This window comes from Agromyces selenitireducens (assembly GCF_052748465.2).
Window position 1 is genome coordinate 3498086 of sequence record NZ_CM188259.1, and the last position, 112707, is coordinate 3610792.

A 112707-nucleotide genomic window follows, 5' to 3' on the forward strand; every position below is an offset into this window, starting at 1 on the left:
CCTGCATGCGGAGGTGCTCCTCGGCAGCCCGGAACACGATGCGGTCGGCTTCGGCCTCGTCGATGAGGCCGATGGCGTGGTGCTGCACGGCGACGCCGTCGACGAGCGCGGTCAGCATGCGGGCATCGGCGGCGGGGTCGTCGCTCGCAGCCTCGCCGGCGTCGACGACGCGCTGGATGATCCCCGCGAGGTGCCGGTCGGAGTCGCGGTGGTGCCGGGTGAGCGCGGCGTGCAACTCGGGGTTGCGGGGCGCCTCGCTCCACGCGTCGATCCACACGAGGTAGTGGCCGCGCGGGGTCGTCGAGAGCCAGTCGGCGAGTGCGGCGACCGGTTCGAGCTGCTCCTCGACCTCGGCGTCGGCGCGCAGTTCGCCGAGCACGGCCGCGTCGAAGGCCGCGGCGACGAGCTGCTCGCGTGTGGCGAAGTAGTGGCGGATGAGGCCGTGGACGACGCCCACCTCGGCGGCCACGTCGCGCAGGGTGACGCGCGCGAAGCCGTCGCGCGCGACGAGCCGCAGCGTCGCCGCGAGGATCTGCTCGCGTCGTCGCGCCGGATCGAGTCGGGTGGCCACGCGCCCATCGTAGCCGTCTTGTCCGCGCGGCCAACACAATCGACGGCGGATGCCGCGGTCAGCGGCGGGCGTGCCGCCGGGCCCACTCGTGCATGACGATCGCCGCCGCGGCCGCCGCGTTGATCGACCGCGTCGACCCGTACTGGGTGATCTCGACGACGAGGTCGGCGGCGGCGAGCGCCTCGGGGCTGAGCCCCGGTCCCTCCTGTCCGAACAGCAGCACGCACCGCTCGGGCAGGTCGGCCGCGTCGACCGGCCGCGATCCCTCGACGTTGTCGACCGCGACGATCGGCAGGCCCTCGCCACGAGCCCACGCGACGAAGTCGGCGACATCCGGATGATGCATGAGGTGCTGGTATCGGTCGGTGACCATCGCGCCGCGACGGTTCCACCGGCGACGGCCGACGATGTGCACGGTCTCTGCGGCGAACGCGTTGGCCGTGCGCACGATCGAGCCGATGTTGAGGTCGTGCTGCCAGTTCTCGATGGCGACGTGGAACGGATGCCGCCGGGTGTCGAGGTCGGCGACGATGGCCTCGAGCCGCCAGTACCGGTAGCGGTCGACGACGTTGCGGCGGTCGCCGTGCTCGAGGAGCTCCGGGTCGTACCGCTCATCGTCCGGCCACGCGTCGCGGTTGCCGGGCCAGGGGCCGACGCCGTGCAGCGGGAGCTGGGGCTCGGACTCGGCGCGGTCGGCATCCCCGGCGGGCACCCCGCCGTCCGCATCATCCGTTCGCTCGCCGACCACGCCCCCACGCTAGCCGCAGCGCAGTCCGGCGACGCGCGGTTTCGGTGCGCCGAAATACCGGTACGATTTCGGTATGCCGAAACGTGTCGTCGTCGCCACGCTCCTCACCGCCGCGACCCTCGCCCTGAGCGGGTGCAGCGGCGCGCCCGCGAACGGCGACGGCGACGACCGGCCGGTCGTGCTGACGACCTTCACGGTGCTCGCCGACATCGCGGGCGAGGTGGCCGGCGACCACCTGCGGGTCGAGTCGATCACCAAGGTCGGCGCCGAGATCCACGGCTACGAGCCCACCCCGGGCGACCTCCGCCGGGCCGCGGGCGCCGACCTCATCCTCGACAACGGCCTGAACCTCGAGGCGTGGTTCGCGCAGTTCGTCGAGGGGCTCGACGTGCCGCACGTCGTGGTGAGCGACGGCGTCGACGTCATGTCGATCGCCGACGGCGCCGCCGAGGGGCTGCCGAACCCGCACGCGTGGATGTCGGCCCTGAACACCCAGGTCTACGTCGACAACATGGTCGCCGCGTTCAGCGAACTCGACCCCGAGCACGCCGACGAGTACGCCGCCAACGGCGAGGCCTACCGCGCCGAGCTCCAGGCCGTGCACGACGAGCTCGTCGCCGAGCTGTCGGCGCTGCCCGAGAACGAGCGCGCGCTCGTGACCTGCGAGGGCGCGTTCTCGTACCTCGCGCGCGACGCCGGGCTCACCGAGCAGTACCTGTGGGCCGTGAACGCCGAGCAGCAGGCGACGCCGAAGTCGATCGCGCGCACGATGGAGTTCGTCGACGAACAGGGCGTCCCGGCGGTGTTCTGCGAGTCCACGGTCTCCGACGAGGCCATGCAGCAGGTGGTCGAGGCGACGGATGCCGCGTTCGGCGGCGTGCTCTACGTCGACTCGCTCTCCGAGCCGGGCGGCCCGGTGCCCACCTACCTCGACCTGCTGCGGCACGATGTCGAGGTCATCACCGACGGACTCACCGGGGGTGCGCGATGACCGGCCCGGCGGCATCCGCTCGCCCCGACGCCCCCGGGCTCGCCGACGCGCCCGCGATCGAGGTGCACGGCCTCACGGTCCACTACGGCGACGTGCTCGCGCTCGACGACGTGAGCCTCACGCTGCGACGCGGAACCGTGTGCGGGCTCATCGGCATGAACGGCTCGGGCAAGTCGACCCTGTTCAAGGCGATCATGGGCACCGTCAGGCCCGATCGGGGCTCGGTCGCGATCGCGGGCCTCACCCCGAGGCAGGCCCGCCGCGCGGGCATCGTCGGGTACGTGCCGCAGAGCGAGGAGGTCGACTGGGCCTTCCCGCTGAGCGTGCACGACGTCGTGATGATGGGCCGCTACGGGTTCCAAGGGTTCACGCGTCGACCGCGCCCCGCCGATCGCGCGGCCGTCGCCGAGGCGCTCGAGCGCGTCGAGCTCGCGGATCTCGCCGACCGGCGCATCGGCGCACTCTCGGGCGGGCAGCGCAAGCGCGCATTCGTCGCGCGCGGCCTGGCGCAGGGTGCCGATGTGCTGCTCCTCGACGAGCCGTTCGCGGGCGTCGACCGGCCGAGCGAGCGCACGATCAGCGAGCTGCTGCGCGAGCTCGCCGCGGGCGGCGCGACCGTGCTCGTGTCGTCGCACGACCTCGAGGCGCTGCCGGGGCTCGCCGACGAGGCGATCCTGCTGCTGCGACGCGTGCTGCTGCACGGCACGCCCGACGAGGCCCTGCAGCCCGAGCAGCTCGCGCGGGCGTTCGGCCTCGACCTGACCGGACGCACGTCCGACGACGGAGGAGACTGAGAGATGCCGGTCCTCGACTTCCTGCTCGAGCCGCTCGGCTACGACTTCATGCAGCGCGCGTTCCTCGTCACGGTGACCGCCGCGATCGTCTGCGGCGTGCTGAGCTGCTGGCTCGTGCTCATCGGCTGGTCGCTCATGGGCGACGCGGTCTCGCACGCCGTGCTGCCGGGCGTCGTCATCGCCTACCTGGTCGGCACCCCCTTCGCGGTCGGCGCCCTGGTCTTCGGCCTCGGCGCGGTCGCGCTGATCTTCCTGGTCCGGGCAACGAGCCGGGTGAAGGAGGATGCCGCGATCGGCGTGGTGTTCACGACGCTCTTCGCGCTCGGCCTCGTGCTCATCTCGGTGGTGCCGAGCCAGACCGACCTCGGCCACATCCTCTTCGGCAACCTGCTCGGCGTGAGCGCCGCCGACCTCGTGCAGGTCCTCATCCTCGGCGCCGTCACCCTCGCGATCCTCGTGCTGAAGCGCCGCGACCTCACGCTCTACGCGTTCGACCCCACGCACGCGCACGCGATCGGGCTCAACCCGAAGGCGCTCGGCGCGCTGCTGCTCGGCCTGCTCGCGCTGACGGTCGTCGTCGCGCTGCAGGCGGTCGGCGTCGTGCTCGTCGTCGCGATGGTGATCATCCCCGGTGCGACCGCGTACCTGCTGACCGACCGGTTCGCGCGCATGCTGGTCATCGCGCCGGCGATCGCCGCGACGTGCGCGGTCGTCGGCATCTACGCGAGCTACTACCTCGACGCGGCATCCGGCGGCATGGTGGTGCTCACGATGGGCGTCGCGTTCGCGCTCGCCTACCTGTTCGCGCCGCGGCACGGCATCATCGGCCGGCGGGTCCTCGCCGCTCGCCGCCGCGCCTCGGCGGCGACAGCAGTCGGCACGCGCTCGGCCGAGCGGGCATCCGCCGGCTGACCTCGGCATGGGCCCGCCCCGGACGCCGGCACGGAAATTTCGCGGCGCCCGGGGCGGGGGTCGTGATGGGTGACGGATGCCGCGGCAAGCCGCCGCGCGACATCCGCCACCCTCGTCTCGTCAGCCCTCGAAGGAGGACGACCACTCGGCGTCGGCGCCGTCGGCGATCGACACCCACGCCTTCGGCACGGCCACCACGGTCACCTCGCCCTCGGCGGAGTACTTGCCCTTCTCGACGACCTCGCCGTCGATCGCGTAGGCGAAGGCGGGGTCGTGCGGGACCTGCACCTCGTCGTTCGCCGTGCCCGGGCGGTCCTTGAACTTCGGGCCGACGGGCGTCGCGGGTGCGGTCAGGACCGGCACGTTCCCGAAGTCCATGTCGCTCGCCAGGTAGTAGGACGTGTACGACGGCTGGTTGTACGTCGTGTTCTGGCGGGCGACCTCGGCACGGTACTGCGCGTCGTGCATCAGGGTCGTGAGCTTGTGCTCGGTCACCTCGGTGCTCGTGTGGATGCGCAGCGCGCTCGAGTCGGTCGTGCGGACGAGGAGCTCCTCGCGCCAGTCGCCGAGCACGTCGGCCACGAGCGACGGGTTGCCCTTCGTGCCGTTGTTCGTGCGCGTGCCCTCGGCGGTGACCAACGTGCCACGCGTCCAGTCGTCGATCCGCGTCGTCTGGTTGCCGCTGCCGTTCACGATCTGGGTCGTGAGGTCGGCGGTCCACCGGATCGACATGTTGGTGCCGGGCGTCGCGGCGGAGAGGATGTCGCCCTCGGTCGAGAGCAGGCCGCTCGCGTCGGTGCCGCCCGGCATGCTCGCCCAGACCTCGATGCCCGCGACATCGGCTCGCACGTCGCCGATCATGCCGCGACCCGTGTCGCGGCCGGAGTACGCGCCGAACAGGATCTCGCCGGTCGCGGCGTCGCGCATGACCGAGCCGTACGGCGCCCAGGCGCCGCCCTCGTGCACGGTCCAGATCTCCTGGCCGGGCCGGTTCGGGTCGATGTCGGTCACGTGCATCGCGTCGCCGTGGCCGAGCCGCGCGAGCTCGCCCGCTGCGGCGCTGCCCTCGGGCAGCACGTCGTACGAGCTGTAGAGCACGCTGCCGTCGTCGTCGATCGTGGCCGCACCGTAGACGATCTCGTGCTTCCCGTCGCCGTCGACGTCGGCCGCGCTCAGCGAGTGGAAGCCCTGCGTCGTGATGCCGCCGTACTCGGGGTCGGTGCCGTCGACGCCGTGCGGCGCGTCGTTGAACGGGTTCGACATGGGTGCGTGGCCGCTGTCGACGAAGAACCGCTCGTCGAGCGCCTCGCCGTCCCAGTCGTAGGCGACCATCGTGGTGCGCGTGTAGTAGCCGCGCGCGAAGACTGCGGAGGGGTGCTCGCCGTCGAGGTACGCGACACCCGCGAGGAACCGGTCGACGCGGTTGCCGGGCTCGATGCGGCTCATCGCGTAGTCGCCCCACAGGAGCCCGTCGTCGCCGCGACCCGGCTTGTACGCGATGGTCTGCAGCTCCTCACCGCTCGCGCCGTCGAACACCGTCAGGTACTCGGGACCGTCGACGATGAAGCCCTCGAACGTCGTGAGGTCGTTGCGCCCGGATCGGCCCGGTGCGTACACGTCGATGAAGTGGGCGGCGAGCTCCTCGGCGCTCTCGCGGCTCAGCGGGTACTCGTGCTCGACCGGGATGCCGAACGCCTCCTCGAGCGTCGCGGGCCAGTTGCCGTCGACCACCTCGGGGTGCTCGCTCCAGCCCTGGAACATCTCGACGAGGTGCTCGCGGTAGTCGGCCGCGCTCATGCGGTAGTCGTCGTCGTGCGAGTAGCCGGCCTCGACATCCGCCTCGGGCATCGTGATGTACGACTCGGCGGCCACCGAGCCGTCCTCGGCGTAGGAGGTCGACTTCGTGCCGGGCGCCGTCTTGAGCATGGTCTCGGCGCGGCCGTCGCCGTCGAAGTCGTAGGTCATGAACTGCGTGTAGTGCGCGCCCGCGCGGATGTTCACGCCGAGGTCGATGCGGTTCAGCAGTGTGCCGTCGAGCTCGTACGTGTCGAGGTAGACGGTGCCGGTGTAGCCCTTCTGCGAGACGTCCTTCGAGTTCGACGGGTCCCACTTGACCACGAACTCGTAGGCGCCGTCGCCGTCGACATCGGCGACGCTCGCGTCGTTCGCCGAGTACGTGAACGCCTCGCCTGCCGGCGTCACGCCGTCGGCGGGCTTCTGCAGCGGCAGGTCGTAGTGGCCCTGCCGCCAGGCGGACGCCGAGGCGCTCGCCTCGAGCTCGACGCCGTTCACGATCGGCGCGACCGCGTACTCCGCGTCGGCGGAGCCGTCGGCGTCGACGTGGTTGGTGCTGTCGGTGACCGTGGCGATGCGCTCGCCGTCGCGGTAGACGGCGAAGTCGGGGCCGGCGAGCCCGGTGCCGGTCGCGCCGGTGGCCTCGGAGCCGAGCAGGCGCCAGCTGAGGAAGACGCCCTCGCCGGTCGCGACGGCGACGAGGCCCCGGTCGAGGGCCTCGAGCTGCGGCGTGCCGGCGGGCGGGCCGGCGTCGGGTGGAGCGGCGGTCGCGGGCTGTGCGACGCCGGCGATGAGGCAGCCGGCGGCGGCGACCGCGAGTGCGGCGCGGAACGGATGGTGTCCGAGATTCATCGTCGAATCCTTCTCTGGGCGTCAGGGGCCCGTCGTCGAGATAATCGGGATAGCGCTTTCCGTGCCCGCCCGACGCTACCCCCGTCCGGGGGCCGGGTCAAGACCCGGGCGCACGAGGGCCGGTATCCTGAGGCCGATGCCCTCCACCCAGAGCCCCGCCATCGAGGACTACCTCAAGACGGTCTACGCGCACACCGAGTGGCAGCCCGACCCCATCACCCCGTCGGGACTCGCCGGGGCGCTCGGCGTCGCCCCCTCCTCGGTGACCGAGATGGTGAAGAAGATGGCCGCGCAGGGGCTCGTGCAGCACGTGCCGTACGGCGCCATCCGGTTGACGGATGCCGGACGGGCCCGAGCGCTCGCCGTCGTGCGCCGCCACCGGCTCATCGAGACCTGGCTCGTCCGCGAGATGGGCTACGCGTGGGACGAGGTGCACGACGAGGCCGAGGTCCTCGAGCACGCCCTCTCCGACCGGCTGCTCGAGGCGATCGACGCGCGACTCGGCCGGCCCGAACGCGACCCGCACGGCGACCCGATCCCCGCGGCCGACGGGTCCCTCGTGTCCGAGCCGTCCATTCGGCTCGACGAGGCTCCAGCGGGTCACGTCGGCCGCGTCATCCGCATCAGCGACCGCGACGGCGCCGTGCTGCGCGAGCTCGACGACGCCGGAGTCGGCCCCGGCTGCGAACTGCGGGTGACCGATGCGGCGGGCGCGCCGTCCGTCATCATCACCGTCGAGGGCACCGCCCGCACCATCGCCCGCGAGGCGGCCGCGGGCATCTGGATCTCCGCCTGATCTCGCGGGCCCCTTCCCCGCGTCAGGCCATCCCCCGCCCCTTGTCGCCCGACCGGAGGCGTGGCTACGCTGATCTCTGCGGTCCACCCCGGTTGCAGATGGGACGACCGGGGGAGGAAACCCCCAAGGCCGCGGCCGCGGTGAAACCAGGTGAACCGAATGGTCACGATCAGCAACGATGCCTTCACCACCCGCACAGCGAACCTGCTCGCGCGCCAACCCGCCCTCGGCCTCGCCCTCGGCCTGGTGCGCGACGGCGAGCTCACCGACTTCCGCGGCCACGGCGTGGCGGACCCGGCCACGGGAGCACCGATCACACCGGACACGGTGTTCCGCATCGCGTCGATCACCAAGACGCTGACCGCGGTGGCGGTCATGCAGCTGGTCGAGCAGGGCCGCCTGGACCTCGACCGTCCCGCGGGCGACGACCTGCGCGCCTTCCGCCTCGCCCCTGCGCACCCCGGCCTCCACGCGCCCACGATCCGCCACCTCCTCACCCACACCGCCGGCCTGGGCGAGGTGGCGCGTCACCGTGACGCACTCGCGAAGGACTTCGGGGAGTCCTTCCCGGTCGGGCGCCCGCTGCCGTCCCTGGCCGAGTTCTACGGCGGCGAGCTCCGCTACCATGCCGAGCCGGGCACCCGGTTCGTCTACACCAACCACGGGCCGGCAACGCTCGGTCAGATCGTCGAAGACGTCACCGGTGAGACCCTCGCGGCCTACGTGCGGTCCCACATCTTCGAGCCGCTCGGGATGACGGACAGCACCCTCGAGCGCGCGGGTCTCACTCAGCGTCTCACCACCCGGCTCGCCGCGGGCCACGAACTGCGCTCCCGCGGCGTCGTCCGCACGCAGGAAATGGATTGGGTCACCGTGGGCGCAGCGGCCGCGTGGTCCACCCCTCGGGATATCGCCCGCTACCTCGCCGCGCTGCTCCCGGGCGGGCGCGCCGCGGACGGGACACGCATCCTGTCAGGTGAGACCGTCGCGGCGATGATCGCCCCGCAGTACACACCCGACCCGCGCATCCCGGGGATGGGTCTTGCATTCTTCCGGTCGGTGGTCGCGGGTCGGGTGGTTGCCGGCCATCAGGGCACGCTCCCGGGCTACCACTCGGCCGTGGCGTTCGCGCCGGACGACGGCGTCGCCGCCCTCGCCTTCACCAACGGCGCCAGCCGGCCGGACTTCTGGCTGCCGGCCGCCGTCCACCACATCCTCGGCGCGGTGCTGGGACCGCCGGCCACCGTCGCCGGGCCGGCGCCGCACCATCCTGAACTGTGGGCCGACCAGCGCGGCTGGTACCACCTCGACGCCCGCGCATCCGACGTCCGGCTGCGAGGCATGCTCGGCGCGGGCGCCCAGGTCTTCGTCCGCGGCGGCCGGCTGATGATGCGTTTCCTCACCCCGGTCCCGGCGCTCGCCCTCGGCTTCCCCCTCGTGCCCGACGACGACACCGACCCTCACGCGTTCCGCATCGACCTCCCGGGCGAGGACACCGAACCCATCCGTGTCGTGTTCAGGCAGGGACCGGGCGGCGTCACCGACCGCCTCTGCTGCGACATCATGCCCCTGGTGCTCCGCCGGCACGCGAGGCGACAGCCGTGACGAGGGCCGGCCCGTGACCCCGCATCGATGATCCGCGACAAACCGAAGGAGGCCATCGTGTCCAGAGTCCTCATCCCCTACGCCACGACCGAAGGGCAGACCGCCCAGATCGCCGAGGTGATCGCCGGGGTCCTGCGCGAAAGGGGACACGACGCAGACCACGTCGACCTCACGAAGCTCGGCGACACACTCCCCGATGGCTACCACGCCGTGATCATCGGGGCGTCCATCCACATGGGGAAGCACGACAAGCACGCCCTCGAGTTCGTCCGGAAGAACCTGGACACCCTGGTACGGCTGCCATCGGCCTTCTTCTCCGTCAGTCTTGCGGCGCACGGCGACCGCGACGAGGCCGAGGGATACGTCGACCAGTTCGAGGAGGAGTCGGGCTGGCGCCCCGACAAGATCGCCCTGTTCGGCGGGGCCCTGCTCTACACGAAATACGGGTTCATCAAGCGGCACATGATGAAGAAGATCGCCGCGGACAAGCCAGGCGATCTGGGACTCGACCTGTCCCGCGACTACGTCTACACCGAGTGGGACGCCGTGAAGCGGTTCGCCGAGCATTTCGCCGAGCAGCTCGAGACGACCCCGGCGTGAATCCCCCTCCGGATCGCCCGGCCTCCCCCGTCCGGCGCCCCCGTGGTGCACGATGGGGTGATGGGAACCCAGGGCGCCCACACTCTCCTCCCCGACCTGTCCGACACCCGGTGGGACCGGATGCGTCGATACTGCACGGCGTTCGACGCGCGCGCGGGGACGTGCTCTTCCGCACCGGCGACCGCCGGTTCGACCTGGTCCTGATCGAGGGCGGCGCAGTGGACCTCATCCGCGAGGAGGAGGTGCTCGAGCACGCCCTCTCCGACCGGCTGCTCGAGGCGATCGACGCGCGACTGCGCCGGCCGGAACGCGGACCCGCACGGCGACCCGATCCCCGCAGGCGACGGCACGCTGGTGTCGGTGCCGACGGTGCGCCTCGACGAGGCGTCCGCGTCATCCGCATCAGCGACCGCGACCCCGCGGTGCTGCGCGAGCTCGAGTCGGCGGGCGTCGGCCCCGGCAGCGAGCTTCGCGTGACGGATGCCGCGGACGCGGCATCTGGATCACCGCCTGATTGCCTTCACCCCCTCCCGCTCGCGCTCGTCGTGGGCGAGGATGGCCGCATGGGTCGCGCGAAGCAGAAGATCAGGCCCGAGCTCACCGACGCCCAGTGGACTCGGCTCCGGGCGTACGGCACACCGCAGGACGCCGCCGCGGGCGACGTGCTCTTCCGCACCGGCGACCGGTGGTACGACCTCATCCTCGTCGAGGACGGCGAGGTCGAGGTCGTTCGCGAAGCGCTGTGGTGGACGGAGGAGACACGGCTCGCCCTGCTCGGCCCTCGCACGTTCGTCGGCGAGCTCGGACTGCTGAACGGGCAGCGCGCGTTCCTCACGGCGCGGGTCACGCAACCCGGACGCGTGCTGCGCGTCGACCACGACGCGCTGCAGCGGATGATGGCCGAGGACGACGAGCTCTGCGACCTCATGCTGCGCACGCTCTGGGCGCGACGCGAACTGCTGCGGCACGGCCCCGCGGCGTGGACGCTCAAGATCGTCGGGTCCTCGCGCTCGGCCGAGTCCGCCGCGCTGCGTCGGTACGCCGAGCGGCTCGAGCTCGCGCACACATGGGTCGACGTCGACGACCCGGCGCTCGATCACGACGTCTGGTCGCACGGGTACACGCGCGACGACCTCCCGGTCGCGATCGTGCAGGGTGAGATCGTTCGCAACGCGACGCCCGGGCAGGTCGCCGAGATGCTCGGCCTCGCGTACACGGCCGAGGACGACGTCGAGTTCGACCTCGCAGTGGTGGGCGCCGGGCCCGCGGGCCTCGCCGCGGCGATCTACGGCGCCTCCGAAGGGCTCCGCACCGTACTGCTCGACGCCGTCGCACCCGGCGGCCAGTCGGCCACGACCTCGCGCATCGAGAACTACCTCGGCTTCCCGTTCGGCGTGAGCGGCGACGCCCTCACCTCGCAGGCGTCACTCCAGGCGTTCAAGTTCGGCGTCCGAATCGCGGCGCCGTGTCCGGTCGTGCGGCTCGACGCCGCGGGCGGCGCGCACCGCCTGCTGCTCGCCGACGGGTCGATCGTGCGCGCGCGGGCCGTGGTCGTGACGACCGGCGTCGCCTACCGCGGGCTCCCGCTCGACCGGTGGGACGAGTTCGAGGGCGCCGGCATCCACCACGCGGCCTCGGCGCTCGAGCTCCGGCAGGTCGCCGGGTCCGACGTGGTCGTCGTGGGCGGCGCGAACTCGGCGGGCCAAGCGGCCCTCGCACTCGCCGCGAACGACTGTCGCGTGCACCTCGTGGTGCGCTCGGGCGACCTGGCCGAGCGGATGTCGAGCTACCTCGTCGACCGCATCCGAGAGGACCCCCGCATCGAGGTCCGGACCGGCACCCGGGTCTCCGCGCTGCACGGCGACGACCGGCTCGCGCAGGTGACGCTGCAGGGCACCGGCGACGAGACGGTCGACTGCGCGGGCCTCTTCTGCTTCATCGGCGCCGTTCCCGCCACCGACTGGCTCGGCGAGCTCGAGCGCGACGAGGGCGGGTTCGTCGTCACCGGCGCCGACGTGCTCGCGCTCGACGACGCGTGGCGCGACCTCGGCCGCATGCCGCTGCCGTTCGAGACGTCGGTGCCCCGCGTCTTCGCCGCGGGCGACGTGCGGCGCGGCTCGATGAAACGCGTCGCGGCGGCGGTCGGCGAGGGGTCGAGCGCCGTCGCCTCGGTCCACCAGGCATTGGCAATGATGGAGGTGTTCGCATGACGGATGAGAAGAAGCAGCCCCCCGCACCGTCGGGAACGGGATGCGTGGAGTGCCTCGAGGGCGGCGGCTGGTGGTGGCACCTGCGGCGCTGCGTCGAGTGCGGGCACATCGGCTGTTGCGACTCGTCGCCCGAGCAGCACGCCAGCCGCCACGCGCACGAGACCGGGCACGCCGTGGTCGCCTCGTTCGAGCCCGGCGAGTACTGGTTCTGGGACTACCTGGCCGACACCTCCGCCGAGAGGTTCCCGCTGCCCCCGCCGCTCTCCCGGCCCGAGGACCAGCCGTCGCCGGGCCCGGAGGGCAAGGTGCCCCCGAACTGGCGGGACCTCGTGCTCTCGGACTGACCGGGCGGGTCCGCGGCATCCGCTGTTCATCGGCCTGTGATGTGCGCGGCCTAGGCTGGGCCCATGGCGAAGCGTGATGACGTCGAGTGCTGGCTCACCGACATGGACGGCGTGCTCGTGCACGAGAACCACGCGCTGCCGGGCGCGGGCGAATTGCTGCAGCAGTGGGAGGACGCCGGCACGCCCTACCTGGTGCTCACGAACAACTCGATCTTCACCGCGCGCGACCTTTCGGCGCGGTTGCGCTCCTCGGGCCTCAACGTGCCCGAGGAGCGCATCTGGACCTCGGCGCTCGCCACGGCCGACTTCCTCCAGCAGCAGCTGCCGGGCGGCACGGCGTTCGTCATCGGCGAGGCCGGCATCCTCACCGCGCTGCACGACGCCGGGTTCGTGATGACCGAGACGAACCCCGACTTCGTCGTCGTCGGCGAGACCCGCAACTACTCCTTCGAGGCGATCACCAAGGCGATCCGGCTCATCGGCAACGGCGCGCGGTTCATCGTCACCAACCCGGATGCCACGGGCCCGTCGGCCGAGGGCCCGTTGCCCGCGACCGGTGCGATCGCCGCGCTCATCACCAAGGCGACCGGCAAGGAGCCCTACGTCGTCGGCAAGCCCAACCCGATGATGTTCCGCTCGGCGCTCAACAAGATCGGCGCGCACTCCGAGAACACGGCCATGATCGGCGACCGCATGGACACCGACATCGTCGCCGGCATCGAGGCGGGCCTGCACACCATCCTCGTGATGACGGGCATCAGCGACCAGGCCGAGATCGAGAAGTACCCGTTCCGGCCCGACGAGATCCTCTCCGGGGTCTCCGAGCTGGTCGCGCGCGAACCGATCGAGGTCGAGCTCTAGTCAGTCGAGATCGATCTCGCGCCCCCGGTCCCACGGCTCGGTCCACCCGAGCCGGTCGAACATCGCGTCGAGCACGAGTCCCGTGAAGCCCCACACGACCCGCTCGGCGCCGGCGGCGGTGACGGTGAACCCGGGGCCACGCCATTCCTCGCCGTCGCGGCGCAGCACGGTCGTGCGTCGGTTCTCCGGGTCGAGGAGGTCGGCCACGGGCGTGCGGAACACCGCCGACGACTCGGCGTGGTCGACGGGGGCGACGGGCGTCGGCGCCGCCCACCACCCGAGCACGGGCGTGACCACGTGGCCCGAGTAGGCCAGCGGGATCTCCTCGAGCGTGCCGAGCACCTCGACGCCCGCGGGATCGAGCCCGGTCTCCTCCTCGGCCTCGCGCAGCGCGGCGGCGACGGGATCGGTGTCGCCGTCGTCGACGCGGCCGCCCGGGAACGCGATCTGGCCCGCATGCGACCGCAGGGTCGTCGCCCGCGCGAGCAGCAGCACGTCGAGGTCGCGCGACACCGCCCGCGCCTGCGCACGGTGGTCGCTCGGCAGGTGGTCGAGCACGCCGAAGAGCACGAGTACGGCAGCGGGCCGGGCGTCGTCGCCGGCGGGTTCGCGCACGCCGCGCCACAGGTCGCGCGCGCCGGCGTCGCCCACGAGCGCCGCGAGCTGTGCTCGCGCCGAGCCGGGCGCGTCATCGCGAATGGTCACCCGATGAGGGTAGCCCCGCCGGCGGCCCCGAGTGCGCCGCGCCGACGACATCGTCCCCGGGCGCGGCAGGCCGCGCAGTCCGGGTGGGCGAGGACTCGGACGGCGGCCTAGCGGCGGTCGTCCGGCTCGTCGCGCTCCGTCGGCCGCTCGGTCGTCTCCGGCTCGTCCGGCTCCGCCGGCCGCGGGCGCTGCGACCAGCGGCTCTCGTGCAGGAACACCTGCGTCACGATGACGAGCACCACGATCGCGATGCCGCCGACCCAGAACGTCCAGTCCACCGAAATCCGCCCTCAGGCCAGCCGAGCGTACGCCGTCTCGACGGCCGACCAGAACCGCTCGACGTCGAGGCCGACCGCGACCCGCGCGTTCGGCTCGCGTGCGAGCATGCCGTCGAGGTCGACGCTCGTGGCGCCGACGGTCTCCGACCCGACGAGCTCGACGTCGAGGCGCGTGTGCACGACCTCGACCGCGTCGGGGTCGGCGAGCACGGCGACCGCGACCGGATCGTGCAGCGGACCGTCGGGCATGCCGAACACCTCGTCGTTGGTGCGGCAGAAGAACTCCAGCAGCTCGTCGCCGAAGGCGGCCGTGCGGTTGCCGACCGCGGCGAGCCGATCGCGCACGCGCGTCGTGACGAGCGCCCGGTGGGTGACGTTGAGTCCGACCATCGTGAAGCGGATTCCGCTGCCGAGCACGCGGTCGAGCGCCTCCGGGTCCACCCAGGCGTTGAACTCGGCGTACGGCGTGACGTTGCCGCGATCGGTCGACCCGCCCATCCAGACGATCTCGCGGATCCGCTCGGCGAGGTCCGGTCGCTCGCGGAGGAGGACGGCGACGTTCGTGATCGGCCCGGTCGCGATGATCGCCACCGGCTCGGCTGCCGCGAGGAGCGTGTCGGCGATGAGTTCGGTCGCGCTGCGCGGGTCGAGCGGCACGCGCGTCCCGGCGGTGTCGGGGTCCGGCAGCTCCGGGCCGCCGAGTCCGTTCTCACCGTGGATCCACTCGGCCGTCGAGAGCTCGCGCGCGAGCGGACCGGCGGCGCCCGCCGCGACCGGAACGCCCGAGACGCCGGCGACCGCCAGCGCGACTCGCGCGTTCCGGCTCGTGTGCTCGAGCGGCACGTTCCCGCCGACCGTGGTCACGGCGAGCAGCGCGAGCGCCGGGTGCCCCGCGGCGAGCCACAGCGCCATCACGTCGTCGTGGCCCGGGTCGCAGTCGACGATCACGGGAATGGTCACACGGCCTCCGTCCGGTCGGCGAGCTCGAGCACGTCGTCGCGCCCGGCGTAGGAATCCACGGTGCCGCGCCGCTGCACGGCCAGGGCGCCCGCGGCGACCGCGGCGCGAACGGCGTCGGGCAGCGCCCGGCCCTCGGCGAGCATCGCCGCGAGCACGCCGGTCGCCGCGTCGCCCGCCCCGGTGGTGTCGATCGCGTCGACGCGGGGCGCGGGTGCGGTCCACGCGCCGGTCGGGTCGGCGGCGACGGCGCCGCGATCGCCGAGCGTGACCACGATCGAGCGCGCGAGCGCCCCGACGACGGATGCTGCGGCATCCCGCCACGCCTCCGCCGGCGCGTCGTCATCGAGGCCCGCGCCGAGCCCGAGGGTGCGCGCCTCGTGCACGTTGACCACGAGCGGGTCTGCGCTGGCGAGCGCGGCGCGGCCCACCGGGACCGGCGGCGCGAGGTTCAGCACGAACCGGACGCCGGCGGCATCGCACGCCGCCGCGATCGCCTCGATCGCGGGAACCGGCAGTTCGCCCTGGGTAAGCGCCAGCGCCGCACCTCCGAGGCGGGGCGACTCCGCGCGGATCGCCTCGGAGTCGAAGGACGCGTTCGCGCCCGCCGTCACGATGATCGTGTTCTCGCCGGACTCGGCCACCGTGATCTGCGCCACGCCCGTCGTCTCGTCCGGCACCGTGGCCACGGCGTCCGCCGCCAGGCCGAATCGCGCGAACGCCGACCTGGCCACCTCGGCGTTCGCATCGCCGCCCAGGCGCGCCACGAGCTCGACGCGCGCGCCCGCGAGGTGCGCGGCGACGGCCTGGTTCGCGCCCTTGCCGCCGAGGGCCACGCGGAAGCCCCTGGAGTGCACCGTCTCGCCGGGCCGCGGGAAGTCGCGCACGTAACTCGTGGCGTCGACGTTCACCGAGCCGAACACGACGACCGCGTCGCGCCGGCCGCCCGGGTCGGCGGGGGCCGCATCGATCACGTCAGCCCTGCTGTCCGGCCGTGCCCTGCACGTCGGCGGTGATGGGCGAGCCGCCCCGGCGCGTGACGAAGCAGTGGAAGGTGCGCTCGCCCTCGTCCCACTGCTCCTCGGTCACCGGGTAGGTGCCCTCGACCTGCAGGTCGCCCGCGAGCGCCGCCATGTCGGGGTCGATCACGTTCTCGGCACCGCACAGCGCCGCGACCTGCGTCGCGAGCTCGGCCTCGCCCGGGAACGGCGCGGCCTCATCGGTCGAGACCTCACCGCGCAGCACCAGCTGCGCCGCGTGCGGCGTCGCGCAGTCGATCACGGTGAACTCCTCGGCCCACGGACCCTCGAACGGCTCGAGGCACTCGCCGCCGAACAGCTCGTTCCATGCGTAGGTGCCGGGAGGCTGCGGGCCGGTCGGTTCGGCCACGCCGGCCGCCTCATCTGCCGCCTGGTCGTCGCCGCCGAGCAGCTGGGAGCCGAACGCCACGCCTGCGACCACGAGGAGCACCGCCGCGAGCCCGCCCGCGATCCACGCGAGCACCTTCACCGGCGAGCGCCCGCCCCGGTCGCCCGCATCGTCGCCCGGCGCGCGGGGGGGCGCGCCGACGGCGGCGCGGTCGTCGTACCGGTCGTCCCGGCCGACGCGATCGTCGTGACCGTAGCGGTCGTCCCGACCGTAGCGGTCGTCGCGCGCAGAGAGGTCGTCGCGCCGGTCGTATCGGTCGAACGGGTCGCCGCCCATGCGCTCGAACGGATCGTCGTCTCGCCCTGCCGCTGCCGCCCCGGCTGCGCCGCCGACCAGCGGCGTTGGCGATGTCGCACCGAAGCCGGCGCCGCCGAAGAGCGACGCGAGGCCGTCGGTGTCGGTGCCCGGCTCTCCGCGGCGGTCGGATTCGTCCGGGCGCCCGCCGGCACCGCGGTCGCCCCACAGGTGGTGGAGGTCCTCGGCGGCATCGCGGTCGTCGCGCGGGTCGAATGCGTCGTACGGTTCGTCGTCGCGGGCGTACGCGTCGTCCCGCCGGAAGTCGGCGAACGCGCCGGCGAGGTCGTCGGGCCGGGAGTCGTGGGCGTCGTACGCCTCGTCTCCGTCGACGGAGGGCGGCCAGGCGCCGACGGCGTCGTCGCGGTACGGAGCCTCAGGCTCGTGCGGAGCGGGCCCGTCCGCGTATGCGGGGCCGCGTTCGAACCGTTCCGCCAGCTCGCGCTGCGGGTCGCCCTGTCCCCGACGACGGGGGCCGGGCTGTTCGTCGGACGCCGCCTTCGGGTCGGGCGCGGTGGGGTCCGGGGTCAGGTTCCAGAAGTATCCGGTCTGGGCCAGTTCCCGAGCCATCGGCGAGCCGTCGCCATCCGACTCGCGACCCTGCGGGTCGCCGTCGCGCAGGTCGCGCTGCTCGGACGGACCGTGCGCGTCGTCCGGGTGCTCCCGGTCGGCATACCACCGGACGTCGTCGCTGCCGTCGCGCCCACCTGCCTCGGCGTGACCGCGTTCGTCGTAGCCGCCCTCGTCGAACCCGCGATCGTCGTAGCCGTGCTGGTCGTAGCCGTGCTGGTCGTAGCCGCGCTCGTCGAACCCGCGCTGGTCGTAGCCGCGCTCGTCGTAACCACGCTCGTCGAAGCCGCGCTCGTCGTAACCGCGCTGGTCGTACCCACGTTGGTCGTACCCGGGGTCGTCGTACCCGCGGTCGTCCGTAGGGCCGGGGCGCCGGAGGTCCCCGGCCTCGTAGCTCCGCTCGTCGTACCCATGGGCCTGGTCGCCGTAGCCCTGGTCCTGCCCGGAGGCGTCGGCGTAGGCCTGCTCCTCGGAGTAGCCGTGTCCGTCGTCGTACGGCTCCCACTGCCGGGACGCCGCCTCCGGCGACTGCGGCTCCTCGTTGAGCGCCGACCACAGCGCGTCGTCGAAGTCGGTCCGTGCGGGCGGAAACGCCTGGCTGCCCGCGGCAGGGGCGACCGGCGTGAAGGACTGGCGCGCGACCGGCGGCGGGGTGAAGCCGGCGAAGGGCGGGTCCGGCGCGCCGGGCTCCTCGTAGGCCGCACGGGGCTCGTCCTCGATCGGCGCGGGCGCCCCCGGCTCCGAGAGCTGGCGGAATGCGGCGCGGAGCCCGTCCTCGGTGTCGAGCGGGGCCTCGGCCTGCTCGCCCCACGTGAGGGCGAAGTTCGCGGGCGGCGTGACCGGGCCGGGCGGCGCCTGCGGCGGCTGCGGCGGTGCCTGCGGACCCCCGAACGCGGGAGGCACCGGGGTTCCGACGGGCGGCTCGACCGAGGTCAGGCGATCCTGCGGCCCCGGATGCTGCGGGGTGCGGGGCGGGGCCGGCGGTCGCCGGTCGTCCCACGCGGGGGGCTGGTTCCATGCCGGCGCCTGCTGACCCCACGCCGGCGGGGCGGGCTGCTGCGGGGGCTCGTCGCGACGCCGGATGGGCTCGCCCACGACCGGGAGATCGCGGGTCGCGGCATCCGGCTCGGACGCCGGCTCGGCGAGCGAGAACCAGTCGAGCGACTCCTCGCTGCGACGCCGCGGGCGTTCCACGGGCGGCGGCGATACGGGCTCGACGGGCGGCTGCTGGGGCTGGGCGACGGGCGGCTGCGGGGCCCGGCGGCCCTCGAGGTCGGGCCGACGGCCGCTTCCGAGTTGGCTCAGCAGCCAGTCGGCGTCGTTCGTGTCGCCCGGGTCGTAGCGTCCGTCGCGTCCGTTCATGAGAGTCCCAGATCCTTCAATCCGATGGCCGCGAGGTAGGGAACCCCCGCGGCTTCGATGACCTCGCGCGCGCCCGTGTCACGGTCGACGACGACCGCGACCGCGGCGACCTCGGCGCCGGCGGCGCGCAGGGCCTCGATCGCCTTCAGCGGCGAGCCCCCGGTCGTGGAGGTGTCCTCCAGGACGATGACGCGCTTGCCCGCGACATCCGGCCCCTCGACCTGCTTGCCTCGCCCGTGGTCCTTCGGCTCCTTGCGCACGACGAACGCGTCGTACGCGAGGCCGCGGGCCGCGCCCTGGTGCATCACGGCGGTGGCGATGGGGTCGGCCCCCATCGTCATCCCGCCGACGGCGGCGACCTCCGGAACCTCGGCGATGAGGTCGAGCATCACCTGGCCGATGAGCGGGGCCACGCGATGGTCGAGGCTCACCTTGCGGAGGTCGACGTAGTACGACGCCTGCTTGCCGCTGGTGAGCGTGAAGTCACCGTGGAACACCGCGTCGCTCGAGATGAAGTCGACGAGCTGGCGGCGCGCCTCGGCGGACTGGGGGTTCCGGGAAGTCACCCGAATACTCTACGTCGTGCACCCTGAGTGCCGCGGGGTCGATTCGTGCCGCGGCCGGGCGGCCGCCTCGCACCGCGCTCGCGGGTGCGCCCGGCGGGCAGCCGAGGGGACCCGACGCGGCATCCGCTCACCCGCTCGCCGGGTCGTCGGCTCGGCCCTCGGTCTCCTCCCGTCGGCGCGAGGCACGGGTCGTGGTGGCGTCGGCGATGCGGGTCATCATCGGCTCGTCCGACGGGGCGAGCACCGTGGGCAGGTCGATGTGGAACTCGGAGAGCTCCTCGGCGCTGCGCCTGACGAACCGGTACAGCGACGACCCGATGAGCACGCCGAGCGAGATCGACATGACCGTGACGAGGGCCGCCGTGAAGTCGCCGATGCCCGCGGTGGCGGCCACGGCGCCCTCGGTGACGCCGATGAGACCGGACGCGCCCGGCACGAGCACCCAGAACGCCGGCAGGAAGATCATCTGCGACGGCACGGCGCCGCGACGGAGATCCTCGATCCAGAGCACGAGCGGGGTCACGGCGAGGGCGCCGATCAGTCCGCTCACGGACGGCCCGAAGGCGAGCGTGCCGAGCTGCTGGGCGCCGTACGCCACGACGAGCGCGAGCAGCACCCACCCGTAGCTGCGCCCGGGAGCCGCGAAGTGCAGGTAGTTGCCGAGGCCGTACAGCGCGAGGCCGATGCCGGCGACCCACCACGGCAGCGTCGCCGACGCGTCGAGCGGCAGGTACTCCTCGTTGCCGACGCCGACGAGCGTGCCCGCCGTGAGGATGCCGAAGGCGAGCAGGCCGAGCTGCACGAGGCTCGCGCCCAGGCGGGACGTACCGGCCACCATCTGCCCCGCCGCCAGCTCCCGCACACCCGTGGTGAGCAGCGCGCCCGGCAGGAACGTGGCCAACGGCGCGATCAGGACCCGCAGCGGATCGCCGAGCTCCACGTAGGGCGCCAGCAGGAAGACGATGAGCGCGCACACGAACGAGGCGAGGATCGGCAGCACGAGCGTGAGCGTCTGCGAACGCACCAGCTTCGCCACGCCGATCAGCGCCCCGAGGCCGAAGCCGACGACCGCCGCCTGCCAGCTGGGCGCGAGGAGCAGCGCCAGGCCCGCCGTGAGGATCGCATGGCCGAGCGTGCGCATGAACCAGTGCCGCGTCGGCGGCATCGCGCCGATCTCGTTCAGTCGGCGGATGCCGTCGGCCGGCGAGATCTCGGCCGCGCGCGCCAACCGGAGCAGTCGGCCCATCTCGGCGATCTGGTCGAACCGGAACGTCGCCTGCACCGATCTCATGAGTCCGCGCGCGGTGTCGCCGCGGCCGGTCTGCACGAAGGCGATCGTGGGCAGGACGACCAGGTCGACGTCCTCCAGCCCGTAGGCGCGCGCGATCTGCATGACATCGGCGCGGATGCGGTCGACCGACTCCGCCGACGCGGTCATGCCCTCCGCGAGGCCGAGGAGGAAGGTGCGCAGCAGCGCCGGGTCCTCGACGGCGCGGCCGGCGTCGGCCGGCACGTCGGGTGGGGTCGGGGTGATCGGCATCCGCTCGCTCCCTCGTTCGCGTGGGGAACGAGTCGCGCGGGCGCCCCGGGCCCCCTGGGTGTGGTCACGCTATCGCCGGGCGCGACGGATGTCGAGGCGGCCCGAGGGACGACGTAGGGCCGCCCCGCGGGGTGTCCCTCCCTCGCTCGGCGGCCCTGCAACGGAGCCTGGCGGTTCCGCGGTCGCGCGACTCAGACGGCGCGCGCGAAGGTCTCGCGCGGCTGGCGACGGTATCCGTCGCGAGCGGTGACGAGGAGCGAGCCGACGATGCCGGCGATCGAGGCGCTGACGAGGAGGACGGTGAGGCTGAACACGGCGGTTCCTTTCGAGGAGTTCGTTGGAATGTCGGGCGACCGGGTGCGCCCTTGCACGTGTCCGACTCATCCATTGTGACGCCCGAAACCGTTCAGCACAAGCTCAGAGAACTACAGTGAGGATGTAGCATGGCTACATGGACGTTCGCCGCCTCGACCTCCTCCGCGAACTCGCCGAACGCGGGAGCGTGACCGCGGTCGCCGAGGCCACCGGGCGCACGCCGTCGGCCGTCTCGCAGCAGCTCAAGGTGCTCGAGCGCGAGGCCGGCATGCCGCTCACCGAACGCGTCGGCCGCGGCGTCGTGCTGACCAGCGCCGGGCATGCGCTCGCACGATCGGCGACCGAGGTCGCGGTCGCGCTGGAACGCGCCGCCGCGCTCTGGGACGAGTTCCGCCACCACCCGAGCGGCGAGGTGTCGCTGCTCACGTTCCCGACGATCGGCGCGACCCTGCTGCCCGTCGTGCTGCGCGACCTCTCCTCCATCGCGGGGCTCGTCGTGCGCGCCACCGACCTCGACCCCGAGCTCGCCGAGTTCCCCGACCTCACGAACGACTACGACATCGTGCTCGCCCACACGATGCCCGGTGAGCTGCCATGGGGGGGCCGCGGCCTCCGCGCGCTCCCGCTGCTCACCGAGCCGCTCGACGTCGGCCTGCCCGCCGATCATCGGCTCGCCGAGCGCTCCTACGTGACCCCCGCCGACCTCGTTGGCGAGACCTGGCTCGGCGTGCCGGCGGGCTACCCCTTCGAGCGCATCCACCACGCGATCGAGCAGGCCGGCGGGCGGCTGCTCGACGTCAGCCAGCGCTTCAGCGACATGCGCCTCGCCGAGGCGTTCATCCAGGCCGGGCTGGGCATCGCGCTGGTGCCGCGATACACCTCCGGGGCGCCGCCCGAGGGACTCGTGCTGAAGCCGCTCCGCGGCGTGGCATCCGTTCGCCGGATCTTCGCGCTCGTGCGGCCCGATGTCGCCGAGCGGCTCGCGGTCCGCACCGTGCTCGACGTGCTCGTCGACCGGGCGGCGCGGCTCGAGCAGTCCTACGGTCACCCCTCGCGCAACGAGGCGTCGACGGCCGGCTGAGCGCTCGATCCTCCACGCCGGCGCGGGGCGGGTCTACGGTGCAGCCGGGGGATCCTCGAGCGCGGCGCACCGCGCTCACGGGGCGGTGCGCCGTGCTCCGCCCCGCTCCGCGCGGATGCCCCGAAGGGGGACCTGATGCGACCGGACGCTCATGCACGCACGATGCCGCCCATTCCCGAGCGGCCGAAGGCAGTAGGCCCCGCGAGTCAGGCGCGCTCAGCCGACGTCCGGGCTCGGCGTCGGCACGTCGGAGCGGCTCGGTCGGCAGGTTCGCATACCAGGAGCGGCATGCGACACCGGTGGCGTAGCATCCGAGCATGCCCGACGACGTGATCCTGTTCGACGTGCGCGACGGCCTCGCGCACGTCACGCTCAACCGCCCGGCCCGGCTCAACGCGGTCGACCCGGAGGCGATCGCACGGTGGCAGGAGCTCGCGCACGAGATCGCCGAACGCGACGACATCGGTGCCGTGCTGTTCGACGCGAACGGCCGGGCGTTCTGCGCCGGCGGCGACGTGGTCGCGATGTCGGAGCTCGCCGCCGGCTCATCGGACGGTGCCGGCGAGGTCGTTCGCCGGCTGGCCGACCGCATCCACGACGGTCACCGCGCGCTCCGCGAGAGCACGAAGCCGATCGTCGCGGCCGTGCAGGGCCCGGTCGCAGGGGGCGGGCTCGGGTTCATGCTCGTCGCCGACGTGATCATCGTCTCGGAGCGGGCGACGTTCGCAAGCCGCTACTCCGACATCGGCCTCACGCCCGACTGCGGCGTGAGCACGCTGCTGTCCGAGGCGGTCGGCGTGCGCCGGGCGCTCGAACTCACCCTCACCTCGCGCACGCTCACCGCGGCCGAGGCGCTCGACTGGGGCCTCGTCGCCGAGGTGGTCGCGCCCGACGCCCTGGCCGACCGGGCTCGCGCCGTGGCATCAGCGTGGCTCTCCGGCCCGACCGCCGCCTTCGGCCAGACCAAGCGGCTCATGCACGCCGGACTCGGCCGCCCGTTCCAGGACGCGCTCGACGACGAGGCCCGCACGATCGGAGCGTCGATCGAGACGCCGTACGCACGCGCCGCCGTCGCGCGGTTCGCGGCGGCGTCCGCGAAGCGCTGAGCCGCGGCATCCGTCAACCCGGTGCCCGGCGCGGGCGCGCTCGGCAGAATGGGCGCATGGTAGACGACCTGCAGTCCCTCTCCGACGAGATCGGTCGCCTCGCGCGCGACCGCTCGATGAGCGTCGCCGCCGCCGAGTCGCTCACCTCGGGGGCGATCGGGAGCGCGCTGGGGCGCGGCGAGCAGGCATCCGAGTGGTTCGCGGGCGCAGTCGTCGCGTACTCCGAGGGTGTCAAGCGCGAGGTGCTCGGCGTGACGGCCGAGTCGGTGCTCACGCCGCAGTGCGCGCGCGAACTCGCGACGGGCGTCGCCGACCTGCTCGGCGCCGACGTGGCCGTCGCCGTCACCGGCGTGGGCGGACCCGACCCCGAGGAGGGCCTGCCGCCCGGCACCGTGTACGCCGCAGTCAGCGTGGGCGACGAGGTGACGGATGCCGCCTGGCGCTTCGACGGCGACCCGTCGGCCGTCGTCGAGCAGACCGCGCTCGCCGCGCTCCGCCTGGTGCGCGACGCCCTCGACTGACGGGCGCCGCGCACGAACGCCGATCAGTCGTGCTGCGGGAATCCCAGGTTGATGCCGCCGTGGCTCGGGTCCAGCCAGCGGGCCGTCACCGCCTTCTCCTGCGTGTAGAAGTCGAAGCCGCGCGGGCCGTACGCCTTCGCGTGGCCGAACAGCGAGTTCTTCCAACCGCCGAACGAGTGGTACCCGACCGGAACGGGGATGGGCACGTTGATGCCCACCATGCCGACGGTCACCTCGCGCTGGAACCGCCGCGCCGCGCCGCCGTCGTTCGTGAAGATGGCGGTGCCGTTGCCGTACTGGCTGTCGTTGATGATGCCCAGCGCCTCCTCGTAGCCGTCGACCCGCACGACCGAGAGGACCGGCCCGAAGATCTCGTCGCGGTATACCGACGACGACACGGGCACCTTGTCGACGAGGGTCGGGCCCATCCAGAACCCGTCGGCCTCGCCGTCGATCTCGTGCTCGCGCCCGTCGACGACGACCGTCGCGCCGTCCGTCCGGGCGGTGTCGACGTAGCCGGCGACCTTGTCGCGGTGCTCGCGCGTGATCAGGGGCCCCATGTCGGTGCCGCGCGTGCCGTCGCCGACGGTGAGCCGCGACATCCGCTCGCGGACCTTGTCGACGAACGCGTCGGCGACCGTGTCGACGGCGAGCACGACCGAGATGGCCATGCAGCGCTCGCCCGACGAGCCGAAGCCCGCGTTGACGGCCGCGTCGGCCGCGAGGTCGAGGTCGGCGTCGGGCAGCACGAGCATGTGGTTCTTCGCGCCGCCGAGGGCCTGCACGCGCTTGCCGTTGGCGGTGCCGTGCTGGTAGATGTACTTCGCGATCGGCGTCGAGCCGACGAACGAGATCGCCCGGACCTCCGGGTGCTCGAGCAGCGCGTCGACCGCGACCTTGTCGCCGTGCACGACGTTGAGGACGCCGTCGGGCAGGCCCGCCTCCTGCAGCAGGCGCGCGAGCCACACCGACGCCGACGGGTCCTTCTCGGACGGCTTGAGCACGACCGTGTTGCCGGTCGCGATCGCGATCGGGAAGAACCACAGCGGCACCATCGCCGGGAAGTTGAAGGGGCTGATGATGCCCACGACCCCCAGCGGCTGACGCAGCGTGTACACGTCGACGCCCGACGAGGCGTTCTCGGAGAACTCGCCCTTCGTGTATCCGGGCATCGCGCACGCGAGCTCGACGACCTCGAGGCCGCGCGCGATCTCGCCGAGCGCGTCCGACGTCACCTTGCCGTGCTCGCTCGTGAGGATCGCGGCGAGCTCCTCGGACCGCGCGGCGAGCAGCTCCCGGAACGTGAACATCACCTGCTGGCGCTTGGCGATGGAGGTGTCGCGCCAGCCGGGGAAGGCTCGCGCGGCGGCCTGCACCGCGGCATCCACGTCGTCGGTCGACGCGAAGCGGACGCGTCGCTGCTCCACGCCGCGCGCGGGGTCGTAGACGGGTCCGGTGCGGTCGGAGTCGCCCGCGGCGGGCGCACCGTCGATCCAGTGCTCGACGACCTCGGCGGTCGCGCTGCCCCCGGCGCTGGGGGCGGTCTGGGTGTCGGTCATGGTCTCGTTCCTCTCGGTCGAGTGTCCGGGTCGGTTTCGGTTCGGGTCGAGATGCGGATGCCGCGGCGCCGGACGGATGCCGCGGCGCGCGCTCACACGGCGACGGTGCCGAGCACCTCGTCGTAGATCGCGGCCGCCTGGGCGACCTCGTCGGCGGTGACCACGCAGGGCGGCACCACGTGGATGCGGTTGTCGGCGACGAACGGCAGCAGCCCGCGTTCGACGAGCGCGCCCTTGAGTCGGCCCATCTCGGCAGCCGGCAGCGGCTCGCGCGTATCGGGGTCGGCGACGAGGTCCATCGCCCAGAACACGCCCTCGCCGCGCACCTCGCCGATGACGCGGTGCTTGTCGGCGAGTTCCGACAGCGCGGGCGCGATCGCCTCGGCGCCCACCTCGCGGGCGTGGTCGACGATGCCCTCGGACTCCATCGCGTCGAGGGCGGCGACGATCGACGCCATCGCGAGCGGGTGCCCCGAGTAGGTGAGCCCGCCGGGGAAGACGCGCTCGTCGAAGTCGGCCGCGATCTCGTCGCTGATGATCACGCCGCCCACGGGCACGTAGCCCGAGTTCACGCCCTTGGCGAACGTGATGAGGTCCGGCGTCACGTCGTAGCCGTCGTACGCGAACCAACGCCCCGTACGTCCGAAGCCGGCCATCACCTCGTCGACGATCAGCACGATGCCGTGCCGGTCGCACAGCTCGCGCACGCCCGCGAGGTACCCGGGCGGCGGGATGAGCACGCCCGCGGTGCCCGGCACGGTCTCGAGCAGGATCGCCGCGATCGACGCCGGACCCTCCGACTCGATCACGCGTCGCAGGTGCTGCAGCGCACGCTCCGACTCCTCCTCGGGCGTCGTCGCCCAGAACTCGGAGCGGTACAGGTACGGCCCGAAGAAGTGCACGTGGCCGCGCGCGAACCGGTTCGGCACGCGCCGCCAGTCGCCCGTCGCCACGATCGCCGCGCCCGTGTTGCCGTGGTACGAGCGGTACGTCGACAGCACGGTGTCGCGGCCCGTGTGCAGGCGCGCCATCCGGATCGCGTTCTCGTTGGCGTCGGCGCCGCCGTTGGTGAAGAACACCTTCGAGTGCCGCTCGGGCGCTCGGGCGACGATGCGCTTCGCCGCCTCACCGCGGGCGAGGTTCACGGCCGACGGCGCGACCGTGGCGAGCAGCTCGGCCTGCTCGGTGATGGCCTGCACGACGGCCGGGTGCTGGTGGCCGATGTTGACGTTCACGAGCTGGCTCGAGAAGTCGAGGTACTCCCGGCCCGCGTGGTCCCAGACCGTGGTGCCGCGACCGCTCGCGATGACGAGCTGCGGCGGGTGGCCCTGCGCCGACCACGAGTGGAACACGTGCTCGGCGTCGAGCTCGCGGGCGAGCTGGTCGAGCCCTTCGGTGAGGTTGTCGGTCATGGCGTCGCTGCCTTTCATCGGGGTTCCGGTGGTCGAGTAGGACCGTCAGGCCAGTTCGAGATCGGGTCTCGATACGCTCCCTGCGCTCGCTACTCGACCACCGGATGGGTGCTAGTTGCCGCCCTCGTTGAGGGTGACCTCGATGGGCTCGAACGAGTCGCCCGTGGTGTCGACGTCGTCGCCGAGCTCCTCGATGGCCTGCTCGATGTATTCGTTCGTCCACGCGGAGGCCGGCGGCTCCTCGGTGATCGGGCTCGCACCCGATTCGTTCACGGCCGACAGCGCGCCCTCGACGGTCTGATCCCAGGCCGCCTCGTCGATCACGCCGATGCCGTTCTCGGCCGGCCAGATGAGCTTGTTGGTCTCGTTGACCATCCAGAGCTCGTGGCTCGGACCCCAGCCGGAGCCGGCCGCGATGGTGATCTCCGACGCCTCCTCGGGGTTGTCGCGCACGAACGCCCAGCCCTTGATGACGGCCTTGAGGAACGCGACCGTCGTCTCCTGGTACTCCTCGTCGCTCTCGAGGCGCTCCGTGTCGGCCCAGATCGCATCCTGGAGCATGGCGCCCTCGGTGTCCTCGTAGCTGATGACGTTGAAGTCCTCGGGCGTGTACAGCTCGCCCGTGTCGGGGTCGACCGTCTCGAGCAGCTGCGCGTACTCGTTGTAGGTCATCGCCTGCGCCGCGTCGATGTCGCCCTGCAGGAACGCGTTCATGTTGAAGTCCTGCGTGATGATCTCGACGGTCGACGAGTCGAGGCCCTCGGCGGCCATGGCCGCGAAGATCTCCCACTCGTTGCCGAAGCCCCACGAGCCGATCTTCTTGCCCTCGAAGTCCGCCACCGACTCGATGTCGGAATCGGCCCACGACACCTGCAGGGTGCCCGAGCGCTGGAAGATCTGCGCGATGTTGGTGAGGTTGGCACCCTGCTCGATCGAGCCGAGCACCTTCGGCACCCACGCGATGGCGTAGTCGACGTCGCCGTTCGCGAGCGCGTCCTGCGGCACGATGTCGCCGCCCGACGGGATGATCTCGACCTCCAGGCCCTCCTCCTCGAAGTAGCCGTTCTCGACGGCCGCGAAGTACCCGGCGAACTGGCCCTGCGGGAGCCACTGGAGCTGGAGCCGCACGGGCGTGAGCTCGCCGTCCCCGTTCCCGCCCGCGTCGCCGTTGTCGCCCGAGTCGTCGCCGCCTGCCGAGCAGGCCGCGAGGAGCAGTGCCGCCGAGACGGCGAACGCTCCGGCCGCGAATCCGCGGCGTGTGCTGTGCTTCATGTCAGTCCTTCCTGGTTCCCGGTGCGTGCAGTGGTGCTGGTGGTGCGGTGGTGCGTGGTGCCATCCCCTGCGGGGCGGGGACGTCGGTGCCGTACCGCCTGGTGCGCGGTGCGGGCGAGCGGATGCCGCGGGGCCGGCGCGATGCGCGTCATCGCGCACCCCCACCGGGGCCGCGGCGCAGCACGAGCCGTTCGAGTCCGAGGGTGACGAGGTAGAAGAGCAGCCCGAGCACGATCGAGGCGAGCACGTAGGCCCAGGCCCGGGCGTAGGCGCTCGAGGCCGCGGACGTGGAGATCAGCGCGCCGAGCCCGCCGCGGGGACCGCCGAAGTACTCGGCGACGAGGGCGGAGATGACGGCGAGCGACGACGCGATGCGGATGCCGGTCAGCACGAACGGGACCGCGGTCGGCAGCGTGAGCATGCGAAGGACCTGCTGGGGGCTCGCGGCGTACGCCTTCATGAGGTCGCGATGCACGGGCGTGGTCTGCCGGAACCCGCGCAACGTGTTGATGAACACGGGCACGAACGAGGCGAGCGCGGCGATCGCCTGCCGGCCGAACTGGCTGTCGGCGCCGAACATCGAGTTCAGCACGGGCGCGAGGGCGACGATCGGCACGACCGCGAGGGCTGCGACGATGGGTGCGCTCATGCGGTCCATGACCTTCCAGCGCGCGGCGACGGCCGCGAGCGCGATGCCGAGCAGCGAGCCCACGATGAGGCCGATGAGCGCATTGGTGCCCGTGATCAGCGTCGCGGAGAGGATCGACGGCCAGAACTCGACGAACTCCTCGGCGATCGACGCGGGACTCGGCAGCAGGTAGTCGGAGACGCCGACGACGGTGACGAGGAACTGCCAGGCGCCCAGCACGATGAGGCCGACCGCGATGGGCGCGACGACGCGCAGCGTCGCCTCGGTGCGCGGGCTCATGCGGGTCGGGCGTCCGGCGGTCGTCGTGCTCATCAGCGGGTCTCCACTCCGCGCGGTCCGGCGGTCGCGGGTGCGCCGCCGTGGAGCGCCTCGCGCACGGCGGTGACCATGTCGAAGAAGGAGCGCTCCTCTCGGAGCTCCTCGGTGCGCGCCGCCCGCTCGGCCTCGGCGCCGAGCCGCATGGGCACGACCTCCTGGATGCGCCCGGGTCGCGGCGACATGACGACGACCCGATCCGACAGGAACACCGCCTCGGGGATCGAGTGCGTGACGAACACGACCGCGGCGCCCGTCTCGGCCGAGATGCGCACGAGCTCGGTCTGCATCTTCTCGCGGGTCATCTCGTCGAGCGCGCCGAACGGCTCGTCCATGAGCAGCAGCCGCGGCTGCTCGGCGAGCGCCCGCGCGATCGCGACGCGCTGCTGCATGCCGCCGGAGAGCTGGTCGGGGTAGCGGTCGGCGAAGTCGGACAGTCCCACCATGTCGAGCAGGTGCTCGACTCGGCTTCTCCGGTCGGCGGATGCCGCGCCGTGGAGTTCGAGCGGAAGTGCGACGTTCCCTGCCACCGTGCGCCACGGCAGCAGGCCTGCCTGCTGGAAGGCGATGCCGTAGTCCTGGTCGAGCCGTGCCTGCGTCGCGGACTTGCCGAAGACGGTGAGGGTACCGCCGGTGGGCTCGTCGAGGTCGGCGATGAGGCGCATGAGCGTGGACTTGCCGCATCCGCTCGGGCCGATGAGCGAGACGAACTCGCCGGGCGCGATCGAGAGGTCGATGGCCTCGAGGGCGTGCACCTGGCCGGTGCGCGTCTCGAACACCTTGTCGACGCCGCGGACCTCGACGGCCGCGGCCGCCTCTGCGGGTCGGGGCTCTCGAGACCCGGACTGCTGGACGTCCGTCATGCGGACTCCTCCGATCGTCGGTAGTTCTTCAGGATGACGCCGAGCAACGCGACCGAACCGGCGGCCACGAGGCCGAGGACGATCGCGCCGAAGATCGGGCCCCACGCCTTGGCGGGGTCACCCGAGGCCTGCCCGGCGAACTGGATGAGGATGCGGCCGATGCCGCCCTGCAGGCCGGTCGACACCTCGGCGACGACGGCGCCGATCACGGCGTTCGCCGCGCCGAGCCGCAGCGCCGGCAGCAGGTAGGGCACCGCGGCCGGGAAGCGCAGCTTGACCAGCGTCTGCCAGTAGCCGGCGGCGTAGGTCTGCATGAGCTCGGTGTGGATGCGGTCGGGCGACTGGAGCCCCTTCAGCGCGCCGATCGCGATCGGGAAGAACGCGAGGTAGCTCGCGATGAGCGCGACCGACATCCAGTCCTGCCACTCGAACCCACCGATCTCGACGCGCGAGCCCCAGCTCTTCACGACGGGCGCGAACGCGATGAGCGGAACGGTCTGGCTGAGCACGATCCAGGGGAGGAGACCCCACTCGGCGATCCGCCAGCGCTGCATCACGAGCGCGAGGCCGATGCCGACCACGACGCCCACGAGCCATCCGGCCGCGGCGATGCCGAGCGTCGTGAGCGCCGCGAGGAGCACCACCAGCCACAGGGGCTGCGCCGTGTCGGAGCGCGTCACCGGCTCGCCGAGCCGGGTGAGCATGTCCCACACGTGCGGCATCGCGAGGTCGGTCGTGCGCGGCAGGATGCGCGTGTCGCCGATCACCACGCCGTCGGCGGGCGCGAGGAACTTGTACGCCTCCCAGATGAACGCGATCACGAGGATGCCCGCGAGGCCCCAGGCCCACGCACCGGCGGTGCGGCCCGCGCGGCGCGAGCGGCCCGGCCGACCGGCGGAGCGGATGCCGCCGGGGACGCCCCCCGGCACGGCATCCGCCGTCGGTTCGATCTCGCGCTCGCGCAGGTCGGTCATGACTTCGCCGCGACGTGCTCGGAGAGCGCCGGGATCACGGTCTCGCCGTAGACCCGCAGCGTCTCCTCCTTGTTGTCGTGCTGGAGGTACCCGGCGAACTGGTCGACGCCCAGCTCGGCGAGGGCCTTCAGCTTCTGGATGTGCTCGTCGGCCGTCCCGAGCACGCAGAACCGCTCGACGATCTCGTCTGGCACGAACTGCGTGTGGACGTTCCCCGCGCGGCCGTGCTCGTTGTAGTCGTAGTCCTGGCGCCCGCGGATGTAGTCGGTGAGCGCGTCGGGCACCGTGCCGTGCATGCCGTACTTCGCGACGATGTCCGCGACGTGGTTGCCGACCATCCCGCCGAACCAGCGGCACTGGTCGCGCATGTGCGCCCGGTCGTCGCCGATGTACATGGGCGCGGCGACGCAGAACTTCACCGACATCGGGTCGCGCCCCACCTTCTCCGCGGCATCCCGAACCGTCTTGATCATCCACTCGGCGATGTCGAGATCGGCGAGCTGCAGGATGAACCCGTCGCCCACCTCGCCCGCGACCCGGAGCGCCATGGGCCCGTAGGCGGCGACCCACACCTCGAGTTCGGATCCCCTGCTCCACGGGAAGCGGATGTTCGAGCCGTGGTACTCGACCGACCGGGAGTTGCCGAGCTCGCGGATCACGTGGATCGACTCGCGCAGCTCGGTCATCGTCACGGGCTTGCCGTTCGTGACGCGCACGGCCGAGTCGCCGCGGCCGATGCCGCACACGGTGCGGTTGCCGAACATCTCGTTGAGCGTCGCGAACACGGATGCCGTGACGGTCCAGTCGCGCGTGGCGGGGTTCGTCACGAACGGGCCGACCTTGATGCGCTGGGTCTGCGCGAGGATCTGGCTGTAGATGACGTAGGGCTCCTGCCACAGGATGTGCGAGTCGAACGTCCACACGTGGCTGAAGCCGTGCACTTCCGCGAGCTTCGCGAGCTGGATGGTCCGCGATGCCGGGGGGTTGGTCTGGAGGACCGCTCCGAATTCCATCCGTGCTCCTTAGATGAGGTACTGGCTGAGGCCGCGCTTGAGGTACTGCCCGTGGCCCGCGGCGCCCGTGAACGTGTCGTCCTCGACCACGACCTTGCCGCGGCTCATGACCGTGTCGACCTTGCCGTCGATCTCGTAGCCCTCCCACGCCGAGTAGTCCATGTTCATGTGGTGGGTCTTCTCGAGGCCGATCGACGTGTGGCCCTTCGGGTCGTACACGACGATGTCGGCGTCGGCCCCGGGCTGGATGACGCCCTTCCTCCCGTAGAGCCCGAACATGCGTGCCGGCGTGGTGCTCGTGAGCTCCACCCAGCGCTCGAGCGTGATCTCGCCCGTCACGACGCCCTGGTACATGAGGTCCATGCGGTGCTCGATCGAGCCGATGCCGTTCGGGATCTTCCGGAAGTCGCCGAGCCCGAGCTCCTTCTGGTCCTTCATGCAGAACGGGCAGTGGTCGGTCGAGACCATCTGCAGGTCGTTCGTGCGGAGCGCCTGCCACATCGAGTCCTGGTGGCCCTCGGCGCGGCTGCGCAGCGGCGTCGAGCACACCCACTTCGCGCCCTCGAACGCGCCCCACTCGTCGGTCTTCGCGCCGAGCTGGTCCTCGAGGCTCAGGTAGAGGTACTGGGGGCACGTCTCGCCGTACACGTTCTGGCCCTTGTCGCGCGCCCACGCGAGCTGCTCGACGGCCTGCTTCGCCGACACGTGCACCACGTACAGTGGCGCACCCGTGAGCTTCGCGAGCATGATCGCGCGGTGCGTGGCCTCCTCCTCCATCTCCCAGGCCCGGGCGATGCCGTGGTAGTACGGGTCGGTCTTGCCCTGGTCGACGAGCTGTTGGGCGAGCACGTCGATCGCGGGACCGTTCTCGGCGTGCATCATCGTGAGCATGCCCGTGTCGCGCGACACCTGCATCGCCTTCAGGATCTGCGCGTCATCCGAGTAGAAGACGCCCGGATAGGCCATGAACATCTTGAAGCTCGTGACGCCCTCGTCGGGCAGCTTCTTCATGGCCTCGAGCGACGCCTCGTCGACGTCGCCGACGATCTGGTGGAACCCGTAGTCGATCGCGCAGTTGCCGCCGGCCTTCTCGTGCCAGGCCGCGAGGCCGTCCTCGAGGCGCTGGCCGTAGGTCTGCACCGCGAAGTCGATGATCGACGTGGTGCCGCCGTGCGCGGCGGCGATCGTGCCCGACTCGAACGTGTCGGACGCCTCGGTACCGCCGAACGGCAGCTGCATGTGGGTGTGCGCGTCGATGCCGCCGGGGATCACGTACTTGCCCGTGGCGTCGATGACGCGATCGACGGATGCCGCGACATCCGTGCCCATGAGCTCGCTGCCGGACTGCAGCACGGCGACGATGCGCTCGCCGTCGACGAGCACGTCGGCCTCGACGCGCCCGGTCGCGCTCACCACGGTGCCGCCGGAGATGAGGGTGGTCGTCATGTCTCGCTCCTTCGCGACTCGTCGTTACGGCTTCGGGATGGACGTGTACGAGTCGGGCCGCCGGTCGCGGTAGAACTGCCACGCGTTGCGGACCTGGCGGATCATGTCCATGTCGAGATCGCGCACCACGACCTCCTCGTCGGTCTCCGAGCCGTAGTCGCCGACGATGTTGCCCTGCGGGTCGACGAACTGGCTCTTGCCGTAGAAGTTCACGGCGAGGTCGCCGTACTCGTTGTCCTCGAGGCCGACGCGGTTGGCGGCGCCGATGAAGTAGCCGTTCGCGGCGGCCGCGGCGGGCTGCTCGATCTCCCACAGGCGGTTGGAGAGACCGGGCTTGGTCGCGTTGGGGTTGAAGACGATCTGGGCGCCGTTGAGGCCCAGCTCGCGCCATCCCTCGGGGAAGTGCCGGTCGTAGCAGATGTACACGCCGATCGGGCCGACCGCGGTCTGGAAGACGGGGTAGCCGAGGTTGCCGGGGCGGAAGTAGAACTTCTCCCAGAACTTGTCGAGGTTCGGGATGTGGTGCTTGCGGTACGAGCCGAGGATGGTGCCGTCGGCGTCGACGACGACCGCGGTGTTGTAGTAGACGCCGGGCTGCTCCTCCTCGTAGATCGGGAGGACCATGACCATGCCGAGCTCCTTGGCGAGCGCGGCGAAGCGCTGCACGATCGGGCCGTCGGCAGGCTCGGCGTAGTCGTAGTACTTCACGTCTTCGGTGATGCCGAAGTACGGACCGTAGAACAGCTCCTGGAAGCAGATGACCTGGGCGCCCTGCTCCTTCGCCTGCCGGGCGAACTGCTCGTGCTTGTCGAGCATCGACTCCTTGTCGCCCGTCCAGGTCGTCTGGGTGATGGCCGCTCGAACGATCGTCATGTTGCCTCCTGAGTCGGTCGGCGCCGTTGCCGCCCGCTCGCCAGGCCTGCTGTCAGTGCCTGGCGCGCGTGCCGCGACGCCGTGAGGTGGTGCCGAACGCCGACGCCGGCTGGGGACCGGCGACGGTGGAATGGGCTTTGCGACCCGTTCTGTTATTCTTCGGCGTGAACATTTCCCTTGTGTTTCCGTTTGTGACGCGGTGGTTAAACATCCTGTCCCCTGCTGCGTGAGGAGGCAATGGTGCGATCGAGTATTCGCGTGGATGTCTCGGAACTGACCTCCCTCGCGCCCTTCGCCGACACGACCCCGCGCGGCATCGCCGGCGACCTGGCGCGACTGGTCAACAGCGGCGAGCTCGCCGCGGGCGCGCGCCTCCCGACCGTCCGCGAGCTGGCCTCCGAACTGGGGGTGAGCCCGGCCACGATCAGCCAGGCCTGGCAGGCGCTCGCGCGTGCCGGTCTCATCGAGTCGCGCGGCCGCGCCGGGAGCTTCGTGCGGCGCGGCGCCGCCGAGGGGCCCGCGACGCGCATGCGCGGCATGGCCGCCCCCGACGACCCCGTGCGGCTCGACCTGTCGCGCGGCACGCCCGACCCCCTGCTGCTGCCCCCGCTGGGCCCGGCGATCTCGCGCATCTCGGCGCGCGCCGACGTGGGCAGCTACCAGGACGAGCCGGTCCTGCCCGGGCTCGCCGCAGTGCTGCGCGACTCGTGGCCCAGCGACGCCGAGGCGATCGCCGTCGTCGACGGCGCGCTCGACGCGATCTCGCGCACGCTCGACCAGGTCGTGCGGTTCGGCGACCGCGTCGTCGTCGAGCACCCGGGCTTCCCGCCGTTCCTCGACCTGCTCGACCTGCTCGGCGCCGAGGCGATCCCGGTCGCGGTGGACGAGCACGGGATGTCGCCCGACGGGCTCGCCGCGGCGCTCCGCCGTCGCCCGAGCGCCGTGCTGCTGCAGCCGCGCGCCCAGAACCCGACGGGCGCGTCGATGACGACGGCGCGCGTCGAGGCGCTCGCGCGCGTCATCCGCTCGGCCCTCGACGACCACGCGCTCGAACTCGTGGTCATCGAGGACGATCACTCGGGGCTGATCTCGACCGAGGGCGACGTGACCCTCGGCACGCACCTGCCCGACCGCGTCGTGCACGTGCGCAGCTTCGCGAAGTCGCACGGGCCCGACCTGCGCATCGCCGCGGTCGGCGGACCGCGCGATCTCATCGGCCGCATCATGGCGCGCCGCATGCTCGGGCCCGGCTGGACCTCGCGGCTGCTGCAGTCGATCCTGCTCGACCTGCTGACGGACGGCGCCGCGATCGACGCCGTCGCCGAGGCCCGGCGGGCGTACTACACGCGCCAGCGTGCGCTCGGCGACGCCCTGCGGTCGCGGGGCGTGCCCGTCGCGCACGCCGACGGGATCAACCTGTGGATGCCCGTCATCTCCGAGCGGTCGACGCTCGTGCAGCTCGCGGCGGCGGGGATCCGCGTCGCGGGCGGCACGCCGTTCCTCGCGGCCGGCGCGGCTGCGGGCGGGGCCGCCGTCGCCGGCGCCCCGCGCGGCCCCGAGGGCGAGTTCGTGCGGGTCACCGTGGGCGTGGTGCGCGAGGACGCGGCATCCGTCGCCGACGCGCTCGCGAGCGCGGCCCGCCACCTCGCCGCCGGCGGCTACTGACCCCCCACCCCCGCCCGCCACTCCCGCCACTCCGCGAGTGTTGCCTTTCGCGCCGACTGATACCGCTGGAGCGGTCACATTCGGCGCGAACGGTAACACTCGGCGGATACGGACGATGGGCGAGCGAACGACGGGCGAGAGGGCGAGGGGTCAGGCTCACGCGTGGTTCGGCGCCTTCGCGTAGTGGTCGGGAGCCATGGTCAGTTCGGCCTGACCCGCGGTGATCGAGCGCAGGTCGAGGACGTAGCGCGCGAGCTCGGCCTCGGGCACGTGGGCGACCACGCGGGCGCGGCCGTCGTCGGCGGCCTCGGTCGCGTGCACGCGCCCGCGACGGCCCGACAGGTCGGTGAGCACGGCGCCCTGCAGGTCGCTCGGCACGGTGACGGTGACGGATGACACGGGCTCGAGCAGCACCGTGCCGGCCTCGGCGAGCGCGGCCTTCACCCCGATGGATGCCGCGGTGCGGAACGCCATCTCGGACGAGTCGACCGAGTGCGACTTGCCGTCGAACAGCTCGACGCGCACGTCGACCACCGGGTGCCCCTGCGGCCCGCCGGAGGCGAGCGCGTCGCGCGCGCCCTTCTCGACCGCGCCGATGTACTGGCGCGGCACCGCGCCGCCGGTCACCGAGTCGACGAACTCGAATCCCTCGCCGGACGGCAGCGGCGAGACCCGAAGCTGCACGACCGCGAACTGCCCGTGCCCGCCCGACTGCTTCTTCAGCTTGCCCTCGACCTGCGCCGAGCCGGCGATGGTCTCGCGGTAGGCGACCGGGGCCGGGCCCGTGTTCACGTGCACGCCGAACACGCGCGCGAGACGCTCGACGCCGACGGCGAGGTGGGTGTCGCCGAGCCCGCGCAGGACCGTGTGGTCGCCCGTGCGGTCGATCACGAGGGTGGGGTCCTCGGCGACGAGCCGGGCGAGCGCCGACGACATCTTCTCGTCGTCGGACTGCGACGCCGGTTCGAGGCTCACCGCGTAGACCGGCGGCCGCTCGGGCAGCGCGACCGGCCGTGCCGTGCCGGTCGGTCGCGACCACAGCAGCGATCCCGACGGCGAGCCGGTGAGCTTCGCGACCGCGCCCACATCGCCGGCCGACAGCGTGCCCGCGGTGAGGTGCTCCGAACCCCGCAGACGGAAGAGCCCGTGGATGCGCTCCTCCACCCCGGTCGTCGCGTTGCGCAGCTTGTCTCCCGTGCGCAGCGTGCCCGAGAGCACCTTCAGCATCGACACCTGCCCGACGAACGGGTCGGCCACCGTGCGGAACACGTGCACGACCGTCTCACCGGCCGGGTTGGGTGCGACCGAGACCTCGGTTCCGCCCGTGCCCTCGCCGACGCGGATGCGCCCGTCGCGGTCGTCGGCGGCGGGCGCGAGTTCGCAGACGAGGTCCGCGACGCGGTCGACGCCCGTCTCCGTGAGGCCCGAGCACACGAGCACGGGCACGGCTTCGCCTGCCGCGACCTCGCGCGCGAACGTGCGCTCGAGGTCGGCGACGGACGGCTCGTTCCCTTCGAGGTAGGCCTCCAGCTGGGCGTCGTCGTGCGAGACGATGTCCTCCGTCACGTCGACGTGCATCCGGTGCTCCTCGGCCTCCGCCTCGGGCGGCAGCGGCTCGTCGTGGTGGTGGCCGGTGTCGTCGTAGACGTGCGCCTGCTCGCTCAGGACGTCGGCGATCGCGCGGAATCCGGCCTCCTCGCCGAGCGGCAGCTCGAGCGCCCACAGGTGCTCGCCGAACGCGTCCCGCAGTTCGGCGAGCACGCGCCGGAAGTCGGCGCGCGCCTTGTCCTCCTGCGTGATCACGACCATGCGCGGCACCCCGGCCGCCTCGGCCGCGGCCCACGCCGCACGGGTCCCCGCGGTCACGCCGTCGACCGCGCTCACGGTCACGAGCGCGGCATCCGCCACCGCCAGCGCCGCGTCGACCCCGCCGACGAAGTCGGGATGCCCCGGGGTGTCGGCGAGCGTGATCCCGTACCTGGTGCCGTCCGGCCCGGTCCAGTCGACGTACGCGAGCGAGAGCCCGAGGCTCGTGTGGCGGGCGATCTCCTCGGGCTCGTGGTCGCAGACGGTGCTGCCGTTCTCGACGCTGCCCGCCCTCGGGATCGCGCCGGCGCGGTGCAGCAACGCCTCCGCGAGGGTCGTCTTGCCCGAGCCCGCCCCGCCCACGAGGGCGATGGTCCGGTGGGTCGGAGTCGATGCGTGGTTCATGGGGCCTCCCGCGCCGCTGCGGATCCGTGCATCCATCGTGTCGCGGTCGGGCCGCGAACGCCAGAGGTCGGAGGTCCCGGATCGCCCGTGCGGACCGGGGGGCGCGGCTCCGGCCGCTACTCGACCACCGGGTGTGGACGGGCTCGACGCTCGGCGACGAGCGCTCGTACCTCGGGGATGACGCGCGCGCCGACATCCGTCACGAACGCCTCGTCGTCGCCCGTGAGGATGAACGTGTCGACGCCGTGCCGGGTGGCGAGGTCGGCGACCACGTCGGGTCGCGCCTCGCGCGGCCCGATGTTGAGCAGTCGACGGATGCCGCGGGGGTCCCGCCCGGCTGCCCGAGCCGCGGTGTCGATCACCGCGTGCCCTGCATCGAGCGAGTCGGCGCCGTGCTCGAGCCGCCCGAGCGACGGAAGCCAGCCGTCGGCGGAGCGTCCCACGAGCCGGAGCCCCTTGGGCTTCAGCACCCCCAGCCAGATCGGGATCGGCCGCTGCACGGGCGCGGGGCCGCGCTTGGCCCCGCGGACCGGGTGGTGCTCGTGATCGAGGAACACGCCGCCCGCGGCATCCGTGTCGTGGAGTTCGCGAATCACGGTGATCGCCTCGGCGAGTGCGTCGCCGGACTCGGCCGGGGTTCGCGCGGGCGCGCCCATCGCCTCGGCCGCCTGCGCGAAGCCGCCGGCTCCGAGCGCGAGCACCACGCGGCCACCCGTGAGCAGGTCGAGGGATGCCGCGGCGCGCGCGAGCACGGCCGGTGGCCGCAGCAGCATGTTGTGCACGTTCGCCGAGATGCGGATGCGGCTGGTGCGCGCGCCGACCCAGCTCATGAGCGTCCACGTGTCGAGGAAGCGCGGCTGGTACGGGTGGTCCTGGAACGTGGCGAACTCGTACCCGGCCTCCTCGGCGGCGACGGCCAGCGCGACCGTCCGGTGCGGGTCGAGCGCCGACGGAGTGATGAAGGTGCCGAATTCGATCGGCCGGCCGTAGTCGGGCATGCGGCCACGCTACCCGGCCGCGCTCACCGGCCACCGGCCACCGGCCACCGGCCACCGGCATCCGGCCACCCGCCGGTTCACAGGAGCCGCCGCGATTCACAGGGCGGATCGCGCGATCGAGTCCTGCACATCGCGGGATGTCCGGTACATCGTCGCCACCGTCGAACCGTCGCCAACGTCGAACCCGCCGCCCGGCGGCATCCGTCACCCGGTCGCGGTGAAGTGCCGGAGGAACCAGTCGCGCGCGAGGATCGCCACCTCGGCCAGCGTGCCCTCCTCCTCGAACAGGTGCGTGGCGCCGGGCACGATCGCGAGCTCGTTCGGTGCGCCGAGCCGCTGCTGCGCCCACCGGTTCAGCTCGATCACCTGGTGGTCGTCGCCGCCGACGATGAGCAGCGTCGGGGCGCGCACCGCGCCGAGCCGCTCGCCCGCGAGGTCGGGCCGCCCGCCGCGGGAGACGACCGCCGCGATCTCGGCGCCGGGCTCGGCCGCCGCCCACAGCGCCGCGCCGCCGCCCGTGCTCGCGCCGAAGTACCCGACCGGCAGGCCGACCGCCTCGGGGCGGCTGCCCAGCCACGAGACCGCGGAGACGAGCCGCGACGCGAGCAGCGGGATGTCGAACACGTTCGCACGGTCGCCCTCCTCGTGCGGGGTCAGCAGGTCGAGCAGCAGCGTGCCGAGACCGCCCCGCTGCAGCGCCTCGGCGACGAGCCGGTTGCGCGGGCTGTGCCGGCTGCTGCCACTGCCGTGCGCGAACACGACGAACCCGATGGGCCGCTCGGGAACGCGCAGGTCGGCCGCGAGCTCGAGTCGCCCATGCGGCACGAACACCTCCGAGGCGTGAACGGATGCCGCTGGCCGCCACGGCTCGCCGCGCACCCGCCGCCGCGCCGCGTCGAGCAGCAGCACGACCTCCTCGTCGCTCGTCGGGGAGAAGTCCTCGTACGCCTGCCCCACCGCGTGGAACCACTCGGGCGTCGTCGCGCACACGACCTCGTCAGCCGACGGGACGCGCGCCGCGGCATCCGTCGGCCCCACCGGCACCGCGAGCACCACGCGACGTGCGCCGAGCGTGCGCGCCACCTCGCACGCGACCTCGGCCGTCGATCCGGTCGCGATGCCGTCGTCGACGACGATCGCGATGAGGCCTTCGAGCGAGTGCGGCCGTTCGCCGCGACGCAGCAGTGCGACGCGATGGTCGAGGGTCGCGCGTTCGCGCCGCTCCACCTCGGAGAGCTGCGCGATCGACACACCCGCGCGGCCGAGCAGTTCGGCGTCGATCAGGCGGGCCCCGCCCTCGCCGATCGCGCCCATCGCGACCTCGGGCTGGAACGGCAGGCCGAGCTTGCGCACCACGATCACGTCGAGCGGCAGCCCGAGCCCCTCCGCGACCGCGGCCGCGACCGGCACGCCGCCGCGCGGAAGTCCCAGCACCACGGCGTCGTCGCCGCGGTACCGGTCGAGGCGGCCCACGAGGTGCGCCGCCGCGTCGACACGATCGCGGAACACCCCTCCAGCGTGCGTCGACGGATGCCGCGCGGCGAGAGTCGTTGGTCCCGGCTGCGGGGCGGCATCCGGCGCAGGCTTGAGGCGAACGCACGGATCGGCGGGAGGGCACGCGGATGGACGGCTGGATCACCGCGGGCGACGGACGGCTGACGACCTCGCCCCTGCCCGACCCCGAGCCGACCGGCGACGAGCTCGTGGTGGAGGTCATCGCGTGCGGGGTGTGCCGAACCGACCTGCACGTGATCGACGGCGAGCTGCCGCAGCACCGCTCGCCCGTGGTTCCCGGTCACCAGGTCGTCGGTCGCGTGGTTTCGACCGGCCCGCGTGTCCGCCGGGCGCACGAGGGCGAGCTCGTCGGCATCGCCTGGCTGCGATCGACGTGCGGCTCGTGCCGGTGGTGCCGCTCGGGTCGCGAGAACCTCTGCCCCGATGCGACGTTCACCGGGTGGGACGCCGACGGCGGCTACGCCGATCTCGCCACCGTCTCGGAGTCGTTCGCGTACCCGCTGCCGGCCGGCGCCGACCCCGTCGCGATCGCGCCGCTGCTGTGCGCCGGCATCATCGGCTACCGTGCCCTGCGCCGGGCGAACCTGCCGCCGGGCGGCCGGCTCGGCATCTACGGGTTCGGGTCGAGCGCGCACCTCACCGCCCGGCTGGCGATGGCGGCCGGCGCGACGGTCGCGGCGATGACGCGCGGAGAGGGCAACCGCGAGCTCGCGCGCGAGCTCGGCGCGGAGTTCGTCGGCGGCGAACGGGCGGTACCGCCCGAGCCCCTCGACGCGGCGATCGTGTTCGCGCCGGCGGGCGGTCTCGTGCCGGTCGCGCTCGAGGCGACGGCGCCCGGCGGCACGGTCGTGCTCGCCGGCATCCACATGACCGACATCCCGGCGATGACGTACGCCGAGCACCTGTTCCTCGAGCGCGACCTGCGCTCCGTGACCGCCAACACGCGGGCCGACGGCGATGAGTTCCTGCGGCTCGCGCGCACGCTCGACCTGCGACCCACGGCCACGCCGTACCCGTTCGCTCGGGCGGCCGAGGCTGTCGACGACCTGCGCTCGGGCCGCGCCTCGGGCTCGCTCGTGCTCGTGCGCGACGCCTGAGCGCCTGTCGTGCCGCCCCGCGCCCCGTTCGACTCACGCGAATCGGCCCGCGAGAGGGCCGATTCGCGTGAGTCCGGGGCGGATGGGACCGCACCGGCGGCGCTACCGTGGAGCCGTGAAGGTCACGGTGCTCGCGGGCGGGGTCGGAGGCGCACGGTTCGTGCGAGGTCTGCGCGAGGAATGCGCCCGCAGGTGGCCCGCCGGGCCGGACGGGACTCCCGCGGCGGACGGCACGCCCGCGTCATCCGCCGACGTCACCGTCGTGGTGAACACCGGCGACGACCTCTGGCTCGCGGGCGTACGCCTCATGCCCGACTTCGACTCGCTGCTGTACGCGCTCGCGGGCGTGAACGACGCCGAACGCGGCTGGGGCCGAGCGGGCGAGTCCGAGCGCGTCGCGGCCGAGTTGCGCGAGTGGGGCGTCGGCTGGCCGTGGTTCACGCTCGGCGACCTCGACCTCGGTACGCACCTCGCCCGCACGTCCTGGCTGCGCGAGGGACTCACGCCGTCGCAGGTCGGCGAGCGGCTGCAGGGGCGGTGGCAGCTCGGGGTGCGACTCATCCCCGCCACCGACGCCGAGGTCGACACGCACGTGCGCATCGACCCGTCCCTGCCCGAGGCCGAGGGACGCGACGAGCTCCACTTCCAGGAGTGGTGGACGCGCCACCGCGCCGCGATCCCCGCGCTCGCCTTCGAGCAGCGGAACCTCGGCGCGGCCCGCCCCGCGCCCCGCGTCGAGGACGCGATCGCCGACGCCGACGTGGTGCTCCTCGCCCCGTCGAACCCGGTCGTGTCGATCGGCACGATCCTCGCCATCCCGGGCATGCGCGAGGCGCTGTCGGCGACCGCGGCACCCGTCGTCGGCGTCTCCCCCGTCATCGGCGGCCAGGTCGTCCGCGGCATGGCCGACGCGTGCCTCACGGCGATCGGCGTCGAGACGGATGCCGCAGCCGTCGCCCGGCACTACGGCGCGCGCCGCGCCGCCGATGTCGACCCCGCCGCGACCGGCCTCCTCGACGGCTGGCTCGTCGACGAGGCGGATGCCGCCGCGGTGCCCGCGCTCGAGGCGGGGGGCATCGCCGCGGCATCCGTGCCCCTCTGGATGCGCGACCTCGACACGTCGGCCGCGCTGGCGGGCGACGCGCTCGACCTGGCGGAGCGCCTGCGGACCGCACGCTGACCGACCGCCGACCGCACGTCAACCCCGGTGCGGCCGGTCCGGCCGGGCCGTACCCTCGCCGGACACCGGAGGGGGCCGTCATGCGCATCGTCATCGTCGGAGCGACGGGCAACGTGGGATCGGCGACGCTGCGGCGTCTGCACGGATCAGGACACCAGCTCGTCGGCGTGGCGCGTCGGCGCCCGGACACTCGAACAGCGCCGTACACGGGGGTCGAGTGGCACGAGGTCGATGTGTCGCAGGCCACCGCCCCAGCGCGGCTCGCGCGGATCTTCACCGGTGCCGACGCGGTGCTGCACCTGGCGTGGGTGCTGCAGCCGAACCGGCGGGAACCGGTGATGCGGGCGACGAACCTCGGAGGGCACCGGCACGCGCTCGCGGCCGCCGCCGAGGCGGGCGTGACCCATGTGGTGGTCGTGACCTCCGTCGCGTCGTACAGTCCGGGTCCGAAGTCGACGCGCGTCGACGAGGACTGGCCCACGGGCGGGGTGCACACATCTCACTACAGCCGCCACAAGGCCGCGACCGAGCGGATGCTCGACGCGTTCGAGGCGGACCACCCCCAGGTTCGGCTGACGCGGGTCCGGCCCGGCTTCGTGTTCCAGCGGGATGCGTCATCCCAGCTCGCGCGTCTCTTCATCGGACGCCGCCGCCCCAGCCGATGGCTCGGTCGCGTGCACTTGCCCGTGCTGCCCGTGCCGAGGCGCGTGATCTCGCAGGCGGTGCACGCGGACGACCTCGCCGACGCGCTCGCCCGCATCATCGAGCAGCGCGCGGACGGGGCGTTCAACATCGCAGCCGAACCCGTGATCGATCCCGACCGGCTGCGTCGCGCGTTCCGGGCCCGCAGGGTGATCCCGGTGCGGTTCGAGCTCGCCCGCGCCGCGATGTGGTCGAGCTGGGCGCTCGGCCTGCAGGCCTCGGACCCCGGCTGGCTCGACATCGCCGTGAACGTGCCCGTGATGTCGACCCGGCGCGCCCGCGTCGAACTCGGCTGGGCGCCGCGTCACTGGTCGACCGACGCGCTCCGCGAGGTGCTCGAGGGGATCGCCGAGGGCGCGCACGTGACGGCCTCGCCGCCGCTGTCGCCGTCCTCCCCGCCGTCGGTCCGATAGGGGCACGTCGGATCGCTTCGCGTCCGCCCGCACTGCTCAGCGCCGCGGCCGCACGAACTCGTCCTGCACCGAGACCGAGAGCGTGTCCGGTGCATCCTCGGGGACCGCTGCGAGTTCGGGGAGCGATCCGACGCCGATGCTCGGGTCTCGACGCTTCGCACGACCGATGGCGCGCAGCGACACCGCCCATTGCAGGCCGTAGCCGATCAGGAAGACCAGCAGCGTGAAGATCAGCGCCATCGCCGCGCCCTGGTCCGGAGCGTAGAGCTGGGCCGATCTCGGGTTGATCATCGCGTACATGTAGACCGACAGCGGCCGGGACTCCGGCGTCGCGAGGAAGGCCGGGAGCGTGAACTCGTTCGTCCCCAGGATGAACACCTGGATCCACACGGCGAACACCGTCGGCATGAGGAGCGGCGCCACGATTCGCCGGAACCCCTCCATCTGGCTGGCACCGCTGACCTGTGCTGCTTCCTCCAGCTCCTTCCGGATCTGCAGCGTCGCGCTGTAGCCGGCGCGGTAGGCGATCGAGACCCGATACGAGTAGGCGATGATGAGGGCGAAGATGGTCCCCGCCAGCGGGATGACCGGGTTGATCACCATGAAGGTCAGGAACATCGCGAAGCCCGCGATGACCGTCGGGATGGCCACGGAGGACGACGCGAACAGGTCCATGCTCTTGGTCCAGATCGTCGACCGGCTCCGGGCGATGCCGTAGGCGAGCACCGTCGCCGCCACGCTCGCGATGGTGGCGCTGCCGCCGGCGATGACCAGCGTGCGTCCGAGGGAGGCCCAGAACTCCCCGTCGCCGAGGACTTCGCCGAAGGCGGAGAAGTGCGTCTGCTCCACGAGCGCCGGGAAGGAGAAGGCGATCGGGAACGGCGTGATGGCCGCCCAGAACAGGGCGAAGAGCGGCAGGATCGCGGTGAGGAGCACGAAGACGGCGATCGCGGCGAGCACCGGGATGCGCCACGGCCCGAGCTTCATGGTCGTCGGGCGGAATCCCTTGCCGGACACGGACGCCCGCCGCTCGGCATCCCGGGTCGCCCGGAGGTAGACCACGAACGCGATCGTCGTGATCACCAGGAACACGCAGCCCCATGCGGCGGCGAGCCCGTACTGAGGCAGTTCACCCGCGTCGGCGCTGATGAGCGTCCAGAGCTTCAGGGCGAAGATCGACTGGCCGGACTGCTGTCCGAAGAGCAGCGGGATCTCGAGGCTGCCGAGCCCGAGGATGAAGGTCAGGACGGTCACGCCCAGCAGCCCGGGCCACAGCATCGGAAGGGTGACGCGCCGGAGCGTCTTCGCCCAGGACGCCCCCGAGACCCGGGCCGACTCCTCGAGGGAGCCGTCCATGTTCGTCAGGATCGGCACGATCATCAGGTACGGGAAGGTCACGTTCGTGAGCGACTGGATCACGATCATCGTCGAGAACGCGTACGGGTCGATCGTCACCCCCTCCATGCCGGGCACGGCGTGGAGCAGCTGGTTGAGCACGCCCGACTGGGGCGAGAGCATCAGCAGGTACGCCTGCGCCTTGACGATCGGCGGGATGATGAACGGCACGATCACGAGCACGGAGATCACCCGTCGGAACGGGGCGTCCGTGCGCACCGTCACCCAGGCGAGCCCGAATGCGATCACCAGCGAGAGCACGGTGGAGCCGCCCACGAATGCCGCGGTCGAGCCGAGCACCGCCCAGAAGTCCTCTCGGAGCTCCCACAGGGTCGCGAAGTTGTCGACCGACCATTTCGCCGACGAGACGCCGAACGGCAGGAACGGACCACGGAAGGCCGTGATGACCTGCACCACCAGCGGGATCGCGAGGAGGAGGACGATCACCGTCCCGGCGACGACCGTCGCGACCTTCATCGCCGTCGGACGAGTCCGCGCGGCTTTCGTGGTCCGTCCTGCCTGGAACATCGACTAGCCGTTCAGGGCTTCGTCGGCGGCGGTGATCATGGCGATCCACTCGTCGCGGGTGTCGACCGTCTCGGTGCCCGATCCGTTCTCGAGTCCCTGCAGCAGCGCATCCGCGTTGGTCTTCATGAGGCCGGTCGCCTGCTCGAAGAGCGAGGACGGCAGGCCCGCGTACGGGACCTGGGTCGTGGAGAACTGCTCGTCCGTCATCCTGAGTTCCAGCCACTCGGGATCGAAGGCGTTCCAGAGCGACCAGAGCATGGCGCCGGACGGGTTCTTCGCGTCGGTGTTCACGCCCGAGAACTGCGCGAACACGCCGGAGTGCTCGAACGGCGCGACCGCGAGGCTGGGGTTCGGGTTGAACAGCGTCTGGTTCAGCGCGACCGGCACGTCGCCGCTCGACAGCGGCGAGTTCTGGTCCTCGAGCACGACGAGGTTGCCCGACGACTTCAACTCGTCGATGAGGTCGACCATGGCCTCTTCGCCCTCGGCCATGCCGTACCCGGAGAAGACGATGGGGTTGTAGTTCGCGATGGAGACCTTCCCGCCGTACTCGGGGCCGAGGAGGCCCTCGAGCGACTCCGGCACCTCGACCTCGTCGCGGTTGTACTGCATCAGCGAGCCGTTGATGCTGTCGGGCAGCATCTCGGGGGCGCCGATCGTGAGGAACTCCTCGGGAACGCCGAAGTCCGTCCAGTCGACCTCCGCCCAGTACCCCTCGTCGGTCATCGCGGCCGCGGAGACGAGTGATCCGGACAGGACGTCGGTGTTGCGCGAGCCGGTCGCCTTGGCCGAGATGACGGCCGAGGAGAGGTTGTAGGTGAGGCCGCGTGTCTCGATCGTCAGGTCGGGGTAGCGCTCGTTGAACTGTGCGATGACCTCCGGGGAGAGTTCGTACCAGTCCCAGATCACGAGACGGCCGCCGTCGGTCTCCTTGGCCGTCTCGTAGAGCGCGTCCATCTGGCGGTCGATCTCGGGCCAGAAGTCCTCGTAGAAGTTCTCGCATCGGGTGATCATCCCCAGCTCGACGGCGTCGCAGGCGGCGCCCTGGGCGGCGTCGCCCTCGGGGCCGGCCGCGGCCGGCACGCCGGCCTGGGTCGAACTGCAGGAGCTGAGCAGCAGCATTCCTGCTGCGGCGAGGGCGATGGGTACTCCGCGTACCGTGCGTGCGTTCATGATCCGGATGTCCTCTCTGACGTGGATCTGTCTCTTCTGGGGGTGGGGTGGTGGCTAGGCGGCCAGCACACGGCAGGCGTGCGGCGCGAGTTCGACGTGGATGGCGCTCCCCGTGGCCGGCGCGTTCATGGGAGCTCCTCGGGCGACGAGGCGGCCGACCGTCGTCTGCCCGCTCAGGATCTCGGCCTCGTACTCGACGATCTCGCCGAGGAACTCCACCCGCACCACGCGAGCGGGCAGGACGTTCGGGCGATCGGGTGCGACCTCGTGCCAACGGACGCTCTCGGGACGGAAGGTGATCGTGACGTCCTCACCCGTTCCCGCGCCCTCGGGACATGGGGTGGTCAGGCGAGCGCCGTACGCATCGACGACCGCGTCGCCGTTCGCGTCCCGGCCGCGGACGACGGCCGGGATCATGTTGACCCGGCCGACGAAGTCGGCGACGAACCGGTCCGCCGGCTGGAAGTACAGCTCGCGGGGCGTCGCCTCCTGGACGATGCGCCCCTGGTTCATCACCGCGACGCGGTCTGACATCGACAGCGCCTCGGACTGGTCGTGCGTGACGTAGAGCGCCGTGATCCCGAGGCGCTGCTGGAGGCTGCGAAGCTCGTTGCGCATGGTGTCCCGCAGCTTCGCATCGAGGTTGCTGAGCGGCTCGTCGAGGAGGAGCAGCCGGGGCCGGTGCGCGAGCGCACGGGCGAGCGCGAGGCGCTGCTGCTGGCCGCCGGACAGAGCCGTGGCCGGCCGGTCGGCGAACCCGTCGAGCTGGACGAGCTCGAGCGCCTCCATCGCGCGCTTCCGGGCCTCCTTCTTCGGCAGCCTTCCGGATGCCACCTGCAGTGGGAAGACGGCGTTGGCGAACACCGACATGTGAGGCCAGATCGCGTAGTTCTGGAAGACCATCCCCACATCGCGCTTGTCCGGCGAGACGTGCTGGGTCCCCGTCGAGAGCACGCGACCGTCGAGGGTGATCCGCCCGCCGTTGCTCGTCTCCAGGCCGGCGACGCACCGGAGCGTCGTCGTCTTGCCGCACCCGGACGGCCCGAGCAGCGAGTAGAACATCCCCGGCTCGATGGTGAAGGTGACGCCCTTGACGACCGGCACCTCGCCGCCGTCGAGCTCGTAGTGCTTCTCGAGGCCGTCCACGACGAGGCGACCGCCGCCGAGGAGCGGCTCGGCGCCGGGCCCCGACTCGGCGGTGCCGGTCGTCGCGGAGCCGTTCGGCCGCGCCGCCTGTCGGCTGTGCTGGTATGACGTTGTCATCGACGGTCCTCCTTGGACGCATTTTGTATTCTGGATCCCGTTTCGGGTCCGAATGCGGGTAAGCGAAGCACGGACTCGGGCCGACGCTAGGGAGCCGGGAGGGATCGGGCGGGCAGGCGGTCTGTGTCAGGGAGCGGGCCGCTCGCCTGCTCCGCCCGCCACTCCACGGTGACCTGCGGCTTGGCGAAGAACAGGACGGCGACCGCGCAGAGCCCGAACGCGGCCACCGCGAGCCACAGGGACTGCGACATCGACGCCGTGAACCCCTCTGCGAGCAACGGAGGGAGCCCGGCGGCCGACCCGCCGTCGGCGCGCCGGACCGCCTCCGCATCGAACCCCGGCAGCTCGGCCGCGAGGCGCGCGGTCATCAGCGCGGCGATGGCCGCCGAACCGAGGACGGAACCGATCTGCCGGGTCATCGTGTACACGCCGGAACCGGCCCCCGCGCGCGCCGGCGGCAGGTTCCGCGTCGCCGTCGAGGCGAGCGGAGCGAACACGCCCGACATGCCGAGCCCGAGCAGCGCCGAGGGCGGCAGCAGCAGCCAGAGCGCGACATCCGGGGTCATCAGCAGGATGTACCAGCCGAGGGCCAGCGCCACCGTCGCGAGCCCGGCGAACGCGATCCACTTCGGGTCGACCCGGTCGCCGAGCCTGCCGACGAACGGGGCCAGGACCCCGGACACCACCGCCATCGGCACGAGCATGAGCGCCCCCTCGGTCGGGGTGAGGCCGCGAGCGACCTGGAAGTAGAACGCGAGCGGCAATGGCATCGCCACGAGGCCGAGGCCGACGAAGGTGATCGCGACGTTGGACAGCGCGAAGTTGCGGTCGCGGAACAGGGAGAGCGGCAGCAGGGGCTCCACCCGGTTCACCGCCTGCCAGGCGACGAACGCGGCCAGCGTCAGGATGCCCGCGATGATCAGTCCCCACACCGTGATCGGACCGACGATGGTGCCCCAGCCGAACGTCTGGCCCTCCTGGATGCCGAAGACGACGAGGAACATGCCGACCGCGCTGAGCACCACGCCGAGCCAGTCGAAGCGGTGCGCGTGCGTCTCGAGCCTCGGCACGAACCGCCAGGCGAGCAGGAACGCCGCGATGCCGAACGGCACGTTCACGAGGAACACCCACTGCCACCCGAGGGCGTCGACGAGGACGCCGCCGAGGATCGGTCCCACGAGCATCGCGACGCCGGCGACCGCGCCCCAGAGCCCCATCGCCGCACCGCGCCGGTTCGGCGGGAAGACGCGTGCGATGACCGCCATCGTCTGCGGCGTCATGAGCGCGGCGCCGAGTCCCTGCACCGCCCTCGCCGCGATGAGCATGCCGATGTCGCCCGAGACGCCGCACCAGAGCGAGGCGAGCGTGAAGACCACCAGGCCGACGAGGTAGACGCGCTTCGGCCCGAAGCGATCGCCGAGGCGGCCGGTGATCAGCAGCGGCACGGCGTAGGCGAGCAGGTAGGCGCTCGTCACCCAGATGACCGCCGTGAGGTCGGCATCGAGGTCGCGCAGGATCGCCGGGTTGGCGATCGTGACGATGGTGGTGTCGACGAGGATCATGAAGAACCCCATGACGAGGGCCCACAGGGCGGGCCACGGTCTGGCGATCCGGTCCATGTTCGTCCTTCGAGCTCGTCGTGTCGATCAGTCCGCGGCCGGGATCCCGACGACCGGCTCCCCGAGGAGCGGGGTCGAGACCGCGTAGATGCCGTGGTTCGCGAACACCCAGATCAGGTTGCGGTCCCACTCCACGAAGATGCCGTGGACCGGCGCCGCGAGGTCGTCGTCGTCCTCGAGCCCCATCGGCGGCACGAAGTACGCGCCGACCTCGGGGTTCTCCGGGTCCCGGACATCGAAGACCTGGAGCCCCGCGGCGTAGAACGCGTACGGGATGACTCCGCCGTGCGGCGTGCCCGTGTTGATGAAGTAGCCCGACCGCTTCGGCCCGAACGAGCCGCGTCGCTGCGCCCAGTCGGTGAACGGCGCCTCCGCGGGCGGCGTCGGGCGAGGCAGCGTCCGGACCACCCTCGGCTGCGTGGGGTCGCTCACGTCGACCTGGTAGATCTCCTTCGCCGGCTCGTAGCAGTCCGTGTTCATCGGGTAGCCCGAGACGTAGACGTACCCGGTCTCCTCGACCTGGGTGGTGTCGACGTTGTCGCCCTCGGTGCCGGCGACGCTGACCGGGAGATCGCACCATCCGATGTGGTGGATGTTCGCCGGATCCGACACGTCGAGCACGAAGAAGCCCTGGCCGCCCTGCGCGGCGTAGCCGTACCGCCATCCGGATTCCACGGACCGCGGCATGAAGATGCCCATGCGGGAGCCGAACCACGAGGTCTTGTTGTTCCAGCGCGGGTTCTCCGCGAGGTACGGCGAATCCGTCTCCTCGCCGACGCGCGTGCCGGGCACCCACCACGTCGAGAGGTGGACCGGATGGGCGGGATCGGACACGTCGTACGCGGCGTGACCGGCGGCCCAGAGCGTCGTCCGGTAGGGCTGGTTGGTGAACGTGTTGTCCGGCGCGGTCGCGACGAAGAGGTAGCGGTCGCCGTAGTACACGGGGAGGTCCAGGACGCCGTTGCCCTCCTGGACCTCGTCCGGTCCGTGGTTCGGGTCGGTCGAGACCTCGGTGAGCAGCTTCCAGTCGCGGGGGGTCGGGCCGTTCACCTCGAACACCCGGAATCCCCGCAGGCCCTCCCACTCGAGGAGCTGGCCCTCGACGGTCGGGTCGACCCACTTGTTGGCGACGCGACCCTGGAGGAAGTAGCGCGGGGTCTCGTTGGCCTGGATCGCGATGTGCTTCCCGAGCCGCTCGTTCCACTGGATGGTCACGGCGCCGAAGCTCGGGCCGCTCCACGGCAGCGTCTCCTCGGCGATGACGACGAGGTCGCGCGGGTCGGTGATGTCGTACACGTTCCAGCGGTTCCCGCCGCCGTAGTGGAGCATGTAGCGCCGGTCGTCCCAGTCGTAGATCGCCTGCCAGGTGTGGCTCGTGTTGACCACGATGGGGTAGAAGGCCTCCGCCGTCGCGTTCAGGCTGTAGGTCGCAGGGTCGCGATACGGGAGCTGACCGGGCCAGTCGATGAACACGTCACGGGGCACGGACGGCGTGGACGCGGGCGGAAGGAACGACCCGTCCGGCTGCATCCCCCAGCTCCCGGGCTCGGGGTCGGCCGGTTCGCCGTCGACGCGCTCGAAGTCCTCGGGGTGGTACTTCTTCGCTTCGGGAACGTACGGAGAGCCGGCCATTTCGCCTCCAGGATCGGCAGGGGTGAGAGCTGAGATCGGCGACCACCCGGTGGGGCGTCGTCCCTCTCAGCGTCACGATGCCGACCGATGCTGTCCAATATCTATCCGGCTCGGAGCCATGACCGTTTGGACATATCAGGTCTGCGGGCGCGGCTCCGTCTCCGCGTACTCGAGTTCGAGCTCGGCGAGCCGGCCTCCCTGCTCGCGCAGGTGCGCGAGGAGCGCGGCGGCAGCCGGGGAGGGCGCGCGATCCTTCGGCACGGTGACCCCGACCGACCGCCGGATCGAACTCAGCGGGGTGGGGAGGATGCGCAGGTCCCGATCGTCGACGGCGATGAACATCGGCAGGGCGGCGATGACGTCGGTCGAGACGAGGAGGTTGCGCAGGGTCAGCATCGAGGTGCACTCGACGCGATCCGCAGGGAGGGGCAGGCCCTCGTGGAAGAAGACCGCCTCGAGCTCGGCTCGCAGGGCGGTCTGCGCCACGGGGAAGATCCACGGGTAGGCGATCAGCGACGCGAGCGACGTCGCCCGCGTGCCGCCGAGCACCGGATGCCCGGCGCGGGCCACCAGGCGGATCGGCTCCTGGTGCAGGCGCTCCTGCTCGAGCCGCGCGGGGACGGTGGGCGAGAGCCTGCCGACCGTGAAGTCGAGATCGCCCGCGAGCAGCCACTGCTGCAGCGCGTCGGGCGTCCCCTCCCGAACGACCACCGTGAGCCGCGGGTGCTCGGCCTTGAGTGCGGCGATCGCGCGCGGCAGCAGCAGGTTGGAGCCGGCGAGGTGCGTGCCGACCGTGACCGTGCCGAGCTGGCCGGACTGCATCAGCCGCACCTCCTCTCCGGCGGCGCGCAGCTCCGCGAGCACCGACCGGGCGCGCTCGATGAAGGAGTGGCCGTAGGGCGTGGGCACGACTCCGCGCGGCATCCGCTCGAACAGCGGCACGCCGAGGACCTCCTCGACCTCGCGCAGGCCGCGGCTCACGACCGGCTGGGTGACGTGCAGCGATTCGGCGGCGCGTACGAGCGTGCCTTCGTCGGCGATGGCGGTGACGAGGACCAGGTGCCGGATCTTGAGCCGGCCGTCCAGCAGGTGATCGGTGGCCATGCCGCGAACTATAGCCGTACGGGTATGGCAGCGCATCAAGTGGGTATTTGTCGGCATCCTTGGACCTTCCTAGCCTGAGGCCATGCCCACCCAGACCACGCCGTCGACGGCGACGAGCCACAGCCCGGTGCCGGGCCGGACCGCGCGCACGATCCGGAACCTCATCGGCGGCGTCCCCGTCGACGGCGTCCGCACGTTCGACAAGTTCGACCCGGTCGACGGCTCGCTCGTCGCCCGCGTGCACGAGGCGGGCCCGGAGCAGGTCGACCTCGCCGTGGCCGCGGCTCGCGCCGCATTCGACGGGCCCTGGGGCCGGACGAGCGTCGCCGAGCGCGCCCGGGTGCTGCGCCGGATCGCCGACGCGGTCGAGCGGCACGCCGAGGAGCTCGTCGCGGCTGAGGTCGGCGACACCGGCAAGCCCGAGACCCTCGCGCGCGACCTCGACGTCGCCCGGGCCGCCGCGAACTTCCGCTCCTTCGCCGACACGGTGTCCGCCGCCGGCCTCGACTCCTTCCTCACCGAACTCCCCGACGGCCGGAACGCGCTCAACTACGCGGTGCGCAAGCCGCTCGGCGTCGTCGCCGTCATCGTGCCCTGGAACCTGCCCCTCCTCCTGCTGACGTGGAAGCTCGCCCCGGCGCTCGCGGCCGGCAACACCGTGATCGTGAAGCCCTCCGAGGAGACGCCCTCGTCGGCAGCGTTGCTCGCCGAGATCCTCTCCGAGGCGGGGGTGCCCGACGGCGTCGTCAACGTCGTGCACGGGTTCGGCGTCGGCTCCGCCGGGGAGGCGCTCACGCGGCATCCGGGCATCGACGGCGTCACCTTCACCGGCGAGACGTCGACCGGCTCGGCCATCATGCGCGCCGTCTCGCCACGGGTGCGCCCCGTCTCCTTCGAGCTCGGCGGCAAGAACGCCGCCGTGGTCTTCGCCGATGCCGACCTCGAGCTGGCGATCGCCGGGCTCGCCCGTTCGACGTTCCTCAACACCGGTCAGGTGTGCCTCTGCACCGAGCGCATCTACATCGAGCGCTCGGTCTTCGACGATGTTGCCGCGGCGCTCTCCGAGCAGGCCCGGCGCCTGCGCCTCGGCCGGCCGCAGGATGCCGCCACGACCACCGGGCCGCTGATCTCCCAAGCCCATCGCCAGAAGGTGCGCTCCTACCTCGACCTCGCGCTCGAGGAGGGCGCCACGGTGCTGGCCGGCGGCGGCGTCCCGAGCCTCGGCGGCGAGCTGGACGGAGGGTCCTGGATCGAGCCGACGCTGTGGACCGGGCTCGACAACTCGCACCGCACCGTACGTGAGGAGATCTTCGGCCCCGTCGCCGCACTGATCCCCTTCGACACCGAGGAGGAGGCGATCGCGCTGGCGAACGACACCGACTACGGCCTCGCCGCCGTCACGTGGACCTCCGACCTCACGCGCGGCCATCGCGTCGCGCAGCAGATGCGCGTGGGGATGTCCTGGGTCAACACCTGGTACCTCCGAGACCTGCGCAGCCCGTTCGGCGGCGTCGGCCTCTCGGGCATCGGCAGGGAGGGCGGGCGCCACTCGCTCGAGTTCTACACCGAGCCCACGAATGTGTGCGTGCAGCTGTGAGCGCCGAGCGGATGGCACAGCTCGATCCGGTGCACGCTGCCGAGGCGCGTCTTCGCGCGGCCTCCTGCGTGCACATCGCGTGCGCTCCGGTGCGCGACCTCATCGGGGAGGACGACCAGGACGCCGCCTATGCCGTGCAGGCACTCGGCATCGCGCGGCGCCTCACGGAGGGGCGGCGCGTCGTCGGCCGCAAGATCGGCCTCACCTCGCCCGCGGTGCAGGCGCAGTTCGGCGTGCACGCGCCGGACTACGGGGTGCTGCTCGACGACATGGTCCTCGCCGACCGCGAACCGCTCGATCTCGCCCGGTTCCTCCAGCCCCGCGTCGAGGCCGAGGTCGCGTTCGTGCTCGGACGGGACCTGGACTCCCCCACGACGCACGTCGCCGACGTCCTCCGCGCCACCGAGTTCGTGCTCCCCGCGATCGAGGTCGTCGACTCGCGGATCGCCGGCTGGGACATCCGCATCACCGACACGATCGCCGACAACGCCTCGAGCGGGGCGGTCGTGCTCGGCACGACCCCGCGCCGGCTCGACGGACTGGACCTCGCCGGTGTCGGCATGCGCCTCGATCGCGACGGCGCGCCGATCTCGACAGGCTCGGGCGCCGCGTGCCTCGGCAGCCCGGTCACCGCGGTCGCGTGGCTCGCACGGGCGGTGGCCCGGCGCGGCCGGCCGCTCCGTGCGGGCGAGGTCGTGCTGTCGGGGGCCCTCGGTCCGATGGTCGCGGGCGAGGCCGGCGTGTACCACGCGCGGCTCGAGGGCCTCGGCGAGGTCCGGGCCGATCTCGTCGGCGCCGCGGAGCACGTCCTGGCGCTCGGGGGTGCGGCATGAGCGCCGGCGTCGCCATCATCGGCTCGGGCAACATCGGCACCGACCTCATGATGAAGGTCAGGCGGCTCTCGGAGACGCTGCACGTCGCCGCGATGGCCGGCATCGATGCCGACTCGGACGGCCTGGCCAGGGCTCGGCGCCTCGGCGTGGCCACGACGCACGAGGGCGTCGGCGGGCTCGTCCGGATGCCCGAGTTCGCGGACGTCGAGCTCGTGTTCGACGCCACTTCGGCGGCCGCCCACCTCCGCAACGACCGGGTGATCCGCGAGCACGGCCGCATCATGGTCGACCTGACACCGGCCGCGATCGGCCCGTACGTGATCCCGGTCGTCAACCTCGGAGAGCACCTCGGGGCGACCAACGTCAACCTCGTCACCTGCGGCGGCCAGGCCACCGTGCCGATGGTGGCCGCCGTCTCCCGGGTGGCGCCCGTCGCGTACGCCGAGATCGTCGCGTCGATCGCATCCAGGTCGGCGGGTCCCGGCACGCGTGCGAACATCGACGAGTTCACGCAGACCACCGCGCGGGCCATCGAGGTGATCGGCGGCGCCGGACGCGGCAAGGCGATCATCGTGCTCAACCCCGCCGAACCGCCGCTCATCATGCGCGACACGGTCTTCTGCCTCGTCGAGGGCGAGCCCGGGGTCGACTTCGAGGAGGCCGCGGTGCGCAGGTCCGTCGCGGCGATGGTCGCCGAGGTCCAGGGCTACGTCGGCGGCTACCGCCTCAAGCAGGAGGTGCAGTTCGATGCGGTGGACGAGGCGTACGTGCCGGCACTCGGGCGGCCGTTCCACGGCACGCGGATCACGATCCTCCTCGAGGTCGCTGGCGCCGGCCACTACCTTCCCGAGTACGCCGGCAACCTCGACATCATGACGTCGGCGGCACTGCGCACCGCCGAGCGACTCGTCGCCGAACGGACGGGGGCGATCGCATGACCGCCACGGCACGCCGCGTCTACGTGCAGGATGTCACCCTCCGGGACGGCATGCACGCCGTCGCCCACCGCTACTCGCTCGCCGAGGTCCGCCGGATCGCATCCGCCCTCGACGCCGCGGGCGTCGACGCGATCGAGGTCGCGCACGGCGACGGCCTCGGCGGTTCCAGCGTGGCCTACGGTCATGGCGCGAACACGGACGGGCACTGGATCGAGGCGGCCGCCTCGGTGCTCGACCGCGCCCGGCTGACCACGCTGATCCTGCCCGGGATCGGCACGATCGACGACCTCGCGAGGGCCCGCGACCTCGGCGTGCGGAGCGTTCGAGTCGCCACCCACTGCACCGAGGCCGACGTGGCCGCCCAGCACATCGGCTGGGCGCGCGAGCACGGCATGGACGTCTCGGGATTCCTGATGATGAGCCACATGAACGATCCGCGAGGTCTCGCCGAGCAGGCGAAGCTGATGGAGTCGTACGGCGCGCACTGCGTGTACGTCACCGACTCGGGCGGCCGGCTCACGATGCGCGATGTCGCGGAGCGCATCGACGCGTACCGCGAGGTGCTCGGTCCGGCCACCGAGATCGGCATCCACGCCCACGAGAACCTCTCACTCAGCGTCGCGAACAGCGTGACGGCCGTCGAGCACGGCGCGGACCGCGTGGACGCCTCGCTCGCCGGGCAGGGCGCCGGCGCCGGCAACACCCCGATCGAGGCGTTCATCGCCGTCGCCGACCTGCTCGGCTGGCAGCACGGATGCGACCTCTTCTCCCTGCAGGATGCTGCAGAGGAGCTCGTCCGGCCGCTGCAGCGACGTCCGGTGCGCGTCGATCGCGAGACCCTGACGCTGGGGTTCGCGGGCGTCTACTCGAGCTTCCTGCTGCACGCCGAGCGGGCCGCAGCGCATCATGGGCTCGACGCGCGCGACATCCTCGTCGAGCTGGGACGTCGGAGGATGGTGGGCGGCCAGGAGGACATGATCGTCGACGTCGCCCTCGACCTCGTCGCCGCCGGCCGGGCGGCCACCGGAGCGGAGGGGGACGAATGAGCACGAACCCGGAAACCGGTGCGCCGAGCGTCGACCGCGGCACCGTGGACCAGTACGCCGTCACTGCCGGTGCCGCCGCGCTCGACCAGGCCCAGCGCACCGCCGCGCCGATCGCCCGACGCGCGCCGGGTACGTCACCCGGTCTCGACGCCGCGTACGCGACCCAGCACGCGCTCATCGCTCGCCGCACCGCCCGCGGCGAGCGCGTCGTCGGCCTGAAGCTCGGATTCACGAGCCGAGCGAAGGCGCAGCAGATGGGCGTCGACGACGTCATCATGGGATCGCTCACCGACGCGATGCGCATCGACGACGGCGGTCGCTACGACGCCGGTTCGGCCATCCATCCGCGTGTCGAGCCCGAGGTCGCCTACCTGCTCGGCCCGGCACCCGACACGGAACGCGGCGTCGATCGCGGTCCTGCCGTCGCGATCGCGGCTGTGGCGCCGGCGCTCGAGGTGATCGACTCGCGCTACCGCGACTTCCGCTTCAGCCTCGACGACGTCGTCGCCGACAACGCCTCGGCCGCCGCGTTCGCCATCGGGCAGTGGCGCAGCCCCGTGGAGTCCGGTCCACTCGACAACCGGGCCGTGTCGCTCGAGTTCGACGGCCGCCTCGTCGAGGCCGGTTCGACGGCCGCGATCCTCGGCGACCCCGCACGGGCGATCGCGGCGGCTCGGCGACTTGCCGGGCAGCACGGCTTCGCGCTCCATGCGGGCATGGTGCTGCTCGCCGGTGCGGCGACGGTCGCGGTGCCCCTGCCCCGGCGGGGCCTCGTCAAGGCCGAGGTCGCGGGTCTCGGCCGGGTCTCGCTGCACGTCCGCGCCGAATCCGAGGAGGAGCAGGAATGACCGAGGCGCGATCCATCCTCGTCACCGGCAAGGCGACGCCGAGGGGCCGGTTCCCGCACGCCAGGGTCGCCGGCGACCTCGTCTACGTGTCGGGAACCTCGAGCCGTCGGCCGGACAACACCATCGCGGGCGCCGAGGCCGACGAGTTCGGCACGACCCGGCTCGACATCGCGGTGCAGACCCGCGCGGTCCTCGAGAACCTGCGCGAGATCCTGGCCGAGGCCGGATGCCGCCTCGACGACCTCGTGCAGGCGACGAGCTACCTCGTCGACATGAACGACTTCGCCGGCTACAACGCCGTCTGGGCGGAGTACTTCGACGAGACCGGGCCCGCGCGCACCACCGTCGCGGTGCACGCCCTTCCCCACCCGCACCTGCGCATCGAGATCCAGGCGATCGCGAAACGTCCCGACCCGACCACCACCGAACTCCAGGAGGAGAAATGAACACCATGCCACCCGTCATCGACTTCGCCGCGTGGATCGAGGAGCACGAGCACCTGCTGAAGCCGCCGGTCAACAACAAGCAGGCGTGGGAGCCCATCGGCGACTTCATCGTGCAGGTCGTCGGTGGGCCGAACCAGCGCACCGACTACCACTTCGACCCCTACGAGGAGTGGTTCTACCAGTACCGCGGCAACATGCACGTCAACGTCATGACGGAGGACGGCCCGCAGCGCATCGACATCAGGGAGGGCGAGATGTGGCTGCTGCCCGGCAACGTCTACCACTCCCCCCAGCGTCCGGAGCCCGGTTCGATCGGCATCGTCATCGAACGTATCCGCGAGGAGGGCACGCTCGAGAAGTTCGCGTGGTTCTGCCCGAACTGCGACACGAAGGTTCACGAGGTGGAGCTGCAGGTCCGCGACATCGTCGAGGACCTGCCGCCCGTGTTCCGCGAGTTCTACGAGAGCGAGGACGGCCGCACCTGCCCGAACTGCGGCACGGTCCACCCCGGCAAGGGCTGACCCGAGTGGGCACGATCGACGTCCACACGCACTACGTGCCGAGCGCCTGGCCCGACCTGTCGACGCGGGTCGGGCCGGGGGTCTGGCCGTCGTTGCGGGTCGACTCGGAACACGACGCGGTGATCATGCTCGGCACGACCGAGTTCCGGCGCATCGGCGCCGACTGCTGGGATGCCGCGGCCCGTCTGGCCGACATGGACGCCGAGGACGTGGACATCCAGGTCGTCTCCCCCACACCGGTCTTCTTCTCCTACGACAAGTCGGGCGGTGAGGCGGTGAAGGTCGCGCGGATCTTCAACGACCTGGCCCTGGAGATCTGCGAACCGGCCCGAGGCCGACTGCTGCCGTTCGCCCAGGTGCCACTGCAGGATCCCGACGCCGCCTGCGCCGAAGTCGACCGTGCCGTGGCATCCGGACACGTCGGCGTCGAGATCGGCAACCACGTCGGTGACCGCGACCTCGATCACGAGGGCGTCGTCATGTTCCTGCAGCACTGCGCCGATCGCGGCATCCCCGTCTTCGTGCACCCGTGGGACATGGCCGGCTCCCCACGACTGGACCGCTGGATGGGGCGCTGGCTCACCGGCATGCCCGCCGAGACCCACCTCTCGATCATCGCGATGATCCTCGGGGGCGTCTTCGATCGCGTTCCCCCGACGCTGCGGATCGCGTTCGCGCACGGAGGCGGCTCGTTCGCGTTCTGGCTGGGCCGCTTCGAGAACGCCTGGCATCGACGACCCGACCTGATCGGGGTGAGCGAGCAGCCGCCCTCGGGGTATCTCGACCGTTTCAGCGTCGACTCGGTCGTCTTCGACCCGACCGCCCTCCGCGTGCTCGTCGACACCCTCGGCGCCCGGCAGGTGATGGTCGGCAGCGACTACCCGTATCCGCTCGGCGAACGTCCGGTCGGTGCGGTCGTGGAACGGGCCGACTTCCTCACCGACGCCGACCGGGCACTGATCCGACACGGCAACGCGCGCCGCTTCCTGGCGATCTGACCCCCACCCCGCCCGCACCGAAGGCAGCACCCCGATGAGCACCGAGACCTCCGTCACCCCCTCGCTCGACCGCGCGATGTGCGCCGAGCTCGACGCCGCCGATCCCCTGGCGTCGTTCCGCGACCGCTTCGCGTTGCCGGAGGGGGTGATCTACCTCGACGGCAACTCCCTCGGCGCGCTGCCGAAGGACACGGCCGCCCACGTCCAGCGGGTGATCACCGAGGAGTGGGGCGACGGTCTCATCCGCAGCTGGAACGACGCCGGCTGGTTCGCGAAGCCGGTCGCGCTCGGCGACCGGCTCGCCCCGCTGATCGGCGCCGCGCCAGGCGAGGTCGTGCTCGGCGACTCGACGTCGGCGAGCCTGTTCCAGACGGCGGTGGCGGCCGTGCGGCTGCGTCCCGGGCGGCGGGTCGTGGTCTCCGAGCGAGGCAACTTCCCGACCGATCTGTACATGCTCGAGGCCGTGCAGGAGCTCCTCGGCGGCGGCGAGCCGCTCGAGCGCCGCCTCATCCACGACGACGGCCCGACGCTGGACGACGTGCTCGACGACGACGTCGCCGTGGTCGTGCTCACCCACGTCGACTACCGAACCGGCCGCATGCGCGACCTCGCCGAGGTCACCCGTCAGGTGCAGGCGGTGGGCGCCCTGATGCTGTGGGACCTGTGCCACAGCGTGGGGGCGGTGCCGGTCGACCTGAACGCCGCCGGCGCCGACTTCGCGATCGGCTGCACCTACAAGTACCTCAACGGCGGCCCGGGAGCGCCGTCCTTCATCTGGGTCGCCGAGCGGCACCACGCCGCCGCGCGGCCCGCACTCACCGGATGGCACGGCCACGCGCGCCCGTTCGACTTCGAACTCGGGTACGCCCCGGCCGAGGGGATCACCCGGTTCCGCGTGGGCACTCCGCAGCTTCTGTCGGTCGCGGCGCTCGAGGCGAGCCTCGACATCTGGAGCGAGGTCGACCTCGACGCGATCCGCGAGAAGAGCCTGCGGCTGACCGAGCTGTTCATCTCGCTCGTCGACGCCCGACTCGCGCCCTGGGGGATCGGGGTCGCCAGCCCGCGTCAGTCGGCCAGGCGCGGCAGCCAGGTCGCCCTTCGCGTCGACGACGGGTTCGCGGTGATGCAGGCGCTCATCGAGCGCGGCGTGATCGGCGACTTCCGGGCGCCCGACCTCATGCGCTTCGGTTTCGCGCCGCTCTACGTCTCGCACACCGATGTGTGGGATGCCGTTGCGAACCTCGAGGACATCCTCTCGACCGAGGTCTGGCGCGAGGCGCGGTTCGCCCGCCGCGGCGCCGTCACCTGACGTCCGGCGCGGTCGCTCGCCTGAGGTCCCGCGCGGATCCTCGCCGCGTTCGCGGTCGGCCCGACCCTCAGGGGATGTAGTCGACGTGCCCGTGGGGCGCGACATCCGCCCGGTACCGCTCGACGAGGTCGCGCCAGCCGAATCCGTCTCCGAACTCGTGCGTGTGCGCGGCCTCGATGAAGTGCCACAGCAGGTACGGGTGCGCACCGAGCGCGTACAGCGCCTCGTGGTCGACGGCCGCGAACGCGTCGCGCTCCTCCGGGGTGAGCGCGCGGTCGTCGGTCGGCCGGTCGGGGCCGCCGGCACCCGAGAGCCAGGCGTCGACGAATGCCGGCGGGTCGGCGACGTACCGGGCGACGTCGGCGTCGCTCATCTCGACGGCGCGCATGAACTTGTCGAGCATGTACTTGCTCATGCCGGGTCCCTCCACATGAAGAACGGGCTCGAGGCGAACCGGGACTCGGTCGCCTCGGCGAGGTCAGCGGGTCGTCCGCCCATCGCGGCGAGCGCCGTGATGACGTTCACGTACTGGTAGGTGACGTTGCCGGCCGCCATGATCCGGTCGAAGCGGCATCCTGCGATCGCGGCGTCGAGGTCGCCGTCCCGCATCCAGCCGACGGCCTCGGCGTCGAACTCTGGATCGGGCGACCCGGCGAACTGCTTCGGCCCGCCGACATCCGTCGCCATGTGCCCCGAGGTGATCAGGGCGACGCGCGCGTCGGAGTCCCAGGCTGCGATCGTCTCCCGCAGGTGCTCGCCGAGCACGGCGAAGCGGCGCGGCGAGGGCAGCGGCGGCAGCGTCGCGTTGGTGTGGATCGGCACGATCGGCAGGTCGAGCTCGGGCCGCAGGTACTGCAGCGGGATCACGAAGCCGTGGTCGAGCCGCCACTCGTGGCTCACCGAGAAGTCGATCGCCTCGGGCAGCAGCTCGCGTCCCGCGATCCGTTCGGCGAGCTCGGGGTGGCCGGTGAGCTCGACGTACTCCATGCCGAACGTGCGCACCTCGTTCTCGTACGTGCCGTGATACTGCGCGGCCTTGCCGACGACGAACGCGGGGGCGTGGTCGAAGAAGAACTGACGGATGTGGTCGGTGCCGACCACGACGAGCACGTCGATGCCGAGGTCGCGGATCTCGTCGCGGATGCGCGCGAAGTTGCCGGCGACGCCGACGAGATCGTCGGGCATCGGGTCGCGCATGGCGCGCCAGAGGAGGGGGTTGTGCGGGGTCGCGGTCGCAAGCACGAGCTTCGCCATGGTCGCCTCAGATCCCGAAGAGCCCGCGGGCGTTGTCGAGCAGGATCTTGCGCCGCGACTCGTCCTTGAACGGCAGCTCGGCGAATTCGTCCATCCACCGGTCGGCGGTCATCACGGGCCAGTCGGAACCGAACAGCACGCGGTCGGTGATGAGCGAATCGGCGTAGCGCACGACCTCGGGCGGCAGGTACTTCGGCGCCCATCCCGAGAGATCGAGGTAGACGTTCGACTTGTGCCAGACCATGGCGAGGTTCTCGAGGTGCCACGGCCAGGCGGGGTGGGCGCTGATGATCTTGAGCTCGGGGAACTCGGCGGCGACGTCGTCGATGTACGGCACCGGCTTGGCGTTCTCGAGGCGGTATCCGCCGCCGCCCGGCGTCCCGGCGCCGGCGCCGGGGAAGCCCGAGTGGAACATCACCACGAGCCCGAGCTCGGCGCACACCTCCCAGATCGGGAAGAACCGCCGGTCGTTCGCGAGGAACTTCTGTCTCGACGGGTTGAGCTCGCCGACGCCCTTGATGCCGTACTCGGCGTGCATGCGTCGGATCTCGGCGACGGCCGCCTCGCCCTTCCACGGGTCGATGCCGGCGAACGCGAGGAACACGTCGGGGTGATCGGCCTGGGCCTTCCCGAGCAGGTCGTTGGGCGCGCCCGGGATACCGGAGGTGGTCTCCGAGTCGGAGTTGACGATGACGGCCATCATGCGCCGGTCGCGGTACTGGTCGGCCTGTTCGGCGAACGAGACGACCGGCCGCTCGCGCCCGAAGTGCTTCGCCATCTGCTGGTGCCGCTTGCCCATCGCGGCGAGGAACTCCTCGGTCTGCGGGTGGGTGTGCACGTCGATCGCGACGAGGTCGTCGGTGCGGCTCATGCGCGGGTCCCTTCGGGTGCGGTGGTCGTGGCGGGCTCGGTGACGGATGCCGCGGCGCGGGCGAGCACGTCGCCGTCGCCCTCCCCCAGCCGCGGTGCGGCCCGCAGCGCCGGTCGTCCGCTGACGTGGAACCGGGTGCTCGGGGCCGGCACGCGCAGCGGCGTGCCGTCGTGGCCGATGATCTCCTCGACGAGGCCCATCGAGGCGACCTGCGGGTCGTCGAACAGGTCGGCGACCGTGTTGAGCGGGCCGTGGGGGATGTCGTGGGCGGCGAGCCGTTCGAGCCAGTGCTGCCGCGGCATGCGCTCGGTGACGGCCTTGAGCTCGGCGTCGAGGTCGTCGTAGTTGCGCACGCGGGCCTCGCGGGTGGCGAACCGGGGATCGTCGGCCAGGTCGGGGCGCTCGAGCACGTCGAGCAGCCCGGTCCAGAACTTCTCGGGCACCGACATGTGGATGACGAAGGCCTTCCCGTCGGAGCCGGCGCAGGCGTAGGCCTGGGCGCGGCGCGGTCGCGAGTCGGGTCCGGCGACCTGACCGGTCTCGAGGTAGGTCGACGCGGCCTCGGTGAGGAAGTCGATCAGCGAGCCGACCATCGACACGTCGATGTGCTCGCCGTGTCCGCGCGCCTCGCGGGCGTGCAGGGCGGCGAGGATCGCCTGCGTCGCGGACATGCCCGAGAGCAGATCGGAGAACGCCGGCCCGAGCGGGCGCAGCGTCTCGGCGGGCACGACCTGGCTGTACATCGCGCCGACCGCCGAGATCACGGTGTCGTAGGCGGGGCGGGCAGCGTAGGGGCCCGCGGGTCCGAACCCGGTGATCGAGCAGGTGATCAGATGCGGGTTGACCTCGTGCAACGCGTCGGGCCCGAAGCCGAGACGGGTGGCGACGCCGGGCCGGAAGTTCTCGATGAGCACGTCGGCCTCGCGCGCGAGGTCGAGCAGCGCCGCGAGCCCATCGGCGGTCTTGAGGTCGAGCCGCACGGCGCGCTTGCCGCGGTTGTAGGCGGCGAACTGCGGACTCATCGCGCCGTGACCCTCCCAGCGGCGCATGGGGTCGCCGTCGGGCGCCTCCACCTTGACGACCTCGGCGCCGAGGTCGGCGAGCAGCTTCGCGGCGTACGGTCCGGAGATGTACTGGCCGAGCTCGACGACGCGGATGCCCGCGAGTGGGCCGTCCGCTCCGTGCTGGGGGGTTCCGGATGGCGCGGGATGGGGGCTCATCGGGTCTGCTCCTCTCGGTGCTCGTTCCTGAGGTCGTCGGGCCTGGTGTCGAGCACGGTCCAGCCGCGCTGCACGAGTACGAGGTGCAGCGGGACGGCCTTCGACACGAGCGAGGTGGTCGGGCATCGACGGGCGGCCTCGCGCACGAGCGCGATCGCGCGCTCCGGGTCGGTGTCGTCGTCGATGCGCACCTCGACGACGAACCAGAGCGGGTGCGCGGGCGCGCCGTCGACGAGGTGCTCGCCGCGCAGGTCGAGGCACGTGCGCACCTCGGTCTCGAGCGAGCGCACCGCGACATCCGCTGCCGCCCACGTCTTGGCGCACCAGCCGAGCATGCAGAACGCGATCGAGCTGAGCAGGTATCGCATGGGGCTCGGCGCCGAGTCGTGTCCGCCGCGTTCGGCGGACTCGTCGGACCGGAACGCGTAGCGGGTGCCGTACTGCTCGAACTCCGAGATCGAGGCGACGTCGCCCTCGAGCCGGGCGGCGACCCAGGGTCGCATGCGAGCGGATGCCGCGTCGGTACGCGTGCGGTCGGCGATGCGCTGCAGCGAGGCGCGCAGGCGAGGCCGGTCGATCAGGTCAGCGGACATCGATGATCACCTTGCCGGGGGTCGTGGGGAACTCGCGGTACGCGCGTCGCACGTCCTCGAGCGGATAGCGTGCGCCGATGCGCGGGCGGACGGCGCCCTCGCGCACGAGGTCGAGTGCCCGGCGCACCTGGTCGAGGTCGGCGCTCGCGACGCCGACGAGCCGCTTGCGTCCGAGGTAGAAGTCGCGCGCGTCGATCTCGAGGCGCGTGTCGACGGATGCCGCGCAGAACGCCGCGCGCCCGCCCCAGGCGAGCGCGGCGATCGCCTGGCCGAGGAGCGCCGCGCTGCCGCTCACGTCGACGACCGCGTCGAATCGCTCGTCCGCGTCGAGGGCCCCGGCGAGGTCTGCGGCCGGTCCGGTGACCACGACACGCACGTCCTCGGGTGCATCGGCGAGCGGATGCCGCGTCGCGGCGGTCACGTCGGCGCCGAGGTGCACGCCGAGCTCGATCGCGGCGCGACCGAGCGTGCCGCCCGCGCCGGTGACGAGGAGCCGATCGCCCGCGCGGACGCCCGCGGCGTCGACGGCGTTGAGCACGATCGGCAGGCTGTGGACCGCGGCGGTCGCGGTCGCCGCGTCGAGGCCGGAGCGGTCGAAGGCGACCACGGCGGGCACGACGACGAATTCGGCGGCGCCGCCGTCGCGGTGCACGCCGACGACGGTCTGCGACGGGCAGGTGGATTCGCGACCCGCGCGGCACGCGTCGCAGCGGCCGCAGGGCACGTTGGGCTTGACGACGACGGGTTCGCCGATGCGCGAGCGGTCGACACCCACGCCGACGTCCACGATCACGCCCGCGGGGTCGATGCCGAGCACACGTGGCAGTTTCGCCGCGGCGCCGGGACCGTTGCCGGCGATCACGTTGAGGTCGAGCTGGTTGACCGCGACGGTCTCGACGCGGATGAGCGCCTCGCCCGGGCCGGGCTCGGGCGCGGCGACACGTGCGACGTCGAGTCCGTCGAGGCCGTGGGCCTGGAGGAGGGCTGCACGCACTGGTTCGCCTTTCCGGTCGCGCGGCATCCGTGCCGCTTTGGATACCGTATCCAAAAGTCCACGCATTCGTCCAGACCCGGCGTCCGAGTTCATCGTCCCCCGAAGTGGGATCCGAGAAAACCATGGACAGGCACGCACGGATTGGATACGGTATCCAGCAATTCGCGAGACGCTCCTCTCCGCGGGACGCCGACCGCGAGTCACCCGCCAAGAATGGAGAGTCATGCGCAGATCCATCCCACGCTCCGGCCTCGCAGCGGCCGCCGGGCTGGCAGTGTTCGCACTGCTGACCGGCTGCGCCGCGGGCGACCCCGCAGCGGGCAGCGACAGCGAACCCGTCGAGATCGCCGACGGCGAGCCCGGCGAGCCCGAGGACACCGACATCACGGTGGCCATCCCCTTCCCCGACATCACCATGTACTCGATGTACGTGCTCGCGACCGACCTCGGCTACTACGAGGAGGAGGGCCTCACCGTCGAGGTCATCACCGCCGACAACGTCACCGCGGCGGTGGCATCCGGCAGCGCGGATGTCGGCGTCGAGTCGACCGGCACGGTCATCGAGGCGATCCGCGGCGGCGTCGACGTCGACCTGCTCTCCGGGCACTACTGCCGGCAGAACTTCGACTTCGCCGTCCAGCCCGACATCGAGTCCGTCGAGGACCTCGAGGGCACCGCGATCGTGCTCGCCGGTACGCCCGGCGACCCGGCCGAGTTCCAGCGCGCCCGCGTGCTCGCGGAGGAGGGCTGGGACCTCGAGGGCGTGAACGTCGAGATCGTCTATCCCGGCCCCGGTTCGGAGTCGTGGACCGAGTTCTTCGTGAACGACCGGATCACCCTGCAGCCGTTCTACGGCGACGACCGGCCTGCGCTCGAGGAGGCCGGGGCGGAGTTCCCGGTCGAGGCGCTCCGCAACTGGGCCAACGACGTCATGGTCGCCGGCAGCGGCTACGTGGAGGAGAACCCGAACACGCTCGTGCGGTTCCTGCGGGCGACGCTGAAGGCGGTCGACTTCCAGACCGCCCCGGCGCCGGGCGAGTTCCCCGAGAACGCCGACGAGGTGCTCGACATCTACGAGGCGAACGACTTCGACGTCGAGGCGCTCCGCGGCTCCGACAGCCCGTGGGTGCTCGACGGCCACCTCGCGTGCCAGAACCTCTACTTCGGTACGGAGGCATGGGACACCACGGTCGAAACGCAGTCCCTCGAGCCGATCGAGTTCGACGAGTCGCAGCTCGTCTACCTCGAGAAGGCGCAGGAACTCCTCGGCCTCGACAACGCCGGCCCGGAGACGCTCCCCTACCCCTGATGCCCTGGTCCCCCAGGTGCCCTGGTTCGGCACCACGACGGGCCCCCGCCGCAGCGCATGACGGCGGGGGCCCGTCGCGTGTTCGCGGATCGGGTTGGTTGACGTCCGTGCAGTCGACGAGCATCATGGTCCCATCCGCACGGACGGTCGAGCGGAAGTCGTCGCCCGTGTCGTGCGCAAGCCCATCGAGTTCGGCACGAGGATTTCACGTGACCCGCACCGCCTTCACCGGAGTACGCGTATTCGACGGAGAGCGCCTCTCCGAGCGGGCCACGGTGGTCATCGAGGGCGGCCGGATCGCTGGAGACAGCTCCACCGACGGCGCTGACGTCGTCGACGTCGACGGTGCGACACTGCTCCCCGGGTTCATCGACACTCACACCCATCCGCGCACACGTGCCCAGCTCGATCTGGCGGCCCGCGCCGGCATCACCACGCTCATCGACCTGGGCTCGACGAGTCTTTCCGCGCTTGCCGCGCTCAGGAGCGAGAGCGGCACACCTCAAGTCAAGACTGCGGGGTACGTCGCAAGCGGGCCCGGATCGATGTTCATCGAGACGATGGGCATGCCTGCTTCGACCGGGGTCGTCGGACCGGCCGACGCCGGCCGCTTCATCGCCGACCGCAGGGCCGACGGGTCAGACCTCATCAAGATCATCATCGAGGACCCGCGATTTCCCGGTGCCAGGCCATTGAGCACCGATACGATCGCCGCGCTCGTCGCGGCCGCGCACGAGGCCGGATACCTCACCGTGGCGCACATCGTGAGCACCTCTACTCTGCGATCCGCACTGGAGGCCGGCGTCGACATCGTCACCCACACGACGCTCTCCGGCGAGCTCGACAGCGACACCCGGGAACTCATCGCACGCAACGGCACCGTGATCATCCCGACGCTCGGCATGATGCACGGCGTCGTCGCGAAGGTGGGCGGCACTGTCAGAATGCGCATCATCGGCGCACTGGTGCCGGCTGCCCGCCTCAAGTACCGATTCGCGGAGTCGACCGTGCGGGCGTTCCGTGATGCGGGGAGTGCGGTTCTCGTCGGCACAGACGCGAACGACGACCCGCACGTTCCACACCAGGTGCCGTTCGGCGAGTCGCTTCATGACGAGCTCGAGCGGCTCGTCGATGCCGGCCTGTCGCCGCTCGAGGCCGTCCAGGGAGCAACCTCGAGGGCTGCCGCCGTGTTCGGGATGGACGATCGCGGCCGGATACTTCCGGGCCTACGCGCGGATCTCGTCCTCATCGACGGCGATCCCACCGCCACGATCTCGGCATCTCGCCGCATTCGCGGTGTCTGGATCGGCGGTGGCCGCGTGGCATGAGCTCACTCGCTGGAGAGTGTGCTGGCCCGCCTCCCCGGCCGGCTTCGCCTGTCGTGGAGTGTCCGGCCGGGTCGCCGACGCCACCAACCGTCCGCGAGCGCGCAGCAGCCGACCCCCGTCATCGCGCATGAGACGGGGGCCGGCGGTCTCTGGGGGCGAGCGGATGCGGCGTCAGCCGCCGCCACGGGCGACCGGCGCCGCGGCATCCGCTCGGGTCGGCACCGCCGCGATCGCCTCGATCTCGAAGCGGTAGTCGGGTCCGGCGAAGCCGGCGACCTGCACGAGCGTCGACACGGGGAAGTCGTGCGTGAAGTACCGCGCGCGGATCTCGCGCAGGTCGTCGCGCACGAGCCGGAAGTCGTCGCGGACGAAGACGTTCACCTTGACGACGTCCGCGGGGGTCGAGCCCGCCGCATCCAGCACCCGCGCCAGGTTCGCGAAGGCGAGCTCGACCTGCTCGCTCGTGCCGGCGGGCATGGTGCCATCGGGGCGCATCCCGATGATGCCGCTGACGAAGACGAGGTCGCCGCCAGAGACGCGGATGGCCTGGCTGAAGTCCGCCGTGGGCGGGTACACCCCGACGGGCTCCACGATCTGCTTGTGCATCGGCTGCCCTACCTCCCGACGATCCGGCGGTCGTCGTACCAGGGCGCGAGCCGGCGCCGAAGCACCGAGATGAGCCACAGCGTGAGGTTCGCGATGATCACCATGACGATCACCATCGCGATCGCCTCGGCCATCATGAACTGGTACGCCGCGAACTCGAGCAGGTGCCCGAGGCCGCCGGTGCCGCCGAGGAACTCACCGAGCACCTCGCCCGTGAACCCCAGCGCAGCACCGCGCTGGATGCCCGACAGGCTGTACGGCAGCGTCGCCGGGAAGATCACCTTCCAGCCGAGGAAGATGCCGTTCACGCCGAACACCCGGCCGGCGTTCACGAGCGACGGGCTCACCGTGACGGCGCCCTCCATCGTGTTGAGGATGATCGGGAACACCGCCAGGAGGAACACCAGCGCGATCTTCGACTCGCTGCCGAGGCCCAGGGCCAGGATGAAGAGCGGCGCGAGCGCGACCTTCGGCGTCGAGTACAGCAGCCAGAGGAACGGCGCGACGGTGAACCGCAGCACCGGCGACCAGCCGACCGCGAGGCCCACCACGACGCCGACCACGACCGCCATCGCGAGTCCGATCAGCACGTTGGTCATGCTGTAGGCGAAGGCCGCCCAGAACTCGGGTTCGCCGAGCAGGCGCACGAACGCGACGATGATCTCGGACGGCGGGGGCAGGAATGCGGCCGGCACGAGCTGCAGCCAGCTCACCGCCGCCTCCCAGACGAGCACGATGCCGAGAACGACCGCAAGGAGCAGCAGCCCCCATTTCGCCTCGCCCGTGCGAACCACGCGTCGGGGGCGCACGATCCGGTTGGTGCCGGTCGCTGACGTGACGCTCATCGTCGGCCCTTCCTCGTCCACGGCGCGACCCAGCGTTCGACGAGGGTCACCACCTGGGTCATGCCGACGCTCCACACCACGACGACGGCGATCGCCGCGAACGCCTGGTCGGTCTGGTAGGTGTTCGCGGCGCGGATGATGACCGCGCCCATGCCCTGCGCCGAGCCCGCGAGCTCGGCGACGACCATGCCGATCGTCGCCAGCACGACGGCCTGCCGGAGCCCGGCGAACAGGAACGGCACGGTCGACGGCAGGAACACCGACCGGTACAACTGCAACCGGTTCGCCCCGTACACGCGGCCCGCGCTGATGATCGACTGGTTCGTCGTGCGCATGCCCGCGGCGATGTTGAGCAGGATCGGGAACACCGCGCTGATGGTCACGAGGAAGATCACCGGTCCGATGCCGAACCCGAACCATGCCTTCGCGAGCGGCTGGTAGGCGATCGCCGGGGTCGCGTAGATCGTCCACGCGATCGGGCCGACGACGCGATCGACCGGAAGCACCGACCCCATGAGCAGGCCGACGGGGATGCCGATGACGACCGCGATCGTGAAGCCCGTGAGCCATGCCTGGATCGACACGGGGAGGTTCGCGGCGAGGGCGCCGCTCTGGACGAGCTCCCCGAATCCCTGCGCGACCGCCGACGGCGGCGGGAAGAACACGGGATTGATCCAGCCGAGCACCCCGACCACGAGCTCCCACACGACGAGCATCACGACGACCTCGCCCGCGAGCACGAGGGCCTTGCCTCGCGCGCTCAGCCCGGCCAACCACGCCGCGATGCCGCCGCGGCCGAGGTTCGGCCCCGAGGCGAGGAACGTGCTGCTCATTTCGAGACCGCCGCCGCCGTCGCCTCGCCCTGCAGCGCCTCCCACAGGTGGTCGCGCAGTTCGAGGAACCTCGGGTTGCTCTGGATGCTGCGCTCCGACCGCGGACGCTCGAGGCCGGTCTCGATGACCTCCTTGATCGCGCCCGGGTGGCTCTTGAACACCACGATGCGGTCGCCGAGCAGGATCGCCTCTTCGATCGAGTGCGTGATGAACAGCACCGTCTTGCCCGTCGCGGCGATGAGCTTCTCGATCTCCGCACGCATGACCTCGCGGGTCAGCGCGTCGACCGCGCCGAGCGGCTCGTCCATGAGCAGGATCCGCGGCTGCGCGACGATCGCCCTGGCGAGTCCGACGCGCTGCTGCATGCCACCGGAGAGCTCGCGGGGGTACGAGTGCTCGAAGCCGGCGAGCCCGACGAGCTCGATCGCCTCCTGCACGCGGTCGCGCCATCCGCCGCCCTTCAGCCCCTTCTGCATCTCGAGGCCGAACTTCACGTTGTCGAACACGGTGCGCCACGGCAGCAGCGCGTAGTCCTGGAACACGACCGCCCGGTCGGGGCCGGGGCCCGTGACCGGTTCCCCGGCCACGCGCACCTCCCCCGCGGTGGGCTTCACGAGCCCCGCGATCACGTTCATGAACGTCGTCTTGCCGCAGCCCGACGGGCCCAGCACCGTCACGAACTCGCCTTCGTTCACGTCGAGGTCGACGCCCTCGATCGCGATGAGCTTCGAACCCGTCCGGGCCACGTCGTATCTCACGGTCAGGTCGCGCACCGAGATCAGCGGGGCAGCGGATGCCTCGCCTCCGGCCGGCTCGATGGTGGTCGTCATGGTGATTCCCTCTTCCACGCTCACGAGAGCCTCGTTGCTCACGTCAGGGCCGGTTCGACGGCGTGCTCCCGCATCTTGGGCAGCACCTCGGTGCCGAGCAGCTCGATCTGCTCGAAGAAGCGATCGAACTTGAACCGGAAGTCGAAGACGAGGTGCTCGGTGCCGATGGCCTCGAACTTCTTGAGTTCCTGCACGGCCTCGTCGGGGTCGCCGACGATGAGCTGGCCCGCCAGGTCCTCGACGGTCTCGAACCTACCCGAGGGCGGCTTGACCGCGAACTTCGCCTTGTTCGCCCAGGCGAGCAGGCCCGGGATGTTCACGTGCTTCAGCGCCTCCTTGCGGGTCTCCTCGATCGACGTGGGCGGGATGACCGCGACGGTCGGCATCGGGCGGCCCGAGGCATCCGTCATCTCGCGCATGGTCGCGATGCGCTTCTCCATGGTCGCAAGCGAGATGCGGCCGGGCATCCAGCCGTCGGCGTACTCCGCGGCCAGCCGCGCCGAGCGCGGGGTCGCGCCGCAGTACCAGAACGGCACCCGGCCGCCGACGGGCTTCGGCTCGATCGTGACGTTCTCGAACGAGAAGATGCCGTCGTCGTAGGTGACGTCGTTCTCGGTGAACACGCGCTTGAGGATCTCGGCGTTCGAACGCACGGCCTCGACGCGGTCCAGGTCGCCCCAGCCGATCGCGTCGAACTCGTGGTCGAACGTGCCGGCACCGAACCCGAGGATGAGGCGCGGGCCGACGAGCTGGGTGATCGTGCCGGCCATGAGCGCGGTGAGCAGCGGGTGGCGGAAGGGGATGAGCGAGCCGGTGCCGAGCTCGAGCTTCTCGGTGACCGCGCCGATCGCGGTGAGCGTCGTGAGCGCGTCGTAGAACGTGCGGTTGGGCTTCTCCATCTCGCCGTGCGGCTCGAACACGAGGTGGTCGCGCACCCACACGGAGTCGAAGCCCATCTGCTCGGCGAGCTTGGACCCCTCGAGCAGCTTCTCGCGGCTGGCTTCCTCGCCGAAGTGGGGCAGCAGCAGTCCGAACTTCATCGCCATGGTCAGTTCCCTTCCGTTCCGGCCGTCTCGGCCGCGAGTTCGGCCGGAGCGGCCGCGAGCTTCCCGTATCCGGGTTCGCCGACGACGGCGCCGTCGGCGTAGACGTCCCGGCCGCGCACGAGGGTGCGCTCGATCCGGGTGCTGATGGTGCGGCCGTCGTACGGCGTCCAGCCGATCTTCGAGAGCACGTCGTCGTTCGTGATGGTCCACTCGTGCTGCATGTCGGCGATCACGATGTCGGCATCGGCGCCGACTTCGAGCGTGCCCTTCACGCCCGCCAGGCCGAACTTCTCAGCCGGGACGCGGGCGACCATGTCGACGGCGCGCTCGAGGCTCAGTTCACCGCGGTTCACGGCGTCGAGCATGAGCTCGTAGTAGTACTGGATGCCCGGCGTCCCGGTGTGCGCGCTCCACATCTCGGTCCAGCCGATCTCCTTCTCCTCTCGCGTGTGCGGGGCGTGGTCGGAGCTGGCGATGTCGATCGTGCCGTCGCGCATGCCCTCCCAGATCGCGGCGCGGTTCTCGTCGGGCACCCAGTACGACAGCGCGTACGGCCCGAGCGTCTCGACGTCCTCCCACGTAGCGAGGAACGGCGCCCAGTGGTTCACCTCGCACGTCACGTCGACGCCCGCGGCCTTCGCGCGGCGCACCGCCTCGATGGACCGGCGCGTCTGGATGTGCGCGATGTGCACGGGGCATCCGGATGCCTCGGCGAGCCGCAGTACGACGTCGATCGCGGTGTCCCAGATGACGCCCTCGCGCGCGGCGTACGCCGACGCGTAGCCCTGCGGCGTGTTCTCGCCGCGGGCGAGGTACTGGCCCTCGATGTAGTCCATGAGCGCCTGGTCGTGGGGGTGCACGATGAAGCGCACGCCGGTGCCCGCGATGCGGTCCATGATCTGCAGGAGGTGACCGTGGTCGTGGATGCCGGTGCCGGCCGGGTGGGGATAGCTGCGTCCGGTGTCGACGACCATGTAGATCTTGAACGCCCGGATGCCCATCGCGGCCATCGGCTCGATCTCGTCGAACTTCGTCGGCGCCGGGTTGTGGTTCCAGTCGACGATCGAGGTCGCGGAGTACCGCTCGAACACGTCGGTGAGCGTCTCGACGTCGACGGTCGGCGGCTTGAGGTTCGGCATCCCGAAGATGGTCGTCACGCCGCCCGCGGCGGCCTGTCGGGTCGTGGTGAGGATGTCCTCCTTGTGCTCGTAGCCCGGCTCGCGGGTGTGCACGTGCACGTCGACCATGCCGGGCAGCACGAGCCGGCCGGTCGCGTCGATCGTGCGATCGGCGTCGACCGCGACGCCGGGCGCGACGAGGCCGGCGATCCGCCCGTCGTCGACGAGCAGGTCTGCGGTGGTCGGGCCGGCGGGCGTCACGACGACGCCGCCGGCGATTCTCAGGTCGATGGTCACTGCGGTGCCTCCATGCGTTCGATGGACTCGCCCTGCCCGGGCGAGCGGGTGGTGCGGACGTCGACGTGGCTCGGGCGCACGTAGCGGTCGAGCCAGTCGACGATCAGCGGGGTGGTCTGCTCCCAGTAGCGGTCGTAGGCGGCGTAGTGGGTGGTGTGCCGCTGCATGACGAGCTGCTTGGGGCCGCGCGCGGCGGCGTAGAGCCGCTCGGCGTGGTCGGTGGGGGTGGTCGCGTCGCCCTCGACGCCGATGACGAGGAGGGGCGTCGTGAGGCGGGATGCCGCGTCGATGGGCTTGTAGGCGAGGATCTCCTCGGCGCACGAGAGCGGGATGGCGCTCGGGATGCGGTCGTCGACGTCGGCCTTGATCGTGGTCGCGCGGCGCTCGGGCGTCGGCACCATGATCTCCTCGCGCGGGTGCACGAGGCGGCCAGCACCGGTCGTGACCCTCAGCCGCCGGTCCTCCTCGAGGGCGGCGAGGAACGCGAGCCACTCGTGCTCCTGGCGCATGCGGTGCAGCCAGTCGGTGCCGTCGGCGACGGGGACCTGGCTGACCGCGGCCTTCACGCGCGGGTCGGCGTCGGCGAGGAGCACCGAATTGCCGCCGCCCGTGCCGCCCGTGCCGAACGCGCCGATGGCGTCGGCGATCACGTCGTCGCGCGTGGTCAGGTACGTGACCGCGTTGACGAGGTCCTGGAGCTGGCGGGCGGGAGAGAGGATGCCGCGGTCCCCGCCCGAGTCGCCGAACCCGCGGTAGTCGAAGACGAGCACCCCGAAGCCGGCGGCCACGAGCGCCTCGTGGTATCGGACGTAGAGCTTGGCGTCCTTGAGCCCGAGCCATCCGGGTCCCTGGACGATCGCGCGGAACGGGCCGGGGCCCTCAGGGGTTCGCCAGAGCCCTGCGAGGCGGTCTCCCTCGCTCGAGAACTCGACCGGTGTCGTCTGCATGGATGCGACGTCCTTCCGTTGAACGCTGCGACGCGTGTACCGGGCGAATGTCGTCGCCCGTGATTCAGATCATGACCTATTTTGGATCCAGAATCCAGTATTGATTCGAAATCGCCGCCGTGCGAGGATGACGGAGACGACCGATCGGGCTTGATCGGTCGGGCCGGCCCGGGATTGGGCCGCGAGTCGCCGACGCACGTCGGATCACGCACACGCAACCGTCCCGGAGGATCCATGCCCACGCTCACCCACTCCATCGGCCGCCCCATCACCCGCGTCGGCACCCGCCGCGCCGCCGCGCTCGGCGCCGCCGCGGCATCCGTCGCCCTGCTCGCCGCCTGCGCGCCCGGCGCCCGGGCCGGCAGCGGCGACCCCGCCCCCGAAGCGGATGCCGCGGCATCCGGCTACCCGCTCATCCTCGACAACTGCGGCACCGAGGTGACGTTCGAGCAGGCGCCCGAGCGCGTCGTCACGATCAAGTCGTCGACGCTCGAACTGCTGCTCGCGCTCGGCCTGGACGACCGCGTCGTCGGCGCCGCCTTCACCGACGGCCCCGCACCCGACGAGCTCGCCGACGCCGCGGCCGGCATCGAGATCCTCTCCGATCGCGTGCCGTCGCAGGAGGTCACGCTCGCCGCCGAACCCGATCTCGTGTTCGCCGGGTGGGAGTCGAACCTCACCGCCGAGGGCGCGGGCGACCGCGGCACGCTCGAGCAGCTCGGGGTGCACACCTACGTCGCGCCGGCCGCGTGCCAGGGCGAGGGCTACCGGCCCGACCCGCTCACGTTCGAGGGTGTGTTCGCCGGCTTCGAGGAGGCGGGCGAGATCTTCGGCGTGACGGATGCCGCGGCCGACCTCGTCGAGGAGCAGCGCGCCGCGCTCGAGGCGATCGAGCCGAGCGACGCCGGGCTCACCGCGCTCTGGTACTCCTCGGGCGACGACCAGCCGTTCGTCGGCGCCGGGATCGGCGCACCGCAGATGATCATGGAGGCCGCGGGCCTCGAGAACGTCGTCGGCGACGTGCAGGACTCGTGGACCTCGCTGTCGTGGGAGGCCGTCGTCGACGCGAATCCCGACGTGATCGTGCTCGTCGACGCCGCGTGGAACACCGCGGACTCGAAGATCGAGCGCCTCGAGACGAACCCGGCCACCGCGGCGATGCCCGCCGTGCAGCAGGGCCGGTACGTCATCGTCGACTTCCCCGCCACCGAGGCCGGCGTGCGCAACGTCGACGCGGTCGCCTCGATCGTGGAGCAGCTCGGGGCGCTCTGATGACGGTGCGCACCACTGCGGGTCGAGGAGCCGACGAAGCCGGCCTCTCGGGAACCGGCGCGCCTGGGCGGCGTGGGATCGAGACGCGGCCTTCGACTGCTCCTCGATCACCGGAGGAGGCGCGGCCTTCGGCCGCTGCTCGACCCGCACTCGTGCCGATCGGCGTCGGCGTGGCGCTCCTCGGTCTGCTCGCGGCATCCGTCGTGCTCGCCGTCACCATCGGACCTGCCGGTCTCGCCCCCGCCGACGTGCTCGCGTCGATCGCCGCGCACCTCGGCGTCGGCGAGCCCACGCTCTCACCGTTGCGCGACGGCATCGTGTGGGAGCTGCGGATGCCGCGCGTGCTCACCGCCGCCGCGGTCGGCGCGGGCCTCGCGATCTGCGGCGTCGTCATGCAGGCGCTGACCCGCAACCCACTGGCCGACCCGTACCTGCTCGGGCTGTCGTCGGGCGCGTCGGTCGGCGCGGTCATCGTGCTCGTGCTCGGCATGGCGATCGCCCTGCCGGTCGCCGCGTTCGCGGGCGCGCTCGCGGCGCTCGCGGCGACGCTGGGGCTGGCCCGCGCGGCGGGCGGACTCAGCCCGACCACGACGGTGCTCGCGGGTCTCGCGGTGTCGGCCGTGTTCGGCGCGATCACGAGCCTCGTCATCTTCTGGAGCGCCACGAGCGACAGCTACCGCGAGATCCTCAACTGGCTGCTCGGCTCCCTGTCGGGCGCCGACTGGGCGGCGGTCACGCTCGCCGGCTCCGCGCTGCTCGTCGTCGGCGTTCCGCTGCTCGCCACCGGGCGCACGCTCGACGCATTCGCGTTCGGCGACACCGCGGCGTCCGCCCTGGGAGTGCACGTGCCGCGCACCCGCGCGCTGCTGCTCGTGGCGACGGCCCTGCTCACGGGCGCGCTCGTCGCGGTGAGCGGCGCGATCGGGTTCGTCGGGCTCATCCTGCCGCACGCGGTGCGCCTGGTCGTCGGCTCGCGGCATCGCGCGCTGCTGCCGCTGTCGGCGCTCGCGGGTGCGGTCTTCCTCGTGTGGGTCGACACCGGCGCGCGCACGCTGTTCGACCCGCGCGAGCTCCCGGTCGGCATCCTCACGGCACTCGTGGGCGGTCCGGTGTTCGCTGCGCTCATGCTGCGCGCGCGGAGGGCGTCGTGAGCGCGCTCCGGCCAGGGGCCGGCCTCGAGGGCTCGCGCATCTCGTTCGCGCGCGGGTCGCGGCTCATCGTCGACGGCATCGACATCACGGTGCCGCGCGGCGCCGTCGGGGCCCTGCTCGGCCCGAACGGCGCGGGCAAGTCGACGCTGCTCCACCTGGTCGCGGGCGTCGAGGCAGCGGATGTCGCGGCGCTCACGCTCGACGGCGACGACCTCGTGTCGCTCCGCCGCCGTGAGCGCGCCCGCCGCATCGCCCTCGTCGAGCAGGACGCCCAGTCGCCCGACGGCCTCCGCGTCGACCACGTCGTCGGCCTCGGCCGGGTCCCGCACCAGTCCGCGTGGGGCGGCGACACGTCGCGCGACCGCGAGGTCGTCGCGCGCTCGATGCTCGCCGCCGGCGCGGCCGAGTTCGCCTCGCGACGCTACGACGAGCTCTCCGGCGGCGAGCGCCAGCGCGTGAACCTCGCCCGTGCGCTCGCGCAGGAGCCCGAGCTGCTGCTGCTCGACGAGCCGACGAACCACCTCGACATCCGCGCTCAGCTCGCGACGCTCGGGCTGCTGCGACGCCTCGCCGGCGACGGGCTGAGCGTGCTGGCCGCGCTGCACGACCTGTCGCTCGCGGCGTCGTACGCCGACCACGTGGTCGTCCTCGCCGAGGGCGTCGTGGTCGCGGCCGGTGCGCCCGCGGTGCTGACACCCGAGCTCATCCGCTCGGTGTGGGGCGTCGAGGCGCACGTGCTCGTGCACCCCGCGACGGGTCGCCCGCTCATCGCGTTCGCCGAGCGGTCGGATGCGGCATCCGCCCCGCTCGCGGCATCCGTCGACGCCCATCACGTTCCCTGATTCCCACGGTCAGGAAGGCGGAAGCGGCTCAGGATGCCTCCCCCCTCGCGTCCTGAGCAGCCCCCGTCCTCCTGAATCGGTGACGTGCCGGCGAGCGCGGCGTATCCTCGGCGGCATGGACGGGTTGAGCGAGAACCGGCGCGCGCTGCTCGAGTCGGTGGCGACGGAGTTCCTGCAGAACTCGTGGCGCGGGCGTCGGCTCGTCGCGGTCGAGGGTGGCTCGGATGCTCCGGCCGCGCGGTTCGCCGACGACGTCGCCGCGATCCTCGCCGAGCGCGGCGAGCGCGTCGTGCGCCGCTCGGTCGGCGATGTCGACGAGGCCGAGTTGCGCCGCGGAACGGTCGAGCCGTTCCGGACCGGCGCACTGCCGGGCGCCGACGGCGACGACACCGTGCTCGTCGTCGACGGGCGCCGCCTCCTCAACGACGCCGTGCGCGGCATCTGGCACTTCACGGTCTGGACCCTCGCCGGCGATGAGCTCCCGCACTCGGGCGTGAACGTCGATGTCGACGTGACGGACGAGTCCTCGCCGAAGCGCTACTTCTACGACCTCTGCAAGCTCCCGCCGAGCGTCGGCGAGCGCCGCACCGCGTCGGCGTGAACCCCATCCGTTCAGAGGAGATCCGGCGATCTGTCGGACGGATTCCCCGAACGGATCCTGCGGATCGCCGGATCTCCTGTGACGCGAGGAGCCGGGCCGGCGGGAGCGGTCCGCCGCGCAGGTTCGGCCGGGCCGGGCGCGACCCTTCCCGTCCCGCGTCCCGCAACGGGTGCAGGATGGGAGGCATGGGCGAACGCGGCATCCCGGTGACCACCGTCGACGAGCTCGAGGCGATCGTCGGCACCCCGATCCCGCGCGTCGCCGAGAAGGTGCGCGACCGGCTGCACGAGGTCGATCGCGAATGGCTCGCCGCGGCATCCCTCGCCTTCGTCGCGACGAGCGACGAGCACGGCCGCCTCGACGTCTCGCCGAAGGGCGACCCCGCCGGCTTCGCGCACGTGCTCGACGACACGACGATCGCGATCCCCGAGCGCCCGGGCAATCGGCGGGCCGACGGCTTCCGCAACGTGCTCCGGAACCCGCACGTGGGCCTCGTCTTCGTGGTGCCCGGTCGCGGCGACACGCTCCGCATCAACGGCCGCGCGACGATCGTGCGCGATGCGCCGTTCCTCGACGACATGGTCGTCGGGCGCCACCGGCCGGCGCTCGCGCTGCTGGTCGACGTCGAGGAGGTGTTCTTCCACTGCTCGAAGGCGTTCCTCCGCTCGGAGACCTGGGAACCCGACGCGTGGCGCCCCGACGCAGTGCGTCGTCGCGCGCTCATCGCGAAGGCGATCGAGCAGCCCGCTGCGCCGGTCGCCGAGCTCGACGAGTACTACGGCCCGTCGTACGCCGAGCGGATCTACGGGTAGGCGCGCGTGGCGGCCGCGGCGGCATCCGTCCCCGAGCGCGTGCGCTGGGCCGTCCGCATACTCGCTCCGCGACCCGGCGAGCGCGTGCTCGACATCGGGTCGGGCACAGGCGCGTCGGTCGAACTCGTGCTCGAGGCGCTGGGGGTGACGGATGCCGAGGGGTCCGCCGGGTCCGCGCCGATGCGAACGGACGCCACAGGGCGCGCGCCGGTCGTCGCGATCGACCGATCCGCGACCGCCGTGTCGCGCATCCGCGAGCGGGTCGCCGACGCTGCGGCATCCGGCGCCGTCGACGTGGTGCAGACCCCGCTCGCCGGCCTCGACCCGGGCCTCGGCCCGTTCGATGCGGCGTTCGGCGTCAACATCAACGTGTTCTGGACCTCCGCCGCCGTGCCGGAGTTGCGCGCGCTCGCCGGCGTGGTCCGGCCCGGCGGCCGGCTGCTCGTCGCGTACGGCATCGGACCCGTTCCACTCGCCGACGCCGGGCACCTCGACGGCGTCGAGGCCGCCCTGCGCGCGACGCCGTGGTTCCGGGTGCGCGAGCGCCTCGAGGCCGAGAGCGGCTCGGGCATCCTCGCCGAACGCACGGCCGAGCGCGCCTGACCCGTCCGCTCACAGGAGATCCCGCGATTCGCAGGTCGAATCGGCCCGCTCCGTCCTGTGAATCGCCGGTTCTCCTGTGAACGACAGAGGGTGACGCGAATGCACGGGGACTGACGGATGCCCGGATTTCGCAGCCTCTGCGGCATCCGCTACGACAGGATGTCGCGCGTCGCGAGGCGCCACGCGGCGAGACCGCCGAACACCGCGATGTAGGCGCCCTGCAGGAGCGCGTTGTCGGCGAACGACTCCCACGCGGGCGGCGAGCGCAGCAGGTCGGCGAAGTCGAACCAGCGGTCGGTGAACAGGAACGGGTGCGCCCACTCGAGCTGCGGGATGGCGCCGACGATCTGCGCCGAGACCGCGAGGATCGCCGTGGCCGCCATCGCCCCGACGGGTACGACCGTGAGCGTCGACGCGAACAGCCCGATCGCCGACAGGCCGAGCATCGACACGGCCACGTACGCGCCGATCGCGAGGAACCGCAGCAGGCCCTCGCCGACCGACACCTGGCCGCCCGAGAGCAGCGTGACGGGCCCGACCGGGAACAGCGCCCACCCGACGAGCGTGCCCACGACCACGACGACGAGCGCGGCCGCGATGCAGAACGCCGCGGCGACCAGGTACTTCACGATCAGCAGGCGGATGCGGCCGGCCGGGGCGAGCAGCAGGTAGCGGAGCGTCCCGAGGCTGGCCTCACCCGCGATCGTGTCGCCCGAGACCACCGCGATCGTGAGCGGGAGGAAGAGCGGCGTCGCGACGACGAGGGCGGTCACGCCGACGAACAGGCCGTTGCCGGCGATCTGGTCGAGGAACGCCGGCCCACGGCCCGGAGACGCGCTGCCCGCGACGCGGATCGCGATGCCGATGAGGATCGGGATGAGCGCGAGCGCGCCGAGCATCGCCCATGTGCGCCAGCGGCGGAACAGGGTCACGAGCTCGGAGGCGAGCAGCGACAGGCCGAGCGCCGGTCGCGACACCTCCGCGGGTCGAGGAGGCCGCGCAGCGCCCGTCTCGAGACCCGAGCCCGCGGACACGTCAGGCGACGACATCGAAGCCCTCCCCCGTGAGCTCGACGAACCGCTGCTCGAGGCTCGTGCGACGCACCGCGAATCCGCGGACGCGCACGTCGTCGGCGACGAGCGCCGCGACGATCGCGTCCGGGGCGGGCCGGAGCCGGCCGGTCCCGTCGCCGAGCAGTGCGGTGACGACGGCGTCGGCGGATGCCGCGGCATCCGCTTCGACGGACGGCGCCGCGCCCGCGGCATCCGTCACCAGCCCCAGCCGCTCGAGCGTCGCGCGCGCCCGACCGGGATCGGGCGTGACCACCTCGACGCGCGACTCCCCCGACCGGCGGAACTCCTCGAGGGTGCCCTGCGCGACGAGCCGGCCGGCGCTCATGACGCCGACGTGCGTGCAGAGCTGATCGACCTCGGCGAGCAGGTGGCTCGACACGAACACGGTCGTGCCGTCGGCCGCGAACGAGCGGATGAGCGAGCGCACCTCGCGGGTGCCCTGCGGGTCGAGGCCGTTGGTCGGCTCGTCGAGCACGAGCAGCTCCCGGGGCATGAGCAGCGCGTTCGCGAGCCCGAGCCGCTGCTTCATGCCGAGCGAGTAGGCGCCGGCCTTCTTGCGCGCCGCATGCGACAGCCCGACGCGGTCGAGCGCGGTCGCGACGCGGGCGGTGCGGGTGCCGGGAGGTGCGTGCCGGTCGGCGGCGTCGAAACGGCGCAGGTTCGCCGCGCCCGACAGGAACGGCGCGAACGCGGGCCCCTCGACGAGCGCGCCGACTCGCGGCAGCACCGTGTCGAGGCTCCGGGGCATGTCGGCGCCCAGCACGCGCGCGTCGCCCGCGGTCGCGCCGACGAGGCCGAGCAGCATCCGGATCGTCGTGGTCTTGCCCGATCCGTTCGGCCCCAGGAACCCGAACACCGATCCGCGCGGCACCGCCAGGTCGATGCCGTCGACGGCCGTCTGCGCGCGGAAGCGCTTGGTGAGTCCGTGCGTCTCGATCGCGAGCTCGCCGAGGTCGCTCACCGGCGGCCCGTCAGCGACCCGCGGCGGCGTACTCGACGAGCGTGTCGACGGGCACCGATCCGGCGAGCACGCGTCCGTCGTCGGTGATGAGCACCGACAGCAGCGACGTCTGCAGCGCGCGTCCGCCGTCGACCGGGGTGGTCAGGGCCTCGAGTGCAGCGGATGCCTCGGCGAGCTGCTCCTCGCTCGGCCCCTCGGCCCCGTCGCCCGTGTCGCCGGGCTCGCCGGCTTCGGCGCGGTGCTCCGCCATGGCAGCCATGGCCGCGGCGGCGTCCATCTCGATCACCGTCGCCCAGCCCTCGCCGTGCACGACCGGCTCGGCCGCGGCGCCGTGCGCGTCGGGGGCGACCCCGTCGTCGCCCTCGGCGCGCGCCTCGGCGTCGGCCTTCCACTGCGCCCACTCCTCGGCGGTCGGGATCGGCAGTTCCTCCTCGGTGACCGTGAACCCGTCGGCGGGCTCGAACGCGAACACCGACGCGGCGGGCGCGGCGAACGACACGTCGGTGAACCCGGTCGAGAACGCCGGCTCGCTCGCCCCGCGTGCGGTGACGGATGCCGCCAGCGCCGACCCGTTCTCGCCGTCGATCGCGACGCGTACCTCGCCGACGAGCGTCTCGTCGGTGCGTGGCTCGATGACGAGCTCGTACGCGTCGCGACCGGCGACACGCCCGTCGGACCCGACGGAGACCTCGCTGGTCTCGTCGAGCCGATCGAGCGCGCGGTCGAGCAGCTGCTGGGGGGTCGGCAGCTGCTCACCGTCGGGGAGTTCCGCCTCGGCCTTCGCCTTCGCCTCGTCGGCGAGGCGCTCGGCCTCCGCCTCGAGGTCGGCCTTCAGCGCGTCGACGTCCGCGCCGGCGGGCACCGTGAGGCGCGTCGCCGTCTGCGTCTCGGAGTCGACGAACCACGCCTCCTCGGGGCCGAGGTACACGTTCCGCTCGGCCATCCGGTCGAGCACCTGCAGTCGGGCCTGCTCGCCGTCGAGGTACACCTTCGCGTCGAAGCTGCCCGTGGCGAGTGCGATGAGGTCCTCGAGCGCAGCGGATGCCGCGGCATCCGACTCGTCGTCGCCCGATCCCCCGGGTCCCATGCCGCCGCCGCCCGCACCGCCCGTGAGCGCGCCGAGGTCGGGCAGGCCGAGCTCGGACCGCTGCTCGATGGTGCCCGAGAGCGCATCGACGTCGCTCGCCTTCGCGAACTCGATCAGCTCCTCGACGGTCTTGTCGGGCAGGTCGACCGCGGCGGTGGCCTGCATCGGGACGAGGACGGCGGCCGCGATCGCGACGGGCACGCCGATCGCCGGGACGAGGACGCGGGCGCGGAGTCGGAACGGCCCGGTGGTGCGTGGGCTCATGCACTCAGGCTACGCCTGCGGAGGCGGGCGGAGGCCGGTGCCGGGCGAACCCACAGGATGGATGGCGCGCGAGCATTGCCGCGCGCACCGGACGGGGCTAGGGTGCGGACCACTGTTGTCACCAGTTCGGGGGGTACTTCTGATGATCGAACTCGTCCGCCGCCGGTCCGCCATGCGCGCATCGGCCCTCGTCATCGCCGCGGGGGTGTCGTTCGGCGCCGCCGCCGTGGCGACGCCGGCCTCCGCCGCGCCACCGGTCGCCGGAGTCGCGACCGCGCGCCCGGCGCCGCCGGCGCCGTCCACGTCGACGGGATACGGCGGCGCCGTGTCATCCGTCGACGCCGAGGCGAGCCGCATCGGGCTCGAGGTGCTGCGCAAGGGCGGCAACGCGGCCGACGCGGCCGTGGCCACGGCCGCGGCGCTCGGCGTGACCGAGCCGTACAGCGCCGGCATCGGCGGGGGCGGCTACTTCGTGCACTTCGACGCCGAGACGGGCGAGGTCACGACGGTCGACGGCCGCGAGACCGCGCCCGCGGCCATGGAGAGCGACGCGTTCATCGATCCGGCGACCGGGTCGCCCTACTCGTTCGCGAACGCGGTGTCGTCCGGTCTCTCGGTCGGCGTGCCGGGCACGGTCGCGACCTGGGAGGCGGCGCTCGAGGAGTACGGCACGGAGTCCCTGAAGGAGATGCTGAAGCCGTCCATCCTGCTCGCCACGCGCGGGTTCCGGGTCGACGAGACCTTCGCCGCGCAGACGGCGGCCAACCAGGCCCGGTTCGCGCAGTTCCCGGCGACGGCCGAGTTGTTCCTCCCTGGCGGCGCGCCGCCGGAGGTGGGCTCGACGTTCCGGAACCCCGACCTGGCGAAGACGCTCCGCGAGATCGCGCTGCGCGGCACCGACGCGTTCTACGAAGGAGTGATCGCCGAGGAGATCGCCGCCCTCGTGCAGGACCCGATCACGACCGACGACGCGGAGCTGCCCGCCTACCCGGGCTTCATGACCGCCGACGACCTCGCCGGCTACGAGGTGCTCCTGCAGGACCCGACACACGTCGAGTACCGCGGCCTCGACGTCTTCGGCATGGCGCCGTCCTCGTCGGGCGGCACGACCGTGGGCGAGTCGCTGAACATCCTCGAGAACTTCGAGCTCTCGCCGGATGACCCGGGGCAGGCGCTGCACCTCTACCTCGAGGCCACCGCGCACGCATTCGCCGACCGCAACGCCTACGTCGGCGACCCCGCCTTCGTCGACGTCCCCACCGAGACGCTGCTCAGCCAGGAGTTCGCGGACTCGCGTGCGTGCGAGATCGACCCCGAGCAGGCGTCGGTCCGGCCCGTGGCGCCCGGCGACCTCGACGCGACCGGGTGCGAGGTCGCGGCTGCCGCGGCATCCGTCGACCAGGGCATGTCGACCACCCACCTGTCGGTCGTCGACCGCTGGGGGAACGCCGTCGCCTACACGCTCACGATCGAGCAGACCGGCGGCTCGGGCATGACGGTCCCCGACCGCGGGTTCCTGCTGAACAACGAGCTGACCGACTTCAGCTTCGTGCCGAACCCGGACGACCCGAACATCGTCGAGCCCGGCAAGCGGCCGCGCTCGTCGATGTCGCCGACGATCGTGCTCGACGACGGCGAGGTCCGGTACGTGGTGGGCTCGCCCGGCGGATCGACGATCATCACGACGGTCGTGCAGATCCTGCTGAACCGCATCGACCTCGGGATGGACCTCGCCGAGGCGGTCGCGGCGCCGCGTGCGACGCAGCGGAACACGGTCGCCACCCTCGCCGAGGCGGACTTCATCGCCGAGTACGCCGACGACCTGGCGCCGTACGGCCAGGGCCTCTCCGCGACGGGCGAGATCGGCGCGGCCGCGACGATCGAGGTCGACGACGACGGGCTCATGATCGCGGTCGCGGAGCCGGAGCGGCGCGGCGGCGGCACGGGGCTGGTCGTCGAGCCCGCGGACTGACCGATCCGGTGGTCGAGTAGGCCGGGGCAGCCTGCTCGACCACCGGACTCCCGCTAGCCGCGAGCGCGCAGGCGCGGCGCGAGGTCGCGCTCGAACAGCTGCAGGAACCGGCGCTGGTCGTGACCGGGCGCGTGGAACACGAGGTGGTTGAAGCCCCAGTCGATGTAGTGGCCGATCTGCTCGACGACCGCGTCCGGGTCGGTGCCGACGATCCAGCGCTTGGCGATCTGCTCGATCGGCAGCGCGTCGGCGACCCGCTCCATCTCGACGGGGTCGTGGATGTCGTGCTTCTGCTCCTTCGAGAGCGACAGCGGCGACCAGAAGTGCGTGTTCTCGAGCGCGGCCTCCTCGGTCTCCTCGTAGGACAGCTTGATCTCGATCATGTGGTCGAGGGCTGAGTAGTGGCGCCCGCCGGCCTCGGCGCCCTCCTTCACCGCGGGGAGCAGCTGGTCGACGTAGAGCTCGGGCCCCTTGCCCGAGGTGCAGATGAACCCGTCGCCCGCGCGGCCGGCGTACTTCGCGACGGTCGGCCCGCCCGCGGCGATGTAGATCGGCACGCCGCCCTCGGGCTTGTCGTAGATCGACGCATCGTGCGTGGAGTAGTACTCGCCCTCGAAGCTGACCTGGTCGTCGCCCGTCCACAGGGCGCGCATGAGCCGCACGGCCTCGCGCAGGCGCGCGAACCGCTGGCGGAAGTCGGGCCAGTCCTGCTTCCCCGCGCCGCGGAATCCGGTCGCGATCTCGTTCAGTGCCTCGCCCGTGCCGAACCCGGCGATGACGCGGTCGGGGTAGAGCACGCCGAGCGACGCGAACGCCTGCGCGAGCACGGCCGGGTTGTAGCGGAACGTCGGCGTCATCACGCTCGTGCCGATCTTCACGGTCGACGTGCGCTCGCCGACGGCGGCCATCCACGTGAGCGAGAACGGCGCGTGGCCGCCCGTGTGCCGCCACGGCTGGAAGTGGTCGCTCGTCCACACGGACTCCATGCCGTGCGCTTCGGCGGCGACGGCGATCTCGACGAGCTCGCGCGGGTCGAACTGCTCGGCGCTGGCCTTGTATCCGAGGGTCAGGGTCACGATGCTGCCTTCCTGTCTGCGCCGACGGGCGCGGTCGATGGGTCGAGCGGATGCCGCGGCGCGGGCGCTGCGACGAGGTCGGGGAGGGTGCGCACCACCGCGGCGGTCCGCGGTCCGACGCCGAGCGCGACGGCCTCGCGGAGCTCGGCGGCCGTGTCGACGTCGCGCCGGAGGCCGGGGGCGATCGCGGCGGGAACCTCGAGGACGAGGTCGGCGAACCCGGCGCCGGCGTGCCGCACGGCCGAGTCCGCGCCGAAGTGCGCGGTCAGCGGCTCGCCCGCGCGCGCCGTCGCAAGGGTCGTCCCGGTGCCATCGGCGTCGGGCACGAAGGCGAGCGGATGCCGCGCCGCCGCCTCGAGCGCGGCGTCGAGGTCGGCCGCCCGCATCGCGGGCACGTCGCCGAGCAGCACCGCGACCGGTGGGGAGCCGGTGAGGGCGACGGCGATGCCATGGGCGATCGCGGCGGACAGGCCACGCGGACCGACCTCGGGCACGACCTCGACGCCGGGCGTCTCCCGCAGCGCGAGCTCGATCGCGGGTTCGTCGGACACGACGACCACGCGCGCCACCGAGCTCGCGGCGAGTGCTGCGTCGATCGTGTCGAGCGCGAATGCCCGCGCGAGCGCCGCGCGCTCGGCGGCCGACAGCTCGGGCGCGAGCCGCGTCTTCGCGCCGCTCAGCGACTTCACCGGCACGACGACGGTCCAGCCCGTCACGACGAGACCCGCTCGCGTCCGCCCGCGCCGAGCGCGGCCGCGAACCCCTCGGCGAAGCCGATCGACTTGCCCGCCGAGTACCCGGCCGAGCGACCGGCGACCATGCCGTGGGCGATCGCCTCGTCGGTCCCCATCCGGAACAGGTCGCGCTCGGATGGGCGCACGATCGAGCGCGCGCCGGGCAGGTCGAGCGACCCCACGATCCGGCCGAGACCGGACACCACGGCCACGGGCCATCCACCGGCCTTGCCCTTCACGAGGTCGCCGGCGGCAGCGAGCTCGTCCGCCACGCACGGCATGGTGACCGAGAGCGGCTTGCCCGCGGCATCCGTCGTGCCCCTCAGGTCATCGAAGACCTGCACGCCCGCCGCGCCGATCGCCACGTCGGTCTGGCCCTCGCGCCACGGGCGACCGAGGGTGTCGCTGAGGATGACGCCCACGTGCGCGCCGGTGCGCGAGCGGAGGCCGGCCGCGATCGTGCGGGCCGACGCGTCGGGGTCGACCGGGAGCAGGAGCACGGTGCCGTCGTCGGTGTTGCTCGCGTCGACGCCGGCCGCGGCGGCGACCATGCCGAGCCGGTTCTCGACGATGCGGGTGACGCCGTCGGCGTGGGCGCGGGTCGCGACCACGCGCACGGTCTCGTCGGTGATGGCGCGTTCCCGGTCGCGCGCGCGGACGATCCGACCCTCCGCCTTCGAGACGACCTTCGAGGTGACCACGAGGATGTCACCGTCGACGAGCGTTCCGCCGGCGGCCGTGACGATCACCTCGACGAGATCGTCGCCCGGACGGATCTCCCCGATGCCCGCCAGCACCCGCACGCCGAACCCCGCCGCGATCGTCATGCGCGCAGCCCCGGGAGCACGTCGCGGCCGAACACCTCGAGGAACTCCGCCTGGTTGCGGCCGACGTTGTGCAGGTAGATGCGGTCGAACCCGAGGTCGAGGTGCCGCTGGATGTGGGCGCGGTGCAGATCGGGGTCGGACGAGACGAGCATGCGGCCCGCGAAGTCCTCGGGGCGCACGGTCCGCGCGAGCTGCTCGAACTCGAACGGCGAACGGATGTCGCTGCGCGAGAATCGCATGCCGCCGATGGGCCACTCCGTGAGGGCGTTGCGCATGGCCTCGTCGTCGGTGGGTGCCCACGACACGTGCAGCTGCAGCATGCGGGGCATGGTGCTCGCGTCACGACCGGACTCGCGAGCGCCCTCCGCGAAGCGCGCGACGAGCGCGGCGAGGCGGTCGTAGGGCCCGCCCGTGGTGATGAGGCCGTCGGCGACCCTGCCCGCGCGACGCGCGGTCACGGGCCCCGCGGTGGCGACGAGGATCTTCGGCGCGACCTTCGGCATGGTCCAGAGTCGGGTGGTCTCGAGGGTGAAGAACTGCCCGCGGTGCCGCGTCTCCCGACCGGCCATCGACGCCGTGAACAGCTTTCGGATGACCTCGACGGCCTCGAACATCCGCGCGATGCGCTCGTGCGCCTCCGGCCAGTACTGTCCGACCACGTGCTCGTTCAGCGCTTCGCCCGATCCGATGCCGAGCCAGTGCCGGTCGGGGTACATCGAGGCGAGCGTGGCGCTCGCCTGCGCGACGACTGCCGGGTGCGTGCGGAAGGTCGGCGTGGTCACGCCCGGGCCGAAGTCTCCGGCCGTTCGCGCGCCGATCGCGCCGAGCACGCTCCAGACATGGCCGGCCTGGCCGAGCTGCGGCAGCCAGGGCTGGAAATGGTCGGTGGCCATGACCCCGGAGAAGCCGTTGCGCTCGGCGAGTTCCGCGTATCCGACCGCGTCGGATGGAGGGAACTGCTCGAGCATCGCGGCGTAGCCGATGTGCATTGACACCCCTCCATCCTGACGCGTCGTCGCAGTGCTGTCATTCGGAGCCGGTCGGCCCGAACGGCGGGTCCACCTCCCGCACTTCCATCATGTCGGATACTGGATCCAAAATGCAAGCGATACGGAAGAAGCGTCATCCGGACGGATGCGGGTGCCGCGCTCAGGCCTTCGGCGCCCGCCGCCGCTTGGGAGCGGGTGCATCCGCCGGCGACTCGGCGTCGAGAGCTTCCAGAACCCCGTCGCGGACTCCCTCGAGGTGATGACGCAGCAGCGCCACGGCGGGTTCGACCTCTCCCGCCGCGACGGCATCGGTGAGCTCGCCATGCGAATGCTGGTGCCCGTCGTTCCCGACCAGGCGGCGGCCGAGCATGTACCGGCCGACCTTCAGGCGGAGCTGCTCGATGAGCTCCCACTGGATCGGGTGCCGGGCCGCGTCGTAGAGCTCCGCGTAGAACTCGGTTCGGGCGTCCACGAACCCGGCGCCTTCCTGCTCCTCGTCCGCGATCCGCCCGAGTTCCCGCAGCCGGTCGAGCCGCGCCTCGGTCATGTCCCCCATCGACAGCCGCAACGCCTCCGTCTCGAGCAGGATCCGGAGGTGGTACACCTCGCGCGCCTGATCCGCCGAGAGCGACCTCACGACCGCCCCGCGGCGATCGTGGAACTCGACGAGTCCGTCGGCCTCGAGCTGGATGAGGGCGGAACGCACCGGGAGGCGCGACACCCCGATCAACTCGGCCAGGGTCTCCTGGCGCAGCTTGTGCCCGGGGGGCAGCGTGCCGTCCAGGATCGCGTCGCGGAGGATGTCGTAGGCCATCGTGCCGACCGATCGATAGCCGGTCGCGTGCCTGCCGGCAAGCTGAGCGAGCGCCTGCTCGGGGCTGGCGCCCCCGGCGGACCTGTCGGGTTCGCGTACCGTCATGGGTCCCGAATGTATCGGAAAGATCACGACGTAGGCGCGCTTTGGATCCAGAATTCGAGATTTCTGCGGGGTCATCCCGCGAAAGCTCAGCCTCCGCGCAGCGGTCCCTCGGCCTGCGCCTCGTCGAAACCGGCGCGATAGCCCTCGTCGTACGCCTCCTCCGCGCCCTGCCGGAACATGTCGCGATCGGCGGGGCGCACGATCGTGCGCGCGCCCGGCAGGTCGAGGTCGCCGACGAGATGCCCCAGGCCGCGCACGACGGCGACGGGCACGCCGGCGGACTTGCCCTTCACGAGCTCGGCGGCGCCGGCGAGCTCGTCGGCCACGCACGGCATCGTCACGGCGAGCGGCTTGCCCGCGGCATCCGTCTGCCCCCGCAGGTCGTCGAAGACGTGCACGCCGGCCGCGCCGATCGCGACGTCGGTCTGGCCTTCGCGCCACGGCCGGCCGAGCGTGTCGGACACGAGCACGCCGACCTGCGCGCCGGTCAGCGCACGGATGCCGGTCGCGAGCGCCCGCGCGGACGCGTCGGGGTCCACGGGAAGCAGCAGCACCGTGCCCTCGGGCGCGTTCGACGCGTCGACGCCGGCCGCGGCCCCGATCACGCCGAGCCGGTTCTCGACGATGCGCGTCACGGAGTCGCCCGTGATCCGGGTCGCGACGACCCGCACGGTCTCGTCGGTGATCGCCCGCTCGCGGTCGTCGGCGCGCACGAGTCGGCCCTCCGCCTTGGAGACGATCTTCGACGTGACGACGAGGATGTCGCCGTCGACGAGCGGCTCGGCCAGCGCGTCGACGATCAGCCCGGCGAGATCGGCCCCCGCGGCGATCTCGGGCATCCCCTCGACGCCTTCGATGCTGTATCGCACGTTGCACCCCTCCCGCTCGACCCCTCCTCACATCTTGGCAGCAGGCGCGCGCGCTGTCAGACTGCGCGCGGGGGCGCCGAGCCGCGGCGCGGGAGGAGGGACGATGACCGGAACCGCTGCGCCGACACGGCGACCCGTGATCGTGTGGGACCTCGTGCTCACCATCGTCCTGCTGGTGCTCATGACCGTCGGCGGGCTCGCCCTGGCGTTCTTCGCATTCCTGCTCCTCGCCTTCGGCGGCGACTCGTGCGGCGCGTCGGCGACCTGCGACTACGACGTGATGACCACCGGCGCGTTCGCGGCCATCGGCGGCGTCGTGCTCGTGGGACTCGTCGCGCTCGTCGGGGCGATCGTCATGCTGGTGCTGCGGCGCATCGCATTCTGGATCCCGCTCGCCGGCATCGTCCTCATGATCGCCGCGTTCTGGATCGGCGCCTCGATCAGCGGCTCGGGCGTGCGGCCGCTGTCGGGCTGAGCGCCCGGGCGCAAGGGACTGTGCCGAGCGGATGACGCGGCAGTAGCATCCGCTCATGACGAGTGATTTCGGGACCGACCCGCTCACGGAGGAGGGGGACCCGCGCGAGTACCGCAATGAGACTCCAGGTGAGCGACTCGACCGCAAGTGGGCCGACATCCTGCAGGAACTCCGGGTCGTCATGACCGGCACGCAGCTCATCACGGGATTCCTGCTCGCGGTGGCCTTCCAGCCGAAGTTCGACGAGTTGGATCGCAGCGAGGTGATCCTGTACCTCGTCCTCGTGGTCCTCGCGACGACCGCGACCATGCTCGGACTCGCGCCCGTGATCCTCCACCGCGAGCTCAGCGGACAGAAGCAGAAGGAGCGCGTGGTCCGCATCGCCAACATCCTGCTCCTCACGCTCCTCGTGGTGGTGTCGCTCGTGGCCGCGGGCGTGGCGATGCTCATCTTCGACGTCACGGTGAGCCGGCCGGCGGGCATGATCGCGGGCGTGATCGCACTCGTGCTGCTGCTGGTCTTCTGGATCGTCGTGCCCAGGATCGGCAAGCGCGAGCCGCGGAGGCGCTGAGAGAACGGTCGCCGGAGCCTCCCCCGTTCGGGGAGTCTGGCGCGCCGGGTCGCCGGGCCACTAGCATCAGCACGCGGTCCGACCGGATCGCACCCCCGAGATGACCCGAACGGATCCCCCATGGCCCCTGCGCCCATGGCCGGGCTGCGCCGCGCCACCGTGCTCGCCGCAACCCTGGCCCTCCTCGGGGCCGGCATCGCGCCGGCCCACGCCGAAGAGACCCCCGACCTGACCGCACCGCCGCTCGTCGATGCGCCCGCCGACACCCCGTCCGAGGTGCCCGACGGGCTTCGCGCCGAGGTGCCCGAGGACGCCCCGATCGCCTTCCTCGGCTCGGCTCCCGCCGCGACGTCCGACGGCCTCCGCACGGCCGACGCGCAGGTCTCCGCGGATGCGTCCGGCACCGGCAGCATCAGCGGCGTGCTGACCTACTGGTACGCCGGCGCGGGCGGCTACTCGCTCACCACGGGCGCCATCGACGCGCACCGCTGGGACGAGGCGCTCGGCGACTACGTCTTCACGGCGACCGCCGCAGCCGGCCCGAACGGCGCCTACACCCTCACGGGCCTGCCCGCCGGCTCGTACCTGCTCCTCGCGTACGACACCATGGTCGACGACCCGCGCGGGATCCCGGAGTTCTATCCCGACGCGCAGGCGCTCTCGTGGGCCGAGCTGGTCGTCGTCGGCGACGGCGAGGCCGTGACGGGGATCGACGAGGAGCTCGAACCGCTCCTGAAGGGCCGGATCGCGGGGCAGACCCGCTACGAGACGGCCGTCGCCGCCTCGCAGTCCGGCTTCGGGGAGGGCGTCGAGTGCGTGTGGATCGCGAACGGCCTGGCCTTCCCCGACGCGCTGAGCGCCGGCCCGGCGGCGGCGCACTGCGGCGGTCCCCTGCTGCTCGTGCCCGGCACGTCCGTCCCGCCCGCCGTGGCCGCCGAGCTCGAGCGCCTGCAGCCGAAGAAGATCGTCGTGGCCGGCGGCACGGGCGCGGTCTCGGCGGGCGTCGAGACGACGCTCCGCTCGTTCGCGCCGACGTTCGAGCGTTACGCGGGCGTCGACCGCTACGACACGTCGCGGAAGATCGTCGCCGGCGCGTTCGGGTCGTCGGACGGCCTGTGGGTCGCATCCGGCGCGAACTTCCCCGACGCGCTCTCGGCGAGCGGAGCGGCGGCGGCCGCCGGCATCCCCGTGCTGATCGTGCCCGGGACGGCGGCGTCGCTGGATGCAGCCTCGACCGCGGCGATCACGAACCTCGGCGCAGTCGACGTGGCGATCGCCGGCGGCACCGGCGCGGTCTCCGGCGGCATCGCTGCCGGCATCGCCGCGATCCCGTCGGTCGAGTGGGTGGACCGCTTCGGCGGCCTCACCCGGTACGAGACGGCCGACGCCATCACGGCGGCGGTGTGGGACGGCAGCTGGGCGATCTACGCGTTCCTCGCGAGCGGTTCGAACTTCCCCGACGCCCTCGCGGCCGCGCCGCTCGCGGGCTGGGTCGGGGCGCCGCTGTTCATCACGCCCGACAGCTGCGCGACCGCCGACACGCGGGGACTCATCGAGTACCTCGGCGTCGCCGAGGCCTTCGTGATGGGCTACTACCAGCCCCTGTACTACAACGGCTGGGAGCCCTTCCGGGCCTGCTGAGCCGGCACACGATCGACGGGCGCGACTCCTCCGGGGGGCGCGCCCGTCGGCGTCTGCGGCCGACCCTAGGCTTGATCCCATGCGCATCGCCACCTGGAACGTCAACTCGATCCGCACCCGATACGGCCGTGTCGTCGACTGGATGGTGCGTGAGGACGTCGACGTGCTCGCGATGCAGGAGATCAAGTGCAAGCCCGAGCAGTTCCCGCACGAGGCGTTCGAGGCCGCCGGGTACGAGGTCGCGATCCACGGGTTCGACCAGTGGAACGGCGTCGCGATCGCGAGCCGGCTGCCGATCGAGGACGTGGCGACCGAGTTCCCCGGCATGCCCGGCTTCCTGAAGGGCCGGGAGGGTCCCGACCTGCCCAAGGAGGCGCGGGCGATGGGCGCGACCGTCGAGGGCGTGCGCGTGTGGAGCCTGTACGTGCCGAACGGCCGCTCGCTGGGCGACCCGCACTACACCTACAAGCTCGACTGGCTGGCTGCGCTCGCCGAGCACGCTCGCGCGGAGACGACCGCGCACCCCGAGCGCCCGTTCGCGCTCATGGGCGACTTCAACATCGCCCCGTTCGACGACGACAACGGCGACCCCGCGGTCGTCGTCGGCGTCACGACGCACGTCTCGCCGGCGGAGCGAGCGGCGTACTTCGCCCTCGAACAGGCGGGCGTCGCCGACGTCGTCCGCCCGCTCGTGCCGTCGGGGTACACGTACTGGGACTACAAGCAGCTGAAGTTCCCCCGCAACGAGGGGCTGCGCATCGACTTCATCCTCGGCTCGGCGGCGTTCGCCGATGCCGTCACGCACGCCTCGATCCACCGGAACGAGCGCAAGGGCGACGCGCCGAGCGACCACGTGCCCGTGCTGGTGGAGCTCGACCTCGCCCGTGAAGACGAGGACCTGCCCATGATCTTCGGCTGACGCAACCCCGGTCGCGCTCTCAGGCATCGCCGCTACCCTTCGTGTGATGGAGTCCTCCACCGAACACCGCCCGGAGCCGGTGCCGTCGGCCGCCGGCACGGCGGACCCGCTGATCGGCGCGACCCTCGACGACCGCTACCGGATCGAGGGGCTGATCGGCCGCGGCGGCATGGCCGCGGTCTACCGCGCCGAGGACCTCGCCCTCGGCAGGCGCGTCGCGGCCAAGGTGTTCTCGCCCGCGACCGAGGGAATCGACGACGCCGACCGGCGGAAGTCCGAGACGGCGCTCCTCGCGAGCCTCACCCATCCCTCGCTCGTCACCCTGTACGACGCGGCGAAGGACCCGGGCACCCACCGCGAGTTCCTGGTGATGGAACTCGTCGAGGGCCGCGACCTCCGCGAGATCCTGCGCTCGGGGCCGATCCCGCGCGAGGAGACGGCTCGCATGCTGGCCGACCTCGCCGAGGGTCTCCACGTGATCCACTCGCGCGGCATCGTCCACCGCGACGTGAAGCCGGCGAACGTGCTGCTCGCGCCCGCGCACCTTCCGACCCGGCGGTGGAACGCGAAGCTCGCCGACTTCGGCATCGCGCGCCTGCTCGACGAGTCGCGGCTCACCGCCACCGGTCGCATCATCGGCACGCCCGGCTACCTCAGTCCCGAGCAGGTGCGGGGCGAGGCGCTCGGCAGCGCCGCCGACATCTACTCGCTCGGCCTCGTCGTGCTCGAGGCGCTGACCGGGGTGCAGGCGTTCCCCGGCCCGGCGCTCGAGTCCGCGAGCGCGCGGCTCGTCCGCGACCCCGAGGTCCCGTCGGTGCTCGGCCCGGACTGGGTCGACCTGCTCACCGCGATGACGGCACGCGAGGCCGGCGACCGGCCCACCGCGCTCGACGTGGCGCTCGCGGCGCAGTCGCTCGACATCACGATCGCGTCCGGAGACCCGACGCCGGGCGCCGGTGCCGAGCCGGGCACCGCCACCGGCGCAGGCGCCACGGCGATGACGTACCCGCCCGGCACGCTCGGCGACACGCACGTGCTGCCCGCGACCCGCGTCGGCGCCGGGTCCACGCCACCCGCGACCGACGGCGACGATGATGCCACCGCCGCCACCCGTGTGCTCACGCGCCCCCCTGAGCCCCGGGCCGATCCCGTGCCCGACCGAAGCCTCGCGGCATCCGCTGCCGACGCGTGGCGCCGACGGCCGGCCTGGCTGCTGTCCGGCGCCGTGATCGCGGCGGCCGCGCTGCTGCTCGCCGGGCTCATCCCCACCGTGGTCGGCGGCCTCGCGTCCGATGCGGAGCCCGCCCCGTCGCCCACGCCGCTGCCGAGCGTGCCCGGCCAACTCGGCGAGCACCTGCAGGAACTCGATGAGGCGGTCACGCCGTGAGCTCGCGGATGCGCACCGCGCTGGCCGCGGCATCCGTCGCCACCGTGCTCGGACTGGCCGGCTGCGCCGCCGAACCGGAGCCGGACCTCACGGCCGTCCAGGCGCAGGCGTTCCGCTCGCAGGTGGTCGCGATCGCCGACACCTCCTCACGGGGCGAGTACGCGAATGCGCTCGTCGCCCTCGACGCGCTCCAGGCGGAAGTGGACCGTGCCGCGGCCGATGGCGAGCTCGACGGAGAGCGCGAGCAGCGTATCCGCGACGCCATGGCGCTCGTCCGGGCCGACCTCGAAGCCGCCATCGCCGCGATCCCTTCCGAGCCCGAGCCCGCGCCCGCGCCCGCGCCGGCGCCCGAGCCCGAACCCGCGCCGCCCCCGGCCGACGACGGCGGTGACGACGACTCCGGCCCGGGCAACAGCGACCAGGGCAAGGACAAGGGCAAGGGCAAGGACAAGCCCTGAGCCCGCGCCCTCAGTCGCGCCCGCGGAACTCCTCCATCGAGCGGTAGACGCCGAACCCCTCACCCACGACGCGGTCGAACACGCGCGTGGGCAGCAGCCCACGCAGCGCGCGCGACAGGCGCACGCTCCCGGGCAGCTCGACGAGGGCGCGGCCGTCGAGCATGGCTCGCCACACCCGGTCGACCACGTGGTCGGGCTCGAGGATCGGAGCGAGCATCGGCCCGCGCGCGCCGTGGAACATGCCGGTCGAGATGTACGACGGCGTCACCGTCGTCACCGCGACGTGATGATGCCCCGCCTGCCTCAGCTCCAGGCGGAGGGAGTCGCTCCAGCCGTTCAGTGCCGCCTTCGACGCCGCGTACACGGCCATCCGGGGGTTCGACAGCGTGCCCGCCGCGCTGCCGATGTTGACGATGCGCCCGGGTCGCCCCGAGGCGATCATGCCGGGCAGGAACTCGTGGGTCACGTACATGGGCGCGAGCGCGTTGACGAGCATGGTCGGGCGCACGTCGTCGCCCGCATGGCTCTCCCAGAAGTATCGGTTGCCGCGCACGATGCCCGCGTTGTTGATGAGCACGTCGGGATCGCCGACCTCGCGGCGCACCTTGTGTGCGACCTTCGCGATCGCCCCGTGTTCCGACACGTCCACCGCGTACGAGCGCACCTGCGTGCGCCCCTGCGCGGCCGCGCCGAGCTCGTCGGCGGTGCGCGCGAGCGCCGGGGCGTCCCGGTCCCACAGCACGACGGATGCCGCGCCGTCATCGACGGCTCGCTGCGCGTACATGCGGCCCATGCCGCCGGCCGCTCCGGTGATCAGGATGTGCGCGCCTCTCGCGGTTCTCGCCATGCGGATCATTCTCGCAAGCTCGCGACCCTCGGCCGACCGCGGTCGCGATCTCACCGCATGGCGCGGTAGCGAGCGCGCTCGGCCGGGTCGAGATGCTCCGTGGCGTACGAGAGCATCGTGCGGGGCATGCGAGGCGCGTGCGCGTCGAGGAAGCCGGTGAGGGTGTCGCGCCCGACACGACGACCGGACTCGCGGAGCATCCAGCCGGTCGCCTTGTGGATGAGGTCGTGCGGGTCGCCCAGCAGGCGTTCGGCGAGGCGAAGCGTCGGTGCGGCATCGCCGTGCTTCAGGAAGGCGAACGTGGACATGATCGCGACCCGGCGCTCCCAGAGGCGCGGGCTCGCGGCGAGCTCGTCGAACAGGGCGGCGTCGAGCCCGGCGCGGGACGCGGCATCCGTCGCCCCGGGATCGCGGAGGAACTCGCCCAGGATGCGATCGGCGGAGAGGTCGACGAGATCCCAGTTGTCGACACGGCCCGCGTGCACCGCCTCGAGGTAGAACCGGGCGAGCCGGGCGCGCTCGGCGTCGTCGCGCGCCCGGCGGCCGCTCGCGCGGTCGAACCGGGCGACGAGCATCGCGAGCGCACAGGCGCGGTGCTCGTGCACCGGGCTCCGCAGGAGCTCGTCGATGCCCTCGAGCGGCAGTCCCGCGCATCGCTTCGCGACCGCGCGCAGCTGGGGCGTCGTGACGCCGATGAACCGGTCGCCCTCGCCGTACTCGCCCGGTCCGGTCTTGAAGTACCGGGCGGTCGCCGCGGCGCGCTCGGGATCGGCCACGGCGGCGAGCGCGGCGCGCACATCGGCGGCGGTCGGCGCGCTCGTGGCATCCGTCGAGTTGGCCATGGGCGCATGGTAGCGCCGGCGGCCGTCGCCGGACCGAGCGGGCCTGCGGGCCCTACGGCCCTGACCGCGTGCCGTGCTCGCTCCTACCCTGCAGCCATGGAGGCGACCGCACCGCAGGCCGTCGACCGGTCGACCGGTCGACTGGTGTACCTCGACCATCTCAAGGTTCTGCTCATCGCCCTGATCATCGCGATCCACGCGGTGCTCGGCTACGTCGGTTCGGCCCGGTACTGGACGTACGCCGACGTGCAGGAGACCACGCTGCACCCGGTGACCGAGCTGGTGCTGGCGGTGCTCGTCGTGCCGTTCGGGCTGTTCATGATCGCCCTGCTGTTCCTCGTCGCCGGCCTGCTGACGCCGCGGTCGCTCGAGCGGAAGGGCGCTCGCCGGTTCGTCGTCGACCGGCTGCTGCGCCTCGGCGTGCCGTTCGCGCTGTTCACGTTCCTGGTCTGGCCCGCCGTCACGTACGCGCTGTACCACCCGTTCGGCGCGGCTCCGGCGTCGTTCGCGGAGGAGTACCTGAGCGACGAGGGCTACTTCGACACCGGGGTCCTGTGGTTCATCGGCGTCCTGCTGATCTTCTCGGTCGGGTACGCAGGGCTGATGGTGCTGCCGCGGCCCGCCGGGTGGTCGCGCGGGTCCGCCCTGGCATGGTCGGCCCGCCCGATCCGGGTGGGCCACCTCGCGGGCCTCGCGCTCGCGACGGCCGCGGCGACGTTCCTCATCCGACTCGCCTTCCCCTACGCCAGCGAGTCGGTGACCGACCTGAACCTGTGGGAGTGGCCCGGCTGCCTCGCACTGTTCGGGCTCGGCATCGCCGCCTCCCACCGCGATTGGCTCGCAGCGGTGCCGAACCGGCTTCGGCGGGTGTCGTTCGCCGTCACGCTCGTCGCGGGTGCCGCGGGCGGCGCGTTGCTGTACGGCGCGTTCGCCACGGGGCTCGCGGACCGCATGTGGGGCGGCTGGGACTGGCCCGCGCTGCTGTTCGCCGTCGTCGAGAGCACCCTCATGGTGTTCGGCTCGGTCTGGCTGCTCGGTGCGGCGCAGCGGCGGCTCGCCCGCCCGCGCACGTGGAGCGCGCCGCTCGGCCGCAGTGCGTACGGCGCGTTCCTGCTCCAGGGGTTCGTGCTCATCGCGCTCGCCCTCGTGCTCCGGCCGGTACCGCTGCCCGCGGAGGCCAAGGCCCTGCTCGTCGCGATCGGCGGCATCGCCGGGTCCTTCGCGTGGGCCTGGCTGCTCGTGAGCCGCGTGCCGTGGCTGGCGCGGATCCTCTAGCCTGACCGGGCCCGCCGGTGCGACGATGGGGCGCATGAGCGAACCGCGGGTCAGCCTGGTGCCGATGTCCGACGCGCAGGTGACGGCGTGGCTGCCGGTCGCGATGGCGCACTACGAGCAGGCCCGGCAGGAGGCCGGCGACACGGCCGAGCAGGCCGCGGCGGCCCGACGCGCGTCGGAGGAGCGGTTCTTCCCCGGCGGACGCATCAAGGAGGGCCAACTGCTGCACACCGTCCGCCTCGGCGACGAGGACGCCGGGTGGTTGTGGATCGGTCCGTGGGACGACGAGGGCTCGGTGTGGTGGGTGTGGGACCTCATGGTGCACGAGCCGTTCCGGCGGCGCGGCGTCGCGCGGCGCGCGATGATCGCGGGCGAGGAGGTGGCGCGCAGCCACGGCGCGAACTCGCTCATGCTGAACGTGTTCGCCTACAACGAGGGCGCGATCGCGCTGTACCGGGCGCTCGGCTACCTGCCGGCCTCCATCCACATGGCCAAGCGCCTCTAGAAGCCTGTCGCCGAAGGGGTCGACACGATGACGAAGTACCTGATCTCGTTCCCGAGCAGCGCCATGGTCCTGTCAGAAGAGGGGCTGCAGGAGGTGTCGGATGCCTCCCACGCGGTCGTGCAGGAGGCGAAGGATGCCGGCGTGTGGGTGTTCGGGGGCGGCATCGACGAGCGCGTTCCGCCGGTCATGGTCGACGGTGACGGGACCGTGACCGAGGGCACGTACCCCGAGACGAGTGAGCTCGAAGGCGGCTACTCGGTGCTGGAGCTCCCCTCTCACGAGGCGGCGTTGGCGTGGGCCGCGAAGATCGCGGCGGCGTGCCGCTGTGCGCAGGAGGTGCGCGCGTTCCAGTACGACCCCGCCAGCTGACGGGCCGGGAGCACAGCGTGGCCTGCCCCTCGGGGACGGACCCGCGCAGTGTGACGCCGTGTTGCGGCTGAGGTTACGCCGTGCTTCGGGCCGACCGACAGCCGCCGAGCGGGCTGGGTAGCGTCATGCGGACCGTACCGTCCCACACCCATCGGAGCCTGCCATGTCGACCACCGCACCCGCCGCGCCGGCCGCTGCCGCCGCGCGCGAGACGGCCGCGCCGGTCGCGTTCCGCGGGCTGGGGCGCGTGTTCGCCGCACCCGACGGCGGCGAGCGCGACGTGCTCCGCGGCATCGACCTCGAGGTCGCGGCGGGTGAGATCGTCGCGATCCTCGGGCCGAGCGGATGCGGCAAGTCCACGCTGCTGCGGATCGCCGGCGGCCTCGATCGTCCCACGTCGGGCGAGGTGACCATCGGCGAGGCGCCCGTCGCGTCGTACGACGTGCGGTGCGCGATCGGCTTCCAGGAGCCGCGCCTGCTGCCGTGGCGGAGCATCGAGCGGAACGTCGCGCTCGGCCTGCCGCGCGGCACCGACCGCCGCGCGGGCCGCGAGCACATCGCGCGCCTGCTCGAATTGGTCGGCCTCGCCGACTTCGCGGGCCACCGCCCGCACGAGGTCTCCGGCGGGATGGCGCAGCGCGCGTCGCTCGCCCGTGCCCTCGGGCGCAACCCCGAGGTGCTGCTGCTCGACGAGCCGTTCGGCGCGCTCGATGCGCTGACCCGCCTGAAGATGCAGGACCTCCTCCTCGACGTGCACCGCGCCGAGCCGACCACCGTGCTGCTCGTCACGCACGACGTCGACGAGGCCCTGCAGCTCGCCGACCGCATCGTGCTGCTCGGCACCGACGGCGAGACGCCGGGCGCCGACATCCGCCAGACCGTGGTGGTGCCCGGCCAACGGCCCCGCGACCGCGGATCGGCCGAGCTCGCCGAGCTCCGCGGCCGCCTGCTCGACGGACTCGGCATCGACCGCCACGGCACGGCCCGCGGCATCCAGGCCACCACGACCATCCCCCACTACCCGTACTGACCCCCGGCGGCGCGCGTCCACAGCATCCGCTGCGTCGCCCGGAACCATCCGCACCGAAGGAGCACCGCATGTCCCGCACCCACCTCTTCCGCACCGCGCTCGTCGCGGGCGCCGCCGCATCCGCCCTGCTGCTCTCGGGCTGCGTCGCCGGCGAGGGCCAGGCCGCCGAGCCGGCCGCCGAGGGCGCATCGCTCGAGGGCCAGGCCCTGAACATCGACTTCGCGACCTACAACCCGCTGAGCCTCATCATCAAGGACCAGGGCTGGCTCGAGGCCGAGGGCCTCGACGTCACCTGGGTGCAGTCGGCCGGCTCGAACAAGGCCAACGAGGCGCTGCGCGCGGGCGCGATCGACGTCGGGTCGACCGCCGGCTCGGCGGCGCTCCTCGCGCGTGCGAACGGGTCGCCCATCAAGACGATCGACATCTACTCGCAGCCCGAGTGGTCGGCCATCGTGGCGGGCCCCGGCAGCGACGTCGACGACGTCGCCGACCTCGAGGGCAGGACGGTCGCCGCGACGAAGGGCACCGACCCGTACTTCTTCCTGCTGCAGACGCTCGAGGAGAACGGCCTCGCACCTGAGGACGTCACGGTCGAGAACCTCCAGCACGCCGACGGCTGGGCCGCGCTGCAGAACGGCTCGGTCGACGCGTGGGCGGGCCTCGACCCGATCATGGCCGGCGCCGAGGAGGCGGGGGCGACGCTCATCTACCGCAACGTCGACTTCAACAGCTACGGCTTCCTCAACGCGACCGAGTCGTTCATCGAGTCGAAGCCCGAGCTCGCCCAGCTCGTGGTCGACGCGTACGAGCAGGCCCGGGCGTGGGCGGCCGAGAACCCCGAGGAGACCGCGGCGATCCTCGCCGAGGTCGCGGGGCTCGACGAGTCGATCGCGTCGAAGGTCATCCTCGAGCGTTCCAACCTCGACGTCGACCCGGTGCCCGGCGCCGCGCAGGTCGCGCTGCTCGAGAAGATCGGCCCCGTGTTCGTCGAGCTCGGCGACGTCGCGTCGCAGCAGCAGGTCGACGAGGCACTCGAGACCCTCATCCACGACGAGTTCGCGACCGCCGCCGACCCGGCGCGCTTCGCGAAGTAGGCCCTCCGGGAGATGACCATGGCGACGGATGCCGCGAAGACGACGACCACGGATGCCGCGGGCCTGCCCGACGGTCCGGTCGACCCGCAATTCGCGGCGCCCGTCGTCGTGGCCGGACGACCCGCGGCTGCGGCCGGGCACCACGGCCCTTCGGGGGTCGACCCGCGGCCCGAGGCGGGCCATGGCGACTCCGGCGCCGCGGCATCCGTCGCCCCCGGATCGCGCGGGTCGCGCGAGCGCCGCCCGCTGACCCGCCGGCGCTGGTTCGTGGTGGTCGGCGGCGCGCTGCTGCCGGTCGCGCTGCTCGTCACGTGGCAGGTCGTGTCGACGACCGGCCTCGTGCCGGTGTCGATGCTGCCGTCGCCCGAGATGGTGTGGCTCGCTGCCGTCGACCTCGCCGAGCGGGGCCTGCTCGGCCAGTACGTCGCGATCTCGACCCAGCGCGTCTTCCTCGGCTTCGCAGCCGGTGCGGCACTGGGCCTGCTCGTGGGCGCGATCGTCGGGCTCTCGCGGCTCGGCGACATCCTGCTCGCTCCCACCCTCGGTGCACTGCGCGCCGTACCGTCGCTCGCGTGGGTGCCGCTGCTGATCCTCTGGTTCAAGATCGGCGAGGAGTCGAAGGTCATCCTCATCGCCATCGGCGCGTTCTTCCCCGTCTACACGATCGTCTCGGCCGCGCTGCGGCACGTCGACCGGCGCCTGCTCGAGGCCGGCCGGGCATTCGGGCTGCGGGGCGTGCCGCTGTTCGCGACCGTGCAACTGCCCGCGGTCGTCCCGTCGGTGGTCTCCGGGCTCCGGCTCGCGCTCGCGCAGGCGTGGCTGTTCCTCGTCGCCGCCGAGCTCATCGCGTCGTCGATGGGCCTCGGATTCCTCCTCAGCGACTCCGGCAACACGGGTCGCATCGACCGCATCTTCCTCGCGATCATCCTGCTCGCCGTGCTCGGCAAGCTCACCGACTCCATCGTGGGGCTGTTCGAGCGGTGGGCGATCCGCCGCTGGGCGTGATCAACTCGTTCCGCGAGAGGGTCTGTCCCTCGACGCTCGACGGGGCGGGCGAGTGCGTCGCCCTCACGGGCGCTGTCGACCGGCCAGTGAGCCCCCGGGCGGACACCGGACCGTGCGTGAGCAGGTTCTTGCGCATACCGCGACGGAGCTGGTCACGGCCGGCCCGGTGTCCGCGGCGGCGGGCTTCACGCCGAGGACGTTGCACGGATGCCTACGGTCGCACGTCCTGTCGAAGGTCGGTCGTCGCGGAACCGGCGGGGACGGCGGGGGTTCGAGGCCATGTCCAGGCGGAGCGCAGGATGAAGGCCAGGAGCAGCACCTCGATTCCGATGGAGATGCCGTAGAAGGCGGCCCATTCCCAGGTCGCCCCTGCCGCGTTGAAGATCGAGTAGGGGATGAGGAGCGATCCGACGACGAGGTTCGTGGCGCGGTTCACCCGGGCGGGCAGCGTCATGGAGAGCACCACCATCAGGGCAGGGATGGACACGGAGACGAGGAACACCGTCAACAGCGTCGAGCTGATGTCGAACCGCCAGACGAGGCCGTTCAGGATGCCGTCGACGACGCCCGGCTTGTAGAAGTTGAGGATGTCGACGTAGATGTACAGGAACATGAAGCTGGTCCATGCGGCGGCGAGCCTGGCCCGCACGGGGATCGGCGGGTCGTCGAGCGGGTTCGGGGTAGTCGTTCGGATGGTCATCGGTTCTTCCTTCGAGAGGAGCGGTCCGTCCGCCGGAGCGGCGGCAGGTCTGGGCGTGCATGCGCACGGGTCGGGTCGTTCTCGTCGGTCCGGTCGTCAGACGGTGATCACGACCTTCCCTCGGGTGTGGCCGGCCGCGACGTACCGGAGGGCGTCGGCTGCTTCGTCGAGGGGGTACGTGCGGTCGATGACGGGCCTGACCTGCCCGGTCGTGAGCAGGTCGGCCAGGGTGAGCAGGTCCTCGCGCTTCTCGACCGACGTGAAGGGCCTCAGCTGCTGACGGGTGAACCCGGACAGCACGCGCGCTTCGACGATCCGACCGATGGGGCCGAGCCAGCGGCCGCCGCGTCCGCTGTTGGGGATCAGGGTGCCGGTGGGCGTCAGCGCTCGGCGGACCGCCGCCAGCGGCTGGGCTTCCACGTTGTCGAGGATGACGTCGTAGCGCTTCTCGGCGCGGGTGAAGTCGGTCCTCGTGTAGTCGACGACGTGGTCGGCACCGAGTGAGCGGACCAACTCGACGTTGCGGGTGCTGCACACCCCCGTCACCTCGGCGCCGAACGCCTTGGCGATCTGAACGGCGAAGGAGCCCACGCCGCCCGACGCGCCCGTGACCAGCACCGTCTGGCCCGGTTGGACGTTCGCGATCTTGCGCAATGCCTGCAGCGCCGTCAGCGCCGACGTGGGCGTCGCCGCCGCGTCCACGATCGACACGTCGGCGGGCACGGGCACGAGGTGGTCCGCCGGGACGCAGGCGTACTCCGCGAGCGTTCCAGCGGTGCTCCACCCGAACACCTCGTCGCCGGGGCGGAGAGCGGTGACATCCTTCCCGACCGCTGCGACCACGCCGGCGAGATCCCTGCCGGGGATTCCGTGGCGCGGCCGGCGGAGCCCGAACACCAGGCGCACCACGTACGGCTCCCCGGCCATGACGAAGTAGTCGCCGGGATGTACCGAGGCCGCGCCCACCTGGACGAGCACATCGCCTCGACCGGGCAACGGGAGCCCGACCTCGGACGACTCGAGCACTGAGGGCGGGCCGTAGCGGCGCTGGACGGCGGCCCGCATCGTCGCCGCCCCGGCCCGACTCGCCCCGATCCCCAGGCGTGCTCCGCCATTCGTTCGCTGTTCGATTCCCATGGAGGACTCCTCACGTCCGAGCTGCGACCCTCGCTGGCTCGTACACCGTACGTCGTACACCGTACGTCGTACGCTGTACTATGCACGTACGCTGTACGATTGTCAAGCCGTTCGAGCGAGTGAGGAGACCCGTGTCTGCGAGAGAACAACGCCAGGTCGCGTCAGATGCGGGGCTGAGCAAGCAGCGGGTGGTGGTCGAGGCGGTCCGGATCGCCGACCGAGAGGGGGTCGACGGGCTGAGCATGCGCCGGCTCGCCGGCGCCCTCGGTGCGGGCGCGATGTCGCTCTACCATTACGTGGCGAGCAAGGACGAACTGCTGGACGCCATGATCGACGTCGTGTTCGAGGAGATCGAGCTCCCGCCCGACGAAGCCGACTGGCAGTCGGCGATGCGACGGGTCGCGGTATCCACTCGACGGGTTCTCGCACGCCACCCGTGGGCGATCAGCCTGATGGAGTCGCGGACATCGCCGGGGCCCGCGAACCTCCGCCACCGCGAAGCGTTCACCGCCTGCCTGCGAAGGGCTGGCTTCTCGGTCGTGACGGCGACGCACGCCAACTGGTTGCTCAACAGCTATGTCTACGGGTACGCCCTGCAGGCAGCCAACCTGCCGTTCGACACCGCCGACGAGCTCGCGGAGATGACCGAGGACGTCTACCTGCCCCAGCTTCCTCCTGAGGAGTTCCCCTACCTCAACGAGTCCGCCGCGGCGCTCGTCGCTGCCGGCTACGACCCGGCAGAGGAGTTCACCTTCGGCCTCGACCTCGTCCTCGCCGCCCTCGAGCTCCTGAGAGCCTCCACGTAGTGACGCCCACGGACCGGCGAACGGGGCGCGCGTCGCTATGTTGCGGCGTGCAGCTCGGATCAGGTCACGGAGCTCGCTTCGTTCCCGCAGCGCTGAGGGATCGTCCGGCTGCGGGAACCGCGCGCGGGACGCGATGATCTCCCGGCCGCCGACGGAGTGCGGGGCCCCGGATCACTCGGCCAGCGGCACGACCTCGAGGCGGTCGCCCGGTCCGGCGAGCACGAGGACCCGCCGAGCGGTGACCCCGTCGAACGCGGCGGCGAGCGCCGCGGCGTCCGGCACCGAGCCCGGCATCGCGGGAGGACCCCCAACCGCCTCGCGCCGCCACACCGTGACCGATGCGCCCGTCGCCGACTCGATCGCGCGCACCAGCTCGGGTGCGGCATCCGCTGCCACCAGCACCACGCGGGAGATGCGGCGCGCGGGTGCGAGTCCTTGCGTCGCGATCAGCGCCCGGTCGCGACGCCAGACCGCGAAGTGGTACGCGAAGACGAGCACGGTGGCCACCAGCAGCCCGAGCGGTGCGCGCACGCGGTCGATCAGGCTCGCTCCCGTCGTGGCGTCGAGCACGAACTCGAAGATCCGGAACCCGACCACGAGCAGGGCGATGAGCGCCACGACGGCACTGATGCCGAAGACGGCGATGAGGTAGACGCGTCGGCCCTGGTACGTGATCTCCTCGGGCGGGAGATGCGCCGTCGGCCGCCAGTGCAGCCACCAGACCGGGGCGCCGACGACCAGCGCGGCGATGCCACCGAGGAGCAGGCTGCGCGTGTCGGCCGCGACGAGCGGGCTGACCAGGGCCCCGAGGGTCGCGTTCACGATCACGCCGATGCCCGTGGCCGCGGCCGCGAGCCCGAGACCCGACATCACGAGCCCGGCGGCCTGCCGGACGCCGTTCGAGCGTGCGGCCACGATGCGGCGGTGGTACGTCCAGACCAGCGCACCGACGGCGGCGGCGGCGAGCGCGGAGCCGAGCGGCGCGAGGATGGGACCGAGCGCCTCGCCGCGATCGAACGCGAGCCGGAGCCCGACCCAGAGCGCGACGCCGATGCCGGCGAGCATGACGGCCGCGCCGCCCAGCACGCCGACGACGACGAGCGCGACGGACGCGAAGCCCGTCCGGAAGCCGCGCGTGCCGTCGCGGAACCAGTGCCACCACCAGACCAGGCCGCCCGCAGCAGCCGTGATGAGCGCCTCGAGCGCTGCTCGCCACCACGGTGCACCGGCGAGCGCGGGTGCGACGGCGCCCGCGAGGGCCTCGTCCAGGATCGTGCCCAGGGCGCCGATCGAACCGCTCACCAGCAGCACGAGCCCGTACGCCGACGCGATCACGCACGGCACGGTGAGCAGGCGCACGGGTCGCCTGAGCGGATGCCGCGACATCCACCGATGCCACGCCCACACGGCCGCCCAGGTGAGGCCCGTCGCAAGCTCGGCCGACAGCCACCTGCCGGCCACGGCCGCGGTCGCCGCGGCGAGCAGCGCGGACGTCGCCACGATGAGCGACACGGTGTACATACCGGCCAGGTAGAGGCCCCACGCGAGGGACGAGCGCTCCGCCTCGTCGGCGAGCCGGCGCCAGACCGCCCACCAGAGCAGCGCCGCGAGCGGTCCGCCGATCAGCGCGAACGCGAGCCAGAGCGCCAGGTCCGCGGCGCCGCCGCGGGCCAGCGGAGTGCCGGCGTCGAGGAGCCTGCCGAGGAGTCCCGCGACGCCGGTCGCGGTGATGACGACGAGGACGAACAGCAGGCCGTAGACGATGAGGCGGCGCACGGTGCCCTGGGCGCCACCGGTTGCCGGGGCGACCGCCGGCGTCGTGGCGGTCATCCTCGCCACATCCCCGGGTCGCAGATCGTCAGGGGCCACGGGGCCCGCTCGATGCGCCATCCGTCGTCGGACCTGACGAGGTCGAACACCCCGCGCTCCTCGATGTCGGATCCGCCGAGCGGGGCGGCGTCGTACGACCACGAGATCAGGACCTCGACGTCGGCCGTCTCGTCGCGTTCGGTCGTCGACACGAGCGTGATCCGCATCCGGTCGACCGGGGCGGCCTCGATGCGGATGCAGTCCTCCGCCAGCTCCGGCACCAGGTAGCCGGTCGCCTCGGCTTCGTCGCCGGCGATGACCGCTGCCGAATACCGCTGCACCACGCCCTCGGGCGTGGACTCGTCGAGCTGATCAGGCTCGCCCCTCGAGAAGACGACGATCAATGCCACGATCACCAGGGCGGCGATCACGGCGAGGATCACGAGGAGCGTGCGGTCGGGCCGCGCTGCGGGTGCAGGTGCGGCTGCGGGTTCGTCCATGCCTGCATCATGGCGCGTCGGCGCCCTCGTGCGACGGACCAAGGTCTCGCGTGGCGCCGGTTCCGCGCACGTTCGAGGGGCGCGTGTCCGGCGATCGCTCGCGCGGCCCGCGCCCCGTCCGGATGGATGACTGCGTGTCGACCCACCCGCTCACTGCACCTGCGATCCCTTGAGTTCGCGCACCTGCTCCGGCGTCATGGGCGTGGGCGTCTGCGGAGCCGGCTCGGACTCGGCCTGCTTCGACTGGCGCACCAGCTCCTGGACGTCGAACGGCACGTCGGCCGTCATGGGCGCCGACTCGGCCTGCTTGGCCTGGCGGATCCGTTCCTGCACGCTCGTGACGGGCGTCGCCTCGGACTGGCGAGCCTCGCGGATGCGCTCGTTGGCGGCCATGGCCGCCGCGTTGCGCTCGGCGCGCTCCGCCTGGAAGCGCGCCTCCGTGAGTTCGCGCAGGCGCTCGTAGGCGGCACGAGCCTGATCGGCCTGCTCGACCGAGAGGCCGGTCTGGGCCCTGAAGTCGGCGCGGCTCGCGGCGGACTCGCCGCGTGCGCTGTCGTCGAACTGGCCGTCGACCCCGGCGCAGCCGGTCAGCACCAGCAGGAGTGCTGCGGTACCGCCGACGAGGGCGGTTCGGTTGGTGTTCATGGTTCCTTCTCCTTCGATGAGACCCGACTCTCCGGAGTTCTGGAGTGGGGATGATCAGAGGTTAGGAATCCTCACGTTCGCCGGGATCAGTGCGGCCCCCTCGATCCGCTCGACATCTGCCTGAGTGCCTGCACCGAGAGGGCAGCGGGCGGGCGCGCCGCGGCATCCGTACCCGCACCGAAGGGCGTCAGCGCGGACCGTGGCTCACGAGGCCCGAGGCGGGCAATCCGCCACCGAACTGGTCGGCGACGGTCGCGAGCGTGAACCCGCGGGCGCGCAGGCCCGCGATGACGCCGGGCACTGCCTCGATGGTCTGCTCGTGCGTGTCGTGCATGAGCACGATGCTGCCGCGGCGGCTTCCGCCGACGGCGCGCTCGACGACCACGTCGGGGCCGGGATCACGCCAGTCGTTCGTGTCGATGTCCCACACGATGAACGGCAGCGCGACGAGCCCGCGCACCCGCTCGTCGGATGCGCCGTAGGGCGGTCGGATGCTGCGGGCGGTCACGCCCGTGGCCGCCCGGATCGCGGCCTGGGTGCGGTCGACCTCGCGGCGCACCTCCTCGTCGTCCTCGAGCTTCGTGAGGTTCGGATGGGCCCAGGTGTGGTTCGCGATCTCGTGCCCGCTCGCCACGATGCGAACCGCGGTGTCCGGGTTGCGCTGCACCGACGACCCCTGGACGTAGAACGTCGCGGGCGCTCGCTCACGGTCGAGCAGGTCGAGCAGTCCGGGCGTGAGGCCCGTCGGCCCGTCGTCGAACGTGATCGACACGCACGTGAGGAAGGCGCAGTCGACCGGGTCGTCGCCGACGGGCGCCGCCGCGGCGGCGTACGGCTCGTCGGCCGCCGCGGTCGCCGTCGCGGCCCGACCGGCGTCGGAGAGGAACGGCTGCAGCAGCCGGGTCGGCACGAGCACCGAGACCGGGGCGACCGCCCCCGCCACGGTCAGCGTCACGACGATCCCGGCGGGCGTAACGGCCGAGTCCGCCAGCAGGGCACGGGCCGACGCCGAGTCGAGCCCTACGAACGGGTCGTCGCCCGTGCTCGCGCGACCGGCCGCACGGAGGGCCTCCGTCACGAGCGCGAGCACGCGCGGCTCCCGGCCCGGTTCGTAGAGGGCGGTGCCGTCGTGCACGCCGCCGGTCGCGGCATCCGAGTACCAGACCTCACGGGTGACGGATGCCGCGGCCCCCGCCTCCCGGCGCAGGATCGTCAGGCGCTCGCCGAGCAGCCCACCCGACGCGGTCACGATGCCGCAGTCGATCGAGAGGACCGCGCCGCCGGCGCCACCCATGGTGGCGCCGCGGCACGGCCCGGCGTTCCCGCCCGGGACGACGTCGGCCGAGGGCACCCACGCGGCGCCGTGCGCGGACGCGAACTCGCGCGCGATCTGCTCGACGCGATCGTCGAGCAGGTCGCCCAGCGCCGTGCGCCCGGGCGGCGTGGCCCACCGCACCGCGATCGTCAGCTCGTCGGCGCTGGTCGTCGCGAGTCGCGACGAGAGGCCGGGCGCATCGGCCGCGGTGAGGCGTGGCGGTCCGGGCACGACCCGCGGCGGGGGCGGCGGCGGAGCGGACTCGACGGGCGCCTCGGTCGCGGTCGGCGGCGGCACGGGCGACGCGGTGCCTTGGGGTGCTGCCGGCACGAGTGCGGTGCAGGAGGCGAGCGCGGCCACGACGAGCACGGCGAGCGCCGACGACACGGTCGCGCGCGCCGGGCCGCACTTCCGTGTTCCCCGCATGCTGCAACGCTAACCGCACCGTCCGGTTTCCGCTCGGGAGCGTGCTGCGTGTCCGGCCCCTGCGCCCCCCGGCGCCGTCGTCGCCCCGACGTGCGCGAACCGCGCCGCCGGGACCCGCGTGGTCACCCGGTCACGGCGGCCCAGGCGTCGGCGTACGCCGACAGTCGCGCGCCCTGATGGGCCGCAGCCGAGCTCGCCGGTTCGGCGGTGCCGCCCGCCGCCTCCGCGTAGGCCGAGAGCCGGTCGCCCTGGGCTTCTGCCGCGCCGGGCTCCCCCGCACGCACGTCCACGCGCAGCGCCGCCGATTCCTGCCGTGCCGCATCCGCGATCTCGGCGCTGACGCCCGCGCATCCGCTGATCCCGAGGCACACCGCCGCGGCCCCGAGGACCGCCACCGTCCTTGCTCCGTACATGGTCTTCCCCCTCTGCAGCTCTGGCCACTGCAGACCGTAGGAGCGCGCCCGCCCGGCCACATCCGGAGGTCCCCCTCAGATCCGCCCCCCGCACCCCTCGGATGCCGCGGCGAGGGCATCGATGCCCGCGAGCCGCGCGTGTGTGCCACCGCACCTTGCGAGCGCGGATTCTTGCGTGCACGCAAGAATCCCGCGTCCGGCCGCAATCAATCGCGAATGCCATGCACGTAGCCTTGAGTGGGCGGAGACACACGTTCCCCGCCGTACCGCGCCGAGAGGCCCGACCCACTGAGAACGGAGGTTCCGATGTCACAGAGCACCATGACGACGATCGTTGGCGAACCCGAGGTTCTCGAGGACGAGTCCGGCGTCGAGATCACCCCCGAGCGCATCGCCCTCGCCGCGGGCGTCGAGTCCGACCCCGCTTGGCTCCGCCTCAAGGACTCGGCCACCAAGCTGCAGTCGCTCCAAGTCAAGGACGGCTCGGTCCCCGAGCAGTCCGACCGGGCCGAGGCATCCGCTCTCGTCGACGCGATCGTCGAGTCGGTCGCCGCGCTCGCTCCCCGCTTCCCGCACGAGGCGGCGTACCTCGAGGCGCTGCAGGCCGACTTCCGCCGGTGGCAGTCCGAGGGCTTGGGGGTGCCCGACTTCCTCGACTCGCTCGTCGAGTTCCAGCCGCAGCTGCACCGCGTCGACGGCATCCGCCACTTGGTGGTGTTCCCGATGTACACGCAGAACGGCTCCCCCGACCGCCACGTCGAGGCGCTCGTCGTCGAGACGATCTGGCCCGAGTTCATCGGACACCTCGAGGCCGGCGAGTACTCGAACCGGCTGTTCGTGAGCCTGCGGCTCGTCGACTTCACGCCGGGCTACGACACGAACTCGGCGGTGCTGTTCCCCGAGACGGTCGCCATGCGCGAGATCCCGACGTTCACGTGGGGCGCGATCTTCCAGGACCGCGAGGCGGCCCGGTACCGCCGGGTCGTCCGGGCTGCCTCCGAGATCACCAAGCTCGAGCTTCCGGATGACGCGGCGGCGCTGCTCGACGACCAGGAGCTGGCCGAGCGCACGTTCGTGATGTGGGACATCATCCACGACCGCACGCACATGCGCGGCGACCTTCCGTTCGACCCGTTCATGATCAAGCAGCGGATGCCGTACTTCCTCTACTCGCTCGAGGAGCTGCG

108 protein-coding genes (2 of these 108 only partly in view) are annotated in these 112707 nt (G+C 72.2%); 48 read left to right on the forward strand and 60 right to left on the reverse strand.

The features are described 5' to 3' along the window. Both ACULK4_RS16470 and ACULK4_RS16475 read right to left on the reverse strand, forming a co-directional pair. Window positions 1-571 carry the 5' portion of a TetR/AcrR family transcriptional regulator gene (locus ACULK4_RS16470; RefSeq protein ID WP_445963472.1) on the reverse strand. It extends 65 nt beyond the left edge of the window, so the window shows 571 of its 636 coding nt (coding positions 1-571); its start codon is at window positions 569-571; its stop codon lies beyond the left edge, outside the window. Between the two features lie 58 nt (window positions 572-629). Continuing rightward, the gene (locus ACULK4_RS16475; RefSeq protein WP_445964135.1) at window positions 630-1283 is read right to left on the reverse strand and encodes a TrmH family RNA methyltransferase; all 654 of its coding nucleotides are present in this window, start codon (window positions 1281-1283) and stop codon (window positions 630-632) included. 109 nt (window positions 1284-1392) lie between these two features. On the opposite strand from ACULK4_RS16475, the gene ACULK4_RS16480 reads away from it, so the two are divergent. Genes ACULK4_RS16480 through ACULK4_RS16490 form a run of 3 tightly spaced genes read left to right on the forward strand, consistent with a single transcriptional unit; the run spans window position 1393 to window position 4016 of the window. After that, the gene (locus ACULK4_RS16480) at window positions 1393-2310 is read left to right on the forward strand and encodes a metal ABC transporter substrate-binding protein (protein WP_445963473.1); all 918 of its coding nucleotides are present in this window, start codon (window positions 1393-1395) and stop codon (window positions 2308-2310) included. Beyond that, complete coding sequence (locus ACULK4_RS16485) at window positions 2307-3104, forward strand: metal ABC transporter ATP-binding protein (protein WP_445963474.1); 798 nt, start codon at window positions 2307-2309, stop codon at window positions 3102-3104. Before ACULK4_RS16480 ends, ACULK4_RS16485 begins: the two co-directional genes overlap by 4 nt. A gap of 3 nt (window positions 3105-3107) precedes the next feature. Then, window positions 3108-4016: a metal ABC transporter permease gene (locus ACULK4_RS16490; protein WP_445963475.1), complete on the forward strand. Its 909-nt coding sequence runs from the start codon at window positions 3108-3110 to the stop codon at window positions 4014-4016. A 120-nt stretch (window positions 4017-4136) separates the two neighbouring features. Here the strand turns inward: ACULK4_RS16490 and ACULK4_RS16495 are convergent, their stop codons facing one another. Beyond that, a complete protein-coding gene (locus tag ACULK4_RS16495) occupies window positions 4137-6662 on the reverse strand; it encodes a rhamnogalacturonan lyase (protein WP_445963476.1) in 2526 nt (841 codons plus the stop codon). 136 nt (window positions 6663-6798) lie between these two features. On the opposite strand from ACULK4_RS16495, the gene ACULK4_RS16500 reads away from it, so the two are divergent. The 6 genes from ACULK4_RS16500 to ACULK4_RS16525 all read left to right on the forward strand — a co-directional run bounded on the left by ACULK4_RS16500 (window position 6799) and on the right by ACULK4_RS16525 (window position 13078). After that, window positions 6799-7458 carry a metal-dependent transcriptional regulator gene (locus ACULK4_RS16500; RefSeq protein WP_445963477.1) on the forward strand — a complete coding sequence of 220 codons (660 nt, stop codon included), beginning with the start codon at window positions 6799-6801 and terminating at the stop codon, window positions 7456-7458. Between the two features lie 159 nt (window positions 7459-7617). Continuing rightward, complete coding sequence (locus ACULK4_RS16505) at window positions 7618-9063, forward strand: serine hydrolase domain-containing protein (protein WP_445963478.1); 1446 nt, start codon at window positions 7618-7620, stop codon at window positions 9061-9063. Between the two features lie 57 nt (window positions 9064-9120). Continuing rightward, entirely contained in the window at window positions 9121-9663 is a 543-nt protein-coding gene (locus ACULK4_RS16510; protein ID WP_445963479.1) for a flavodoxin domain-containing protein, read from the forward strand. Window positions 9664-9824: 161 nt separating this feature from the next. Then, entirely contained in the window at window positions 9825-11873 is a 2049-nt protein-coding gene (locus ACULK4_RS16515; RefSeq protein ID WP_445963480.1) for an FAD-dependent oxidoreductase, read from the forward strand. Continuing rightward, complete coding sequence (locus tag ACULK4_RS16520) at window positions 11870-12217, forward strand: UBP-type zinc finger domain-containing protein (protein ID WP_445963481.1); 348 nt, start codon at window positions 11870-11872, stop codon at window positions 12215-12217. The genes ACULK4_RS16515 and ACULK4_RS16520 overlap by 4 nt, the downstream gene beginning before the upstream one ends. Window positions 12218-12280: 63 nt before the next feature. After that, window positions 12281-13078 carry an HAD-IIA family hydrolase gene (locus tag ACULK4_RS16525; protein ID WP_445963482.1) on the forward strand — a complete coding sequence of 266 codons (798 nt, stop codon included), beginning with the start codon at window positions 12281-12283 and terminating at the stop codon, window positions 13076-13078. Here the strand turns inward: ACULK4_RS16525 and ACULK4_RS16530 are convergent, their stop codons facing one another. The 8 genes from ACULK4_RS16530 to ACULK4_RS16565 form a co-directional block, all read right to left on the reverse strand. Continuing rightward, a complete protein-coding gene (locus ACULK4_RS16530) occupies window positions 13079-13777 on the reverse strand; it encodes an NUDIX hydrolase (RefSeq protein ID WP_445964136.1) in 699 nt (232 codons plus the stop codon). Between the two features lie 113 nt (window positions 13778-13890). Further along, entirely contained in the window at window positions 13891-14061 is a 171-nt protein-coding gene (locus tag ACULK4_RS16535; protein WP_445963483.1) for a hypothetical protein, read from the reverse strand. 12 nt (window positions 14062-14073) lie between these two features. Next, window positions 14074-15021, reverse strand: coding sequence for a nucleoside hydrolase (locus ACULK4_RS16540; protein ID WP_445963484.1), 948 nt, complete (start codon window positions 15019-15021; stop codon window positions 14074-14076). Then, window positions 15018-15992, reverse strand: a complete 975-nt coding sequence (locus ACULK4_RS16545; RefSeq protein ID WP_445963485.1) for a ribokinase — start codon at window positions 15990-15992, stop codon at window positions 15018-15020. Before ACULK4_RS16545 ends, ACULK4_RS16540 begins: the two co-directional genes overlap by 4 nt. Before the next feature lies 1 nt (window position 15993). Continuing rightward, a complete protein-coding gene (locus tag ACULK4_RS16550) occupies window positions 15994-18672 on the reverse strand; it encodes a septum formation family protein (protein ID WP_445963486.1) in 2679 nt (892 codons plus the stop codon). Next, window positions 18669-19238 (reverse strand): orotate phosphoribosyltransferase, encoded by a 570-nt coding sequence (pyrE, locus tag ACULK4_RS16555; RefSeq protein ID WP_445963487.1) that lies wholly within the window; start codon window positions 19236-19238, stop codon window positions 18669-18671. Before pyrE ends, ACULK4_RS16550 begins: the two co-directional genes overlap by 4 nt. Before the next feature lie 127 nt (window positions 19239-19365). Then, on the reverse strand, window positions 19366-20778 hold the full coding sequence (locus tag ACULK4_RS16560; RefSeq protein ID WP_445963488.1) for a threonine/serine exporter family protein: 1413 nt from the start codon (window positions 20776-20778) through the stop codon (window positions 19366-19368). A 191-nt stretch (window positions 20779-20969) separates the two neighbouring features. Next, a complete protein-coding gene (locus ACULK4_RS16565) occupies window positions 20970-21092 on the reverse strand; it encodes a hypothetical protein (RefSeq protein WP_445963489.1) in 123 nt (40 codons plus the stop codon). A gap of 137 nt (window positions 21093-21229) precedes the next feature. On the opposite strand from ACULK4_RS16565, the gene ACULK4_RS16570 reads away from it, so the two are divergent. The 3 genes from ACULK4_RS16570 (at window position 21230) to ACULK4_RS16580 (ending at window position 23801) form a co-directional block, all read left to right on the forward strand. Then, entirely contained in the window at window positions 21230-22174 is a 945-nt protein-coding gene (locus tag ACULK4_RS16570) for a LysR family transcriptional regulator (protein ID WP_445963490.1), read from the forward strand. A 317-nt stretch (window positions 22175-22491) separates the two neighbouring features. After that, window positions 22492-23280 (forward strand): enoyl-CoA hydratase/isomerase family protein, encoded by a 789-nt coding sequence (locus ACULK4_RS16575; protein ID WP_445963491.1) that lies wholly within the window; start codon window positions 22492-22494, stop codon window positions 23278-23280. Between the two features lie 56 nt (window positions 23281-23336). After that, window positions 23337-23801 (forward strand): CinA family protein, encoded by a 465-nt coding sequence (locus ACULK4_RS16580; protein WP_445963492.1) that lies wholly within the window; start codon window positions 23337-23339, stop codon window positions 23799-23801. Between the two features lie 23 nt (window positions 23802-23824). Here ACULK4_RS16580 and ACULK4_RS16585 read toward each other — a convergent pair whose 3' ends face one another. From ACULK4_RS16585 to ACULK4_RS16625, 9 genes are all read right to left on the reverse strand, one after another. Continuing rightward, window positions 23825-25360 carry a CoA-acylating methylmalonate-semialdehyde dehydrogenase gene (locus ACULK4_RS16585; RefSeq protein WP_445963493.1) on the reverse strand — a complete coding sequence of 512 codons (1536 nt, stop codon included), beginning with the start codon at window positions 25358-25360 and terminating at the stop codon, window positions 23825-23827. Window positions 25361-25452: 92 nt separating this feature from the next. After that, window positions 25453-26772: an aspartate aminotransferase family protein gene (locus ACULK4_RS16590; protein ID WP_445963494.1), complete on the reverse strand. Its 1320-nt coding sequence runs from the start codon at window positions 26770-26772 to the stop codon at window positions 25453-25455. 111 nt (window positions 26773-26883) lie between these two features. Then, complete coding sequence (locus ACULK4_RS16595) at window positions 26884-28044, reverse strand: ABC transporter substrate-binding protein (RefSeq protein WP_445963495.1); 1161 nt, start codon at window positions 28042-28044, stop codon at window positions 26884-26886. 148 nt (window positions 28045-28192) lie between these two features. Beyond that, window positions 28193-29005 (reverse strand): ABC transporter permease, encoded by an 813-nt coding sequence (locus tag ACULK4_RS16600; protein WP_445963496.1) that lies wholly within the window; start codon window positions 29003-29005, stop codon window positions 28193-28195. Then, a complete protein-coding gene (locus tag ACULK4_RS16605) occupies window positions 29005-29871 on the reverse strand; it encodes an ABC transporter ATP-binding protein (protein ID WP_445963497.1) in 867 nt (288 codons plus the stop codon). The genes ACULK4_RS16600 and ACULK4_RS16605 overlap by 1 nt, the downstream gene beginning before the upstream one ends. Next, a complete protein-coding gene (locus ACULK4_RS16610) occupies window positions 29868-30845 on the reverse strand; it encodes an ABC transporter permease (protein ID WP_445963498.1) in 978 nt (325 codons plus the stop codon). Before ACULK4_RS16610 ends, ACULK4_RS16605 begins: the two co-directional genes overlap by 4 nt. Beyond that, complete coding sequence (locus ACULK4_RS16615; protein ID WP_445963499.1) at window positions 30842-31858, reverse strand: TIGR03842 family LLM class F420-dependent oxidoreductase; 1017 nt, start codon at window positions 31856-31858, stop codon at window positions 30842-30844. The genes ACULK4_RS16610 and ACULK4_RS16615 overlap by 4 nt, the downstream gene beginning before the upstream one ends. Window positions 31859-31867: 9 nt before the next feature. Continuing rightward, the gene (gene hydA, locus ACULK4_RS16620; protein WP_445963500.1) at window positions 31868-33304 is read right to left on the reverse strand and encodes a dihydropyrimidinase; all 1437 of its coding nucleotides are present in this window, start codon (window positions 33302-33304) and stop codon (window positions 31868-31870) included. A 24-nt stretch (window positions 33305-33328) separates the two neighbouring features. Then, a complete protein-coding gene (locus ACULK4_RS16625; RefSeq protein WP_445963501.1) occupies window positions 33329-34177 on the reverse strand; it encodes a nitrilase-related carbon-nitrogen hydrolase in 849 nt (282 codons plus the stop codon). A 258-nt stretch (window positions 34178-34435) separates the two neighbouring features. On the opposite strand from ACULK4_RS16625, the gene ACULK4_RS16630 reads away from it, so the two are divergent. After that, on the forward strand, window positions 34436-35842 hold the full coding sequence (locus ACULK4_RS16630; RefSeq protein ID WP_445963502.1) for an aminotransferase class I/II-fold pyridoxal phosphate-dependent enzyme: 1407 nt from the start codon (window positions 34436-34438) through the stop codon (window positions 35840-35842). 156 nt (window positions 35843-35998) lie between these two features. Here the strand turns inward: ACULK4_RS16630 and ACULK4_RS16635 are convergent, their stop codons facing one another. The 3 genes from ACULK4_RS16635 to ACULK4_RS16645 form a co-directional block, all read right to left on the reverse strand. After that, window positions 35999-38053: an elongation factor G gene (locus ACULK4_RS16635; protein WP_445963503.1), complete on the reverse strand. Its 2055-nt coding sequence runs from the start codon at window positions 38051-38053 to the stop codon at window positions 35999-36001. 116 nt (window positions 38054-38169) lie between these two features. Continuing rightward, window positions 38170-39051, reverse strand: a complete 882-nt coding sequence (locus ACULK4_RS16640) for an LLM class flavin-dependent oxidoreductase (RefSeq protein ID WP_445963504.1) — start codon at window positions 39049-39051, stop codon at window positions 38170-38172. A 204-nt stretch (window positions 39052-39255) separates the two neighbouring features. After that, window positions 39256-40560, reverse strand: a complete 1305-nt coding sequence (locus tag ACULK4_RS16645; protein WP_445963505.1) for a phosphoribosyltransferase family protein — start codon at window positions 40558-40560, stop codon at window positions 39256-39258. A 113-nt stretch (window positions 40561-40673) separates the two neighbouring features. On the opposite strand from ACULK4_RS16645, the gene ACULK4_RS16650 reads away from it, so the two are divergent. From ACULK4_RS16650 to ACULK4_RS16660, 3 genes are all read left to right on the forward strand, one after another. Beyond that, window positions 40674-41663 carry a zinc-dependent alcohol dehydrogenase family protein gene (locus ACULK4_RS16650; RefSeq protein ID WP_445963506.1) on the forward strand — a complete coding sequence of 330 codons (990 nt, stop codon included), beginning with the start codon at window positions 40674-40676 and terminating at the stop codon, window positions 41661-41663. 115 nt (window positions 41664-41778) lie between these two features. Further along, entirely contained in the window at window positions 41779-42843 is a 1065-nt protein-coding gene (gene cofD / locus ACULK4_RS16655; RefSeq protein WP_445963507.1) for a 2-phospho-L-lactate transferase, read from the forward strand. Between the two features lie 80 nt (window positions 42844-42923). Then, complete coding sequence (locus ACULK4_RS16660; protein WP_445963508.1) at window positions 42924-43958, forward strand: NAD-dependent epimerase/dehydratase family protein; 1035 nt, start codon at window positions 42924-42926, stop codon at window positions 43956-43958. A 36-nt stretch (window positions 43959-43994) separates the two neighbouring features. Here the strand turns inward: ACULK4_RS16660 and ACULK4_RS16665 are convergent, their stop codons facing one another. The 6 genes from ACULK4_RS16665 to ACULK4_RS16690 form a co-directional block, all read right to left on the reverse strand. Further along, window positions 43995-45830, reverse strand: coding sequence for an ABC transporter permease (locus tag ACULK4_RS16665; protein WP_445963509.1), 1836 nt, complete (start codon window positions 45828-45830; stop codon window positions 43995-43997). Window positions 45831-45884: 54 nt separating this feature from the next. Beyond that, complete coding sequence (locus ACULK4_RS16670; protein ID WP_445963510.1) at window positions 45885-47054, reverse strand: hypothetical protein; 1170 nt, start codon at window positions 47052-47054, stop codon at window positions 45885-45887. Window positions 47055-47108: 54 nt separating this feature from the next. Next, on the reverse strand, window positions 47109-48317 hold the full coding sequence (locus ACULK4_RS16675) for an ABC transporter ATP-binding protein (RefSeq protein ID WP_445963511.1): 1209 nt from the start codon (window positions 48315-48317) through the stop codon (window positions 47109-47111). An 86-nt stretch (window positions 48318-48403) separates the two neighbouring features. After that, entirely contained in the window at window positions 48404-49936 is a 1533-nt protein-coding gene (locus tag ACULK4_RS16680; protein ID WP_445963512.1) for a DHA2 family efflux MFS transporter permease subunit, read from the reverse strand. A 27-nt stretch (window positions 49937-49963) separates the two neighbouring features. After that, a complete protein-coding gene (locus tag ACULK4_RS16685; RefSeq protein ID WP_445963513.1) occupies window positions 49964-51568 on the reverse strand; it encodes an LVIVD repeat-containing protein in 1605 nt (534 codons plus the stop codon). A 135-nt stretch (window positions 51569-51703) separates the two neighbouring features. Next, window positions 51704-52672, reverse strand: coding sequence for a LysR substrate-binding domain-containing protein (locus ACULK4_RS16690; protein ID WP_445963514.1), 969 nt, complete (start codon window positions 52670-52672; stop codon window positions 51704-51706). A gap of 82 nt (window positions 52673-52754) precedes the next feature. Here ACULK4_RS16690 and ACULK4_RS16695 point away from each other — a divergent pair, with 82 nt between their 5' ends. From ACULK4_RS16695 to kynU, 9 genes are read left to right on the forward strand one after another with little or no spacing between them, the layout of a single operon-like run. Further along, window positions 52755-54269 carry a 2-hydroxymuconic semialdehyde dehydrogenase gene (locus tag ACULK4_RS16695; protein ID WP_445963515.1) on the forward strand — a complete coding sequence of 505 codons (1515 nt, stop codon included), beginning with the start codon at window positions 52755-52757 and terminating at the stop codon, window positions 54267-54269. Between the two features lie 11 nt (window positions 54270-54280). Continuing rightward, window positions 54281-55102: a 2-keto-4-pentenoate hydratase gene (locus ACULK4_RS16700; RefSeq protein WP_445963516.1), complete on the forward strand. Its 822-nt coding sequence runs from the start codon at window positions 54281-54283 to the stop codon at window positions 55100-55102. After that, window positions 55099-56040 carry an acetaldehyde dehydrogenase (acetylating) gene (locus tag ACULK4_RS16705; RefSeq protein ID WP_445963517.1) on the forward strand — a complete coding sequence of 314 codons (942 nt, stop codon included), beginning with the start codon at window positions 55099-55101 and terminating at the stop codon, window positions 56038-56040. Before ACULK4_RS16700 ends, ACULK4_RS16705 begins: the two co-directional genes overlap by 4 nt. After that, window positions 56037-57086: a 4-hydroxy-2-oxovalerate aldolase gene (gene dmpG / locus ACULK4_RS16710; RefSeq protein WP_445963518.1), complete on the forward strand. Its 1050-nt coding sequence runs from the start codon at window positions 56037-56039 to the stop codon at window positions 57084-57086. The genes ACULK4_RS16705 and dmpG overlap by 4 nt, the downstream gene beginning before the upstream one ends. Next, window positions 57083-57934 (forward strand): 2-keto-4-pentenoate hydratase, encoded by an 852-nt coding sequence (locus ACULK4_RS16715; RefSeq protein WP_445963519.1) that lies wholly within the window; start codon window positions 57083-57085, stop codon window positions 57932-57934. Before dmpG ends, ACULK4_RS16715 begins: the two co-directional genes overlap by 4 nt. Continuing rightward, window positions 57931-58380, forward strand: a complete 450-nt coding sequence (locus tag ACULK4_RS16720; protein WP_445963520.1) for a RidA family protein — start codon at window positions 57931-57933, stop codon at window positions 58378-58380. Before ACULK4_RS16715 ends, ACULK4_RS16720 begins: the two co-directional genes overlap by 4 nt. Beyond that, complete coding sequence (locus ACULK4_RS16725; RefSeq protein ID WP_445963521.1) at window positions 58377-58901, forward strand: 3-hydroxyanthranilate 3,4-dioxygenase; 525 nt, start codon at window positions 58377-58379, stop codon at window positions 58899-58901. Before ACULK4_RS16720 ends, ACULK4_RS16725 begins: the two co-directional genes overlap by 4 nt. A 5-nt stretch (window positions 58902-58906) precedes the next feature. Next, window positions 58907-59899 (forward strand): amidohydrolase family protein, encoded by a 993-nt coding sequence (locus ACULK4_RS16730; RefSeq protein WP_445963522.1) that lies wholly within the window; start codon window positions 58907-58909, stop codon window positions 59897-59899. Between the two features lie 34 nt (window positions 59900-59933). Further along, window positions 59934-61208: a kynureninase gene (kynU, locus tag ACULK4_RS16735; protein WP_445963523.1), complete on the forward strand. Its 1275-nt coding sequence runs from the start codon at window positions 59934-59936 to the stop codon at window positions 61206-61208. 67 nt (window positions 61209-61275) lie between these two features. Here the strand turns inward: kynU and ACULK4_RS16740 are convergent, their stop codons facing one another. From ACULK4_RS16740 to ACULK4_RS16765, 6 genes are read right to left on the reverse strand one after another with little or no spacing between them, the layout of a single operon-like run. After that, window positions 61276-61623: a hypothetical protein gene (locus ACULK4_RS16740; RefSeq protein WP_445963524.1), complete on the reverse strand. Its 348-nt coding sequence runs from the start codon at window positions 61621-61623 to the stop codon at window positions 61276-61278. Continuing rightward, window positions 61620-62462 (reverse strand): DODA-type extradiol aromatic ring-opening family dioxygenase, encoded by an 843-nt coding sequence (locus tag ACULK4_RS16745; RefSeq protein WP_445963525.1) that lies wholly within the window; start codon window positions 62460-62462, stop codon window positions 61620-61622. Before ACULK4_RS16745 ends, ACULK4_RS16740 begins: the two co-directional genes overlap by 4 nt. 7 nt (window positions 62463-62469) lie before the next feature. Further along, window positions 62470-63333, reverse strand: coding sequence for an amidohydrolase family protein (locus ACULK4_RS16750; protein WP_445963526.1), 864 nt, complete (start codon window positions 63331-63333; stop codon window positions 62470-62472). Beyond that, window positions 63330-64553 carry a CaiB/BaiF CoA transferase family protein gene (locus ACULK4_RS16755; protein WP_445963527.1) on the reverse strand — a complete coding sequence of 408 codons (1224 nt, stop codon included), beginning with the start codon at window positions 64551-64553 and terminating at the stop codon, window positions 63330-63332. Before ACULK4_RS16755 ends, ACULK4_RS16750 begins: the two co-directional genes overlap by 4 nt. Next, entirely contained in the window at window positions 64550-65146 is a 597-nt protein-coding gene (locus tag ACULK4_RS16760; RefSeq protein WP_445963528.1) for an OsmC family protein, read from the reverse strand. Before ACULK4_RS16760 ends, ACULK4_RS16755 begins: the two co-directional genes overlap by 4 nt. Beyond that, on the reverse strand, window positions 65136-66140 hold the full coding sequence (locus ACULK4_RS16765) for an alcohol dehydrogenase catalytic domain-containing protein (RefSeq protein ID WP_445963529.1): 1005 nt from the start codon (window positions 66138-66140) through the stop codon (window positions 65136-65138). Before ACULK4_RS16765 ends, ACULK4_RS16760 begins: the two co-directional genes overlap by 11 nt. A gap of 223 nt (window positions 66141-66363) precedes the next feature. Here ACULK4_RS16765 and ACULK4_RS16770 point away from each other — a divergent pair, with 223 nt between their 5' ends. Together ACULK4_RS16770 and ACULK4_RS16775 are read left to right on the forward strand one after the other, a co-directional pair. After that, window positions 66364-67449, forward strand: coding sequence for an ABC transporter substrate-binding protein (locus tag ACULK4_RS16770; protein ID WP_445963530.1), 1086 nt, complete (start codon window positions 66364-66366; stop codon window positions 67447-67449). Between the two features lie 209 nt (window positions 67450-67658). After that, window positions 67659-68777: an amidohydrolase family protein gene (locus ACULK4_RS16775; protein WP_445963531.1), complete on the forward strand. Its 1119-nt coding sequence runs from the start codon at window positions 67659-67661 to the stop codon at window positions 68775-68777. A 171-nt stretch (window positions 68778-68948) separates the two neighbouring features. Here ACULK4_RS16775 and ACULK4_RS16780 read toward each other — a convergent pair whose 3' ends face one another. The 7 genes from ACULK4_RS16780 to ACULK4_RS16810 are packed head-to-tail and all read right to left on the reverse strand — an operon-like array spanning window position 68949 to window position 75299. Beyond that, on the reverse strand, window positions 68949-69383 hold the full coding sequence (locus ACULK4_RS16780) for a RidA family protein (protein WP_445963532.1): 435 nt from the start codon (window positions 69381-69383) through the stop codon (window positions 68949-68951). An 8-nt stretch (window positions 69384-69391) separates the two neighbouring features. Beyond that, complete coding sequence (locus ACULK4_RS16785) at window positions 69392-70228, reverse strand: ABC transporter permease (RefSeq protein WP_445963533.1); 837 nt, start codon at window positions 70226-70228, stop codon at window positions 69392-69394. Further along, window positions 70225-71061, reverse strand: coding sequence for an ABC transporter permease (locus ACULK4_RS16790; RefSeq protein WP_445963534.1), 837 nt, complete (start codon window positions 71059-71061; stop codon window positions 70225-70227). The genes ACULK4_RS16785 and ACULK4_RS16790 overlap by 4 nt, the downstream gene beginning before the upstream one ends. Further along, entirely contained in the window at window positions 71058-71891 is an 834-nt protein-coding gene (locus ACULK4_RS16795) for an ABC transporter ATP-binding protein (RefSeq protein ID WP_445963535.1), read from the reverse strand. The genes ACULK4_RS16790 and ACULK4_RS16795 overlap by 4 nt, the downstream gene beginning before the upstream one ends. Before the next feature lie 38 nt (window positions 71892-71929). Further along, window positions 71930-72937, reverse strand: a complete 1008-nt coding sequence (locus ACULK4_RS16800) for an LLM class flavin-dependent oxidoreductase (protein WP_445963536.1) — start codon at window positions 72935-72937, stop codon at window positions 71930-71932. Between the two features lie 2 nt (window positions 72938-72939). Further along, on the reverse strand, window positions 72940-74352 hold the full coding sequence (locus ACULK4_RS16805) for a dihydroorotase (protein WP_445963537.1): 1413 nt from the start codon (window positions 74350-74352) through the stop codon (window positions 72940-72942). Further along, entirely contained in the window at window positions 74349-75299 is a 951-nt protein-coding gene (locus ACULK4_RS16810; RefSeq protein WP_445963538.1) for an alpha/beta hydrolase, read from the reverse strand. Before ACULK4_RS16810 ends, ACULK4_RS16805 begins: the two co-directional genes overlap by 4 nt. Window positions 75300-75533: 234 nt before the next feature. Between ACULK4_RS16810 and ACULK4_RS16815 the strand changes: the two genes are divergently transcribed. The 6 genes from ACULK4_RS16815 to ACULK4_RS16840 all read left to right on the forward strand — a co-directional run bounded on the left by ACULK4_RS16815 (window position 75534) and on the right by ACULK4_RS16840 (window position 80580). Beyond that, entirely contained in the window at window positions 75534-76571 is a 1038-nt protein-coding gene (locus tag ACULK4_RS16815) for a putative F420-0 ABC transporter substrate-binding protein (RefSeq protein WP_445963539.1), read from the forward strand. 152 nt (window positions 76572-76723) lie between these two features. Next, a complete protein-coding gene (locus ACULK4_RS16820) occupies window positions 76724-77722 on the forward strand; it encodes a putative F420-0 ABC transporter permease subunit (RefSeq protein ID WP_445963540.1) in 999 nt (332 codons plus the stop codon). Beyond that, a complete protein-coding gene (locus tag ACULK4_RS16825) occupies window positions 77719-78564 on the forward strand; it encodes an ATP-binding cassette domain-containing protein (protein WP_445963541.1) in 846 nt (281 codons plus the stop codon). Before ACULK4_RS16820 ends, ACULK4_RS16825 begins: the two co-directional genes overlap by 4 nt. Window positions 78565-78679: 115 nt before the next feature. Next, window positions 78680-79165, forward strand: coding sequence for a nucleoside/nucleotide kinase family protein (locus tag ACULK4_RS16830; RefSeq protein ID WP_445963542.1), 486 nt, complete (start codon window positions 78680-78682; stop codon window positions 79163-79165). Window positions 79166-79350: 185 nt separating this feature from the next. Continuing rightward, window positions 79351-79977: a pyridoxamine 5'-phosphate oxidase family protein gene (locus tag ACULK4_RS16835; protein ID WP_445963543.1), complete on the forward strand. Its 627-nt coding sequence runs from the start codon at window positions 79351-79353 to the stop codon at window positions 79975-79977. Window positions 79978-79983: 6 nt separating this feature from the next. Next, window positions 79984-80580, forward strand: a complete 597-nt coding sequence (locus tag ACULK4_RS16840) for an SAM-dependent methyltransferase (RefSeq protein WP_445963544.1) — start codon at window positions 79984-79986, stop codon at window positions 80578-80580. 149 nt (window positions 80581-80729) lie between these two features. Here the strand turns inward: ACULK4_RS16840 and ACULK4_RS16845 are convergent, their stop codons facing one another. The 3 genes from ACULK4_RS16845 to ACULK4_RS16855 are packed head-to-tail and all read right to left on the reverse strand — an operon-like array spanning window position 80730 to window position 83965. Beyond that, a complete protein-coding gene (locus ACULK4_RS16845; RefSeq protein ID WP_445963545.1) occupies window positions 80730-81629 on the reverse strand; it encodes an ABC transporter permease in 900 nt (299 codons plus the stop codon). Then, on the reverse strand, window positions 81616-82614 hold the full coding sequence (locus ACULK4_RS16850; RefSeq protein ID WP_445963546.1) for an ABC transporter ATP-binding protein: 999 nt from the start codon (window positions 82612-82614) through the stop codon (window positions 81616-81618). The genes ACULK4_RS16845 and ACULK4_RS16850 overlap by 14 nt, the downstream gene beginning before the upstream one ends. 10 nt (window positions 82615-82624) lie before the next feature. Further along, window positions 82625-83965 carry a LolA family protein gene (locus tag ACULK4_RS16855; RefSeq protein ID WP_445963547.1) on the reverse strand — a complete coding sequence of 447 codons (1341 nt, stop codon included), beginning with the start codon at window positions 83963-83965 and terminating at the stop codon, window positions 82625-82627. Window positions 83966-84107: 142 nt separating this feature from the next. On the opposite strand from ACULK4_RS16855, the gene ggt reads away from it, so the two are divergent. Next, the gene (ggt, locus tag ACULK4_RS16860) at window positions 84108-85937 is read left to right on the forward strand and encodes a gamma-glutamyltransferase (RefSeq protein ID WP_445963548.1); all 1830 of its coding nucleotides are present in this window, start codon (window positions 84108-84110) and stop codon (window positions 85935-85937) included. A gap of 53 nt (window positions 85938-85990) precedes the next feature. On the opposite strand, the gene fgd is transcribed toward ggt, so the two are convergent. The 6 genes from fgd to cofE (ACULK4_RS16890) form a co-directional block, all read right to left on the reverse strand. After that, on the reverse strand, window positions 85991-87013 hold the full coding sequence (gene fgd / locus ACULK4_RS16865; protein WP_445963549.1) for a glucose-6-phosphate dehydrogenase (coenzyme-F420): 1023 nt from the start codon (window positions 87011-87013) through the stop codon (window positions 85991-85993). After that, window positions 87010-87729 (reverse strand): 2-phospho-L-lactate guanylyltransferase, encoded by a 720-nt coding sequence (gene cofC, locus ACULK4_RS16870; RefSeq protein WP_445963550.1) that lies wholly within the window; start codon window positions 87727-87729, stop codon window positions 87010-87012. The genes fgd and cofC overlap by 4 nt, the downstream gene beginning before the upstream one ends. Then, the gene (gene cofE, locus ACULK4_RS16875; RefSeq protein ID WP_445963551.1) at window positions 87726-88574 is read right to left on the reverse strand and encodes a coenzyme F420-0:L-glutamate ligase; all 849 of its coding nucleotides are present in this window, start codon (window positions 88572-88574) and stop codon (window positions 87726-87728) included. The genes cofC and cofE (ACULK4_RS16875) overlap by 4 nt, the downstream gene beginning before the upstream one ends. Then, window positions 88571-89563 (reverse strand): TIGR03557 family F420-dependent LLM class oxidoreductase, encoded by a 993-nt coding sequence (locus tag ACULK4_RS16880; RefSeq protein ID WP_445964137.1) that lies wholly within the window; start codon window positions 89561-89563, stop codon window positions 88571-88573. The genes cofE (ACULK4_RS16875) and ACULK4_RS16880 overlap by 4 nt, the downstream gene beginning before the upstream one ends. A gap of 160 nt (window positions 89564-89723) precedes the next feature. Next, complete coding sequence (locus tag ACULK4_RS16885; protein WP_501043329.1) at window positions 89724-90557, reverse strand: FCD domain-containing protein; 834 nt, start codon at window positions 90555-90557, stop codon at window positions 89724-89726. 11 nt (window positions 90558-90568) lie between these two features. Further along, window positions 90569-91321, reverse strand: coding sequence for a coenzyme F420-0:L-glutamate ligase (gene cofE / locus ACULK4_RS16890; RefSeq protein ID WP_501043392.1), 753 nt, complete (start codon window positions 91319-91321; stop codon window positions 90569-90571). Between the two features lie 133 nt (window positions 91322-91454). Between cofE (ACULK4_RS16890) and ACULK4_RS16895 the strand changes: the two genes are divergently transcribed. The 6 genes from ACULK4_RS16895 to ACULK4_RS16920 all read left to right on the forward strand — a co-directional run bounded on the left by ACULK4_RS16895 (window position 91455) and on the right by ACULK4_RS16920 (window position 96802). After that, complete coding sequence (locus ACULK4_RS16895) at window positions 91455-91826, forward strand: hypothetical protein (RefSeq protein ID WP_445963554.1); 372 nt, start codon at window positions 91455-91457, stop codon at window positions 91824-91826. A 55-nt stretch (window positions 91827-91881) separates the two neighbouring features. Then, a complete protein-coding gene (locus ACULK4_RS16900; protein ID WP_445963555.1) occupies window positions 91882-92397 on the forward strand; it encodes a DUF6328 family protein in 516 nt (171 codons plus the stop codon). A gap of 120 nt (window positions 92398-92517) precedes the next feature. Then, window positions 92518-94038 carry a cell wall-binding repeat-containing protein gene (locus ACULK4_RS16905; protein ID WP_445963556.1) on the forward strand — a complete coding sequence of 507 codons (1521 nt, stop codon included), beginning with the start codon at window positions 92518-92520 and terminating at the stop codon, window positions 94036-94038. Between the two features lie 79 nt (window positions 94039-94117). Then, on the forward strand, window positions 94118-94957 hold the full coding sequence (locus ACULK4_RS16910; protein WP_445963557.1) for an exodeoxyribonuclease III: 840 nt from the start codon (window positions 94118-94120) through the stop codon (window positions 94955-94957). A gap of 46 nt (window positions 94958-95003) precedes the next feature. Beyond that, entirely contained in the window at window positions 95004-96344 is a 1341-nt protein-coding gene (locus ACULK4_RS16915; protein WP_445963558.1) for a serine/threonine-protein kinase, read from the forward strand. Next, window positions 96341-96802 (forward strand): hypothetical protein, encoded by a 462-nt coding sequence (locus tag ACULK4_RS16920; RefSeq protein WP_445963559.1) that lies wholly within the window; start codon window positions 96341-96343, stop codon window positions 96800-96802. Before ACULK4_RS16915 ends, ACULK4_RS16920 begins: the two co-directional genes overlap by 4 nt. 10 nt (window positions 96803-96812) lie before the next feature. On the opposite strand, the gene ACULK4_RS16925 is transcribed toward ACULK4_RS16920, so the two are convergent. Together ACULK4_RS16925 and ACULK4_RS16930 are read right to left on the reverse strand one after the other, a co-directional pair. Then, on the reverse strand, window positions 96813-97649 hold the full coding sequence (locus ACULK4_RS16925) for an SDR family oxidoreductase (protein ID WP_445963560.1): 837 nt from the start codon (window positions 97647-97649) through the stop codon (window positions 96813-96815). A gap of 50 nt (window positions 97650-97699) precedes the next feature. After that, window positions 97700-98491 (reverse strand): DNA alkylation repair protein, encoded by a 792-nt coding sequence (locus tag ACULK4_RS16930; RefSeq protein ID WP_445963561.1) that lies wholly within the window; start codon window positions 98489-98491, stop codon window positions 97700-97702. Between the two features lie 96 nt (window positions 98492-98587). On the opposite strand from ACULK4_RS16930, the gene ACULK4_RS16935 reads away from it, so the two are divergent. From ACULK4_RS16935 to ACULK4_RS16960, 6 genes are all read left to right on the forward strand, one after another. Then, entirely contained in the window at window positions 98588-99766 is a 1179-nt protein-coding gene (locus ACULK4_RS16935) for an acyltransferase family protein (protein ID WP_445963562.1), read from the forward strand. A gap of 34 nt (window positions 99767-99800) precedes the next feature. Then, complete coding sequence (locus ACULK4_RS16940; RefSeq protein ID WP_445963563.1) at window positions 99801-100271, forward strand: GNAT family N-acetyltransferase; 471 nt, start codon at window positions 99801-99803, stop codon at window positions 100269-100271. A gap of 27 nt (window positions 100272-100298) precedes the next feature. Next, the gene (locus ACULK4_RS16945) at window positions 100299-100640 is read left to right on the forward strand and encodes a YciI family protein (protein WP_445963564.1); all 342 of its coding nucleotides are present in this window, start codon (window positions 100299-100301) and stop codon (window positions 100638-100640) included. 163 nt (window positions 100641-100803) lie between these two features. After that, window positions 100804-101670 carry an ABC transporter ATP-binding protein gene (locus tag ACULK4_RS16950; RefSeq protein ID WP_445963565.1) on the forward strand — a complete coding sequence of 289 codons (867 nt, stop codon included), beginning with the start codon at window positions 100804-100806 and terminating at the stop codon, window positions 101668-101670. Window positions 101671-101738: 68 nt separating this feature from the next. Then, on the forward strand, window positions 101739-102764 hold the full coding sequence (locus tag ACULK4_RS16955; protein ID WP_445963566.1) for an aliphatic sulfonate ABC transporter substrate-binding protein: 1026 nt from the start codon (window positions 101739-101741) through the stop codon (window positions 102762-102764). Between the two features lie 12 nt (window positions 102765-102776). Next, on the forward strand, window positions 102777-103769 hold the full coding sequence (locus ACULK4_RS16960) for an ABC transporter permease (RefSeq protein ID WP_445963567.1): 993 nt from the start codon (window positions 102777-102779) through the stop codon (window positions 103767-103769). A gap of 211 nt (window positions 103770-103980) precedes the next feature. On the opposite strand, the gene ACULK4_RS16965 is transcribed toward ACULK4_RS16960, so the two are convergent. Continuing rightward, window positions 103981-104469, reverse strand: coding sequence for a DUF6326 family protein (locus tag ACULK4_RS16965; protein ID WP_445963568.1), 489 nt, complete (start codon window positions 104467-104469; stop codon window positions 103981-103983). 96 nt (window positions 104470-104565) lie between these two features. Next, a complete protein-coding gene (locus tag ACULK4_RS16970) occupies window positions 104566-105534 on the reverse strand; it encodes an NAD(P)-dependent alcohol dehydrogenase (protein WP_445963569.1) in 969 nt (322 codons plus the stop codon). Between the two features lie 203 nt (window positions 105535-105737). Between ACULK4_RS16970 and ACULK4_RS16975 the strand changes: the two genes are divergently transcribed. Continuing rightward, a complete protein-coding gene (locus ACULK4_RS16975) occupies window positions 105738-106412 on the forward strand; it encodes a TetR/AcrR family transcriptional regulator (protein WP_445963570.1) in 675 nt (224 codons plus the stop codon). Between the two features lie 171 nt (window positions 106413-106583). Here ACULK4_RS16975 and ACULK4_RS16980 read toward each other — a convergent pair whose 3' ends face one another. From ACULK4_RS16980 to ACULK4_RS17000, 5 genes are all read right to left on the reverse strand, one after another. Beyond that, window positions 106584-108242 (reverse strand): DUF5671 domain-containing protein, encoded by a 1659-nt coding sequence (locus ACULK4_RS16980; protein ID WP_445963571.1) that lies wholly within the window; start codon window positions 108240-108242, stop codon window positions 106584-106586. Next, window positions 108239-108721, reverse strand: a complete 483-nt coding sequence (locus ACULK4_RS16985; RefSeq protein ID WP_445963572.1) for an LpqB family beta-propeller domain-containing protein — start codon at window positions 108719-108721, stop codon at window positions 108239-108241. Before ACULK4_RS16985 ends, ACULK4_RS16980 begins: the two co-directional genes overlap by 4 nt. Before the next feature lie 150 nt (window positions 108722-108871). After that, window positions 108872-109366 carry a hypothetical protein gene (locus tag ACULK4_RS16990; protein ID WP_445963573.1) on the reverse strand — a complete coding sequence of 165 codons (495 nt, stop codon included), beginning with the start codon at window positions 109364-109366 and terminating at the stop codon, window positions 108872-108874. Between the two features lie 187 nt (window positions 109367-109553). Beyond that, window positions 109554-111107: a polysaccharide deacetylase family protein gene (locus tag ACULK4_RS16995; protein WP_445963574.1), complete on the reverse strand. Its 1554-nt coding sequence runs from the start codon at window positions 111105-111107 to the stop codon at window positions 109554-109556. A 122-nt stretch (window positions 111108-111229) separates the two neighbouring features. Beyond that, window positions 111230-111520, reverse strand: coding sequence for a hypothetical protein (locus tag ACULK4_RS17000; RefSeq protein WP_445963575.1), 291 nt, complete (start codon window positions 111518-111520; stop codon window positions 111230-111232). Window positions 111521-111826: 306 nt separating this feature from the next. Here ACULK4_RS17000 and ACULK4_RS17005 point away from each other — a divergent pair, with 306 nt between their 5' ends. Continuing rightward, a protein-coding gene (locus ACULK4_RS17005; protein ID WP_445963576.1) for a DUF6421 family protein crosses the window boundary here: on the forward strand, window positions 111827-112707 show its 5' portion. The gene runs 583 nt beyond the window's last position; only the first 881 of its 1464 coding nucleotides appear in the window; the start codon lies at window positions 111827-111829; its stop codon lies beyond the right edge, outside the window.

Excerpts from the sequence above, each read along its gene's own strand:
- ACULK4_RS16480 (WP_445963473.1), top strand. The coding sequence starts at position 1,393 with ATGCCGAAACGTGTCGTCGTCGCCACGCTCCTCACCGCCGCGACCCTC.
- ACULK4_RS16485 (WP_445963474.1), top strand. The coding sequence starts at position 2,307 with ATGACCGGCCCGGCGGCATCCGCTCGCCCCGACGCCCCCGGGCTCGCC.
- ACULK4_RS16490 (WP_445963475.1), top strand. The coding sequence starts at position 3,108 with ATGCCGGTCCTCGACTTCCTGCTCGAGCCGCTCGGCTACGACTTCATG.
- ACULK4_RS16495 (WP_445963476.1), bottom strand. The coding sequence starts at position 6,662 with ATGAATCTCGGACACCATCCGTTCCGCGCCGCACTCGCGGTCGCCGCC.
- ACULK4_RS16500 (WP_445963477.1), top strand. The coding sequence starts at position 6,799 with ATGCCCTCCACCCAGAGCCCCGCCATCGAGGACTACCTCAAGACGGTC.
- ACULK4_RS16505 (WP_445963478.1), top strand. The coding sequence starts at position 7,618 with ATGGTCACGATCAGCAACGATGCCTTCACCACCCGCACAGCGAACCTG.
- ACULK4_RS16520 (WP_445963481.1), top strand. The coding sequence starts at position 11,870 with ATGACGGATGAGAAGAAGCAGCCCCCCGCACCGTCGGGAACGGGATGC.
- ACULK4_RS16525 (WP_445963482.1), top strand. The coding sequence starts at position 12,281 with ATGGCGAAGCGTGATGACGTCGAGTGCTGGCTCACCGACATGGACGGC.
- ACULK4_RS16550 (WP_445963486.1), bottom strand. The coding sequence starts at position 18,672 with ATGAACGGACGCGACGGACGCTACGACCCGGGCGACACGAACGACGCC.
- ACULK4_RS16560 (WP_445963488.1), bottom strand. The coding sequence starts at position 20,778 with ATGCCGATCACCCCGACCCCACCCGACGTGCCGGCCGACGCCGGCCGC.
- ACULK4_RS16570 (WP_445963490.1), top strand. The coding sequence starts at position 21,230 with ATGGACGTTCGCCGCCTCGACCTCCTCCGCGAACTCGCCGAACGCGGG.
- ACULK4_RS16575 (WP_445963491.1), top strand. The coding sequence starts at position 22,492 with ATGCCCGACGACGTGATCCTGTTCGACGTGCGCGACGGCCTCGCGCAC.
- ACULK4_RS16580 (WP_445963492.1), top strand. The coding sequence starts at position 23,337 with ATGGTAGACGACCTGCAGTCCCTCTCCGACGAGATCGGTCGCCTCGCG.
- ACULK4_RS16585 (WP_445963493.1), bottom strand. The coding sequence starts at position 25,360 with ATGACCGACACCCAGACCGCCCCCAGCGCCGGGGGCAGCGCGACCGCC.
- ACULK4_RS16590 (WP_445963494.1), bottom strand. The coding sequence starts at position 26,772 with ATGACCGACAACCTCACCGAAGGGCTCGACCAGCTCGCCCGCGAGCTC.
- ACULK4_RS16595 (WP_445963495.1), bottom strand. The coding sequence starts at position 28,044 with ATGAAGCACAGCACACGCCGCGGATTCGCGGCCGGAGCGTTCGCCGTC.
- ACULK4_RS16600 (WP_445963496.1), bottom strand. The coding sequence starts at position 29,005 with ATGAGCACGACGACCGCCGGACGCCCGACCCGCATGAGCCCGCGCACC.
- ACULK4_RS16605 (WP_445963497.1), bottom strand. The coding sequence starts at position 29,871 with ATGACGGACGTCCAGCAGTCCGGGTCTCGAGAGCCCCGACCCGCAGAG.
- ACULK4_RS16610 (WP_445963498.1), bottom strand. The coding sequence starts at position 30,845 with ATGACCGACCTGCGCGAGCGCGAGATCGAACCGACGGCGGATGCCGTG.
- ACULK4_RS16615 (WP_445963499.1), bottom strand. The coding sequence starts at position 31,858 with ATGGAATTCGGAGCGGTCCTCCAGACCAACCCCCCGGCATCGCGGACC.
- hydA (WP_445963500.1), bottom strand. The coding sequence starts at position 33,304 with ATGACGACCACCCTCATCTCCGGCGGCACCGTGGTGAGCGCGACCGGG.
- ACULK4_RS16625 (WP_445963501.1), bottom strand. The coding sequence starts at position 34,177 with ATGACGATCGTTCGAGCGGCCATCACCCAGACGACCTGGACGGGCGAC.
- ACULK4_RS16635 (WP_445963503.1), bottom strand. The coding sequence starts at position 38,053 with ATGAACCACGCATCGACTCCGACCCACCGGACCATCGCCCTCGTGGGC.
- ACULK4_RS16640 (WP_445963504.1), bottom strand. The coding sequence starts at position 39,051 with ATGCCCGACTACGGCCGGCCGATCGAATTCGGCACCTTCATCACTCCG.
- ACULK4_RS16650 (WP_445963506.1), top strand. The coding sequence starts at position 40,674 with ATGGACGGCTGGATCACCGCGGGCGACGGACGGCTGACGACCTCGCCC.
- ACULK4_RS16660 (WP_445963508.1), top strand. The coding sequence starts at position 42,924 with ATGCGCATCGTCATCGTCGGAGCGACGGGCAACGTGGGATCGGCGACG.
- ACULK4_RS16665 (WP_445963509.1), bottom strand. The coding sequence starts at position 45,830 with ATGAAGGTCGCGACGGTCGTCGCCGGGACGGTGATCGTCCTCCTCCTC.
- ACULK4_RS16670 (WP_445963510.1), bottom strand. The coding sequence starts at position 47,054 with ATGAACGCACGCACGGTACGCGGAGTACCCATCGCCCTCGCCGCAGCA.
- ACULK4_RS16675 (WP_445963511.1), bottom strand. The coding sequence starts at position 48,317 with ATGACAACGTCATACCAGCACAGCCGACAGGCGGCGCGGCCGAACGGC.
- ACULK4_RS16680 (WP_445963512.1), bottom strand. The coding sequence starts at position 49,936 with ATGGACCGGATCGCCAGACCGTGGCCCGCCCTGTGGGCCCTCGTCATG.
- ACULK4_RS16685 (WP_445963513.1), bottom strand. The coding sequence starts at position 51,568 with ATGGCCGGCTCTCCGTACGTTCCCGAAGCGAAGAAGTACCACCCCGAG.
- ACULK4_RS16690 (WP_445963514.1), bottom strand. The coding sequence starts at position 52,672 with ATGGCCACCGATCACCTGCTGGACGGCCGGCTCAAGATCCGGCACCTG.
- ACULK4_RS16695 (WP_445963515.1), top strand. The coding sequence starts at position 52,755 with ATGCCCACCCAGACCACGCCGTCGACGGCGACGAGCCACAGCCCGGTG.
- ACULK4_RS16700 (WP_445963516.1), top strand. The coding sequence starts at position 54,281 with ATGGCACAGCTCGATCCGGTGCACGCTGCCGAGGCGCGTCTTCGCGCG.
- ACULK4_RS16705 (WP_445963517.1), top strand. The coding sequence starts at position 55,099 with ATGAGCGCCGGCGTCGCCATCATCGGCTCGGGCAACATCGGCACCGAC.
- dmpG (WP_445963518.1), top strand. The coding sequence starts at position 56,037 with ATGACCGCCACGGCACGCCGCGTCTACGTGCAGGATGTCACCCTCCGG.
- ACULK4_RS16715 (WP_445963519.1), top strand. The coding sequence starts at position 57,083 with ATGAGCACGAACCCGGAAACCGGTGCGCCGAGCGTCGACCGCGGCACC.
- ACULK4_RS16720 (WP_445963520.1), top strand. The coding sequence starts at position 57,931 with ATGACCGAGGCGCGATCCATCCTCGTCACCGGCAAGGCGACGCCGAGG.
- ACULK4_RS16725 (WP_445963521.1), top strand. The coding sequence starts at position 58,377 with ATGAACACCATGCCACCCGTCATCGACTTCGCCGCGTGGATCGAGGAG.
- kynU (WP_445963523.1), top strand. The coding sequence starts at position 59,934 with ATGAGCACCGAGACCTCCGTCACCCCCTCGCTCGACCGCGCGATGTGC.
- ACULK4_RS16740 (WP_445963524.1), bottom strand. The coding sequence starts at position 61,623 with ATGAGCAAGTACATGCTCGACAAGTTCATGCGCGCCGTCGAGATGAGC.
- ACULK4_RS16745 (WP_445963525.1), bottom strand. The coding sequence starts at position 62,462 with ATGGCGAAGCTCGTGCTTGCGACCGCGACCCCGCACAACCCCCTCCTC.
- ACULK4_RS16750 (WP_445963526.1), bottom strand. The coding sequence starts at position 63,333 with ATGAGCCGCACCGACGACCTCGTCGCGATCGACGTGCACACCCACCCG.
- ACULK4_RS16755 (WP_445963527.1), bottom strand. The coding sequence starts at position 64,553 with ATGAGCCCCCATCCCGCGCCATCCGGAACCCCCCAGCACGGAGCGGAC.
- ACULK4_RS16760 (WP_445963528.1), bottom strand. The coding sequence starts at position 65,146 with ATGTCCGCTGACCTGATCGACCGGCCTCGCCTGCGCGCCTCGCTGCAG.
- ACULK4_RS16770 (WP_445963530.1), top strand. The coding sequence starts at position 66,364 with ATGCGCAGATCCATCCCACGCTCCGGCCTCGCAGCGGCCGCCGGGCTG.
- ACULK4_RS16780 (WP_445963532.1), bottom strand. The coding sequence starts at position 69,383 with ATGCACAAGCAGATCGTGGAGCCCGTCGGGGTGTACCCGCCCACGGCG.
- ACULK4_RS16785 (WP_445963533.1), bottom strand. The coding sequence starts at position 70,228 with ATGAGCGTCACGTCAGCGACCGGCACCAACCGGATCGTGCGCCCCCGA.
- ACULK4_RS16790 (WP_445963534.1), bottom strand. The coding sequence starts at position 71,061 with ATGAGCAGCACGTTCCTCGCCTCGGGGCCGAACCTCGGCCGCGGCGGC.
- ACULK4_RS16795 (WP_445963535.1), bottom strand. The coding sequence starts at position 71,891 with ATGACGACCACCATCGAGCCGGCCGGAGGCGAGGCATCCGCTGCCCCG.
- ACULK4_RS16800 (WP_445963536.1), bottom strand. The coding sequence starts at position 72,937 with ATGGCGATGAAGTTCGGACTGCTGCTGCCCCACTTCGGCGAGGAAGCC.
- ACULK4_RS16810 (WP_445963538.1), bottom strand. The coding sequence starts at position 75,299 with ATGCAGACGACACCGGTCGAGTTCTCGAGCGAGGGAGACCGCCTCGCA.
- ACULK4_RS16815 (WP_445963539.1), top strand. The coding sequence starts at position 75,534 with ATGCCCACGCTCACCCACTCCATCGGCCGCCCCATCACCCGCGTCGGC.
- ACULK4_RS16830 (WP_445963542.1), top strand. The coding sequence starts at position 78,680 with ATGGACGGGTTGAGCGAGAACCGGCGCGCGCTGCTCGAGTCGGTGGCG.
- ACULK4_RS16835 (WP_445963543.1), top strand. The coding sequence starts at position 79,351 with ATGGGCGAACGCGGCATCCCGGTGACCACCGTCGACGAGCTCGAGGCG.
- ACULK4_RS16845 (WP_445963545.1), bottom strand. The coding sequence starts at position 81,629 with ATGTCGTCGCCTGACGTGTCCGCGGGCTCGGGTCTCGAGACGGGCGCT.
- ACULK4_RS16855 (WP_445963547.1), bottom strand. The coding sequence starts at position 83,965 with ATGAGCCCACGCACCACCGGGCCGTTCCGACTCCGCGCCCGCGTCCTC.
- ggt (WP_445963548.1), top strand. The coding sequence starts at position 84,108 with ATGATCGAACTCGTCCGCCGCCGGTCCGCCATGCGCGCATCGGCCCTC.
- cofE (WP_445963551.1), bottom strand. The coding sequence starts at position 88,574 with ATGACGATCGCGGCGGGGTTCGGCGTGCGGGTGCTGGCGGGCATCGGG.
- ACULK4_RS16880 (WP_445964137.1), bottom strand. The coding sequence starts at position 89,563 with ATGCACATCGGCTACGCCGCGATGCTCGAGCAGTTCCCTCCATCCGAC.
- ACULK4_RS16885 (WP_501043329.1), bottom strand. The coding sequence starts at position 90,557 with ATGACCCCGCAGAAATCTCGAATTCTGGATCCAAAGCGCGCCTACGTC.
- cofE (WP_501043392.1), bottom strand. The coding sequence starts at position 91,321 with ATGCCCGAGATCGCCGCGGGGGCCGATCTCGCCGGGCTGATCGTCGAC.
- ACULK4_RS16895 (WP_445963554.1), top strand. The coding sequence starts at position 91,455 with ATGACCGGAACCGCTGCGCCGACACGGCGACCCGTGATCGTGTGGGAC.
- ACULK4_RS16900 (WP_445963555.1), top strand. The coding sequence starts at position 91,882 with ATGACGAGTGATTTCGGGACCGACCCGCTCACGGAGGAGGGGGACCCG.
- ACULK4_RS16905 (WP_445963556.1), top strand. The coding sequence starts at position 92,518 with ATGGCCCCTGCGCCCATGGCCGGGCTGCGCCGCGCCACCGTGCTCGCC.
- ACULK4_RS16910 (WP_445963557.1), top strand. The coding sequence starts at position 94,118 with ATGCGCATCGCCACCTGGAACGTCAACTCGATCCGCACCCGATACGGC.
- ACULK4_RS16915 (WP_445963558.1), top strand. The coding sequence starts at position 95,004 with ATGGAGTCCTCCACCGAACACCGCCCGGAGCCGGTGCCGTCGGCCGCC.
- ACULK4_RS16925 (WP_445963560.1), bottom strand. The coding sequence starts at position 97,649 with ATGGCGAGAACCGCGAGAGGCGCGCACATCCTGATCACCGGAGCGGCC.
- ACULK4_RS16930 (WP_445963561.1), bottom strand. The coding sequence starts at position 98,491 with ATGGCCAACTCGACGGATGCCACGAGCGCGCCGACCGCCGCCGATGTG.
- ACULK4_RS16935 (WP_445963562.1), top strand. The coding sequence starts at position 98,588 with ATGGAGGCGACCGCACCGCAGGCCGTCGACCGGTCGACCGGTCGACTG.
- ACULK4_RS16940 (WP_445963563.1), top strand. The coding sequence starts at position 99,801 with ATGAGCGAACCGCGGGTCAGCCTGGTGCCGATGTCCGACGCGCAGGTG.
- ACULK4_RS16945 (WP_445963564.1), top strand. The coding sequence starts at position 100,299 with ATGACGAAGTACCTGATCTCGTTCCCGAGCAGCGCCATGGTCCTGTCA.
- ACULK4_RS16950 (WP_445963565.1), top strand. The coding sequence starts at position 100,804 with ATGTCGACCACCGCACCCGCCGCGCCGGCCGCTGCCGCCGCGCGCGAG.
- ACULK4_RS16955 (WP_445963566.1), top strand. The coding sequence starts at position 101,739 with ATGTCCCGCACCCACCTCTTCCGCACCGCGCTCGTCGCGGGCGCCGCC.
- ACULK4_RS16960 (WP_445963567.1), top strand. The coding sequence starts at position 102,777 with ATGACCATGGCGACGGATGCCGCGAAGACGACGACCACGGATGCCGCG.
- ACULK4_RS16965 (WP_445963568.1), bottom strand. The coding sequence starts at position 104,469 with ATGACCATCCGAACGACTACCCCGAACCCGCTCGACGACCCGCCGATC.
- ACULK4_RS16970 (WP_445963569.1), bottom strand. The coding sequence starts at position 105,534 with ATGCGGGCCGCCGTCCAGCGCCGCTACGGCCCGCCCTCAGTGCTCGAG.
- ACULK4_RS16980 (WP_445963571.1), bottom strand. The coding sequence starts at position 108,242 with ATGACCGCCACGACGCCGGCGGTCGCCCCGGCAACCGGTGGCGCCCAG.
- ACULK4_RS16985 (WP_445963572.1), bottom strand. The coding sequence starts at position 108,721 with ATGGACGAACCCGCAGCCGCACCTGCACCCGCAGCGCGGCCCGACCGC.
- ACULK4_RS16990 (WP_445963573.1), bottom strand. The coding sequence starts at position 109,366 with ATGAACACCAACCGAACCGCCCTCGTCGGCGGTACCGCAGCACTCCTG.
- ACULK4_RS16995 (WP_445963574.1), bottom strand. The coding sequence starts at position 111,107 with ATGCGGGGAACACGGAAGTGCGGCCCGGCGCGCGCGACCGTGTCGTCG.
- ACULK4_RS17000 (WP_445963575.1), bottom strand. The coding sequence starts at position 111,520 with ATGTACGGAGCAAGGACGGTGGCGGTCCTCGGGGCCGCGGCGGTGTGC.